Source organism: Pseudomonas sp. GD03862, from assembly GCF_029840855.1.
In the GTDB taxonomy this organism is placed as follows: domain Bacteria; phylum Pseudomonadota; class Gammaproteobacteria; order Pseudomonadales; family Pseudomonadaceae; genus Aquipseudomonas; species Aquipseudomonas alloputida.
Map to the genome: position 1 here is coordinate 55,521 of NZ_JAOCDI010000003.1, position 115,343 is coordinate 170,863.

Consider the following 115,343-nt stretch of genomic DNA (forward strand, 5'->3'; position numbering starts at 1 on the left):
CAGAAGAACTTCAGCAGACGTATCAAGGCTTTTCGGTGTCCAGGTTGGGAGTGGATTGCACGCAGGTCCGGTGGACCAAAAAACGCTGGGCATTATAAGCATTTTTCGCCTTTCCGGGTGACCGGCCAGGCTACTCGTCGACTCGATGGGTAGCCCTGGCCCAGTGTTGCCGCGGGGTTGCGACAGGTGGCTGCGCTTGGCAGCTGTAACAGACAGCAAAGGAGTCGCGATGTTTGGACGCTTCGGCAAGGATGCCGGTTCACTCGTGGGGGTGGAAATTACGCCCGACGCCGTTCGGATCATGCAACTGCAGCAGCGGAATCGAAGCTGCCGTGTGATGGGGTCGGCACAAGAGCTGTTTCAGGCGCCGCTGGCCGATGACTGGGCTCATGCGCCTGGGGTGGTGGTGGCTGCGCTGCAGCGAGCTTACCGGCGCAGCGGCCTCAGGCAACGCCGGGTAGCGCTGGCGCTGCCGGCCAGTCAGGTTATCTGCAAGTTGTGCCATCTGCCGGTGGAGCAGAGCGGGGCGCAGTTGGAGGCACAGCTGCTTGCCGATGCAGAGCGGCTGTTTCCGTTTCCGCTGGAAGACCTGGCCTTGGATTTTCAGGTCATGGGGGCTTCCCATGACCAGCCAGGTTGCTCCGAGGTAATGGTTGCAGCCTGTCGGCAGAGTGCGCTGGCGTCACTCGAAGCCGTCGTCGAGGAGGCGGGCTTGCAGTTGGAAGCCGTCGAGGTCGACAACATTGCCTTGTGCCGCATGTTGCCACAGGGTGGCCTTGAGGGAGCAGCGCTGCTGCGTGTCGAAAACCGCAGCGTAACCCTTCATGACTGGCAGCCGGGCAGGGCGTACCAGCGCTGTGAGCTGCAAACGACTGGCCCGGAAATGAACGGGCAATGGCCAGAGCGTCTCCAGGCTTTACTGGTCGGGCAGAGCCGGCCTGCGGGGTTGTGGGTTGCCAGCAGCTCATCGATCAATCCGGGCTGGCTACAAGCCTTGGGCAGCCGGCTGAATGTGCCGTGCACCTACCTGCCTGGGCTGGCAGGGCTGGAACATGTTGATGGGGCGATGCTCCTGGCCTGCGCCTTGGCCTTGGGAGGGCTGCGCCCATGATGCGGCTGAACCTTCTGCCCTGGCGCGAACGGCAGCGTCAGGCGGCGCTGCGGCGCTTTCGAGGCCAGTTGATTGCTGGCGCACTCCTGGCTTTGTGCGCCGTGATGCTGGTCGATCAGCTGGCCCGCCAACGCGGGCAGCAGCAGGTGCTGGCCAATACCCAGCGCCAAGCGACCCTTGATATACAGGATGAGCAGTTGCAGCCACTGGCCGAAGTGCGTGCACAGCATGAGGCGCTACTTGCCCGTGCGGTGGCCCTGGAGGGCCTGCGCGCCCATCAGGGTGTATTGGCCGGTGTCTTCGCCGACCTTGAAGGGGCGTTGCCTGAAGGTGTGCAGCTAGTCGGCCTGAGCCTTGATAGTGGTCGCCTGCAGGTGACAGGGTTGGCTGCGTCCGGTGCTGTGGTGGCGCAGTTCATGCGCGACTTGAACCGCTCGAACGTTTTGCTCGATCTGGAGCTCAAGCGCATCAAGAGCCTGCCGGACGGCGATGAGTTTCTGCTCACCGCTCGCGTTGCGGCGTTCTGGTCGTGAGTCCAGCGCAGATGCTCGCTTGGCTGGCGGTGGTCGAGGGCTCAGGCCGCTTCCGACGGTTGGCGCCAGCGCTGGTGGCTGTGGTGGTGTTCAGCCTGGGCTGCGCGATGCGCCTGCCTGCCCTGTTACAGCAGCAGGCGCGGGAGGATGCCAGGCATGTCGAGTTGAACCAGCTGCAGGCAGCCAATGCAGCGCAGTTGGCCGAACTGGAGCGGCTGAAGGCTTTAGTGGTGATTGCCGAACAGCGGTTGCAAGAGGCGCACTGGTATCTGGCCGCCGGGGAGAGCATGAGCGACCTGCTTGAACGGCTGGCAGTGTCGGGGCATGCACATGGCTTGCTTGTCGAACGCCTCGATGTAGAGGCAGGTGAGCAACAGGCCGGATTCAGCAAGGTACCGCTGGTGGTGCAAGTGGTGGGGCGTTATCCGGCCTTGCGGCTGTGGCTGGACGACTGGTTAGGGCAGGCACGGATTCTGCGCAGCGGTGACATGAGCCTGGCAACCGTTGATCGCCAGCCTGGTCTGTTGCGCCTGCAGTTGCGGGTTGATGCCTATCACGCGGCTACGCCCGTGAAGGCACCTGCAATGCTGGCGCACCTGCCGGCAAGGGCCGCAATGGCTGCGCCTGAAGTGGACCCGTTTGCGCCCGCTGCGGCGCGAGTGGCCAGCGCCGGGCTGGTCGGCGTGCCGTTGGCGCAGCTGGAAATGGTCGGCAGCCTGGCGCGCGGGGCGGCACGCGAGGCTCTGCTGATGGCGGCTGGCAAGCTCTATCGCGTACGCCCGGGCGACCGGGTAGGGCGTGATCAGGGGGTAGTGATGCATATAGACCAACGTCAGGTCGAAGTGCGTGAGCGGCTGTTCATGGCGGGGGTATGGCACGAGCGCACGGCGTTCATCACCCTCACCAAGCGCCTGGGCAAGGAGGCCTCGGACCCGAATGAAAACGTGGATGAAATACCTGTTGGCGACCCTGCTGTCGATCCCGCTGGCTTCGGCGACGCCTTACCAGGGTGAACCCCTGTCGCTGAACTTCCAGGATGTTGAGGTGCGTGCGGTGCTGCAGGTGCTGGCTGACTACGCTGGCGTCAACCTGGTCGCCAGTGACGCAGTACAAGGCAGTGTCACTTTGCGTTTGCAGGACGTGCCGTGGGATCAGGCGCTTGACCTGGTGCTGCGCAGCAAGGGCCTGTCCCGGCGCCAGGAGGGCAATGTGCTGTTGGTGGCACCTGCAGCCGAGTTTGCCGCGCAATCAGCAGACGCCCGGGTGAGTCAGGCGCTGGATGCGCACCTGCAGCCATTACGTCGGGAGCTGCTGCCCATTCACCACGCCAAGGCCGCCGATCTGGCGCAGTTGCTGCTGGCAGGCCTGGAGGGTGACGGCATCCCTCCGGCTAGCTTGAGTGTCGATGAGCGCACCAACACGTTGGTGGTGCATCTGCCCGCTGACCGCCTGGCCGAGATGCGCCAGCTGGTGGCGCAGTTGGATGTGCCGGTGCGCCAGGTAGCGATCGAGGCGCGTATCGTCGAGGCCAACGTCGATTATGAGAAAAGCCTGGGGGTACGCTGGGGTGGGCCGCTGTACGGCGAGAAACTGCGGCCCGGCAAGGAGCTGTTCGTCGACCTCGGTCTGGAGCGAGCCGGCAGCAGTATCGGCCTGGGTCTGTTGCGCGGTGACGTGTTGCTGGACCTGGAGCTCAGTGCCATGGAAAAAAGCGGCAACGGCGAGATCATTTCGCAGCCCAAGGTGGTCACGGCTGACAAGGAAACGGCGAGGATCCTCAAGGGTACCGAGGTGCCTTACCAGGAAACCAGCCAAAGCGGCGCTACCTCGGTATCGTTTCGCGAAGCCTCGCTGTCGCTGGAAGTAACGCCACAGATCACTCCGGACAACAAGGTGATCATGACCGTCCGGGTGACCAAGGACGAGCCGGATTACGTCAATGCCTTGAACAACGTACCGCCGATCCGCAAGAACGAGGTCAATGCCAAGGTTCGTGTGGCTGACGGCGAAACGATCGTGATCGGTGGCGTCTACTCGACTTCGCAAAACAATGTGGTCGACAAGGTGCCATTTTTCGGCGATCTGCCGTATGTTGGGCGGCTGTTTCGACGCGATGCATTACAAGAGAAAAAATCCGAGCTGCTGGTCTTCCTGACTCCGCGTATCATGAGTGACCAGGCGATTGCTGTGAGTCGTTGATTCTGTGCGAAATTTGATACTTGTGGGGCCCATGGGCGCTGGTAAAAGCACCATCGGACGCCTGTTGGCCAAAGAGCTGCGCCTGCTGTTCAAGGATTCCGACAAGGAAATCGAACTGCGATGCGGCGCGAACATCCCGTGGATATTCGACAAGGAAGGCGAGCCGGGTTTCCGTGATCGCGAGCAAGCGATGATTGCCGAGTTGTGCGCGCTCGACGGTGTGGTGCTGGCCACCGGCGGTGGCGCGGTGATGCGCGAAGCCAACCGGCAGGCGCTGCATCAGGGTGGCCGGGTGATCTACCTGCATGCTTCGGTCGAGCAGCAAGTCGGCCGCACCGCGCGCGACCGCAATCGCCCGCTGCTGCGCACGGCCAATCCTGAGGCGACCTTGCGCACCTTGCTGGAAACCCGCGACCCGCTCTACCGCGAGATCGCCGACCTGGTGGTTGAAACCGACGAGCGGCCACCACGCATGGTGGTGATCGATATTCTCGAGCGCTTGCAGCAGTTGCCGCCCCGTTAACCCGGGACTATTCTCGGCCTCCAGCGCCGAGGCGAGGCTCAACGTTACCGCGCAGGTCGCCGGATGGCGCCGCGCCCAAGTACATTGTGGGGATACATGCAGACACTAAAGGTCGACCTGGGCGAGCGTAGCTACCCGATCTACATTGGCGAAGGCCTGCTGGACCAGCCTGAGCTGCTGGCGCCGCACATTGCGGGTCGGCAGGTTGCCATCGTTTCCAACGAGACCGTCGCGCCGCTGTATCTCGAACGCCTGAGCAAGGCCCTTGGTGCCTACTCGGTACTGCCCGTTGTGTTGCCCGATGGTGAAGCCCACAAGAACTGGGAAACATTGCAGCTGATCTTCGATGGCCTGCTGACAGCTCGGCATGATCGTCGTACTACTGTGGTCGCTCTGGGTGGTGGCGTGATTGGTGACATGGCTGGTTTCGCAGCCGCCTGCTACCAGCGCGGTGTCGATTTCATCCAGGTGCCGACTACCCTGCTGTCCCAGGTCGACTCTTCCGTAGGTGGCAAGACCGGCATCAATCATCCGCTGGGCAAGAACATGGTCGGTGCGTTCTATCAGCCCAAGGCGGTGCTGATCGATACCACCAGCCTCAAGACCCTGCCAGCGCGCGAGCTGTCTGCAGGTCTGGCCGAAGTGATCAAGTACGGCCTGATTTGCGACAAGCCGTTCCTCGCCTGGCTCGAAGACAATATGCAGGCACTGCGTGCCCTCGATTCGGCAGCCCTGACCGAGGCCATCCGCCGCTCCTGCGCGGCCAAGGCCGCAGTGGTGGGTGCCGACGAGCGCGAGTCCGGCCTACGGGCCACGCTGAACCTGGGGCATACCTTCGGGCATGCTATCGAAACCCATATGGGCTATGGCGTGTGGCTGCACGGCGAAGCCGTCGCGGCGGGCACAGTGATGGCCCTGGAAATGTCCATGCGCCTTGGCTGGATCGACCAGGCTGAGCGCGATCGTGGAATCCGCCTGTTGCAGGACGCAGGTTTGCCGGTGGTGCCACCACAGGAAATGACCCCGGCGCATTTCATGGAGCACATGGCGGTCGACAAGAAGGTGCTCGACGGTCGTTTGCGTCTGGTGCTGCTGCGCCAGATGGGCGAGGCCGTGGTGACCGACGACTATTCGAAAGAGATTCTCCAGGCCACGCTGTCGGCGGACTACCGCGCGATCGTGGCCCAGCTTTGAGGTTGTGACAGCGCAATGACAAGTTTGCATGCCGATGAGGCCTTTCTCGACCATTACCAGTTGAGCCATGATCCGTTCGCGCCCCGCGTACCTGGCTTCAAGTTCTTCCCGGCCCAGCGCAAGCCCGTGCTTGGCCAACTGCACCACCTGGCGCGCTATAGCCAGCTGATGCTGGTGGTCAGTGGCCCATTGGGCAGCGGCAAGTCGCTGCTGCGCCAGGCCCTGGTGGCCAGCACCAACAAGCAGGCTGTGCAAAGTGTGGTGGTGTCGGCCCGCAGCGCCAGCGATGCCTCCAGTATGCTCGCGCAGGTCGCGCAGGAGCTGGGTGTCGCCCAGCCCGAGGTGCAGGCGATCCTGTCGAAGGTGGTGCAGCTGGCACTGACCGGGCAGGAAGTGTATTTGCTGGTGGACGATGCGGAACAACTCGACGAGTCGGCACTCCAAGCGTTGCTGGAATTGGCGGCGGGGGTACCTGAAGGGCGTCCGCACGTGTTTCTGTTCGGTGAGCCATCGCTGATTGCCGGGCTGGATGAGCTCAATGTCGAGGAAGAACGTTTCCACATCATCGAGCTTGCGCCCTACAGTGAAGAAGAAACCCGCGAGTACCTGGAACAGCGCCTGGAAGGTGCTGGTCGGGGCATCGAGGTGTTCAGCCGTGAACAGATCGCCGATATCCATGAAAACTCCGACGGCTGGCCTGGCAACATCAATCAGGTCGCCCGTGACACTTTGATCGAAGCCATGATCGCCAGCCGCTCGACGGCCAAGCGACCAACCATGGGGTTCAAGATGCCTAAAAAACATGTGCTCGCGCTGTCCGCTGTGGTCGTGGTTGCCGTTGCGGCCGCGGTATTGATGCCCAAGAAAGGCGACAAGGCCCCTGCCGAAGCGCCGGCTGCCCAGGCCCAGTTGCCACTGGGCGACGGCAAGCAGGGTGCTGCCATCGAGTTCTCTGGCTCGTCCCAGCCAATGCCGCTGCCACTGGTTGGCCAGTCGCAGCCGGTGATGCGCGAGCCGCTGGCCCAAGCCGCAGGCATGGGCGAGGGTGAAGAGGGAGGCCCGGCTGTCGACACCGCGCTGCAGCCTGGCAACCCGCCACCCACCGTGACCACCATCGCTCCGCCACAAGGTGTGCCGGCTGGCCCGGCGCCTGCGCCTGCCCAGCCCGTGCAGTCGGTTGCGCCTGCGCCCAAGCCTGTTGCAACCCAGCCCGCCAAGCCGGTTGCGCCGGCCAAGCCAGCACCGGCGCCGACCCAGGTCGCCGTGGCCAAGCCGGCTGCCAAAGCTGCCGAAAAACCAGCCGCCGCTGGCGCTGGCAACAGTGGCTGGTATGCCGGACAGAAGCCGGGCAATTATGTGGTGCAGATCCTTGGTACCAGCTCCGAGGCGTCGGCCCAGGCTTACGTCAAGGCCCAGGGTGGCGACTATCGCTACTTCAAGAAAAACCTGCAGGGCAAGCCTCTGTACGTCGTGACTTACGGCAGTTTCGCCAACCGCGACGCAGCGGTTGCGGCAATCAAGAACTTGCCAGCGAAGGTCCAGGCTGGTAAACCTTGGCCACGTACCGTCGGCAGCGTCCAACAAGAGCTGGCCACGGCCCGCTGATACCTTCCGGGCGGCATCACCCCGCCGCCCAGTAGCTAAGCGAATTCTAGCTTTCGACTAGCCTGCTGCGCCCGAGCGCGGCAGGCTTTTCTGTCCCGGACTGCCGGCCACAAGCCCCTAGTTGCAGTCATGGCTGAAACGCTTCAGACTCGAGCCAAGCCGCTATCACGGCGCATGGCGCAAAAACATTCAAAATTGCGACATAAATTTTCAATGGCGAGACATGAAAATTTGTGGGCGTCGCTGTCGCTGTGCAACAATGGTTTTCCATGACCACCGCAAAAAAGCTGGCGTTTGATCGGCGTGGATGGTAAGTGGTTGTTAAAAAAGAGATTTACCTCCGTTGAGAGGTGAACCTGGTGAGAATGTGTCTATGAAAACAGGTCTGTACCATCCCGAAGAATTCAAGGACAACTGTGGTTTTGGCCTGATCGCCCATATGACGGGTGAGCCGAGCCACCACCTTCTGCAAACTGCCATGCAGGCGCTGACATGCATGACCCACCGCGGCGGCATCAATGCCGACGGCAAGACCGGTGACGGTTGCGGTCTGCTCATGCAGAAGCCCGATCAATTCCTGCGTGCCATGGCCCAGGAGCACTTCGCTGTCGAGCTGCCCAAGCAGTACGCCGTCGGCATGGTGTTCTTCAACCAGGACCCGGTCAAAGCCGAAGCTGCCCGCGCCAACATGGACCGCGAGATCCTCGCCGCTGGCCTGAAACTGGTCGGCTGGCGCAAGGTGCCGATCGACACCAGCGTCCTCGGCCGCCTGGCCCTGGAGCGCCTGCCGCAGATCGAGCAGGTGTTCATTGGCGGTGAAGGCCTGAGCGACCAGGAATTCGCCATCAAGCTGTTCAGTGCCCGTCGTCGTTCGTCGGTGGCCAACGCCCACGACGCCGACCACTACATCTGTAGCTTCTCGCACAAGACCATCATCTACAAAGGCCTGATGATGCCGCGCGATCTCGCGGCGTTTTATCCAGACCTGGGTGACGAGCGCCTGCAAACCGCGATCTGCGTGTTCCACCAGCGCTTCTCCACCAACACCCTGCCGAAATGGCCGCTGGCGCAGCCGTTCCGCTTCCTCGCCCACAACGGCGAGATCAACACCATCACCGGCAACCGCAACTGGGCCGTGGCTCGTCGCACCAAGTTCGCCAATGACCAGATCCCGGACCTCGAAGAGCTCGGCCCGCTGGTCAACCGCGTCGGTTCCGACTCGTCCAGCATGGACAACATGCTGGAACTGATGGTCACCGGTGGCATCGACCTGTTCCGCGGCGTGCGCATGCTGGTACCGCCAGCGTGGCAGAACGTCGAGACCATGGACGCCGACCTGCGCGCCTTCTACGAATACAACTCCATGCACATGGAGCCGTGGGATGGCCCGGCCGGTATCGTCATGACCGAAGGCCGCCACGCGGTGTGCCTGCTCGACCGTAACGGTCTGCGCCCGGCGCGCTGGGTGACCACCACCAATGGTTACATCACCATCGCCTCGGAAATCGGCGTATGGGGCTATCAGCCTGAGGAAGTGCTGGCCAAGGGCCGTGTCGGCCCGGGCCAGATCCTTGCCGTGGACACCGAAACCGGCCAGATCCTCGACACCGACGCCATCGACAACCGCCTGAAGTCGCGCCACCCGTACAAGCGCTGGCTGCGTCAGCACGCCACCCGCATCCAGGCGACGCTGACCGACGACCAGGGTGTGGCCAGCTACGACGCTGACCAGCTCAAGCAATACATGAAGATGTTCCAGGTCACCTTCGAAGAGCGTGACCAGGTACTGCGCCCGTTGGGTGAGCAGGGCCAGGAAGCCGTTGGCTCGATGGGTGACGACACGCCGATGGCCGTGCTGTCGCAGCGCGTGCGCTCGCCGTATGACTTCTTCCGCCAGCAGTTCGCTCAGGTAACCAACCCGCCGATCGACCCGCTGCGCGAAGCGATTGTGATGTCGCTGGAAATCTGCCTGGGTGCCGAGCGCAACATCTTCCAGGAGTCCCCGGAGCACGCTTCGCGGGTCATCCTCAGCTCGCCGGTCATCTCGCCCGCCAAGTGGCGTTCGCTGATGAACCTGGAGCGCGAAGGCTTCGACCGCCAGCTGATCGACCTCAACTATGAGCAGGGCGTCGGCCTGGAAGCGGCCATCCGCAACATTGCCGACCAGGCCGAAGAAGCTGTGCGTGGGGGCAAGACCCAGCTGGTGCTGAGCGACCGTTATATCGCCCCGGGCAAGCTGCCGGTGCACGCTTCGCTGGCCGTTGGTGCAGTGCACCACCGCCTGACCGAACAGGGCCTGCGTTGCGACAGCAACATCCTGGTGGAAACCGCTACCGCCCGTGATCCGCATCACTTCGCCGTGCTGCTGGGCTTCGGTGCCTCGGCCGTTTACCCGTACCTGGCGTATGAAGTACTGGCTGACCTGATCCGTACCGGCGAAGTGCTGGGCGACCTGGACGAAGTGTTCAAGTACTACCGCAAAGGTATCTCCAAGGGCCTGCTGAAGATCCTGTCCAAGATGGGTATCTCCACCATCGCCTCGTACCGCGGTGCACAGCTGTTCGAAGCCATCGGCCTGGCCGAGGAAGTGGTCGGCCTGAGCTTCAAGGGCGTGTCCAGCCGCATCAAGGGTGCGCGCTTCGAAGACCTGGAAAACGACCAGAAGCTGCTGGCGGCCGAAGCCTGGAGCGCGCGCAAGCCGATCCAGCAAGGTGGCCTGCTGAAGTTCGTCCACGGTGGCGAATACCACGCCTACAACCCGGACGTGGTCAACACCCTGCAAGCGGCTGTGCAGCAGGGCGACTACGCCAAGTTCAAGGAATACACCACGCTGGTGGACCAGCGCCCGGTGTCGATGATTCGTGACTTGCTCAAGGTGAAAGTGGCCGACCAGCCGCTGGCGCTGGAGCAGATCGAGCCGCTGGAGGCGATTCTCAAGCGATTCGACTCGGCGGGTATCTCGCTGGGTGCACTGTCGCCGGAAGCCCACGAAGCGCTGGCCGAGGCCATGAACCGCCTGGGCGCACGCTCCAACTCGGGTGAAGGCGGCGAAGACCCGTCGCGCTATGGCACCATCAAGAGCTCGAAGATCAAGCAGGTGGCCACCGGCCGTTTTGGTGTGACCCCGGAGTATCTGGTCAACGCCGAAGTGCTGCAGATCAAGGTTGCCCAGGGCGCCAAGCCGGGTGAGGGCGGCCAGTTGCCGGGCGGAAAGGTCAACGGCCTGATCGCCAAGCTGCGTTATGCGGTACCGGGCGTGACCCTGATCTCGCCACCGCCACACCATGACATTTACTCGATCGAAGATCTGGCCCAGCTGATCTACGACCTCAAGCAGGTCAACCCGCAGGCGCTGGTATCGGTCAAGCTGGTAGCCGAAGCGGGCGTGGGCACCATCGCCGCAGGTGTGGCCAAGGCCTATGCCGACCTGATCACCATCTCTGGTTACGACGGTGGTACCGGTGCTTCGCCGCTGACCTCGATCAAATACGCCGGCGCCCCTTGGGAGCTTGGCCTTGCGGAAACCCACCAGACCCTGCGCGGCAATGACCTGCGTGGCAAGGTACGGGTGCAGACCGACGGCGGCCTGAAAACCGGCCTGGACGTGATCAAGGCGGCCATCCTCGGCGCCGAAAGCTTCGGCTTTGGTACCGCGCCAATGATTGCCCTGGGCTGCAAGTACCTGCGCATCTGCCACCTGAACAACTGCGCCACCGGCGTGGCCACCCAGAACGACAAGCTGCGCAAGGACCACTACATCGGCACCGTCGACATGGTGATCAACTTCTTCACCTTTGTCGCCGAAGAAACCCGCGAGTGGTTGGCCAAGCTGGGCGTGCGCAGCCTTGGCGAGCTGATCGGCCGTACCGACCTGCTCGAAGTGCTGCCAGGTGACACCGAACGCCAGCAATACCTGGACCTGTCGCCGCTGCTGGGCAGCTCGCACATTCCTGCGGACAAACCGCAGTTCTGCGAAGTCGACAAGAACCCGCCGTTCGACCTGGGCGAGTTGGCCGAGAAGATGGTTGATATGGCCATGCCGGCCATCCGCGACCAGGCGGGTGGCGAGTTCAGCCTCGACATCTGCAACTGCGACCGCTCCATTGGTGCGCGTGTGTCGGGCGAAATCGCCCGTCTGCACGGCAACCAGGGCATGGCCGCGGCGCCGATCACCTTCCGCTTCAAGGGCACTGCGGGCCAGAGCTTTGGCGTGTGGAGCGCTGGTGGCCTGAACCTGCACCTGGAAGGCGACGCCAACGATTACGTCGGCAAAGGCATGACCGGTGGCAAGGTCACCATCGTGCCGCCAGCCGGCAGCCCGTTCGAAACCCAGCACAGCGCCATCGTCGGCAACACCTGCCTGTACGGTGCCACTGGCGGCAAGTTGTTTGCCGCAGGTACTGCGGGCGAGCGCTTCGCTGTACGTAACTCCGGCGCCCATGCTGTTGTCGAGGGCACTGGCGATCACTGCTGTGAATACATGACCGGCGGCTTTGTCTGCGTTCTGGGCAAGACCGGTTACAACTTCGGTTCTGGCATGACTGGCGGCTTTGCCTACGTGCTCGACATGGACAATAGCTTCGTCGACAAGCTCAACCACGAGCTGGTGGAAATCCAGCGTATCAGTGGCGAAGCGATGGAGGCCTACCGTAGCCACCTGGCGCGTGTCCTTGCCGAGTATGTGGATGAGACCGGCAGCGAGTGGGGGCGTGAGCTCTCGGAGAACCTGGACGACTACGTGCGGCGCTTCTGGCTGGTCAAGCCGAAGGCAGCCAACCTGAAGCAGCTGTTGTCCAGCACCCGTGCCAACCCGCAGTAAAAACAGCTGCAAGTGGCAAGCCTCAAGCTGCACGTAATGGCAGTGAGAGGTTTGCCCGGCTTAAGTGATCGTCTTGCGGCTTGCAGCGTGTAGCTTGCAGCTGCTGTAAAGAGGTTTTGAAAAATGGCTGAACGTCTGAACAACGACTTCCAGTTCATCGAAGTGGGCCGAAAGGACCCGAAAAAAAAGCTGCTGCGCCAGCGCAAGAAGGAGTTCGTGGAAATCTACGAACCGTTCAAGCCGCAGCAGTCCGTGGAGCAGGCGCACCGCTGCCTAGGCTGCGGTAACCCGTATTGCGAGTGGAAGTGCCCGGTACACAACTTCATCCCCAACTGGTTGAAGCTGGTCTCCGAAGGCAACATCCTGGCCGCGGCGGAACTGTCGCACCAGACCAACACCCTGCCGGAAGTATGCGGCCGTGTTTGCCCGCAAGACCGCCTGTGCGAGGGTGCCTGCACCCTGAACGACGGTTTCGGCGCGGTGACCATCGGCTCGGTGGAGAAGTACATCACCGATACCGCCTTCGCCATGGGCTGGCGCCCGGACATGTCCAAGGTCAAGCCCACCGGCAAGCGCGTCGCCATCATCGGCGCCGGCCCGGCTGGCCTGGGCTGCGCCGACGTGCTGGTGCGCGCCGGGGTAACCCCGGTGGTGTTCGACAAAAACCCTGAGATCGGTGGCCTGCTGACCTTCGGTATCCCCGAGTTCAAGCTGGAAAAGACCGTGCTCAGCAACCGCCGTGAAGTGTTCACCGGCATGGGCATCGAGTTCCGCCTGAACACCGAGGTGGGCAAGGACGTGACCATGGAACAGCTGCTCGCCGAGTACGACGCGGTGTTCATGGGCATGGGTACCTACACCTACATGAAGGGCGGCTTCCCCGGCGAGGACCTGCCGGGCGTGCATGACGCACTGGACTTCCTGATCGCCAACGTCAACCGCAACCTGGGCTTCGAGAAGTCGCCGGAAGACTTTGTCGACATGCAGGGCAAGAAAGTGGTGGTGCTGGGCGGTGGTGACACCGCGATGGACTGCAACCGTACCTCGATCCGTCAGGGTGCCAAGGCAGTGACCTGTGCTTATCGTCGTGACGAAGCCAACATGCCGGGTTCGCGCAAAGAGGTGAAGAACGCCAAGGAAGAGGGCGTGAAGTTCCTCTACAACCGTCAGCCCATTGCCATCGTGGGCGAGGACAAGGTCGAAGGCGTCAAAGTGGTCGAGACCCGCCTGGGCGAGCCTGATGCCCGTGGCCGCCGCAGCCCTGAGCCAATCCCGGGCTCCGAAGAGATCCTGCCGGCAGACGCCGTGGTAATCGCCTTCGGCTTCCGCCCGAGCCCGGCACCTTGGTTTGAACAGCATGGCATTCAGCTGGACAGCCAGGGCCGTGTGGTTGCCCCGGAGAAGGGCAAGTTCAAGCACCAGACCAGCAACCCGAAAGTGTTTGCCGGTGGCGACATGGTGCGTGGTTCGGACCTGGTGGTGACTGCGATCTTCGAAGGGCGTACGGCTGCCGAGGGTATCCTGGACTACCTCGAAGTCTGAGGTTCGACCTGTTCGCGGGCATGCCCGCTCCCGCAGGGTTAAGCGCAGAACCCGTGGGGGCAGGCATGCCCGCGAAGCTTTTGTATACAAAAACGCTTGATCTGTGGCATCCAATAGACAAAACACATGGCCATGGCCGTGCCTTTTGCGCTGGTGTCTGAGAAAATGCCCGCACTATTTTTCCGGATGCCGACATGACTGCCCTGAAGAACGATCGTTTCCTGCGTGCACTGCTCAAGCAACCCGTAGACGTCACCCCGGTGTGGATGATGCGCCAGGCCGGCCGCTACCTGCCGGAGTACCGCGCCAGCCGCGCCAAGGCCGGTGACTTCATGAGCCTGTGCATGAACCCGCAGTTCGCCTGCGAGGTCACCCTGCAGCCGCTGGACCGCTACCCGCTGGACGCAGCGATCCTGTTCTCGGACATCCTTACCATTCCCGATGCCATGGGCCTGGGCCTGTACTTCGAAACCGGCGAAGGCCCGCGTTTCAAGAAGGTCATCAGCACCCCCGCTGACATCGAAGCGCTGCCAGTCCCGGACCCACAGAAAGACCTCGGCTACGTGATGGATGCGGTCAGCACCATTCGCCGTGAGCTCAATGGCCGTGTGCCGTTGATCGGCTTCTCCGGCAGCCCGTGGACCCTGGCCACCTACATGGTCGAAGGCGGCTCGTCGAAGGACTTCCGCAAGACCAAGGCCATGGCCTACGACAACCCGCAAGCCCTGCACCTGCTGCTGGACAAGCTGGCCCAGTCGGTCACCAGCTACCTTAACGGCCAGATCCTGGCCGGCGCCCAGGCCGTACAGATCTTCGACACCTGGGGCGGCAACCTGTCGGCGGCGGCCTACCAGGAGTTCTCACTGGCCTACATGCGCAAGATCGTCAGCGGCCTGATCCGCGAGCACGAGGGGCGCAAGGTGCCGGTGATCCTGTTCACCAAGAATGGCGGCTTGTGGCTGGAAAGCATTGCTGAAGCTGGTGCCGACGCGCTGGGCCTGGACTGGACCTGCGAGATCGGCGACGCCCGTCGCCGCGTGGGTGACAAGGTGGCGCTGCAAGGCAACATGGACCCGACCGTGCTGTACGCCAAGCCCGAGGCCATTCGCAAGGAAGTGGCGCGCATCCTGGCCAGCTATGGCCACGGCACTGGCCATGTGTTCAACCTTGGCCACGGCATCACGCCGGAAGTTGACCCGGAACATGCGGGTGCATTCATCAACGCCGTGCACGAACTGTCGGCGCAGTACCACCAGTGACTTGATGCACTGCACAGTAAACCCGGCTTCGATGCCGGGTTTTTTGTACGTTAAGTTTGAATTCAGCGATCGTCGCTAATCTGGTCCCATCGAAACCGAAACAGGACCCGATCCTCATGAAAATCCGTTATCTCGCCCTCATCCTCGCCCCCTTGTTCAGCACTGGCGCATTTGCCGCTGGCTACACCGGCCCTGGCGCCCAGTCGGTAACTACGGTTGCCGCCGCCAACGACGCCGCCGATGACACCCCGGTTGTGCTGCAGGGCTTCGTGACCAAGAAGATCAACAACGACGACAAGTACGAGTTCAAGGACAACACCGGCACCATCACTGTCGAGATCGACGACGAGGACCTGCCGCCGACGCCGTTCAACGACAAGACCAAGGTGAAGCTGACCGGTGAGGTTGAAAAGCACCTGATGAGCCGGGAAGTGGATGTGGATATTGTCGAGATCATCAACTGATCTGATGGCCTCCTCGTGGTGACGCCCGCTCCCACAGGTTGTGGGTGCGGGCGTGACCACGAATGCATCACACCGTTTTGGGTGGCAACTTGCTCAGGTGCAACGCCACCAGCAATGCCACCGCCAGCAAGCTGCCAATGAACAGCCCGATCCCGTTCCAGCCCCACTGGTGCCAGAACACCCCGCCCGCCGTACCGGCCACGCTGGAGCCGGCGTAGTAGCAGAACAGGTACAGCGACGACGCCTGCCCCTTGGCCTTCAGCGCCCGGCGGCCGATCCAGCTGCTGGCCACCGAGTGCGCACCAAAGAAGCCGAAGGTGAACACCAGCATGCCCACGATCACCATCACCAGTGGACTGGCCAGCGTCATCAGCAAGCCAACCGCCATTACCACGATACTGGCCCAGAACACCTTGCGCCGGCCCAGTTTGTCCGCCAGGGCGCCGACCTGTGCCGAACTGTAGATACCCGACAGGTAAACCACCGACAGCAAGCCGACCAGCGCCTGATTCATGTGGTAGGGCTCGGCCAGCAGGCGGTAGCCGATGTAGTTGAACAATGTGACGAAGGCGCCCATCAGCAGGAAGGCTTCAAGGAACAGCCAAGGCAGGCCGGCGTCCTTGAAGTGCATGACAAAGCCGTCCAGCAGGCTGCGTGGGTTCATCGTCTGTGCGCGGAAATTGCGTGACTCCGGCAGCACCTTCCAGAACACCAGCGCGGCCACCAGGGCCAGGCCGCCAATGGTCAGCATCGCCGTGTGCCAGCTGACGAAGTCGATCAATACGCCCGTGATGAGCCGCCCGCTCATGCCGCCAATCGCGTTGCCGCCGATGTACAGGCCCATGGCCAGGCCAATGTGTTGCGGGTGGATCTCTTCGCTCAGGTAGGTCATCGCCACTGCCGCCAGGCCGCTCAGCGACAGGCCGACTAATGCGCGGGTGGCCAGTACCAGCTCCCAGCTGGGCATCACTGCGCTGGCCAAGGTGGACAGGGCGGCGCAGACCAGCGCGAATACCATCACGGGCTTGCGCCCGATGCGGTCAGAAATGGGGCCGGTGATCAGCAGGCCGAACGCCAGCATGGCGGTGGACACCGACAGCACCAGGCTGCTCTGTGCCGCGTTGATGGCAAACTCCCTGGACAGCAGAGGCATCATCGGCTGTACGCAGTACAGCAAGGCGAAGGTGGCGAAACCGCCGCTGAACAAGGCCAGCACGGTTTTCATGAAGGCGGGTGTGCCTTTTTCGATCCACATTTCGGTCAGGATGGCAGGTTTTGGCTCAAGGAGGAGGGGGGCTACTGCAGTTTTCACGGGCGGGTACCTCTGGCGCAATGAAAAAAGCATATAGCTGGCTAACGATTAGATCCAATATATTGTTCGACCTATTTGAGATGTTTGGCGACTTGTTTGGAGCGGATCATGGAACTGCGTCATCTGCGTTACTTCATTGCTGTGGCCGAAGAGCTGCACTTTGGCCGCGCCGCCCAGCAGCTGGGTATTTCCCAGCCGCCCTTGAGTCAGCAGATCCAGGCCCTGGAGCAGGAGTTGGGGGCCCGGTTGTTCGACCGGACCAACCGTCGTGTCGAACTGAGCGAGGCCGGTCGATTGTTCCTCGAGGAAGCGCGCCAGGTATTGGCGCAGGTGGAGAAGGCCGCGGATGTCGCCCGGCGTGCGCAGTTGGGCGAGCTGGGCGAGATGAAAATCGGTTTCACTTCCTCGGCCCCGTTCACCTCGAAAATCCCCAAGGCCATTCACGCCTTCCGTCAGCGCTTTCCGGCGGTGCACCTGAACCTCAAGGAAATGAGCAGCCGTGACGTTGCCGAAGGGGTATTCGACGAGTCCATCGAGGTGGGGTTGATGCGGCCGATGCCGCTGCCGGAGGGGTTGGTGGCCACCGAGTTGTTCCGAGAACCGTTGGTGGCGGTGATCAATGCCTCGCATCCGCTGGCCGAGGGCACTGAGCAAGGCGTCTACATGGCGGCGTTGGCCCCTGAGCCCTTCGTGTTCTTCCCGCGCAGCTATGGCAGCGGTTTGTATGCACAATTGCTGAGCATGGCCCGGCATGCGGGTTTCAGCCCCCATTTTGCGCAAGAGGCAGGGGAAGCGATGACCATCATCGGCCTGGTCTCGGCGGGGCTGGGGGTGTCGGTGTTGCCGGCGTCGTTCCAGCGCATGCGCATAGAAGGGGTGGTGTACCGCACCTTGCTCGATGAAGAGGCGATGACGGCGGTGTGGCTGGTGCAGCGCGAGCGTGGTCATTCGGTGATGGCCAAGGCATTTGCCGAGTTGTTGACAGGGCAGGTGGTCGGTCAGGCGTGATGCCGGTCAAATGGCACTGGTCATTGCCCCACTGCCGCCACATACTCGGGCATTCGTTGATACACGGAGGTCAAACATGCGGCGCGTGGTGTTCAATCAGAAAGGTGGCGTGGGCAAGTCGAGCATTGCCTGCAACCTGGCGGCGGTCAGTGCCAATGAAGGCTACCGGACCTTGTTGATCGACCTGGATGCCCAGGCGAACTCGACCCAATACCTCACCGGCCTGACCGGCGAGGACATCCCCATGGGCATCGCCGATTTCTTCAAGCAAAGCCTTTCCAGCGGGCCGTTCAGCAAGAAGAACAAGGTCGATATCTACGAAACCCCGTTCGACAACCTGCATGTGGTCACCGCCACTGCCGAGCTGGCCGACCTGCAGCCAAAGCTGGAGGCAAAACACAAGATCAACAAGCTGCGCAAGTTGCTCGACGAGCTGGACGAGGATTACGAGCGTATCTACATCGATACCCCGCCGGCGCTTAATTTCTATGCGGTTTCTGCGCTGATCGCTGCCGATCGCGTGCTGATCCCCTTCGACTGCGACAGCTTTTCGCGCCAGGCCCTGTATGGCCTGCTGGCCGAGATCGAAGACCTCAAGGAAGACCACAACGAAGACCTGGTGGTCGAAGGCATCGTGGTCAACCAGTTCCAGTCACGTGCCAGCCTGCCGCAGCAGATGCTCGACGAACTGCTGGCCGAAGGGTTGCCGGTGCTGCCGGTGTACTTGGGCAGCTCGGTGAAAATGCGCGAATCGCACCACGCCAGCCTGCCGCTGATTCACCTGGAGCCGCGGCACAAGCTGACTCAGCAGTTTGTCGAGTTGCATTCGCTGCTTGAAGAAAACGCTTAAACCCCTTGGCTACGCAGCCACTCCAGCAGCGACTGGAGTGGAAACGCCCCGGCCTGGCGGCTGATTTCGCGGCCGTTCTTGAACAGCAGCAGGCTGGGGATCGAGCGTATGCCCAGTTGCCCTGCGAGGTTACGGTTGGCTTCGCTGTCGAGCTTGGCCAGGCGGCAGCGGCCAGCAAGCTTCCGGGCGGCCTCTTCGAAGGTGGGGGCGAATGACTTGCACGGGCCGCACCAGTCGGCCCAGATGTCGACCAGCAGCGGCAGGTCGCCTTTGATCTGGCTGGCGTAGCTGGCTTCGGTGAGCTCGAAAGGGGTGCTCAGCAGCACGTCCTGTTTGCAGCGACCGCATTTCGGCGCATCGCCCAGGCGCTCGGCGGGCAGGCGGTTGAGGCCGTTGCAGTGGGGGCAGGGGATTACCAGTGGGTCGGTCATTTCATCTCCGGTGTTGGGTTCACGGTTTCCTTGTGGGGGCGGGCGTGCCCGCGAACACCGGCGAAGCCGGTGCAATCCATCACGTTGCCTGCTTCGCGGGCACGCCTGCTCCCACAGGATTCGGCGCTAATCAGGAAGAGCAGCTGATTTCCAGGTGCTTGCCCCACTCCGGCGGTCGCTCGGCGTAGGCTTGCATCCCGGGCTGTTCCTCGAAAGGCCTGGCCAGGACTTGGTGCAGCCGTCGAACTTCACTGTAGTCCCCCGCCTCGGCCGCTTCGATGGCTTTCTGCGCCAGGTAGTTGCGCAGCACGTACAGCGGGTTCACCGCATGCATCCGCTCACGGCGGCCTTCGGCATTGCCGGGCTCACGCCCACAGCGGGCCAGGTAGTCTGCGCCCCAGGCATCGAAACCGGCGAGGTCGATAAAGTCATCGCGCGCCACCTTCAGCGCCTCGGCCACCGGCTGCTCACCCAGCTTGCGGAAGAACAGGCTGTAGTCCACGCCACCGCGTTGCATGCACTGCAGCAGGCGCTCGACCAGCGCCATATCATCATCTTCGGCGGTGGTCAGCCCCAGGCGCCGGCGCATCAGGTCCAGGTAATGGGCCTGGTACAGCGGCAGGAACAGGCCCAACGCTTCCTTCAGTGGCTCAACTTCGATCACGGTGGTCAGTGCCTGGGCCAGCGCGCTGAGGTTCCAGTGGGCGATGGGCACCTGGTTGGCGTAGCTGTAGCGGCCACGGTCGTCGGAGTGGTTGCAGATGAAGTTGGCGTCGAAGTCATCCAGGAACGCGTAGGGGCCGAAATCGAAGGTGATGCCGAGGATCGACATGTTGTCGGTGTTCATCACGCCGTGGCAGAAGCCATACGCCTGCCAGCGGGCGATCAGTTCGGCATTGCGCTCGACGATGGTGCGGAACATGGCCAGGTAAGGCTGCTCGGCGTCACGGCATTCGGGATAGTGCTGTTCCAGCACGTGGTCGATCAACACGCGCTGCTGCTCGGGCTGCTTGGTGTAGTAGAAGTACTCGAAATGGCCGAAACGCACATGGCTCTGCGCCAGACGCGTCAGCATGGCCGCGCTTTCACGGGTTTCGCGCCACACCGGGGTGCTGGAACCGATTACGCACAGTGCCCGGCTGGTCGCGATACCCAGGGCGTGCAGGGCTTCGGAGGCGAGAAACTCGCGAATCGACGAGCGCAGTACGGCGCGGCCGTCACCCATGCGGGAGTAGGGTGTCTGGCCGGCGCCCTTGAGGTGCAGGTCCCAGTGTTCGCCTGCGTCGTTGAGCACTTCGGCCAGCAGCAGGCCACGGCCGTCGCCCAGACGCGGGTTGTACGAGCCGAACTGGTGGCCGGAATAAACCATCGCCCGAGGGTCGGCCTCTTCCCACAGTTTGTGGCCGCTGAACAGCTCGGCGAACACCGGCAGCTCGGCCTGGGCGGGGTCGAGGTCGAGCAAGGCCATGGCCGACTCGCTCGCTACCACCAGGCGCGGGTCTGCGATGGGTTCAGGCAGCACCTGGGTGGAGAACGCATCGCCCAGGCGGGCGAAGCGGTTGTCGAAGGTGAGTTGGTCGAGGGCTTTCACGGGACTGCTCCTTGGAATCGGTGCCAATGGGGCCGCTTGGCGGCCCTTCGCGGGTGAACCCGCCCCTACAAAGAACATGCAGCGCCTGAAAGCAGTGCAGTCCCTGTGTAGGAGCGGGTTCACCCGCGAACGAGGGCGAAGCCCTCGCAGCCATTTTGCACACAATAAAGTATTCGAGCCTATTCAGGCCGAAGCAGTGCCATCCGGTTTCGGCTGCTCCATCGGAATCAATTGCTGCTTGCTGCCCTTCGCATCCATCAGGAACACCTCTACCTGGCGTACCGAGATCTTGATGTTGTGGGCCTTGAACTCGCGGTTGATGTAGCGGTTGATCTCGTCCAGCGTCGGGTTGCGGTCGCCCAGGTCGCGCACGTGCATGCGCAGTTCGTGGTCCAGCGAGCTCTCGCCGAAGTTGAGGAAGTACACGATCGGTTCCGGATCCTTGAGCACACGTGGGTTCTCATGCGCGCCCTTGAGCAGCAGGTCGCGCACCAGGTCGAGGTCTGAGCCATAGTCGATGCCCAGCTTCAGCGTCACCCGGGTGACCGTATCGGTCAGCGACCAGTTGATCAGTTGGCCAGTGATGAAGGTCTTGTTGGGGACGATGATGTCCTTGCGGTCGAAGTCGGTGATGGTGGTGGCACGGATGCGGATCTTGCTTACCGTGCCCGACAGGTTGCCGATGGTGATGGTGTCGCCAATCCGTACCGGGCGCTCGAACAGGATCATGATGCCGGAGATGAAGTTGGCGAAGATTTCCTGCATGCCGAAGCCCAGCCCTACTGACAGCGCAGCCACCAGCCATTGCAGCTTGTCCCAGCTCACCCCCAGGGTCGACAGGGTGCTGACGATGCCGATGCCGACGATGGTGTACGACAACAGCGTGGTGGTGGCGTAGGCACTGCCCTGGGCCAGGTTCAGGCGAGACAGCACCAGTACTTCCAGCAAACCTGGCAAGTTGCCGGCCAGGGCGAAAGTGATGCCGACGATCACCAGCGCGCCGAGCAGGTCGCCGAGGCTGATCGGTACCATGCTGGCGGCGGCGCCGGTGCCGCTGGTGTATTCGTAGAGGACGAAATTGTTGAGGTAGGCGAACACCGAGATCAGGTCGGCCCATACCCAGTACAGGCCGGCGATGAAGCCGCCGAGCAGGGCCAGGCGGATCAGGCGCAGCGACTGCTGGTTGACCTGTTCGATATCCAGCGTTGGCTCTTCGGTGATGACTTCGCCATCCAGCCCTTCCTTGGCTGCCGCACGTTTGGTCAACGCACGCTGGTAGGCCAGGCGTCGTGCAGCCACCGACAGGCCGCGCACGAAGGCAGCCTCGATCACCAGCCAGAACAGCAGCAGGTACAGGGTGTAGATGAGTCGGTCGGTAAGCTTCAGTGCGGTGTAGTAGTAGCCGAAGCACACGGCGACGAACAGGGCGATGGGCAGGGCGGTGAATGCTACTCCCACCGCCCTGCGGAACAGCGAGGTGTCACGGTGCGCCGGGCTGCTGAGCAGCAGGCGGCTGAGCAGCCAGGCCATCAACGCATAGCAGGTCAGCACCACGCCGATGCCCAATACGTCGTCTGCCAATGCCGAAGGCTGGTGCTCGGCCACCGCCACCACGCCGACCAGTGCCAGCACCACGGTGCCCAGGCGGCGAACCCAGCCGCGCAGGAACTCGACCTGTGGTTTGTGCCAGCGGAAGTGGACTTCCGCCACGCCACCGGGTGCGAGGATACGGTAGGCGGTGTAGAACACCAGCCAGGCCTGGGCCAGCTGCCAGAGTGCGGCGCCCAGGTTGGCATTCTGCCCGCGGGCGTCGATCTGCAGGGCGTAGCTGCACAGCGCCAGACCAAGGCTGACCGGCATCGCCAGCAGAATGTTGATTAGGATTGCCTGGGGCGTGTGCCATTGGCTGTCACGGCGGAAGTGGCCGATATCCTGGTGCACTTTGCCTAACCGTTGGTAAAGGTATTTGCGCCGCCACAACAGCGCGCCGATCACCAACAGCAGCGGCAGGAACAGCAACGGGCGCTGGCTCAGGCCATCGGCCAGCTCTTTCAGGCTGGAGCCCCACGGCAGGTTGGCGACCTGGTCGGCCAGGCGCTCCGGCACGTATTGCAGCCAGTCCCAGTCCAGCGGCTTGTTGCTGGGGATCCAGAACATTTGCTCGTCGAGGGTGGTGCGCAGGCTCTGCGCGGTGCCCAGCAACTGCTTCTGATTGAGCTGCAGGGTGATCGATTCGTTGAGCAGCGCCGACAGCTCGCGGTTCAGCCGCTCCAACAGGTCGCTGCGGGTGATGGCCACTTCCAGCAGGGCCTTGCGCAGCTGCGGGGTCACATCTTCCTGCGGTTGCGCCGCCAGCAGCTTGTCGACGTAGGTGACCGGGCTGCTCATCTGCTCGCGCTGCTGGTTGACTTCGAACTGGTACAGGCGGGTGTCGGCGATCTGGTCGGCCAGGTCGCGGTCGACCTTCAGGTGCGGCAGGGTCTGTTTCTGCTTGTAGAGAATCTTCGACAGCAGCAGGCTTCCCTTGAGCACGTTGATCTGCTCGTCAAGCGCCTGGTCGGCCTGGGTCAGGCTGTCGAGTTGCTGCTTGGTGCGCAGGTTCTGCTGGGTCAGTTCGTTAAGGCGGTCGGTACTCTTGAGCAGGTAGTCGGAAAGCTTGAGGTTGATCGCGCTTTCAGTGGCCAGCAGGCTGCTGCCGCCGGCCTTCTGAGCCTCGATCGACTGCTGGGTGACGGCTTCCTGGGACTGGGCCAGGCGTTTGGCGTTGATCAGCGTCTGCAGGTCCTGGATTTCCTGCTCCAGGCGCGCAGCGCGCTCGACCAGCAGGTCGTGACGCGCATTGCCGAGGTCTTGCAGCAGGCTGTTGCCGGCCAGTTCCTGGCGGCGCAGCAGGGTCAGCGCGTTGAGCGAGGCCAACTCGGCGTTGAGCTGGTTGCGCTGGTCGGCATTGATGGCTTTGCCACCGTCCTTGCCGGTTTTGAGGATGTTGTTGATCTGCTGGGTGCGGGTCTGGCTGCTGCTGATCTCGGCCTGGGCGCGCTCGGGGCGGGTTTGCGAGTTGATGATCAGGCTGTTGGCTTCAGACAACGCCTTTTGCAGCTCGCCCTGCAGCGTGTTGCGTTCGCTGAGCATCTGTTCAAGCTGTGGCACGGTGAGGTTGGCGTAGCGCTGTGCCACCGGTTGTGCCTTGGTTTCCTTGAGCCTGGCCAACTCCTTCTGGCTGTCGCTAGTCTCCTTGGGGGCGCTGCTCAGCTGCTGCTTGAGTGCAGCCAGTTTCTTTTCGTTGTCTTCCTTGGCAGCAAGCAGGCTCAACGTTTGTTCGAGCACCTGCTGCAGCGCCTTCTGGTCTGCCTCGGGCAGCTTGCGCTCGGCGATCTTGTCGAGGCTGTTCTGGATACTGGCGGTGGTCGGGGCTTCTGCCGCGCTAGCCGCAAAAGAAAGGGACAGGCACAACCCGAGCAGGGCTGTGCGAAGGTACACGCGCAGGGACATAGGCAGACTACTTGTGGATCCGGCTGAAACGAAGTTTAGAGGAACAATCCTGGTCCGGGTCGCGTTCCTTCGGGGAATCTGACGCCTACTTTCTGGATCTTGTTCCCGTCCATGGTTGCCACGGTCCAGATCGTGCCATGCCATTCGACCTGGTCCCCTACTACTGGAGCGCCTCCGACCTTCTGTCGGATGAACTGCGCCAACGGCATTTTCGCGTCGAGGCCATCGAGCTTCAGGCCATACAAGGCTGCCACCGCACCCAGTTCGGCATCGCCTTCGAGCACGAAGTCGCCGAAGAAACGCAGATCCAGGCCACGCTGTGGCGCCTGGCTGAACAACTTGCCGAGGGCCGGCAGGTTGTGTTCGTGGCCGATCACGCAGAGCATGTCGCCAACCTCCAGCACGGTGCTGCCCGACGGGTGCAGCAGTTGCTCACCACGGAACAGCGCGGCAATCCGTGTGCCTTCGGGCATTTTCAGCTCGCGCAGGGCGGCACCGATGCACCACTTTTCGGCGCCCAGGCGGTAGACGAACATTTCCCACTCGCTGGTGATGTGCACCTCAAGGGCGGAGCGGGAGATTGGCGCCGGGTCTGGCGGAACCGTCACTTTCAGCAGCTTGGCCACCCACGGCAGGCTGGTGCCTTGCACCAGCAACGATACCAGCACGATGAAGAAGGCCAGGTTGAAGAACAGCTGGGCGTCTGGCAGGCCCGCCATCAGGGGGAACACCGCCAGAATGATCGGTACCGCGCCGCGCAGGCCGACCCACGAAATGAAGCCCTTTTCGCGGCCATGGAAAGCCTTGAACGGCAGCAGGGCCGCGACCACCGACAGTGGCCGCGCCACCAGGATCATCCACAGCGCCAGGCCCAGTGCCGGCAGGGCGATAGGCAGCAGGTCGTGCGGCGTGACCAGCAACCCCAGCACCAGGAACATACCGATCTGGGCCAGCCAGGCCATGCCGTCGAGCATGTGCAGGATGCCATGGCGGCTACGGATCGGCTTGTTGCCCAGCACCAGGCCGCACAGGTAAACAGCGAGGAAGCCGCTACCATGCAGGGCGTTGGTCAGCGAGAACATTACCAGGCCGCCGGCGACTACCAGAATGGGGTACAGGCCGCCGGCCAGATTGATACGGTTTACCAGTTGCAGCATCAGCCAGCCGCCGCCCAGGCCCAGCAGCGTGCCGATACCGAACTCACGCAGCAAATGGCCCAGCAGGCTCCAGTGCAGGCCGGTCTCGCCGCTGGCGATCATGTCGATCAAGGTGACAGTGAGGAATACCGCCATCGGGTCGTTGCTGCCCGACTCGATCTCGAGGGTAGCGGAAACCCGCTCGTTCAGGCCTTTGCCGCCAAGCAGCGAGAACACTGCAGCGGCGTCGGTGGAGCCGACGATGGCGCCGATCAGCAGGCCCTGGATCAAGCTCAGGTTGAACAGCCAGGCGGCGATCAGGCCGGTGAGGGCGGTGGTGATCATCACCCCGACCGTGGCCAGCGACAGCGCCGGCCACAGCGCCACGCGGAAGCTTGCCACCCGCGTACGCAGGCCACCGTCAAGCAGGATGACGGCCAGTGCCAGGTTGCCCACCAGGTAGGCGGTTGGGTAATTGTTGAAGATGATGCCGCCACCATCGACACCGGCGAGCATGCCGACGGCGAGGATGATGACCAGAATAGGGATACCCAGGCGCGACGACAGCGAGCTGACCAGGATACTTGCACCCACCAGCAATGCGCCGATCAGGAACAGGCTGTTGATGGTGCTTGCATCCAAAGGCAGGTACTCCGAGACAGCGGGGAAGGGGCGTGGTAGCGCATTCAGCAACAGCTAGCAGGTCGCGTGCCAATCGATTCTAACCTGATGCCGGCGCAGGCTGTAAAGCGATACCGCATCGTCGCTGCGGCGTGCAGCTGTAATGGTTCGCCCACTGTAAGGCAGCCAAGGACATGAATGTCAAAGAAACCATTTCTCTCGCCCAGGTGGCCCAGCGCCTGCTCGGGCAATTTCCTGATTTGCACAATCTGGCGCGCCAGGCGGCGGGCCACGTGCTTCGCCGCCAACTGGGGTACTGGCTGGACCCGGACGGGCTCTATTGGCACGAGTTCCAGTCGGCGGCCAGCAGTTCGTCGAGCTTCACCGGCTGGCGCCACAGTGGGCCGCCACTGCGGTCTTTGAGCCTTACCGAACTGGTCATCCAGCGATTCAGCCCGCAGCAGCAGGCCAGTGCTGACGAGTTGAGTGTTTATGGTGGCTTCTACCGGGTGGATGCCAGCCACGCAGTTTACGACGAGCGCAACGAAGTGCGGCTCGACCCTCGGCAAGTACTGACGGCGTTCTGGCAGTTGGATTTTGCAGGGCGCTACACCGAGGCGCTGAGCAAGTTCCGGTCACGGCATGGCGAAGACTATTGTGTCCTGGCCCGTGCCCGCTTCATTGCTGCTGTGGGCCAATCTGCGCTGAGCCAACCTGAGCGCCAGGAACTGATGGCGGTGACGGTCGCTGATGCCGCTCTGCCAAGCACCGTGCAAGGCCTGCGACAGGCCAGGCAGGCGAATGCCCAACCTCAATGGAACGCTCTTGTCATCGGCGGTATCAGCGCCAAGCTGATGTTCTTGCACAAGCTGAAGGCTGGCAGGTTGTGCCTCTATCTTGCCGATGTTCAGGCTGTGGTGCAGGTGTTCGACGATCGTCATGCGTTTCAGGAGTGGATGGCTGACCAGGCCGCTACGACGGTGGGGCGAGAGCGGCTGGTCAGGCTGTTCGTCGGGGACGGGGTACTGGCGCAGTCACTACGCCCGCGTCTACGCAATTACTTCAAGTTGCTCGCACAGTCGCGAGGCGACACCACGTTTTCAGGACAGGCCATTGAAGGGGACCTGTTCGTTCGTCTGCGCGATTCGGTCATGGATGATCTGACCAGCGACGCCCACGAACGGCTGACCACCAACGCACAGTTGCGCAAGGCCGATTGGCTGTCGGGCTTGCAAGCAGCGAGTTTTATAATTGCGCCGATGGCGCCGCTTGGCTGGCCGGTGATATTGGCATCGCTCGGTCTGGGCACCGCAAGCCTGGCGCTGCACCTGGACCGGGCAATCAATGGCAAGCAGGCCTGGCGCACGGCAGCATGGTGGTCAGTACTGACGGATATCCTGTTCATCCTGCTCGATATAGCCATGATGCGTGCCAGCGAGCTGTTCACTGATGGCCACGTCCCCCCGCGTGTGACTGGTCAGGCGCAAGCCTCCGCTGCCAAGGTCGATTGGGAGCTTTACATGGCGCCGGCGGCAGACGACCTGCTGGCTGTGTCGGATCAGGCGCTGGCCCGCCAGGAAGCCCTGTTGGGCGCGGTTCCGTGGGCTGATCTCGATGCCGTGGGGCCCAATGGCGAGTATCTGGATGCATTCGGTGAACCCTATCCCGTCTACCGCGATGAGCTCGGGTTTGGTTCGCCCGCCATTGCCGAGTACACCAGCTCGCCGGAGCGCTACAACAACCTGTGGCGGGGTATGCCGCTGGAGGGCACTCGCGCCGGGAATATCCAGCGCAGCCATGACCTTGCCCGCGCACTTGGGCAGATTGGCGTCAGTAATCAGGTAAGGCTGTATCGGGCTGCCTCCAGCCTGCGGGGCACGGGTTTTCAGGCAGTTGGTGAGGGTGCCATTGAAGTGGGTGACGTGCTGGTGACAACCGACTTCACGTCATTCACGGAAAACCCCTATGCCCTCTGGGAGGTTTTCAACGACCCTCAGGCTCAGGTCAGTGGCCGGGGTGCCTTTGATGAGAATGCGCTGGTTTATGTGCTGGAGCCGGCCGAGGACATGCAGGCGACGCCCATCGGGCCCTTTTCAAGGCGACCTGATGAGGCAGAGTCTTTGATGATGCCCGGGCGCTACCTGCAAGTGGAGAAGGTGACGGCCGTTCAAGGGCACAATTATCGCTTTACCGAGGTGTGCCTGAAGGCACTGGCGCAGGCGCCAGGCGGGACGGCCGTGCGTGACATGCGCACAGGCAAGCTGTTCGATCGCCAGGCACTGGCGATGCGGCTGGGCACGGAGGATGATTCGTTGATGCGCACATTCTTTGCGCTACCCGCCTGAGCAAACGTGAAAGGGGCCGCTGCGCGGCCCCTGATCAAGGCCTCAGCCCTGTTTCACTTCACGCATCGGCTTGCCTTTCACTGGTGCATCCCCCGCCACGTAGTACTTGGCGGTGCTGCGCGGCAGTGGCTTGCGACCACGGATCTTGTCCGAAATCTTCTCGGCGATCATGATCGTGGTGGCGTTGAGGTTGCCGGTGATGATCAGCGGCATGATCGAGGCATCGACCACGCGCAGGCCCTTCATGCCGTGCACGCGGCCTTCACCATCGACCACTGCCATGTCATCGGTGCCCATCTTGCACGAGCAGGACGGGTGGAAGGCGGTTTCGGCGTGCTCGCGGATGAACTTGTCCAGCTGCTCGTCGGTTTGCACGTCGGCGCCCGGGCTGATTTCGCGGCCACGGTACGGGTCCAGCGCCGGCTGGGCCATGATTTCACGGGTCAGACGAATGCCGTCACGGAATTCCTGCCAGTCCTGCTCGGTGGACATGTAGTTGAACAGGATGCTCGGGTGCTGGCGTGGGTCTTTCGACTTGACCTGGATGCGGCCACGGGCAGGCGAGCGCATGGAGCCCATGTGCGCCTGGAAGCCATGTTCCTTCACGCCATTGGAGCCGTTGTAGTTAATCGCAACCGGCAGGAAGTGGTACTGGATGTTCGGCCACTTGAACTCCGGACGAGTCCGGATGAAACCCCCGGCCTCGAACTGGTTGCTGGCGCCGATACCGGTGCCATTGAACATCCACTCGGCACCGATCGCCGGCTGGTTCCACCACAGCAGCGACGGGTATAGCGAAACCGGCTGGGTGCAGGCGTACTGCAGGTACAGTTCCAGGTGGTCCTGCAGGTTTTCGCCAACGCCCGGCAGGTCGTGCACAACCGGGATGTCGAGGCTTTCCAGCAGGGCGCGCGGGCCGACGCCGGAGCGCTGCAGCAGTTGCGGCGAGGCGATGGCCCCGGAGCTGACGATCACTTCCTTGCGGGCGCGGGCTTCGACGCGCTCTTCGCTGTCGCCGACCAGGTAGGTCACGCCGATGGCGCGCTTGCCGTCGAACAGAACGCGATCCGTGAGGGCGTGGGTGACGATGGTCAGGTTCGGGCGCTTCTTGGCCTGGTCCAGGTAACCACGGGCAGTGCTGGAGCGGCGGCCGTTCTTGGTCACGGTGCGGTCCATCGGACCGAAGCCTTCCTGCTGGTAACCGTTGAGGTCTTCTGTGCGTGGGTAACCGGCCTGTACGCCGGCTTCGACCATGGCGTGGAACAGCGGGTTGTTGCCGGCTTTCGGCGTGGTCACGCTGACCGGGCCTTCGCCGCCATGGTAGTCGTTCGGGCCGATGTCACGGGTTTCGGCCTTGCGGAAGTACGGCAGGCAGTCCAGGTAGGTCCAGTCTTCCAGGCCTGGCATTTCTGCCCAGCCGTCGAAGTCCATGGCGTTGCCGCGGATGTAGCACATGCCGTTGATCAGCGACGAGCCACCCAGGCCCTTGCCACGGCCACATTCCATGCGGCGGCCGTCCATGTAAGGTTCCGGGTCGGTCTCGTAGGCCCAGTTGTAGCGGCGGCCTTGCAGCGGGAAGGCCAGGGCGGCTGGCATCTGGGTGCGGAAGTCGAAGCGGTAGTCGGGGCCACCGGCTTCCAGCAGCAAGACGGTGACGCCGGCGTCTTCGGTCAGGCGGGTCGCCAGGGTGTTACCGGCCGAGCCGGCACCGACGATGATGTAATCGAATTCTTGGGACATGAAAGTACCCTCGTGTTGGCGGTGATCGGGGAGCGGGAACGCCCGTGCGCGGTGGCACGGGCGGGGCTAGACAGGGTTCAGAAAACCGAGTTGTAGCCGCCCAGCTCGACCTGGACCGACTTGATGCGAGTGTATTGAGCCAGCGAGCTGACGCCGTTTTCACGGCCGACGCCCGACTGCTTGTAGCCACCTACCGGCATTTCGGCCGGCGATTCACCCCAGGCGTTGATCCAGCAGATACCGGCTTCGAGCTTGTGGATGATGCGGTGGGCGCGGGTGATGTCGTTGGTGCAGACGCCGGCGGCCAGGCCGTAGTCGGTGTCGTTGGCACGGCGGATCACTTCTTCTTCGGTTTCGTAGGTGAGGATGCTCATCACCGGGCCGAAGATCTCTTCCTTGACGATGGTCATGTCGTCGGTGCAGTCGGTGAACACGGTCGGGGCAACGAAGGCACCTTTGGCGAAGTCACCGGCAGTCAGACGCTCGCCGCCGCACAGCACGCGGGCACCTTCTTCCTTGCCTTTGGCGATGTAGCCCAGCACGCTTTCCATGTGCTGGAAGCTGACCAGCGGGCCGAAGTTGGTGTTTTCGTCTTCCGGGTTGCCAACGCGGATGCGGGCAACGCGCTCGGCGATCTTGGCTTCGAAGGCCGCCTTCATTTCAGCCGGGATGAACACGCGGGTGCCGTTGGTGCACACCTGGCCCGAGCTGTAGAAGTTGGCCATCATGGCGATGTCAGCGGCCTTGTCCAGGTCGGCGTCGGCACAGATGATCAGTGGCGACTTGCCGCCCAGCTCCATGGTTACTTCCTTCAGCGAAGAGCTGGAGGCGCTGGCCATGACTTTCTTGCCGGTGGTGGTGCCGCCGGTGAAGGACACTTTTTCGATGCGCGGGTGCTCGGTCAGCCAGGTGCCGACTTCGCGGCCGCTGCCGGTCAGAACGTTGAATACGCCGTTTGGCAGGCCGGCTTCGGTGTAGATCTCGGCCAGTTTCAGGGTGGTCAGCGAGGTGACTTCCGACGGTTTGAAGATCATCGCGTTGCCAGCGGCCAGGGCCGGGGCAGATTTCCACAGGGCGATCTGGATCGGGTAGTTCCAGGCACCGATACCCACGGTCACGCCCAGCGGCTCGCGGCGGGTGTAGACGAAGGACGATTCGCGCAGCGGGATCTGCTCGCCTTCGATGGCCGGTACCAGGCCTGCGTAGTATTCCAGCACGTCGGCGCCGGTGACGATGTCGACGTAGCGGGTTTCGGAGTACGACTTGCCGGTGTCCAGGGTTTCCAGCATGGCCAGCTCATCGTTGCGCTCGCGCAGGATGTCGACGGCGCGGCGCAGGATGCGCGAACGCTGCATGGCAGTCATCGCAGCCCAGACTTTCTGGCCACGCTCGGCGCTTTCCACGGCCTTCTCGACGTCAGCCTCGGTAGCACGCTGCACGTGGGCGAGGACTTCGCCGGTGGCCGGGTTGATGGCTTCGAAAGTGGCATCGCTGCCAGCGTCGACGTAAGCGCCATCAATGTAGAGTTTTTGCGTTCCGAAACGGGCCATAGTGTCCTCGCAAGTGCAGTGTGTGGTTTGGCTTGCGCGTCATGCTCCTGCCGGGTTGGCAAGGGCCCTGCGCGCATTGTCAGCAGCCTGGTCGTTTGTGCCCAGGGTGTGCTGCTTGGCCAGTTGTAGTTCCATGTATTCGTAAGCAATCCGTATCGCCTGGTCGGTGTCGAATGCATCACCCGACAGGGCGCCACGCAGCCACAAACCGTCGATCAGGGCTGCCAGGCCGCGGGCTGCCTTGCGCGCATGGTAGAGCGGCAGGGCGCGGCGGAACTGGCAGCACAGGTTGGAATACAAGCGGTGGTCGTTGATCCGCTGCAACCTGTGCAAATCGGGCTGGTGCATGCTGGAAGCCCAGAAGGCCAACCAGGTTTTCATTGCCGGGCCGTTTACCTGGCTGGCATCGAAGTTGCCCTCGATGATCACTTTCAGGTGAGCGCGCGGGCTGTCGTCTTTCAGGGCCTGGCGACGTGCTCTGACGCCTTCGTTGAGCATGCTCATGATGTAACCCATCGTCGCTGCGATCAGGCCGTTCTTGTCCCGAAAGTAGTGACTGATGATGCCGTTCGACACACCGGCCAAACGGGCAATCAGCGCAATGCTGGCGTCCCCCAGTCCGACCTGATCGACCGCCTGCAATGTGGCTTCGATCAACTGCTGGCGCCGGATGGGTTGCATACCGACCTTGGGCATCTTGCTATCTCCTCAGGCCTGCGAGCAGACGACAGGCGGCTGACTCGGCGAAGGCCAGTCTATTTTGTTTTGATTGAACGTTCAATCAATAAAGAATAAGCTCTGCGACAATTTGTGCCATTGACAGTTTTTCAGGCGGTCGAGAAGGCACGGATTGACACCCCAGGAAATCGCGTAACCCCCGGAATACAAGGTGTTGACGGGCATGAGCGATGCGAAATGCAGATTCTGCCGTACGGCCATTGGCCCTGCGACAGGCCCTTGGAGCGGGCGGGGTGACCTGTGACGAATGCGCGCACCTCCGTTGAGGCGTGGCATTTTCAGCAGGCCACCTGTCTGTTTTTGGCAACGTATCGATTCGGGATCACGGTTTCCAGGGTTCTTTTATAACACCTGATGCAGTGGGGATATTCCACCAATTGCTCGGGAAAGACTGATTAGCCTCCACAGCCGCACTGCCCGGAGCATTCGTGCAATGAGTTCTGCCTCACTTACCAAGCCCCCCGCCGAGAGGGTACGGGTCAACCGCGTGGTGTTTTTCACCTCCGCGCTGATGATCCTTGTTCTGACTGCCTTGCTGATCGCTGTACCCGAAACCGCCGGCCAGGTGCTGGGCGTGGCCCAGAAGTGGCTGACGCGCACCTTTGGCTGGTACTACATGCTGGTCATCTGCGGATACCTGCTGTTCGTCGTCTACCTGGCTTTCTCCGACTACGGCAGCCTCAAGCTGGGTGGCAAGGACGATCAGCCTGACTTCAGCTATGGCGCCTGGGCCGGCATGCTGTTCTCGTCCGGTATCGGTATTTCGCTGCTGTACTTCGGCGCCTCCGAGCCCCTGGACCACTACTTCAACCCACCGGAGGGCACCCCGGCCAGCCTCGAGGCCGCGCGCCAGGGCCTGCAGCTGACCTTCCTGCACTGGGGCCTGCACGGCTGGGCGATCTATGCCCTGGTCGGCCTGGCCGTGGGTTACTTTGCCTACCGCCACAACCAGCCGTTGGCACTGCGCTCGGCGCTGTACCCGCTGGTGGGCGAGCGTTGGGTCAAGGGCGCTGCCGGCAACGCCGTCGATATCTTCGGCATGTTCGTCACCCTGCTGGGCCTGGTGACCAACCTGGGCATCGGCGCGATGCAAGTGTCGTCCGGCCTGGAATACCTGTTCGGCATGGACCACAGCAAGACCAACCTGCTGGTGGTTATCCTGGTCATGGCTGGCGTGGCCACCGTGGCAGCGGTATCGGGCGTGGAAAACGGCATCCGCCGCCTGTCCAACCTGAACATCATGCTGTTCAGCGGCCTGTTGATCTTCGTGCTGCTGGGCGGCGAAACCCTGCACCTGCTCAACGGCTTCGTGCAGAACGTCGGCGACTACCTGAACGGCATCGTGCTGAAAACCTTCGACCTTTATGTGTATGAAGGCGAAGCCGGCAAGTCGGAGCGCTGGCTGGGCCTGTGGACCGTGTTCTACTGGGCCTGGTGGATCTCCTGGGGCCCGTTCGTCGGCATGTTCATTGCCCGTATTTCCAAGGGCCGCACCGTGCGCCAACTGGTGATGGGGGTGCTGCTGATCCCGCTGGGCTTCACCCTGGCCTGGCTGTCGATCTTCGGCAACACCGCACTGGACCTGGTGATCAACCAGGGCGCCGTGGAGCTGGGCAAGACTGCGCTGGAACAGCCATCGATGTCGATCTACCAGCTGCTGGAATACTTCCCGGCAGCCAAGATCGTCATTGGTGTGGCAGTGTTCGTCGGGTTCGTGCTGTTCCTCACGCCGGCCGACTCCGGCGCGGTGATGATGGCCAACCTGTCGTGCACAGGCGGCAAGGTCGACGAAGATGCCCCGCACTGGATGGTGGTGTTCTGGTCCGTGGTGATCACCCTGGTGACTATCGGCCTGCTGTTTGCCGGTAACTTCGAAGCCATGCAGACCATGGTCGTGCTGGCGGGCCTGCCGTTCTCGGTGGTGCTGGTGCTGTTCATGTTCGGCCTGTACAAGGCCATGAAGCAGGACGTGGTGATCGAGCAGGAGCGCGCCGAACTGGCCGCCCGTGGCCGTCGCGGCTTTAGCGAGCGCCTGACCCAGCTGGAACTGCAGCCGACCCAGGCCGTGGTGCAGCGCTTCATGGACAAGCAGGTCAGCCCGGCGTTGAAAGAAGCCGCTGCACAGCTGCAGACGCAGGGCTTCGAGGTGGAAACCCGCGTTGGCCAGTCGCGCAACCTGATGGGCTTGCGGGTGATGATGGAAGAAGGCAACCCATTCGTCTACGAAGTGAGCCTTGACGGCTATATGGCCGCGCCGAGCGAGGCGCCGGTCGAGGGTGAGCCTGAACTGCGCCAGCGCTTCTACCGCGCCGAGGTCTACCTGCATGACGGCAGTCAGGAGTACGACCTGATGGGCTTTGCCCCAGACCAGATCGTGCGTGATGTGCTCGATCAGTTCGAGAGCCATCGCCAGGTGCTTGGCCGCGTCTATAGCTGACAGCCCGGCAGGTCGCCGCATCGCCAGGTGCCGCGGCCTGCCAGCAGCAATATGTAGCACCTGTTTCGATACCATTTCCAGGACGCTTTGTGGTTCATTCCACAACGAGTCCTGGTCATGCCCGCCACTCACGCGCACAACCTCAAACACGCAGTCGCCGCCCAGTTCGCCAGCCGTCCCACGCTCCGCCAGGTCGTAGGCGAACAGGTCATGAAGGTGATCCTGGAGCACTATCCTCTGGTTGGCGTGCACCGCCCTGAAATGACCTCGGCTGCACCGCTGTACCTGATGTCCCTGCAGCCGGATGGTGTCTGGCGCCCTCAGCCGCTGGTGGATGTTGTGCTGCAGGCCCTGCTTGCGGCTAAACCACTGGACCTCGCCCCGGCGGGTGACTACCGCCTTAGCCTGAACCCGCCCCGGCGCTTTTTCGCCATCGAGTCGAGCTTCGAAACGGCTGAGGGCGATTTGATCGAGCCCGCGCGCCTGACCGATGGCCTCAACGCGTTGCTGCCAATGCTGCTTTGGCACTTCCAGCGAGCGCAGATCGACTATTGGAACGGCGACGGCACGATCGACCGGGACCTGCGGTTGCAACAGTTGTTGCGCGCCAACCTGCTCGATGGCCTGAAAGACGAAGCGCTGGACGACGAACAGCGCAAGCTTCTGCGTGACCTGATGATGGGCAACCGCACCGGGCTCGATGTGCAGCTGGTGCGGGTAGCCTTACTTGAGGGCGAAGACACGTTCCATGAGCTGTTGCCCGGCTTGCTGATTACCGCCTCCAGTGAGGTTCGCGAACTGACACTCTGGTGTTCTCCCGAAGGCCTGGTCCGCAGTTTCGACGCCCAGGCTGCATTCGGCGCGGCGTTGCAAATACAGATGGCTGGACGTTACCGGTTTGATGAGTTGAACTGGCAGGGCCTGACTGTGGAGGGCGACGCTTTCGCCCTGTACAGCGCCTTGCTGCTGGAAATCTTGCTCGAGCGCGTGGCCCGCCTGCGCTGGAGTGCGATCGACAGCGTCGACCAACTGGAGCACTACTGCCACTTGGCCTGCGACCCCGCATCATTTTTCGCCGAGTTCAGTGACCATGGCACCGGTGGGCTGGGCCTGGCGCTTCCCAAGGGCCTGTCGCGAGCCGATACGGATAGCCAGACCGCTTACCTCCAAGCCATGCTCGACTTGTCGCTACTGCAACAGCACAGCCCAGCGCAGGGCATTCAGGATGGTCTGCCGGACTTGCACACCTATGCGGCGACGCGCCTGCGCGAAGCGATGCTGCATGACCACCCGGTAGACGCCAATTATTTTCCTGATGACCTTCTCCTCACGGTCGAGACCTTTGTCAGTGACGGTCACGGGCTGGGCTTCGGCCAGAAGACCGGTGAAAAGACGTTGACCCTGACGCAGCTGGCGATCGGCCGCCTGGATGCCACCGCAGGCGGGGTGGTGACACACATCGCCCACCGGGGAAACCAGCTGATCATGAAGTGGATGACCATTGATTACGTCCGTGAGCTGGTGCAGCGAGTCGATATCGGCGGCAGTTATCCACGGCATGTTCAGTCGATGCTCGATCGCTCGGCGAGCCGCGCCGAACACATCTCGGCATTTGCCATACGCTGGCGTATCACCCTGATGTTCGATGCTGCGCGGGCGCGTGCCGTCAAACGGCTCGACAAATTCGCCTACGGCGCCCTGGCAGAATTCTGCCGTAGCGGCGCGGAAGGGGCAGCCGCTGTGCGGATTGCACCGCTTGCGTTCAAACGCTCGCCGACATCAGAGAGGGTCGACGTCGCGCATGGTTTCTACGTGATCGAACTCATCGAGTTGGGTGTTCATCTGTTGTACTGCCCGCTGTACACCGAAAAGGCGCTGATTCAGTGCGACAGCGCTCAGGCACTGTTGGATGCGATCAGCCGCCCGGGGGCGTTGCAGGACAACGTGCTGCTGTGGATTGAGCAAGCTCAGCGCGCGGTCTACGACAATGGTGGCTTTCGGGAGCCGCACCTGCCCCAATGGCTGCTCGACCCTTACACCCTCCCGGAGAAACCGCAGCCTGTTCAGTTGGCGCTGCAATTCTGGGCGCGGGACGTGGATCGGCAGATGTTCGAAGCCAAGGGCCGGATGTTGCTGGAGCTGGCGGATCGCAGCGCCATGAGCAACAGCGAGGTGCGCTGGCGACTGGTCACCGCATTTTCCTGGGAACTGCTGAATGTTGTGTTTCCGGTGTTGCCAGGGCCGCTCACCTCGGTTGCCTGGCTCTACATCGGCATGCGCAGCTTGATCAACGATGTGCAAGGACTGGCCAGCTCGCATCTCGACGAGCGCATCCAGGCGATGGTCGATGTGCTGAACAACACCTTGCTGGCGCTGATACACCTGCAGACGCCGAAACTGGCAGCGCCGCCCGTTTCGGGCGACCTGCCGCCAGCGCTGCTACAGGGGCCACCTGCCGGCACCGGGGTCGAGCTGGCGAACCTTTGCGCAGCAACGCGGGAGCCCAGCGCCTCGGTCGACAGCCTGCAGGCCATGGCCAACACCCACCTCGATTTTTCCTGGCGTGGGGCTGGGGGGCTCAATGGCCTGTCAAGTGCCCAGCGCGGCCAGATGCGCGCGTTGGCGGCCAGTGTTTCGCTGGAAGGGCGCGAACCGCAGACGCAGGGCGTGGCCGCGGGGTTGGTACGGATCGGGGATGATTTCTATGTGTCTCTGGACGGTGATGTCTACCGAGTCAGCCTTGATAACGCAGCGTTTCGCATCATTGGTCCGGACGGCACGGTTGGGCCATACCTGATGCGCGACAGCAATGTCTGGCGCCTCAATAATTCGCGCTTGCACGGTGGCAATGATCGCTCCGGCGAGTTGGCCCGCGAGCGATTGCGCAAGAAGCTTGACGGGCCGATCGCCAAGGCTCAGGCCGAGATAGAGCGGCTTATCCTGGCCGCAGAGGCTGCCACGAAGGATTTCAACGCGTTGAGCGAGCAGATTGTCGGTTTGCGTGATCCGGTAAAAAAAGTCGAGGAACGGTTGCAAAAGGCGCCACCCACCGAGCCGGGCGAACGTGCGCAATTCGAGCAGGCTACCGAGTTGTTCAAGCTCAAGTTCCAGCAGTTGCAAGAGCAGACGAGTAAGTTGCGCAACCAGCGCCTGCCCTTGAACGAGAGATTGTTCCTTGATTATCTCGAGGCCGAACGCAACATTACCTACGTGCTTGACAAGTCGAGCGCCTCGACGCACGTCGGCAGCGTGAGAGATCAACGGATACTCTTGGGCCAGGTCCGCAAGAACCTGATCAGCTTTGGCATGTTCTTCATTGATGAGCTGCTGGCCTTGGGTGGGTTCAGGGAATATGACCAACTCACCAATGCGCTCAATGTCGCACCGCCAGAGAAACAGGCCGAGTTGTATGCCAGGTTCCGGACGATGTTGGAGAAGTTGCTTGAAGAGCAGCCCAGGATCATCAATGTCTCCAGCCAGCTGGATCGCCTGTTGGCCATCACCGACATCGACATGCAAGTGCCTTACGTCAATACCACGCTGACCGTTTCGAGCATTATCGAGAGCCGTAAGACGACCACGATCAACATCCGGTTTTTCCAGGCCATGGGCCTGGTCGAGCTGGCCCTGCAGTGGCACAAAGGCACGCCTACCCAGCACTACATGATCTTCCGCCATGCGCTCGCCAGTCAGCGTTTGCGGGTGGCTGCACAAACCCATCATCTGCTGATGTTCTGTGACTTGCCTGTCGCCGAACGAATCGAGGTGCTGCAAAGTGCGTGGGACGAATACCTCGCGGCGATTCTCAACGCCGAACGGATCAAGACACTCGGCAGCAAGCTCATCGATGTCCAGCGCCTTGAGGCCTACAAGCAACAGATGGTGGAACTGAAAACCATAGCCGGTGAGGCGTTGGTCGAGGCCATGCGCGAGCAGGCGGACGGGCAGGTCCGTGGCACACGTCGTGCGGTCTATTCACGAAAGAGCCTGCAGGTGGCCCATACGCGGGCTGGTCAGATAGTCATTGGCAGCGAATCGGTGGTCGACGGGCAGGCTGTGCTGCAAGTTGTAGCGGCTTTCAACAAGAGCGCGCTGCATCGCTTCCAGAAGCAGGGAAACACCTGGGTTGAAGAGGTAGCCGCGGGCGAACCGGAACAGCAGTCGCGGACTTCTACGCCGGAGTCCGAAAGGAACAATCGGGAGCTGGCCGAGGCCATGCTGGCACAGAACGAAAATGTCATCGCTCAAGCCAGAGCCCTGGTTGCCAAGGATGCTGACGATATGGGCCTGATGTCGATGCTGGACGGCCAGATCAACGAAGTGTCCGAGTTGCGTGAACAGCTCAGCGATGCCAACGCAGAGCACGCGCTGCTGGCGGGCATGGACGATGCGCTGATTCAGTTGCGTCAGGCCCGCCGCGACTGTTTGGTAGCGCTTTACAGCAAGACGCGCTATCCAGGTGCCAGAGGGCTGAATTTTCTCCATCAGCAGGGTTTGCTCGCCGTGGAATATGTCGGGCCTCGGCAGGTGGTTTCCGATGGCTATCTGGACGAGTACCGGATCAGCCTGTTGCGTGCTCCCGGTGAGGGTCGAGGTAAACCCTTGTGGGCCGCGCATTTCCATTTTGCCGACTCGCAGGCGGCGCCGACGGCGTTTGGCAAAGGCCATCTCAAGCTGTGGAGCCAGCGCAAAATGGGGTATCGCGAGCAAATGAAGGCGGCGAGCGAGGGGCAGGTACTGAGCATTTATCGGGGTAACCTGACCTACGCACAGGCCAGGGATGTCATTCCGTTCAACCTCTGAACTTTGCCCGGGTGGCCCAGCGGCTGCCCGCGATCAGCAAATGCTAGCGATTGCTGTAACGGCCATGCTTACCGTGTGCAGGCATGGCCTGGTTGCCACGTGTGGCGATCATCTGTTGCAGCGTGACCAGTTCGATACCCAACTGCTTGAGCCGTGGAATCTGACTTTCCAGCACCGCTAGCGTCTGCGGGTAGGGGTGGCCGATCAACACGGCCGAGCCTTGCTTGCGGGCCAGCGTAATACCCTGTTGCAGCTGAGCGTCGATGGCTTCCGGCGTGCGCACGTCATCCAGAAATACATCCCGTGATACATGCGCGACATCGTGTGCTTGAGCCTCGGCCGCGGCGACCGTGGCGGCACTGGTGCGGCTGTCGACAAAGAACAGATGGCGCCGCTGCAGCTCGCCCATCAACCACGCCATGGGTTCACGTTGTGCGGTCATGCGGCTGCCCATGTGGTTGTTGATGCCGGCGGCGTAGGGCACCTTGACCAATGCTGCGTCCAGGCGCCGTGCCAGCTCTTCGATGGCGATGCCCGGGTGCCAGGCATAGGGCCCGGTGGCCGGGTCCATGGGCATGTGCAGGATCACCGTTTTGCCGGCCTTGTGCGCCTGGCGTGCAAAGTCGGTGGCATGCGGGGTGTCGGGCATGATCGCCATGGTCACCGGCCCAGGCAGGGCCAGGGTACGGCTGTCGCGCTCTGGGCTCTGGCCCAGGTCGTCGATGATGATGCTCATGTAGGCCTTGTTGGCCGGTGCCGCTTGCGCGATTCCGGCCATCAGGCAAAACAACAGACACAGCAGAAAACGCATAGGGTGGCTCAGTCGCCCTTGGTGATGTTCAGGCCCTTGAGCAGGCTCAGTGCCTGGCTCAGCTGGAAGTCGTCATCCTGCGGGCGTTCCTTGCGCTTGCTGCTGCCGGTCGGGCGGTCGGCGCCGCCGTTGCCGTTGCCCAGGTGGCCCTGCAGGTCGGCTTCCTTGAAGTTTTCGGTGTCGGCTTCGGCGGTGAGCTTGGCCGGGCGCACCTCGATGTCCGGGACGATGCCCTGGGCCTGGATCGAGCGGCCGTTGGGGGTGTAGTACAGCGCAGTGGTGAGCTTCAGGGCGCGGTCGTTGGCCAGTGGCAGCACGGTCTGCACCGAGCCTTTGCCGAAGCTGTCGGTGCCCATCAGCACGGCGCGCTTCTGGTCCTGCAGGGCGCCGGCGACAATTTCCGATGCCGATGCACTGCCACCGTTGATCAGTACCACCAGCGGCACGCCTGCGCTGGCATCGGCCGGGTCGGCCGAGAAACGCAGCTCGGAGTTGGCGATGCGGCCTTTGGTGTAGACGATCAGACCTTTGGTCAGGAAGTGGTCGGCCACTTCCACTGCCGATTGCAGCACGCCGCCTGGGTTGTTGCGCAGGTCCAGCACCACCCCGCGCAGCTTCTTGCCGTTGTCCTTGCGCAGCTTGGCCAGGGCCTTGCCCACTTCGTCACCGGTCTTGACCTGGAACTGGGTGATACGGATGTAGCCGTAGTCGTTCTCCAGTAGCTGGCTCTTCACGCTCTTGACCTGAATGACTGCACGAGTCAGGTTCACGTCGAACGGGTTGCCGCCGTCGCGCACCAAGGTCAGGGTGATTTTCTCGCCGACCTTGCCGCGCATCTTGTCGACGGCTTCGGTCATGGTCTGGCCGCGGGTCGGGGCGCCGTTGATCTTGACGATCAGGTCACCAGCCTGCACGCCGGCCCGCGAGGCTGGGGTGTCGTCGATTGGCGAGACCACCTTGATGAAGCCGTCTTCCTGGCCTACTTCAATGCCCAGCCCGCCGAACTCGCCGCTGGTGCTTTCCTGCAGCTCCTGGAAGTCCTCAGGGCCGAGGTAGGCCGAATGCGGGTCAAGGTTGCTAAGCATGCCCTTGATGGCGTTTTCCAGCAGGGTCTTGTCGTCTACCGGTTCGACGTAGGCAGCTTTGATGCGGTCCAGGACCTCGGCGAAGGTGCGCAGTTCTTCCAGCGGCAGTGGCGCCTTGGCGGTCACCTCGGTGGCTGGCACTGCAGCGGCCTTGGCCGGCTCTGCGGCGGTGGCCAGGGGCGCGCCGACCGCCAGGGCGATGGACAGGGCCAGTTGGGTGAGACGAGGCGAGTGCAGCATGTCGAACGAACTCCTGATCCTGTAAGCGCTCCCTGGGGAGCATCGGCGCAGCACTCAGGCTGCGCCGTAGAAATTTGACTAGCCCCGGCACCACTGCGAAGGGTCGGTAGGCCGGCCCTGCTGGCGGATAGCGAAATACAAGCCTGCCGCGTCCTGACCACCGCTGTCGCCAACGGTGGAAATGGCTTCACCGGCCTTGACGATATCACCGGCATTCTTGAGCAGGCTCTGGTTGTGGCCGTACAGGCTCAGGTAACCGTTGCCATGGTCGAGAATGACCAGAAGCCCGGCACCGCGCAACCAGTCCGCGAATACCACACGCCCGCCGTGCACGGCACGTACCTGGGTGCCTGGGTTGGCGCTGATCATAACCCCGTCCCACTTGGCACGGGCGTCGCTACCGCGGGCATCACCGAAACGTGCCAGCAATCGACCATTGACTGGCCATGGAAGTTTGCCCCGCGCAGCAGAAAATGCGCCGCCGTAGTTGGCGCCATCGCTGGAAACCATCGGCCCGAGGGTGGTACGGGCCTTTTTCGGCGGTTCCACTGGCTCTGCAGGCTCACGGGCCCGGTCGCGGGCAGCGGCGGCGGCCAGCGCTTCCTGCTGGCGGCGTTTTTCCGCTTCCTGCTGCGCCAGCAGGGCCTTCTTGCGTGCCTCTTCAGCTTCACGCGCCTGGCGGGCGAGGGTTTCCTCGATGGTCTTCAGGACCTTGGCCAGGTCGGCCTGGTCCTGTTCGCGCGCTTGCAGCTTCTGATCGCGGTCCTTCACATCGCTGTTGAGCTTTGCCAGTACCTGCTGGCGCTTGGCGCGCTCGGTTTCCAGGGCCTGGCGACGGCTGTCGAGGTCGGTGCGCTGGGCCAGCAGTTGTTGTTGCTGGCTGGAAATTTCCTGTTCGACGTTGGCCAGTTGGCGCAAGGTCTCGTTGAAGGTGCGCAATTGCTCCAGGCGCGCCTTGCTCAGGTAGTCGTAATAGGTAAGGGTGCGGGCGAATTTCTCGGGGTTCTGCTGGTTGAGCAGCAGCTTGAGGTATTCCTCGCGACCGTTGTTCTGGTAGGCCGAACGGGCCTGAATGGCGATCAGTCGTTGTTGTTCAACGCGGGCGCTCTGGAGTTTTTTTTTCTCGGTATCAAGGCGCTCCAGCTCGCCTTCAGTCTTTTTTAGTTCTTGCTGCAGGGCCTCCACCTGCTTTTCGAGGTTGCCGATGTCGGTTTCGGTGGCTTTGAGGTCTTTTTGCACACCGGCCTTTTCTTCCTGGAGCTTGCTCAGCGTTTTCTTGAGCTCGGCAATGTCCTGGCGGGTGGCATCCAGTTGCTGCTGGGTCTGCGCACGCTCATCGGCGAAGGCCGGGCTGAGCAGGCAAGACAGGGCTAGGAGGATCAGGGCGCGAAGCATGGGGTTTGGCGTACCAAGGATGGAGACTGGCCTAGTATGCCCGCCTGGGCAGGCAAAAAAAACGCCTCGCTGCGGATGCAGGAGGGCGTTTGTCTGGAATTCATGTGCAATCGGGGCTGCAACGCAGCCCCTTTCGACATTCAGGCGTCGACCAGAATCGAAGTACCGGTCATTTCCACCGGCTTTTCCAGCCCGAGCAGCTTCAGCATGGTCGGCGCCACGTCTGCCAGCACGCCGCCCTCGCGCACTTTCACGTTGCGCTTGCCCACATAGATGAACGGTACCGGCTCGGTCGTGTGCGCGGTGTGCGCCTGGCCGGTGCACTCGTCTTCCATCTGCTCGACGTTGCCGTGGTCAGCGGTGATCAGCGCTTCGCCGCCGACCTTGTCCAGTGCGTCGACAATGCGCCCTACACAGGTATCCAGTGCTTCGACGGCCTTGACCGCTGCCTCGAACACGCCGGTGTGGCCGACCATGTCGCCGTTGGCGTAGTTGACCACGATGACGTCGAAGCGCCGCTGTTCGATGGCTTCGACGATGCGATCGGTCACTTCCGGCGCGCTCATTTCCGGTTGCAGGTCATAGGTGGCGACCTTCGGCGATGGGATCAGGATGCGTTCTTCGCCTTCGAACGGCTCTTCGCGGCCACCCGAGAAGAAGAAGGTGACGTGGGCGTATTTCTCGGTTTCGGCGATGCGCAGCTGGGTCTTGCCGTTTTTCGCCAAGTATTCGCCCAGCACGTTGTTCAGGCTGGACGGGGCAAAGGCTGCTGGTGCCGGGATCTTCGCCGAATACTGGGTCAGACCGATGTACGCCGCCATCTTCGGCAGGCGCGCACGGGCGAATTCCGTGAAGTCTGGCTCTACGAATGCACGCGACAGCTCGCGAGCACGGTCGGCGCGGAAGTTCATGAAAATCACGGCATCGCCATCTTCGACCTTGACGGCTTCGCCAATGCGCGTGGCCTTGACGAATTCGTCGCTTTCGTCGCGGGCGTAGGCTGCTTCAAGGCCTGCCAGGGCTGTGTCAGCGGTATACTCGGCAGCGCTATCGACGATGAGGTTGTAGGCAGCGCTGACGCGGTCCCAGCGGTTGTCGCGGTCCATGGCGTAGTAGCGGCCGATCAGGCTGGCGATACGGCCCTTGCCCAGTTTGGCGAAGGTGGCGTCGAGCAGTTCGATGGACGACTGCGCGCTGCGTGGCGGGGTGTCGCGGCCATCGAGGAAGGCGTGCAGGTAGATCTTTTCGGCGCCACGCTGGGCGGCCAGTTCGGCCATGGCCACCAAGTGGTCCTGGTGGCTGTGTACACCACCATCGGACAGCAGGCCGAGGATGTGCACGGCCTTGCCAGCACCGACTGCCTTGTCCACAGCACCGGTCAGTACCGGGTTTTCGAAGAACTCGCCGTCGCGGATGGCCTTGGTCACCCGCGTGAAGTCCTGATACACGACGCGACCTGCGCCGAGGTTCATATGACCGACTTCGGAGTTGCCCATCTGCCCGTCCGGCAGGCCGACATCCATGCCCGAGCCGGAAATGAGGCCATGCGGCTGGGTGGCGCACAGGCGGTCATAGACCGGTTTATTGGCGGCAAAGATGGCGTTGTGTTCGGGGATATCGCTATGGCCGAAGCCATCCAGGATAATCAGGACCAGAGGTTTGGGCGTGCTCGTCATCAATCAAACTCACGGTTGTTCAAAGATGATAAAGACACGCATTTTAGGGCAAATACGCCACCTGCGGCGAATATTCGTCCCATTCCACCGACCGGCGCACCTGTGGTGGCAACATGAAGGTGGTTTTGTGGCCGGCCCGTCGGGCTTTGGTGGCACCAAGGGGCTGTGTATACTGGCCGGCATTTTCAATCGCCTGGAACACCGCTGATGGTTGCTCACCTGATTCAATTCGCGACAGATCACTACATCCTGGTTGCGATCTTCCTCATTCTGCTGGTCCTGCTGCTCATCAATGAAATCCGTCGTGGTGGCCAAAGCCTGACTAACGGCCAACTGACAGCCCTGGTCAATGCCGAGAAGGCCCTGGTGATCGACATTCGCCCGGCCAAGGAATACTCCGCCGGTCATATCGTCGGTGCGGTGAACATCCCGCAGGACAAGCTGGCCAACCGCATGACCGAGCTGGGCAAGCATAAAGAAAAGACCTTGATCGTCGTCGACGCGATGGGCCAGCAGTCCGGCACCATTTGCCGCGAGCTGCTCAAAGCTGGTTACAACGCCGCCAAACTGAGCGGTGGCGTTTCCAGCTGGAAAGCCGATAACCTGCCCCTGGTGAAGTGATATGAAGCCTGTCATCGTCTACTCCAGCGACTACTGCCCCTACTGCATGCGCGCCAAGTACCTGCTCGAGAGCAAGGGCGTGGCCTTCGAGGAAATCAAGGTCGACGGCAAGCCGCAGGTTCGCGCCGAGATGAGTCAGAAAGCCGGCCGCACGTCGGTGCCGCAGATCTGGATCGGCAGCACCCATGTCGGTGGATGCGATGACCTCTATGCCCTGGAGCGCGCGGGCAAGCTCGACGCGTTGCTGGCGGCCTGATTTGCACTGCATTCAAAAACATTAGGATAAGGATCTGACATGACTGACCAACAGACCAACGGCGCTGCTGCAGAAGACAACAGCCCTCAGTTCTCCCTGCAACGCATCTATGTGCGCGACCTGTCGTTCGAGGCCCCGAAAAGCCCGCAGATCTTCCGTCAGACCTGGGAACCGAGCGTTGCCCTGGACCTGAACACCAAGCAGAAATCCCTGGAAGGCGACTTCCACGAGGTCGTGCTGACCCTGTCGGTTACCGTCAAGAACGGTGACGAAGTGGCCTTCATTGCTGAAGTGCAGCAGGCCGGTATCTTCCTGATCGCCAACCTCGATGCGCCTTCGATGAGCCACACCCTGGGTGCGTTCTGCCCGAACATCCTGTTCCCTTATGCCCGTGAGGCCCTGGACAGCCTGGTGACCCGCGGTTCGTTCCCGGCGCTGATGCTGTCGCCGGTCAACTTCGACGCCCTGTACGCGCAAGAAATGCAGCGTATGCAGGAAGCGGGTGAAGCGCCTACTGTGCAGTAATTACTGCTGGTATCAAGAAAGCGCCTCTCGGGGCGCTTTTTTGTTGCCTGTGCGGCCCTCTTCGCGGGTAAACCCGCACCTACAGGGGATCGCGCCGTTCTCTCGACCTGCGTAGGAGCGGGTTTACCCGCGAAGAGGCCGGCACAGGCAACACATCAGCTCCCGGCAAACCCGTTCTGCCGCCACGCCTCATACACCGTCACCGCCACCGTATTGGACAGGTTCAGGCTACGGCACCCCGGCCGCATCGGCAGGCGCAGGCGATGCTCGGCCGGCAGGCTGTCCAGCACCTCTGCCGGCAACCCGCGGCTCTCTGGCCCGAACAGGAAGGCGTCGCCCGGCTGGAAAGCCACTTCGTGGAACGGGTGCGAGCCCTTGGTGGTAAAGGCGAACAACCGTGGGTTGCCAAGGCTTTCCAGGCATCCGGCCAAGCTCTCGTGGCGCTTGAGCGTGGCATACTCGTGGTAGTCCAGCCCTGCGCGGCGCAGGCGCTTGTCATCCAGTTCGAAGCTGATGGGTTCGATCAGGTGCAGGGCGCAGCCGCTGTTGGCGCATAGACGAATGATGTTGCCGGTATTCGGCGGAATTTCTGGTTGAAAAAGGATGACGTGAAACATGCACGGCTCCAAACGTGAAGATGACGGGCATTCTACCCCTGAACCGGACGTGCGTTCGAAGGCCTTCCCACGGGTGATGCTGTCGTTGGCGATCGTCGGCTTGATGGTAGGGCTGATGATCGGTCGCCTGACTACGCCGGACGAGCGTGAACTGCAGCAGGTGCAAGTGATGCAGGATGGCCTGGAGCTGTGGTTCAACGAAGAACCCAAGCTGCATGGCGAGAACGTGGAAGGGACGGTGGCGTTGCTGTTCCAGGCCCAGGGCAAGGCTCAGCAAGGGCAGCTCAGCCTGCAGGGCAAGCCGGTGAGCTGGCGGGTACAGCACAGCAAGGAAGGTTTGTTGCTGACGGTGGTGGCCGCGCGCCCCCTGCACGGCGAATGGGCCGGTGCAGAGGACGCTGGGCGCTGGCGGGTGCAAGTGAAACTGCACGAATAAAAGAGGGGATATCCCGGCCTGCCTGTACCAGGGTCCCCAAAAGGGGTACTGCGTATAAAGGGGGGATGCCCGGCCTGCCTGTACCGAGGTCCCCAAAAGCGGCGGTGCTGCAAATAAAAGAGGGGTTCACCCGGCCTGCCTGTACCAGGGCCCCCGAAACTGGAGATGTATTGCTTATTGCAGGGGGCGTGCCAGTTTTGCAAAAGCCGTGAATACTGGGCTTTGCGGGTGATTTGGCCGGATTTTGAGGGGATTTGTGCCTTCGAGAGGTGCAGCGGGCACAGGAACGGTGCATTCAGAGGGCTGAAATGGCTGGGGCCGCTTTGCGCCCCATCGCGACACAAGGCCGCTCCCACAGGATCGTGGTAGGAGCGGGTTTACCCGCGAATACGGTGGTGGCGGCAACGGTGAACGGCAGGTGGAGATTGGCCAGCAGGCGCGGCCTCTTCGCGGGTGAACCCGCTCTTACGACGACCCCGATGTGTGCCCACCGCCGTGGTAGGAGCGGGTTTACCCGCGAATACGGTGGTGGCGGCAACGGTGAACGGCAGGTGGAGATTGGCCAGCAGGCCCGGCCTCTTCGCGGGTGAACCCGCTCCTACGACGACCCCGATGTGTGTACACGCCGGGGTAGGAGCGGGTTTACCCGCGAATACGGTGGCGGCGGCAACGGTGAACGGCAGGTGGAGATTGGCCAGCAGGCCCGGCCTCTTCGCGGGTGAACCCGCTCCTACGACGACCGCGATGTGTGTCCATCGCATCAGCCTTGGGGGCAGAGGTGATCCTGTGGGAGCGGCCTTGTGTCGCGATGGGCTGCAAAGCAGCCCCAGCAATCTAGAAGGCTAATTCAGCGCTCAGTGGTCATCACCTTCCTCATCATCCCCACCAGCCACATTCATCCCCAGCTCCTTGATCTTGCGTGTCAGGGTGTTGCGCCCCCAACCCAGCAACAGCGCGGCATCGCGACGGCGGCCGGCGGTGTGCTTGAGTGCCGTCTCGATCATGATCCGCTCAAAGCTCGGCACTGCGCTGTCCAGCAGGCTGGTCTGCCCGCGCGCCAAGGCCTGGTCGGCCCACTGGCGCAGGGCCTGCTCCCAGTTGGTCACTGGCGCGGCATCGTGTGGCAGGTTCAGCAGTTCGGGTGGCAGGTCGCCGATCAGCACTTCGCGGCTGGAGGCCATCACGGTGATCCAGCGGCAGGTGTTCTCCATCTGCCGCACATTGCCAGGCCATGGCAGGTTGCGGATGAACTCTTCGGTTTCCGGCTTGAGGATCTTCGGCTCGACTGCCAGCTCCTGGGCCGCCCGGGCAAGGAAGTGGCGGGCGAGGGCGGGGATATCCTCGCGGCGGTCGGCCAGGCGCGGAATATGGATACGGATCACGTTCAGGCGGTGGAACAAGTCCTCACGGAACTTGCCGGCCTGCACCAGTGACTCCAGGTTCTGGTGGGTGGCGGCGATGATGCGCACGTCGACCTTGACCGGCACATGGCCGCCCACGCGGTAGAACTCGCCATCGGCCAGCACACGCAGCAGGCGGGTCTGGGTGTCGGCAGGCATGTCCCCGATTTCGTCGAGGAACAGCGTGCCACCATCGGCCTGCTCGAAACGGCCGCGACGCAAGTTGGCAGCACCTGTGAAGGCGCCTTTCTCATGGCCGAACAGCTCCGACTCCATCAAGTCCTTGGGGATGGCAGCCATGTTCAGGGCAATGAACGGCGATGCTGCGCGCGGGCTGTGCCGGTGCAGGGCGTGGGCCACCAGTTCTTTGCCGGTGCCGGACTCGCCGTTGATCAGCACGGTGATGTTGGAGTGGCTGAGGCGGCCGATGGCGCGGAACACCTCCTGCATCGCCGGGGCTTCACCAATGATTTCCGGGGTGCGCGCCAGGTTCTGTGGCACATCCAGGCCTTGCTGCTCCTGGGCGTGCTGGTTGGCGCGCTTGACCAGCGATACCGCTTCGTCGACGTCGAATGGCTTGGGCAGGTACTCGAAGGCACCGCCTTGGTACGAGGCCACGGCGCTGTCCAGGTCGGAGTGGGCGGTCATGATGATGACCGGCAGGCGCGGGTGCTGCTCGCGGATCTGCGCCAGCAGGTCGAGGCCGCTGGTGCCAGGCATACGAATGTCGGAAATGATCACGTCGGGTTGCTGACGTGCCAGGCGCCCCATGACACCGTCTGCGCTGTCGAAGCTCTGGGTGGTCATGCCTTCCTGTTGCAGGGCTTTTTCCAGGACCCAGCGGATGGAGCGATCATCGTCGACGATCCATACGGTTTCACTTCGGCTCATGAGGCGGTGGCTCCTTGTTCCAGAGGCAGGTAAATCGAGAAGGCGGTATGGCCAGCGTGGCTTTCACACTCGATCAGGCCCTGGTGCTGGCTGATGATGTTCTGGGTAATGGCCAGGCCCAGCCCGGTACCGTCCGGGCGGCCACTGACCATGGGATAGAAGAGGGTTTCCTGCAGTTCCGGCGGGATGCCCGGGCCGTTGTCGATGATCTCTACCCGCGCTACCAGGCGGTGACGCACGTGGCCGATGGTGAACTGGCGCAGGGCGCGGCTGCGCAAGGTGATGCGACCCAGGCGCAGCTCATTCTGCGAGCTGATCGCCTGCATGGCGTTGCGCACAATGTTGAGTACGGCCTGAATCATCTGTTCTCGGTCGATCAGCACATCCGGCAGGCTTGGATCGTAATCGCGCACCAAAGTGATGCACCCCTGGCTTTCGGCATCGACCAGGCTGCACACCCGCTCCAGCACTTCGTGAATATTGGTCATGGCCAGCGACGGCAGCTTGTTCGAGCCGAGCATGCGGTCGACCAGGTTACGCAAGCGGTCGGCCTCCTCGATGATCACATTGGTGTAGTCGCGCAGCCCTTCCTCAGGCAGTTCGCGGGCCAGTAGCTGGGCCGCTCCGCGGATGCCGCCAAGGGGGTTCTTGATTTCGTGGGCCAGGCCGCGCACCAGCATCTTGGTGGTTTCCTGCTTGCTCAGTTGGGCCTCTTCCTTGGTGATGCGCAGCAACCGGTCACGCGGGTGCACCTCGAGCAACAGCAGGGTCTGGCCTTGATGCAGTATCGGCGTCACCGCGTAGTCGACGGTGATGGTCTGCCCGGTCAGCGATGTAAGCTGCGCTTCACGCTTGGTGAACGGGTGCGCCTGCTCGACCGCCTGGCGCAGCGAACTGAGCGCCTCGGTCGATTCGGTGAACAGCTCGCTGATGAACTGCCCATGGCTGCGCTGGCCACTGACGGCCAGCAGCATTTCTGCGGCCGGGTTCATGTACTCCAGGCGCAGCTCGGCGTTGAGCAGCAACGTGGCGGTGGTCAGGTTGTCCAGAAGCAGACGGTGCTGTGCATCGCTGATGGTCATAAGGCGTCGTTGACCTCGTTTGGCGCTTGCCTGGCACTTGGGGCCAGATCCGGGCGTGCTGTGGATCCGCTGATGCGAGACTCTCTTCCTGCAAAAAATGCAAGAAACAAACCAAGGCTCCGAAAAGAAGCGGAAATAGCTGAGAAAGGCCTGGATTTGCGCTCAATCGGATCAAAATTTGCTGAGCGGGCGCTCCGCGCGACCTGTTTTGGGGTGCATGGCGGAGCGTTCGGCGTTGTTATGCACCAATATAGAGCATTGACGCGTCTAGTGTTTCGGACACAGCTGTGCGGTTGCGCGGACCAGGGCAAGGTGGCGTATCGGGTCATTGGTGCGGGCGTGCAGGGCGTTGGCGAGTTTACGCGCGCAGTCCTCTGGAGGGTGCCGGTCGAAGCGCCCCAACTCGAATAGAAGCGTTGCCTGAAGCTTGTCCAGACGAGGTCGCAGTTGGTCGACCAAATCAAGGACGGCTGCTGATGGCCTCTGCTCTAGCGTGACCCAGCGATCGAGCAAGGTGTACTGCATCAGCTTGTTGGCCTCGATCTGGTCGCTGAAGAAAGCTGCGGCGCGTTCAGGGCTGAGGTCATGGTCGGCGGCCTGCTGGCGCACCAGGGCAAGGACTTCGCGCTCGCGCTCGGGCGCTGCTACGGCAAGGTTGTGTTCCCACTTGTGCAGTGCAACCGAGCTGGCCAGGTCCAGTCGGTACTCGATGTTGGATAGGAGTGGGTTGAATTCAGGCTGGGAGGCTTCAGGAGCGATGCAGCCGATCAAGGCAAACGGCAAGCAAAGTGACGTGATGGCCAGGCGCATGGTGTTCTCCATACAGAGGGAGAATGGATTGTGCGCAGTTGACCAACTGCTGCTTGTAGGGGCGTTCTGATTCGCATGTATGAAAACAAAAACGGCCTCCCGAGGGAGGCCGTTGTGATCATGTCATCGGCGCGAGGCGCCAATCAGATCAGCAGCTGTAGTACAGCTCGTATTCCAGCGGGTGTACGAAGGTACGGACCTTGATTTCTTCTTCGCTCTTCAGCTCGATGAAGGCATCGATGAAGTCGTCGGAGAACACGCCGCCCTTGGTCAGGAACGCACGGCCTTTATCCAGCTCTTCCAGAGCTTCTTTCAGGCTGCCGCACACTTGCGGGATGTTCTTGGCTTCTTCTGGCGGCAGGTCGTACAGGTTCTTGTCGGCCGCGTCGCCTGGGTGGATCTTGTTCTGGATGCCGTCCAGGCCAGCCATCAGCAGGGCCGCGAACGCCAGGTACGGGTTGGCCGATGGGTCCGGGAAGCGTGCTTCGATACGGCGGGCTTTCGGGCTGCCAACGTAAGGAATACGGATCGAGGCGGAACGGTTGCGAGCCGAGTAGGCCAGCATTACCGGGGCTTCGAAGCCTGGGACCAGACGCTTGTACGAGTTGGTCGACGGGTTGGTGAAGCCGTTCAGGGCCTTACCGTGCTTGATGATACCGCCGATGAAGTACAGGGCGGTGTCGGACAGGCCGGCATAGCCTTCACCCGAGAAGGTGTTCTTGCCGTCTTTCCAGATCGACATGTGCACGTGCATGCCCGAGCCGTTGTCGCCGTACAGTGGCTTCGGCATGAAGGTGGCGGTACGGCCGTAAGCGTCGGCAACGTTGTGCACGACGTATTTCAGCGCCTGTACTTCGTCAGCCTTCTTCACCAGGGTGTTGAACTTGACGCCGATTTCGTTCTGGCCGGCAGTCGCCACTTCGTGGTGGTGAACTTCAACGGTCTGGCCCATTTCTTCCAGGGCGTTGCACATGGCAGTACGGATTTCGTGGTCGTGGTCGAACGGCGGAACCGGGAAGTAGCCGCCTTTCACGCCTGGACGGTGGCCTTTGTTGCCGCCTTCCACGTCAGCGCCGGTCATCCACGAGCCCTGCTCGGAGAAGATCTTGAACATCGAACCGGAGATGTCCGAGTGGAACTTCACTTCGTCGAAGATGAAGAACTCAGGCTCTGGGCCGGCGAATACGGTGTCACCGATGCCGGTGCTCTTCAGGTACTCTTCAGCGCGCTTGGCGATGGCGCGTGGGTCGCGGTCGTAGCCCTGCATGCTCGACGGGTCGACGATGTCGCAGGTGATGATCAGGGTTGGTTCTTCGGTGAACGGGTCCAGAACGGCGGTTTCGTCGACCGGCATCAGGATCATGTCGGAAGCTTCGATGCCTTTCCAGCCAGCGATGGAGGAACCGTCGAACATCTTGCCGACTTCGAAGAAGTCTTCGTCCAGCGCATCACGCGACGGCATGGTCACGTGGTGCTGAATGCCTTTGGTGTCCGTGAAACGCAGATCAATCCACTTGACGTCATGATCTTTGATGAGTTGAACCGACTTCGACATGTTGTCCTCCGGATGGTCTAGAGCGCGGTGGGCCGCTGCCCTGGAAAAAGGGTGTTGCCGGGCGCGGATAGTCGGCCAAGCTTACCTGCCTCACAAGGGAGCAAATTGCATGCCAGTGCCCGAAAATGGCGAGGGTGGGATAAAAGGGGGCGTTTGCGGGCATTTGGCGTTGGGTTAGCGGGTGAAAGTGCACCCTTACGATGCGTTTTTTGATCGTCTCGCACCAATTGGGTGCGTGACGTGAGTGGTGTGCTAGCTTCTAGGGCCTCTTCGCGGGTAAACCCGCTCCTACGGGCGGGTTTACCCGCGAAAGGGCCGGAACAGGCACTGCAAAACCTGGCCTCTGCATTTATCTCAAAGCTTCTGATCAAAAGTTGGTCAAATCCTGAGCAATTTCCGATATAATTCGCGCCCCTCATTTTCGGCAGGCCCTGCGCGCGCTGTTAACCAATGAAACTTATCGTCAAAGTCTTCCCAGAAATCACCATCAAAAGCCGGCCGGTGCGCAAGCGCTTCATCCGCCAGCTTGGCAAGAACATCCGCAACGTGCTCAAGGATCTCGACCCTGAGCTCGCGGTCGATGGTGTCTGGGACAATCTCGAGGTGGTCACCCGCGTCGAAGACGAAAAAGTCCAGCGCGAGATGATCGAACGCCTCACCTGCACCCCGGGTATCACCCACTTCCTGCAGGTAGAGGAATACCCGCTGGGTGACTTCGACGACATCGTCGCCAAGTGCAAGCACCACTTCGGCCACCTGCTGGCCGGCAAGCACTTCGCCGTGCGCTGCAAGCGCGGTGGCCACCATGACTTCACCTCGATGGACGTCGACCGTTACGTCGGCAGCCAGCTGCGCCAGCAGTGTGGCGCCGCCGGGATCGAGCTGAAAAAGCCTGAAGTGCTGGTGCGCATCGAAATCCGCGACCAGCGCCTGTACGTGATCCACAACCAGCACAATGGCATCGGCGGTTATCCGCTGGGTGCCCTGGAGCAGACCCTGGTGCTGATGTCCGGTGGTTTCGACTCCACCGTTGCGGCCTACCAGATGATGCGCCGCGGCCTGATGACCCACTTCTGCTTCTTCAACCTCGGCGGCCGTGCCCACGAGCTGGGCGTGATGGAAGTAGCCCACTACCTGTGGAAAAAGTACGGCAGCAGCCAGCGCGTACTGTTCATCAGCGTGCCGTTCGAAGAAGTGGTTGGCGAGATCCTCAACAAGGTCGACAACAGCTACATGGGCGTGACCCTCAAGCGCATGATGCTGCGCGGCGCCGCCCATATGGCCGACCGCCTGCAGATCGACGCGCTGGTGACCGGCGAAGCGATTTCCCAAGTGTCCAGCCAGACCCTGCCGAACCTGTCGATCATCGACTCGGCCACCGACAAGCTGGTGCTGCGCCCGCTGCTGGCCAGCCACAAGCAGGACATCATCGACCAGGCCACCGAAATCGGCACCGCGGACTTTGCCAAGCACATGCCGGAATACTGCGGCGTGATCTCGGTAAACCCGACCACCCATGCCAAGCGTCACCGCATGGAGCACGAAGAAAAGCAGTTCGACATGGCCGTGCTGGAGCGCGCTCTCGAGCGCGCCAAGTTCATTTCCATCGATCATGTGATCGATGAGCTGGGCAAGGACATCGAAATCGAGGAAGTGGCCGAGGCGCTGCCAGGCCAGATCGTCATCGACATTCGCCACCCCGATGCCCAGGAAGACGAACCTCTGGTGCTGGAAGGTATCGAAGTCCAGGCCATGCCGTTCTACGCCATCAACAGCAAGTTCAAGCACCTGGACCCCACGCGCCAGTACTTGCTGTATTGCGACAAGGGTGTGATGAGCCGTTTGCACGCACACCACCTGCTCAGTGAGGGACATGCCAATGTGCGTGTTTATCGTCCGACATAAGACGCCGGGGCTGTATGGCGGCAGTATCCGCCATCGCCCTCCCGACCGCCGGGCCCGCTGAGCCTTAAACAGTACATATTGGCCGCCTACACTGGGCGGCAACCGAATCCTCTGATCGAGATACACTTGTGATCGAAAATCTGCGTAACATCGCCATCATCGCCCACGTTGACCATGGTAAAACCACTCTGGTCGACAAACTCCTGCGTCAGTCCGGCACTCTGGAGCGTAACGAGCTCAATGACGAGCGCGTCATGGACTCCAACGACCAGGAAAAAGAGCGCGGTATTACCATTCTGGCGAAAAACACCGCCATCAACTGGAACGGCTACCACATCAACATCGTCGACACCCCCGGCCACGCCGACTTCGGTGGCGAGGTTGAGCGTGTAATGTCGATGGTCGACTCCGTGCTGCTGCTGGTCGACGCCCAAGACGGCCCGATGCCGCAAACTCGCTTCGTGACCAAGAAGGCTTTCGAAGCCGGCCTGAAGCCAATCGTCGTGATCAACAAGGTTGACCGTCCGGGCGCGCGTCCTGACTGGGTTCTGGACCAGATCTTCGACCTGTTCGACAACCTAGGTGCCACCGACGAACAGCTGGACTTCAAAGTGGTCTACGCCTCGGCCCTGAACGGCATTGCCGGCCTGGACCACACTGCCATGGCCGAAGACATGACCCCGCTGTACCAGTCGATCATCGACAACGTACCAGCACCGTCTGTTGACCGCGACGGCCCGTTCCAGATGCAGATCTCCGCACTGGACTACAACAGCTTCCTCGGCGTGATCGGTGTTGGCCGCATCGCCCGTGGCCGCGTCAAGCCGAACACCCCGGTTGTCGCCATCGACACCAACGGCAAGAAGCGCAACGGCCGTATCCTGAAGCTGATGGGTCACCACGGTCTGCACCGCGTTGACGTCGAAGAAGCCCAGGCTGGCGATATCGTCTGCATCAGCGGTTTCGATGAGCTGTTCATCTCCGACACCCTGTGCGCCCCGGATGCGGTAGAAGCGATGAAGCCGCTGACCGTTGACGAGCCGACCGTTTCGATGACCTTCCAGGTCAACGACTCGCCGTTCTGCGGTAAAGAAGGCAAGTTTGTCACCAGCCGTAACATCAAGGACCGTCTGGACAAGGAGCTGCTGTACAACGTTGCCCTGCGCGTTCAGGAGACCGACTCCCCAGACAAGTTCAAGGTTTCGGGCCGTGGTGAGCTGCACCTGTCGGTGCTGATCGAAACCATGCGTCGTGAAGGCTTCGAAATGGCCGTGGGCCGTCCTGAAGTGATCATCCGCGAAGTCGACGGCGTGAAGCAGGAGCCGTTCGAGAACGTCACCATCGACATCCCTGAAGAATCCCAGGGCAAGGTCATGGAAGAGATGGGTCTGCGTAAAGGCGACCTGACCAACATGGTTCCGGATGGCAAGGGCCGTGTTCGTCTGGAGTACAACATTCCAGCCCGTGGTCTGATCGGTTTCCGTAACCAGTTCCTGACCCTGACCAACGGTGCAGGCATCCTGACCTCGATCTTCGATCGCTACGACACCATGAAGTCGGGCCAGATGTCCGGCCGCCTCAACGGCGTACTGGTTTCGGTCGAGACCGGCAAGGCACTGACCTACTCGCTGGAAACCCTGCAGGCTCGCGGCAAGCTGTTCGTTGAACACGGCCAGGAGATCTACAACGGTCAGATCATCGGCCTGAACAGCCGTGACAACGACCTGGGCGTGAACCCGACCAAAGGCAAGAAGCTCGACAACATGCGTGCTTCGGGCAAAGACGAAGTCATCGCCCTGGTACCGCCAGTTCGCCACACCCTCGAGCAGGCCCTGGAATTCATCCAGGACGACGAGCTGTGCGAAGTGACTCCTAAGTCGATCCGTCTGCGCAAGAAGATCCTGGACGAAGGCGAGCGTACCCGCGCAGCCAAGAAAGCCAAGAACTGAGTTAGCTCAGGCTGAATGAAAACGCCCCCGGTCGAAAGGCCTGGGGCGTTTTTGTTTGTCTGGGTTTTTTGTGCTGGTGGTACCGGCCTCTTCGCGGGTGAACCCGCTCCTACAGGATCCACAAAGGTCAAGACCTGTAGGAGCGGGTTTACCCGCGAAGAGGCCGGTGCAGGCAATAGATCAACGCCCAACCACCTTGGGCTTGTAGGCACAATACCCCGGCCGCGGCCCGACCTTGGGGTGGTTGCGGCAGGTATCCGGGCGCTTGTCATAAATGGTGCACAGGCGGCTTTTACGATCCAGGTACATGCAGTCGTCGTTGCTCATCCGGGTCAGGGTGAAGATCCCGGACTTCTGGTTGAAGCGCTCGATGATGCCTTCTTTTTGCAGGCGCTTGGCCACGTTCTTGGGTGGTTCGTCTTTTTCGAACTCGTCGACCACGCCGATACGGATCAGATCCTTGATCTTCACCTCCACCGGCAGGGTGCAGCAGGTCGAATGGCAGCCATGGCACATGTTGCTGGTGTAGCGCTGCCAGGTCTCCAGGCGGTCGACTTCGGCCGCGGCGATCAGGGTCGTTTTCATCTTTATAGGGTGGATCACGGTCTTGGGGCGCGCGATGATACCGGAATTGTTCAATTTATGAACAACCTTTTGCCGGAATCGCAGAGTGGGCATGAAAACTGCGAACCGTAACTGTCGCTCTCTGTCGAAGGGTCTAGTCTCAACACTCTCCCTCCGCTTTCGTCAACTTGCCCGAGGATGCCGCATGTCCCAGGAACCCAAAGCACGTGACGCCGAAGTCGCGGATTTTCGCGCTGCTGTACTGAACAAGCTGACCTATGCGGTCGGCAAGGACCCCGAGCACGCCTTCGACCATGACTGGTTCGAAGCCATTGCCCTGGCCGCGCGCGATCACATGGTCGACCACTGGATGGATCACACCCGGCAGGCCTATCGGCGCAGCCAGAAGCGGGTCTACTACCTTTCCCTGGAGTTTCTCATCGGCCGCTTGCTGTACGACAGCCTGAGCAACCTGGGCCTGCTGGACATCGCCCGCGATGCGCTGGAAGGGCTGAATGTGGACCTCGAACGCATTCGCCTGCTCGAGCCGGACGCCGCGCTGGGCAATGGTGGCCTTGGCCGTCTGGCGGCGTGCTTCATGGAGAGCATGTCTACCCTGGGTATCGCTGCCCATGGTTACGGCATCCGCTACGAGCACGGGCTGTTCCGTCAGGCCGTGGTCGATGGCTGGCAGCAGGAACAGACCGAGAACTGGCTGGATTTCGGCAACCCCTGGGAGTTCGAGCGCGCCGAGGTGATCTACCCGATCAGCTTTGGCGGCAGTGTCGAAACGGTGCACGATGCAAGCGGTACCCAGCGCCAGGTATGGTGGCCGGGCGAGACGGTGCGGGCGGTGGCCTACGACACGCCGGTAGTCGGCTGGCGTGGATCCAGCGTCAACACCCTGCGCCTGTGGCGTGCGCGGGCGCTGGAAGAGCTGCATCTGGAGCGCTTCAACGCCGGTGACCACTTGGGGGCTGTGGCTGAAGTGGCGCGTGCCGAGAGCATTTCGCGTGTGCTGTACCCAGCCGACAGTACCGAGGCAGGCCAGGAACTGCGCCTTCGCCAGGAGTACTTTTTCGTCTCGGCTTCGCTGCAGGACTTGCTGCGGCGCCACCTGAACATGCACAAGGACCTGCTCAACCTGCCTGATGCAGCGGCCATCCAGCTAAACGACACCCACCCTTCGATTGCAGTGGCGGAGCTGATGCGGTTGCTGGTGGATCAGCACGAAGTGCCTTGGGAAAAGGCCTGGGAGCTGACCGTCGGCACGCTCGCCTACACCAACCATACCCTGTTGCCAGAAGCCCTGGAAACCTGGCCGGTAGCGCTGATGGAGCGCATGCTGCCGCGGCACATGCAGATCATCTACCTGATCAATGCCTACCATATCGATGCGTTGCGGGCCAAAGGCCTGCACGATTTCGACGTGCTGCGCGCGGTTTCGCTGATCGAGGAAGACAACGGTCGAAGGGTGCGCATGGGCAATCTGGCGTTTCTCGGCTCGCACAGCGTCAACGGTGTGTCGGCGCTGCACAGCAAGTTGATGAAGAGCACGGTGTTCTCCGAGCTGCACAAGCTTTACCCGCAACGGATCAACAACAAGACCAACGGCATTACCTTCCGCCGCTGGTTGTACCAGTCCAACCCTCAGCTGACCGAGATGCTGGTCGAGGCGCTTGGGCCGGAACTCAAGGACGACCCGCAGACGCTTCTGGCGGGCCTGGTGCCGTTTGCCGACAAACCCGGTTTCCGCAAGCAGTTCGCTGCCCAGCGGCTGCACAGCAAGCGTGCCCTGGCCAGCATCATTCAGGATCGCATCGGCGTCACGGTCAACCCCGAGGCGTTATTCGACGTTCAGGTCAAACGCATTCACGAATACAAGCGCCAGTTGCTCAACCTGCTGCACACCGTTGCACTGTACCAGGCCATACGCAACGACCCTGGCACCAACTGGGTGCCGCGGGTGAAGATCTTCGCCGGCAAGGCTGCGGCCAGTTACCACCAGGCCAAACTGATCATCAAGCTGGCCAACGATATCGCCCGGGTGGTGAACAACGACCCGACAGTGCGCGGCCTGCTGAAGGTGGTGTTCCTGCCCAACTACAACGTCAGCCTGGCCGAGAGCATCATCCCGGCGGCGGACCTTTCCGAGCAGATATCCACCGCGGGCTACGAAGCTTCCGGTACCAGCAACATGAAGTTCGGCCTCAATGGTGCGTTGACCATTGGCACCCTGGATGGCGCCAACGTGGAGATGTGCGAACAGGTGGGGGCCGACAACATGTTCATCTTTGGCCTGACCTCGCAGCAGGTTGAAGCGCGCAAGCGTGCCGGTGATTTTGGCGCCAATGCTGCCATAGCCGCTTCCAACCGCTTGACCGATGTGTTGCAGGCCATTCGCAGTGGTGTGTTCTCGCCAGACGACCCTTCCCGGTACACCGGGTTGATCGACGGCCTGGTGGCCTATGATCGCTTCCTGGTGTGTGCCGATTTCGATGACTACTGGGATGCTCAGCGCCGGGTCGAGGATCTGTGGCACACACCGCAGGAGTGGTGGCGCAAGGCGGTGCTCAATACCGCGCGGATGGGCTGGTTCTCGTCGGATCGGACCATTCGCGAGTATGCGACCGAGATCTGGAAGGCGCTGGATTGAGGCAGGCCTGTGCTGGCTTGATCGCGGGTAAACCCGCTCCTGCAGGGCCCTCATAAGCCTGTAGGAGCGGGCGCGCCCGCGAATCGCCCCACAACCAGACCACCGGCCTGGCGAAGGCTGAACTACCGACCTATTGTGCCGTCTGAGAGCCGTGGCGAGTCTCATCACTCGCTAGCCCGTCACTCTCCCTGTAAACTGCGTGGGTTTTTCATCCCCCCAATCCGTTCGGAGCCATACATGTCCCGCGTTACCCTGAGTCGCTATCTGATTGAGCAGACCCGCAGCAACAACACCCCTGCCGATCTGCGCTTCCTGATCGAAGTGGTAGCGCGTGCGTGCAAGGAAATCAGCCACCACGTGTCCAAAGGCGCCCTCGGTGGTGTGCTGGGCAGCATGGGCACTGAAAACGTGCAGGGCGAGGTCCAGAAGAAACTGGACGTGATTTCCAACGATATCCTGCTGGAAGCCAACGAGTGGGGCGGTCACCTGGCTGGCATGGCTTCCGAAGAAATGGACAACGCGTACCAGATCCCGGGCAGGTACCCGAAAGGCGCCTACCTGCTGGTCTTCGACCCGCTGGACGGTTCGTCGAACATCGACGTCAACGTGTCGGTCGGTACCATCTTCTCGGTTCTGCGTTGCCCTAACCAGTACCTGAGCCAGAACGAAAGCCTCAACGAAGAAGCGTTCCTGCAGCCAGGTACCGAGCAGGTTGCTGCCGGTTATGCCATCTACGGCCCGCAGACCATGCTGATCCTGACCCTGGGCAACGGCGTCAAGGGCTTCACCCTGGATCGCGAACTGGGCAGCTTCGTGCTGACCCACGAAAACATCCGCGTACCGGAGACCACCGCCGAGTTCGCCATCAACATGTCCAACCAGCGTCACTGGGAAGCCCCGGTACAGCGCTATGTGGGCGAACTGCTGGCAGGCGAGACCGGCCCGCTGAAGAAGAACTACAACATGCGCTGGATCGCCTCGATGGTGGCCGACGTGCACCGCATCCTGACCCGTGGCGGCCTGTTCATGTACCCACGTGACGCCCGCGAACCAAGCAAGCCGGGCAAGCTGCGCCTGATGTACGAAGCCAACCCGATGTCGTTCATCATCGAACAGGCCGGTGGCGCTTCCACCAACGGTTACGATCGCATCCTCGACATCAAGCCAGAAAGCCTGCACCAGCGCGTGTCGGTGATTCTCGGCTCGAAGGAAGAGGTCGAGCGCGTCACCGCTTACCACAAGGAGTAAGTCATGCTCGCACCTTGGCAGCCGTTGCTGGAATGGTGGTTCGGTTGGGGCACCAGTGCCCAGGCCGTGGCTGACGAGAAGAGCACGCTGTGGTTCGGCAAGCATTACGATGCCGACGCCCATGCGCTGTTTGGCGACCTGGTCGAGCACGCCCTGGCGGGTGGGCTCGAAGAGTGGCAGCAAAGCCCGCAGGGCTGGCTGGGCCTGCTGATTTTGCTCGACCAGCTGCCACGCATGATCTACCGCGACACGCCGCGTGCCTTCGACGGCGACCGGCGTGCCCAGGTAGTCGCCATGCAGGGCCTGCAGAAGGGCTGGGACTACCAGCTGCTGCCGATCCAGCGCGTGTTCGTGCTGCTGGTACTGGAGCATGCCGAAGTGCTGGACTGGCAGAACCTGTGCGTGGAGCGTTATCGAATGCTGCTGGACGAACAGCCCGAGGCCAACCGCCGGCTGTTCGAAGGCTTCCTCGACTATGCCGAGCAGCACCAGCGGGTAATTGCCCGCTTCGGGCGCTTCCCGCACCGCAACCTGGTGCTGGAGCGGCCGAGCACCAGCGAAGAGATGGACTTTTTGCTGGAGCCTGGCTCCCGGTTCTGAGGCTCAGGGGGCCTGCTGCGCAGGCATCGCGACGCAAGGCCGCTCCAACGGGGGCGGCCTTTTTTATTGGGCACATGATTAATGCTTTGTGATTAATCGCACAGTAGTGGCCATCCGACCAATGGTGTAGGGGCATAGGGGGTGGAGTAGGGAACCTGGGAGGGATTTTCACGTCGAAGGTCACTGCAGGCCACTCGCCTGTATCATCTTTCAGGAGTGTCCCCTTCATGTCGTTGCGTTCCCTCGCCCTGTTGTCGCTGTGCGTCGTGCTGACTGCCTGCAGCAAGATCAATCAGGAAAACTATTCCAAGATCAAGGCCGGTATGAAAAAGGCCGAGGTCGAGCAGTTGCTCGGCACGCCGACCGAATGTTCTGGCGCGTTGGGCATGAGCAGCTGCACCTGGGGGGACGAGAAGAGCTTCATCAGCGTGCAGTATGCAGCTGACAAAGTGCTGATGTATTCCGGGCAGGGCCTCAAATGAGGCGTGCGTACCTGCTGATGGGCGTATGCCTGGCGTTGCTGCTGGGCGGTTGTGCAGGTTCCGTGCACGACCCGCTGGCGCCGAAAACCGCCGGAAATGTCGACCTCAAGCGCTACCAGGGCAAATGGTACGAGCTGGCGCGCCTGCCCATGCGCTACCAGGAAGGTTGCGAGCAGTCCGAGGCCCATTACAACCTCAAGCCTGATGGCAGTTATGGCGTGCTCAACCGCTGCCGCACCATGGGTGATGAATGGCTTCGCGCTGAAGGGCATGCGAATATCCAGGAGCCGGGGCACACCGACAAGCTGTGGGTCGAGTTCGATAACTGGTTCACCAGGCTGGTGCCAGGCGTGGCGCGGGGTGAGTACTGGATTCTTTATGTGGACGACCACTACCGCACGGCCATCGTCGGCAGCCCGGACCGCAAATACCTTTGGATTCTGTCGCGCACGCCGACACTGCCGGCCTGGGAGCGCGAGAACCTGCTGTCCAGGGCGCGGCAGCAGGGCTATGACACCAGCCGCTTGATCTGGCGGGCGTCCGATCAGCAAATAGTAAAGATGCACTGAGTTTTTTGGGGTTGCGTTGCAACCCTTCGCGGGCAAGCCCGCTCCCACAGGTTCTGCGCTGAACCCTGGGCTACCCCCAAGACGCTTTGTGGGGCAGACCACCAACCTGTGGGAGCGGGCTTGCCCGCGAAGGGCTGCAACGCAGCCCCGGTACGCTCAGCCCAAAAGCTGGCGCAACACCTTGGCAAACGCCCGCCCGCTTTCTTCTTCTTGGGCATGCCGCCCCTGGCGCACCACCCATTGCCCATTCACCATCACATCGCGCACCTGGCGATCGCCACCGGCAAACAGCCAGCGGTTGAGAATGGCATCACCCTCCGCCATGGCGATGTAGGGGTCCTGCCCATCGAGCACCAGCCAGTCGGCACGCTTGCCCACCGCCAACTCGCCGACCGCCTGCCCCAATGCCTGCGCACCACCGCTCAGCGCCGCGTCATACAGCGTGCGCCCGACCATCGGCTGGTCGCCGCGGTACAGGCGGTTGCGTCGCTGGTCCCGCAGGCGCTGGCCATATTCCAGCCAGCGCAGCTCCTCCACCACGCTTAACGACACATGGCTGTCCGAACCAATGCCCATGCGCCCGCCCTGTGCCAGGAAATCCACTGCCGGGAAGATCCCATCGCCCAGGTTGGCTTCGGTGGTCAGGCACAACCCGGCCACCGCGCCGCTGCGGGCCATGGCAGTCACTTCGTCCGGTTCGGCATGGGTAGCGTGTACCAGGCACCAGCGGCGGTCCACGTCCACGTGCTCGTACAGCCACTGCAGCGGGCGCAGGCCGCTCCAGGCCAGGCAGTCGTCGACTTCCTTCTGCTGTTCGGCGATGTGGATATGCACTGGGCACTGCCTGTCGCTGGCCGCCAGCACTTCGGCGATCTGCCCAGGCCTCACCGCCCGCAGCGAGTGGAAGCACAGGCCCAGTTGCTGCGCCGGTTGCGCGGCCAGCAGCGGGGCGAGCTGGGCTTGCAGCTGCAGGTACTGTTCAGTGGAGTTGATGAAGCGCCGCTGCCCGTCGTTCGGCGCCTGGCCGCCAAAGCCTGCATGGCTGTACAGCACCGGTAGCAAGGTCAGGCCGATGCCGCTGTCGGCTGCGGCCGCGCTGATGCGTCGCGACAGCTCGGCCGGGGCGGCGTAGGGCTTGCCGGCCTGGTCGTGGTGCACGTAGTGGAACTCCGCCACCGAGGTATAACCGGCCTTGAGCATCTCGATGTACAGCTGGCGGGCGATGACCTGAAGCTGCTCTGGGCTGATCTGCCCGACCAGGCGGTACATCAGGTCTCGCCAGGTCCAGAAACTGTCGTTGGGGTTGCCGGCAACTTCAGCCAGGCCTGCCATGGCGCGCTGGAAGGCATGCGAGTGCAGGTTGGGCATGCCGGGCAGCAGCGGGCCGGCCAGGCGCTCGGCGTCTTCGGCCGAAGCGCCAGGCTCGATGTTGGCCACACGGCCATCGCTGGCGACCTCGATACGCACATGGCTGGCCCAGCCCGTAGGTAGCAGGGCGCGTTCGGCGAAGTAGGCTGACATCGGTGGAATCCTGTTATTGTTAACTTGTATATACATATACAGGCGTTTGCCTGCCGGGTAAACTGCGGCAAGCTACCGCTCATTTCATTTGCACAAGGATCCATCGCCGTGCCGACACCTCCTGTCTCCGTGCTGGTTGCCCAGATGGGCGAGGGCCCGGCGCCGCTCTACGCCCGGGTCAAACAGATGATCATCCAGCAGATCGACAACGGCAGCTGGCCACCGCATCACCGGGTACCCTCCGAGAGCGAGCTGGTCAACGAGCTGGGCTTCAGCCGCATGACCATCAACCGCGCCCTGCGTGAACTCACCGCCGAAGGCCTGCTGGTGCGCATGCAAGGGGTCGGCACCTTCGTGGCCGAGCCCAAGGGCCGTTCGGCGCTGTTCGAGGTCAACAACATTGCCGACGAAATTGCCGCGCGCGGACACCAGCATAGCTGCCAGGTGATCACGCTTGCCGAAGAAGCGGCCGGCTCCGAACGGGCGCTGGCGCTGGACATGCGTGAAGGTCAGCGCGTGTTCCATTCGCTGATCGTGCATTTCGAGAACGGCGTGCCGGTGCAGATCGAGGACCGTTACGTCAACGCGGCCATTGCGCCCGATTACCTCAAGCAGGATTTCACCCGGCAGACGCCTTACGCCTACCTGTCCCAGGTGGCGCCGCTGACGGAGGGCGAGCACGTGGTCGAGGCAATCCTGGCCGAGCCGGAAGAATGCACCCTGTTGCAGATCGACCGGGGCGAGCCTTGCCTGCTGATTCGTCGTCGCACCTGGTCCGGCCGCCAGCCGGTGACCGCTGCACGGCTGATCCACCCCGGTTCCCGTCATCGCCTGGAAGGACGTTTCAGCAAATGAGTCAGCTGCAATTGTTGCGTGCGCACGATTACCCGCGCATGCCTTGGAAGAACGGTGGTGGTTTCACCGAAGAGATCACCCGCGACAGTGGCGAGGGTCTGGACGGTTTTGGTTGGCGTCTGTCGATTGCCGACATCGAAGAGTCGGGGGGCTTTTCCACCTTTGCCGGCTACCAGCGGATCATCACCGTGCTGCAGGGCGACGGCATGCGCCTGCTGGTCGACGGCCAGGCCAGCCGGCCATTGCTGGCGTTCGATGCGTTTGCGTTCAGCGGCGAGAGCCAGGTCAGCTGCAAGTTGCTGGGTGGGGCGATCCGCGATTTCAACCTGATCTATGCACCGCAGCGATATCGGGCGCGGTTGCAGTGGCTGGATGGCACCAGCCGGGTGTACAGCTCGGCGTCGACGGTGTTGTTGTTTGCTGCCAGCAGCCTGGTCGAAGTCACTATTGCCGGGCGCGAGACGCAGCGGTTGGGGTTGTTCGACTGCTTGCGGCTGGAAGGCAATGATGAATTGCTGGGGTTGGTTGTGCAGGGGCGGTGCTGCCTGATCGAACTTGATGGGCGCTGAAGGTTCGGCTGTAGATTTTTGGCGCCTGTGAGATCGAGCGCCGCCCGCGCGGCGCTTCGCGGGTAAACCCGCTCCTACGTTTGTTTCGGGCCAGTGCATCCTGTGCCTGGCGCGCGCGACCGCCTTGTTGGTACGACGCGATATCGAGATGGGCACCAAGGCGTTCGCGCGCAAATCCCACAGGCATAATTGGCCTGAAACAAACGTAGGAGCGGGTTTACCCGCGAAGCGCCGCGCGGGCGGCGCTCGATCTTCGCACCGCCGCAGAACTCAAGCCGGACCGGCGCTCGCTTCACCCCCCAAAAAGTCAAGGTAAGAACGACAAGGTCCAATTATTTTGGTTGTCCATGCTTGTACATACAAGTAAAGGTGTGTTTGTATATTGACCACGACATACCCGCCCGCGGACGACCGCAGAGGACCTTTCCCGTGACCAACAACAACAAATACCGTGACGTTGAAATCCGTGCCCCACGTGGCAACAAGCTGACCGCCAAAAGCTGGCTGACCGAAGCGCCACTGCGCATGCTGATGAACAACCTCGATCCACAGGTCGCGGAAAACCCGAAAGAGCTGGTGGTATACGGCGGTATCGGCCGCGCCGCGCGCAACTGGGCGTGCTACGACAAGATCGTCGAAACCCTGACCCGCCTGGAAGACGACGAAACCCTGCTGGTGCAGTCGGGCAAGCCGGTCGGTGTATTCAAGACCCACAGCAACGCACCGCGCGTGCTGATTGCCAACTCCAACCTGGTGCCACACTGGGCCAACTGGGAACACTTCAACGAACTGGACGCCAAGGGCCTGGCCATGTACGGCCAGATGACCGCCGGCAGCTGGATCTACATCGGCAGCCAGGGCATCGTCCAGGGCACCTATGAAACCTTCGTCGAAGCCGGTCGCCAGCACTACGGCGGCAGCCTGAAAGGCAAGTGGGTACTCACCGCTGGCCTGGGCGGCATGGGCGGCGCCCAGCCACTGGCCGCGACCCTGGCCGGGGCTTGCTCGCTGAACATCGAATGCCAGCAGAGCCGTATCGACTTCCGCCTGGAAACCCGCTACGTCGACGAGCAGGCCACTGACCTCGACGACGCCCTCGCACGCATCGCCAAGTACACCGCCGAAGGCAAGGCCATCTCCATCGCCCTGCACGGCAACGCCGCCGAAATCCTCCCAGAGCTGGTCAAACGTGGCGTGCGCCCGGACATGGTCACCGACCAGACCAGCGCCCACGACCCACTGAACGGCTACCTGCCAGCCGGCTGGACCTGGGAACAGTACCGCGACCGTGCGCAGACCGAACCGGCTGCAGTGGTCAAAGCTGCCAAGCAGTCGATGGCCGTGCACGTGCAGGCCATGCTGGACTTCCAGAAGCAGGGCATCCCGACCTTCGATTACGGCAACAACATCCGCCAGATGGCCAAGGAAGAGGGCGTGGCCAATGCCTTCGACTTCCCAGGCTTCGTCCCGGCTTACATCCGCCCACTGTTCTGCCGCGGAGTCGGCCCGTTCCGCTGGGCGGCGCTGTCCGGTGAAGCCGAGGACATCTACAAGACCGACGCCAAGGTCAAGGAACTGATCCCCGACGACGCCCACCTGCACCGCTGGCTGGACATGGCCCGCGAGCGCATCAGCTTCCAGGGCCTGCCGGCACGTATCTGCTGGGTGGGGCTGGGCCTTCGCGCCAAGCTGGGCCTGGCTTTCAACGAAATGGTCCGCAGCGGCGAGCTGTCGGCTCCGGTGGTGATCGGCCGTGACCACCTCGACTCCGGCTCGGTATCCAGCCCGAACCGCGAAACCGAGGCCATGCGTGATGGTTCGGACGCTGTTTCCGACTGGCCGCTGCTCAACGCCCTGCTGAACACCGCAGGCGGCGCCACCTGGGTCTCGCTGCACCATGGCGGTGGCGTGGGCATGGGCTTCTCGCAGCACTCGGGCATGGTCATCGTCTGCGACGGTACCGATGAGGCCGCCGAGCGCATCGCCCGGGTACTGACCAACGACCCAGGGACTGGCGTCATGCGTCACGCCGATGCCGGTTATGAAATCGCCATCGACTGCGCCAAGGAGCAGGGCCTGGACCTGCCGATGATCACCGGCTGATCACCACGCTTTGGATCGCACCCTGCAAGGGGTGATACTGAACAACAAGAAGGAGCGCGCAGGCACCCACAAGCGGGCCTGCGGCTCCACGCGATTTGGAGTAGTAACGTGACCGAACTCACCCTCAAGCCTGGCACCCTGACCCTGGCCCAGCTGCGCGCGATCCATGCCGCGCCCGTGCGCCTGCAACTGGATGCCAGCGCCGCACCGGCCATCGACGCCAGCGTCGCCTGTGTCGAGCAGATCATTGCCGAAGACCGTACTGCCTACGGCATCAACACCGGTTTCGGCCTGCTGGCCTCGACCCGCATCGCCAGCCATGACCTGGAGAACCTGCAGCGTTCGCTGGTGCTGTCCCACGCCGCCGGTATCGGCGCGCCGCTGGATGACGACCTGGTGCGGTTGATCATGGTGCTGAAGATCAACAGCCTCAGCCGTGGCTTCTCCGGCATCCGCCGCAAAGTCATCGACGCGCTGATTGCCCTGGTCAACGCCGAAGTCTACCCGCACATCCCGCTGAAAGGCTCGGTAGGCGCATCCGGTGACCTTGCCCCGCTAGCGCATATGTCGCTGGTGCTGCTGGGCGAAGGCAAGGCCCGCTACAAGGGCCAGTGGCTGCCGGCCACCGAAGCCTTGGCGATTGCCGGCCTCGAACCGCTGACCCTGGCCGCCAAAGAGGGCCTGGCCCTGCTCAACGGTACCCAGGCCTCCACCGCCTATGCCTTGCGTGGCCTGTTCCAGGCCGAAGACCTGTATGCCGCGGCCATCGCCTGCGGCGGCCTGAGCGTCGAAGCTGCGCTGGGCTCGCGCTCGCCGTTCGATGCGCGTGTCCACGAAGTGCGTGGCCAACGCGGCCAGATCGACACCGCGGCCTGCTTCCGCGACCTGCTGGGCGACTCCAGCGAAGTGTCGCTGTCGCACAAGAACTGCGACAAGGTCCAGGACCCGTACTCGCTGCGCTGCCAGCCGCAGGTCATGGGTGCCTGCCTGACCCAGCTGCGCCAGGCCGCCGAGGTGCTGGGCATCGAAGCCAACGCCGTGTCGGACAACCCGCTGGTGTTCGCTGCCGAAGGTGATGTGATCTCCGGCGGCAACTTCCACGCCGAACCGGTGGCCATGGCGGCTGACAACCTGGCCCTGGCCATCGCTGAAATCGGCTCGCTCAGCGAGCGCCGCATCTCGCTGATGATGGACAAGCACATGTCCCAGCTGCCGCCGTTCCTGGTGGAAAACGGTGGGGTCAACTCCGGCTTCATGATCGCCCAGGTCACCGCTGCCGCCCTGGCCAGCGAAAACAAGGCTTTGTCGCACCCACACAGCGTCGACAGCCTGCCAACTTCGGCCAACCAGGAAGACCACGTGTCGATGGCCCCGGCCGCCGGCAAGCGCCTGTGGGAAATGGCCGAAAACACCCGTGGCGTGCTGGCCATCGAATGGCTGGGCGCGTGCCAGGGCCTGGACCTGCGCAAAGGCCTGAAGACTTCGGCCAAGCTGGAGCAAGCGCGCCAGGCGCTGCGCAGCGAGGTGCCGCACTACGACCGTGACCGTTTCTTCGCGCCGGATATTGAAAAGGCCGTGGACCTGTTGGCCAAGGGTAGTCTGACCGGCTTGCTGCCGGCGGGTGTACTGCCAAGCCTGTAACGCCCCTGGGGCCGCTGGGCGGCCCTTCGCGGGCGCGCCCGCTCCCACAGAAGTAGGTGCAAAACACCATCCCCTGTGGGAGCGGGCGTGCCCGCGAAGGGGCTGCGCAGCAGCCCCCTGAATCTCACGACCACAAAAACAATTCAAGGACGTGACATGCAACAAGCTCAAGGTCTCAAGCGCGGGCTAAGTGCCCGCCACATCCGTTTCATGGCCCTCGGCTCCGCCATCGGCACCGGCCTGTTCTACGGCTCTGCCTCGGCCATCCAGATGGCAGGCCCGGCCGTGCTGCTGGCCTACCTGATCGGCGGCGCTGCAGTGTTCATGGTCATGCGCGCCCTTGGCGAAATGGCCGTGCACAACCCGGTGGCCGGCTCCTTCGGCCACTACGCCACCACCTACCTCGGCCCAATGGCCGGTTTCATCCTTGGCTGGACCTACGCTTTCGAGATGGTCATCGTCGCCATCGCCGACGTCACCGCGTTCGGTATCTACATGGGTTTCTGGTTCCCGGAGGTAGCCCGCTGGATCTGGGTGTTGGGCATCGTTTTCCTGATCGGCGGCCTCAACCTGTGCAACGTCAAGGTATTCGGCGAAATGGAATTCTGGCTGTCGCTGCTCAAGGTCGGCGCCATCGTGGCGATGATCCTGGCCGGCCTCGGCATCATGGCCTTCGGTTTCAGCCAGGTGGGTACCGGGCATGCCGTGGGCATGAGCAACCTGTTCGACCATGGCGGCTTCATGCCTAACGGCGTGGGTGGCTTGATCGCGTCGTTTGCCGTGGTGATGTTCGCCTTCGGCGGTATCGAGATCATCGGCGTCACTGCCGGCGAGGCAAAAGACCCGCAGCGCGTCATTCCCAAAGCGATCAACGCGGTGCCACTGCGGATCCTGCTGTTCTACGTGCTCACCCTGTTCGTGCTGATGTGCCTGTACCCATGGCCGCAGATCGGTAGCCAGGGCAGCCCGTTCGTGCAGATCTTCAGCAACCTGGGCATTGGCTCTGCCGCTGCCGTGCTGAACGTCGTGGTGATTTCCGCTGCCATCTCCGCCATCAACAGCGACATCTTTGGCGCTGGCCGCATGATGTATGGCTTGGCCCAGCAAGGCCACGCCCCGCGCGGTTTCAGCAAGTTGTCGAAACATGGCGTACCGTGGATGACCGTCGTGGTGATGGGGGCTGCGCTGCTGATCGGCGTATTGCTCAACTACCTGATCCCGGAAAATGTGTTCCTGCTGATTGCCTCGATCGCCACCTTCGCCACGGTGTGGGTGTGGCTGATGATCCTGCTCACCCAGGTAGCCATGCGCCGCAGCATGAGCCGCGAGCAAGTGGCCCAGCTCAAGTTCCCGGTACCGTTCTGGCCATACGGCCCGGCCATGGCCATTGCGTTCATGGTGTTCATCTTTGGCGTGCTCGGTTACTTCCCGGACACCCAGGCGGCATTGATCGTCGGCGTGATCTGGGTGGTATTCCTGGTGGCGTCCTACCTGCTGTGGTGCAAGCCGCGCGCAGGGCAGGGCCAGCCGGTAGCGGAGCCGGCCGAGCTGCACCGCTAGCAAAGGAGATTGTGCATGAGAACCCTCTGGCAGCATTGCCATGTTGCAACCATGGCCGATGGCCGCTACTCGGCCATCGAGGATGCGGCGATCGTCACCAGCGCTGGGCTGATCGAGTGGATAGGCCCGCGCGCCGAGCTGGCGCCCGTCGAAGCTGACCGCACGGTTGACCTGGGTGGTGCCTGGGTCACCCCCGGGCTGATCGACTGCCACACCCATGCGGTGTTCGGTGGCAACCGCAGCGGCGAGTTCGAGCAGCGCCTGCAGGGCGTGAGCTATGCCGAAATCGCCGCGCAGGGCGGTGGTATCGCGAGTACCGTGCGGGCTACCCGGGCAGCCAGCGAAGACGAACTGTTCGCCAGTGCTCGCCAGCGTGTTCAGGCACTGATGCGCGATGGCGTGACCACCCTTGAGGTCAAGTCCGGCTACGGCCTGGACCTGGCCAATGAGCGCAAGATGCTGCGAGTGGTCCGCCGCCTGGCTGACGAGCTGCCGCTGACGGTGCGTGCCACGTGCCTGGCGGCGCACGCTTTGCCCCCGGAGTACGCGGGTCGGGCCGACGACTACATCGCGCACATCTGTGACGAGATGTTGCCTGCCCTGGCCAGCGAAGGCCTGGTGGATGCCGTGGATGCCTTCTGCGAACACCTCGCGTTCTCGCCGGCCCAGGTCGAGCGGCTGTTCATCAAGGCGCGCGAACTGGGCCTGCCGGTCAAGCTGCATGCCGAACAGCTGTCATCGTTGCACGGCTCAAGCCTGGCCGCGCGTTACCAGGCACTGTCGGCTGACCACCTGGAGTTCATGACAGAGGAAGACGCCGTGGCCATGGCAAACGCCGGCACGGTCGCCGTGCTGTTGCCGGGTGCTTTCTACTTCCTGCGTGAAACCCAGCTGCCGCCAATGGATGCATTGCGCCGCCACGGGGTAAAGATTGCCCTGGCCAGCGACCTCAACCCCGGCACCTCACCAGGGTTGTCGCTGCGGTTGATGCTGAACATGGGCTGCACCTGCTTCCGCATGACGCCGGAAGAAGCCCTGGCCGGCGTTACGGTCCACGCTGCCACGGCGCTGGGCCTGGGTGACAGCCACGGCTCGCTGCAAGTGGGCAAGGTGGCCGACTTCGTTGCCTGGCAAATCGAACGCCCCGCCGACCTGGCCTACTGGCTGGGTGGCGACCTGCCCAAGCGCGTAGTGCGCATGGGCCACGAAATCTCCAACTGAGCGAGGCACGATGGACAAGGTATTGAGTTTTCACCAAGGTCGCCTGCCGCTGCTGATCAGCATGCCGCACGCTGGCTTGCGTCTGACCGACGCCGTGCGCGACGGCCTGGTCGACCAGGCGCAAAGCTTGCCGGACACCGACTGGCACATCCCGCAGTTGTACGACTTTGCCCGTGACATGGGCGCCAGCGTGGTGGCCGCAGAGTACTCACGCTTCGTCATCGACCTGAACCGCCCGGACGACGACAAGCCGCTGTACGTCGGCGCCACCACGGGCTTGTACCCGGCGACCTTGTTCGGCGGCGAACCCCTCTTCAAAGACGGGCTGGCGCCGTCTGGCGAAGAGCGCAAACGCTACCTGGAGCAGATCTGGCGCCCTTATCACGCGACCATTCGTCGTGAACTGGACCGCTTGCGTGAGCAGTTTGGCTATGCGCTGCTGTGGGATGCCCATTCGATCCGTTCGCTGATCCCGCACCTGTTCGACGGCAAGTTACCGGACTTCAACCTGGGTACTTTCAACGGCGCCAGTTGCGATCCGGCACTGGCTGAGCGGCTGCAGGGTGTGTGCGCCAAGGTGCAAGGTTACAGCCACGTGCTTAATGGTCGGTTCAAAGGCGGTCACATCACCCGGCATTATGGCGACCCGGCCAACCATATCCATGCTGTGCAGCTGGAGCTGGCGCAAAGCACCTATATGGAGGAAGTCGAGCCTTTTGCCTACCGGGAAGACTTGGCGCAACCGACGCAAGCGGTATTGAGGCAGCTACTGCAAGCGCTGCTGGCCTGGGGCGACGAGCGTTACAAGCGTTGAGTGGAGGCGGCGACGCTATCGGCGTCGCCAGGCACCGTGGGAGGCAGTTGCCGGAATTCTGCGCAAGGGTCAATTCGCGCCGTTCGAACGCGTCAGCAAGGACGGTGCTGAAAGCGCAATTCAGGTTTATGATGGCCCACGGCCGAATAATCCTCACACGGAGTGCGCAATGCAGACCCTCTACCCGCAGATCAAACCCTACGCCAGGCACGATCTGGCCGTGGAAGCGCCGCATGTGCTTTATGTCGACGAAAGCGGCTCGCCGGAAGGTCTGCCCGTGGTGTTCATCCACGGAGGCCCCGGTGCTGGCTGCGACGCCCAGAGCCGCTGCTACTTTGATCCCAACCTGTACCGCATCATCACCTTCGACCAGCGCGGCTGTGGTCGCTCCACGCCCCATGCGAGCCTGGAGAACAACACCACCTGGCACCTGGTCGAAGACCTGGAGCGCATTCGCGAACACCTTGGCATAGACAAGTGGGTGCTGTTTGGTGGCTCTTGGGGCTCGACCCTGGCCCTGGCCTACGCTCAGGCTCACCCAGAACGCGTGCACGGCCTGATCCTGCGCGGCATCTTCCTGTGCCGGCCGCAGGAAATCGAGTGGTTCTACCAGGAAGGCGCCAGCCGCCTGTTCCCCGACTACTGGCAGGACTACATCGCACCGATTCCACCGGAGGAACGCGGCGACCTGGTCAGGGCCTTCCACAAGCGTCTGACCGGTAACGACCAGATCGCCCAGATGCACGCCGCCAAGGCGTGGTCCACCTGGGAAGGCCGTACCGCCACCCTGCGCCCCAACCCGCTGGTGGTCGACCGCTTTTCCGAACCGCAGCGGGCGCTGTCGATCGCCCGCATCGAATGCCACTACTTCATGAACAACGCCTTCCTCGAACCGGACCAGCTGATCCGCGATCTGCCCAAAATCGCCCACCTGCCGGCGGTGATCGTGCATGGTCGCTACGATGTGATCTGCCCCTTGGACAACGCCTGGGCGTTGCACCAGGCCTGGCCGAACAGTGAGTTGAAAGTGATCCGTGACGCCGGTCACGCGGCTTCCGAGCCTGGCATCACCGATGCCTTGGTGCGTGCCGCCGACCAGATGGCCCGGCGCCTGCTCGACCTGCCCCTGGAAGAAGCATGAGGGGCCTGCTGCAGCGCGTGCGCGGTGCGCGGGTTGAAGTGGCGGGGGAGGTGGTCGGCGCCATCGACCAAGGGTTGCTGGTGCTGGTCGCGGTCGAGCCTGAAGATTCCCGTGAACAGGCCGATAAGCTGTTGCACAAGCTGCTGAACTACCGGGTCTTCAGTGACGAGCAGGGCAAGATGAACCTGTCGCTCAAGGATGTCGGGGGTGGCCTGCTACTGGTGTCACAGTTCACCTTGGCGGCCGACACCCGCAATGGCATGCGTCCAAGCTTCTCGACCGCAGCGCCACCGGCCCTAGGCGCCGAGTTGTTCGACTATCTTTTGCAACAGGCAAAAGCTCAGTACGCCGACGTGGCCAGCGGCCGTTTTGGTGCGGATATGCAGGTGCACCTGGTCAATGATGGCCCCGTAACATTTATGTTACAAATATGAGGTCAAAAAACCCTTTGTTCACAGGAAAACAAGGGGTTTTGTACGATAAATAGTTGCTCCAGCCTGATGCGTTGTCACGCAACCTGCTGGATAATCGCGCGCTGCATGGACCTGCGTTCGTAGGTCCGTTTCACTCTGACTCGAGCATTGTCTGGATCCGTTTGGGGAATCATTACGCCCTCTCGGGGTCCGAACAGTGCTCGCCAACCCGGCATTTGTCGCTGGCCGTTGGTTTCATGATCTGTTTTCGGCGAGGGTTGCTCGTGATTGTTAGTCCCCAAAAAGCATCAAGAATCCCCAGCGTCGGGCTACGCAAGGCGCTGATGGCCAGTGTGGCTCTGGTCGGCCTGATGAGCGCGGGCCAGCTGTGGGCATTCAATCTTGACGATGTTGCTGCCAAGGCAAAGGATCTGGCCGGCCAGAAGTACGACGCGCCAAAAAGCAACCTGCCGGCCGTATTCCGCGACATGAAGTTCGCGGACTACCAGAAAATCCGTTTCCTGCAGGAAAAGGCCGAGTGGGCCAAGGACAAGACCCCGTTCAAGCTGTCGTTCTATCATCAGGGCATGCACTTCGACACCCCGGTGAAAATCAACGAGGTCACCGCCACCAAGGTCCGGGAAATCAAGTACGACCCGGACCGCTTCGAGTTCGGTGACGTGCCGCACGACCCGGAAACCACGAAAAACCTCGGTTATGCCGGTTTCCGCGTGCTGTACCCGATCAACAAGGCCGACAAGCAGGACGAGATCATGACCCTGCTTGGCGCCAGCTATTTCCGCGTGGTCGGCAAGGGCCACGTGTACGGCCTGTCTGCCCGTGGCCTGGCCATCGACACCGCCCTGCCGTCGGGCGAAGAATTCCCGCGCTTCACCGAGTTCTGGGTTGAAAAACCCAAGCCAGCCGACAAGCACCTGGTGATCTACGCGCTGCTGGATTCGCCGCGCTCCACCGGCGCCTACAAGCTGACCCTGCGTCCAGGCAACGACACCGTGGTCGACGTGCAGTCCCGCGTGTTCCTGCGTGACCATGTCAGCCGCCTGGGCATTGCGCCGCTGACCAGCATGTACCTGTTCGGCCCCAACCAGCCGTCCAAGGTGCTCAACTACCGCCCGGCCCTGCACGACTCCGAAGGCCTGTCGATCCATGCCGGCAACGGCGAGTGGCTGTGGCGCCCGCTGAACAACCCGAAACACCTGGCCGTGAGTAACTTCAGTGTCGAGAACCCGCGTGGTTTCGGCCTGATGCAGCGTCAGCGCGCCTTCAGCGACTACGAAGACCTCGACGACAACTACCAGAAGCGCCCAAGCGCCTGGATCGAGCCGAAGGGTGACTGGGGCAAGGGTAGCGTCGACCTGGTCGAAATCCCGACCGCCGACGAGACCAACGACAATATCGTGGCCTTCTGGAGCCCGGAGAAACTGCCGGAGCCAGGTAAACCGTTCGAGTACGCCTACCGCCTGCACTGGACCATCGACGAGCCGAAGTTCCAGGCCCCTGATCTGGGCTGGGTCAAGCAGACCCTGCGTTCCACCGGTGACGTCAAGCAGTCCAACCTGATCCGCCAGCCAGATGGCAGCGTGGCATTCCTGGTCGACTTCGCCGGCCCGGCGCTTGCCGCCCTGCCGGAAGACACCGCCGTGCGCAGCCAGATCAGCGTGGGCGACAACGCCGAGGTGGTCGAGAACAATCTGCGCTATAACCCTGAGACCAAGGGCTGGCGCCTGACTCTGCGCCTGAAGGTCAAGGAAGCCAACAAGTCGACCGAAATGCGCGCCGCACTGGTGCGTGATGTACCGGTCGAGCCTGCCAAGCCTGCCCAGGACGCCAAGCAGGACAAGGCCGCAGCCAAGCATGCCAAGGCCGAGAAAGCCGTCAAGGCTGAGCAATCTGCCAAGGCCGAACAACCTGCCGCCGATGCGGCGCCCACCAACGGGGCCCCGGCCACCACCGAGCAGGTGCTGACCGAGACCTGGAGCTATCAGTTGCCTGCCGATGAGTAACTCAAGCGCAAGGCCGGAATCGCTTGGCGAGTACCTGGCCCACCTACCACTGAGCGACGAGCAGCGGGCTGAGCTTGCCAGCTGCACCTCGTTCAGTGAGCTACACCAACGCTTGGCGGCCAACCCGGCCGCCAGCTCTGCCGAGGCCGTGCAGGCCTCGGTGGGCCCGCGCCTGACCGTGGGCAGTGCCGCCGAGCTGGAAGAAGCCGAAATGCTCGGCGTCGACGGCAGCGGCCGCCTGTGCCTGAAGATCGCCCCGCCGATCAAGCGCACCAAGGTCGTGCCCGAGCCATGGCGCACCAATGTGCTGATCCGCATGTGGCGACGCATGACCGGCCGCCCCAACGCCCCGCAGCCGCCCAAGCGCGAGCTGCCGCCAGCCCGCTGGCGCACGGTCGGCTCTATCCGCCGTTACATTCTGCTGGCGCTGATGATCGGCCAGACCATCGTCGCTGGCTGGTACATGAAAGGCATCCTGCCGTACCAGGGCTGGTCGTTCGTGGACTTTGACGAAATCGTCAACCAGCCGCTGTGGGACACGGTGGTGCAGGTGTGGCCGTATGCCCTGCAAACTTCCATCCTGATCCTCTTCGGCATCCTGTTCTGCTGGGTGTCGGCGGGCTTCTGGACCGCGCTGATGGGCTTCCTCGAGCTGCTCACCGGGCGCGACAAATACAAAATTTCCGGTAGCAGCGCAGGCAACGAGCCGATCGCGCCCGAGGCGCGTACCGCGCTGGTGATGCCGATCTGCAACGAAGACGTGCCGCGGGTGTTCGCCGGCCTGCGCGCAACGTTCGAGTCGGTGGCCGCCAGCGGTAACCTCGACCGTTTCGACTTCTTTGTGCTCAGCGACACCAACGACACCGACATTGCCGTGGCCGAGCAACAGGCCTGGCTGGATGTGTGCCGCGAAACCAAAGGCTTTGGCCGCATCTTCTACCGCCGCCGTCGGCGCCGTGTGAAGCGCAAGAGCGGCAACCTCGACGACTTCTGCCGTCGCTGGGGTGGCGAGTACAAGTACATGGTCGTGCTCGACGCCGACAGCGTCATGAGCGGCGAGTGCCTGAGCAGCCTGGTGCGCCTGATGGAGGCCAACCCGGACGCCGGCATCATCCAGACCGGGCCGAAAGCCTCGGGCATGGACACCCTGTATGCACGCATGCAGCAGTTCGCTACCCGCGTGTACGGCCCACTGTTCACTGCCGGTCTGCACTTCTGGCAGTTGGGTGAGTCGCACTACTGGGGCCACAACGCGATCATCCGCATGAAGCCGTTCATCGAGCACTGCGCCCTGGCGCCGTTGCCGGGCAAGGGCGCGTTCGCCGGTGCCATCCTTTCCCACGACTTCGTCGAAGCTGCGCTGATGCGCCGTGCCGGCTGGGGTGTGTGGATTGCCTACGACTTGCCGGGCAGCTACGAAGAACTGCCGCCAAACCTGCTCGACGAGCTCAAGCGCGACCGCCGCTGGTGCCACGGCAACCTGATGAACTTCCGCCTGTTCCTGGTCAAGGGCATGCACCCGGTTCACCGTGCGGTGTTCCTTACCGGGGTGATGTCTTACCTGTCGGCGCCGCTGTGGTTCCTGTTCCTGGTGCTGTCGACCGCGCTGCTGGCGACCAACACGCTGATGGAGCCGCAGTATTTCATCGAGCCTTACCAGCTTTACCCGCTGTGGCCGCAGTGGCACCCGGAGAAGGCTGTGGCGCTGTTCTCCACCACCATTGTGCTGCTGTTCCTGCCCAAGCTGCTCAGCGTCATCCTGATCTGGGCCAAGGGCGCCGTCGAGTTCGGTGGGCGAGCCAAGGTCACCTTGTCGATGCTGATGGAGATGCTGTTCTCCATGTTGCTGGCACCGGTACGCATGATCTTCCACACCCGCTTCGTGCTGGCCGCGTTCCTCGGCTGGGCTGCGACCTGGAACTCGCCGCAGCGTGACGACGACTCCACGCCGTGGGGCGAAGCGGTGCGCCGGCATGGCCCGCAGACGCTGCTGGGCGTTGCCTGGGCCGCACTGGTGGCGTGGTTGAACCCGAGCTTCCTGTGGTGGCTGGCGCCTATCGTCGGTTCGCTGGTGTTGTCGATCCCGGTATCGGTGATTTCCAGCCGCACCCGCCTGGGCCTGGCGGCCAAGGACGAGAAGCTGTTCCTAATCCCAGAGGAATACGCCACCCCACAAGAGCTGCTGGCTACCGACCAGTACACCCACGAAAACCGCTGGCATGCCCTGCATGATGGCTTCGTGCGGGCCGTGGTCGACCCGCGGCAGAATGCCCTGGCCTGTGCCATGGCCACTGCCCGCCATGGCCAGGCGGCACCGATCGAAGCGTTGCGTGCCGAGCGCGTTGCCAAGGCGATTGAAGTCGGGCCGAAAGGCCTGGACCTCAATACTCGCCTGGCCCTGCTCAGCGACCCGGTGGCACTGAGCCGCCTGCACGAGCAGGTGTGGGCCGAGCACAATGCGGCATGGATCGATGTGTGGCGTGCGTCGATCAACAATGACCCGCATTCGCCGCTGTTGCCGTTGCACCCGGAAAACGCAGACCAACCGAGCCTCGTCGGCGCCTGATCGGGCCTGTTCGCGGCGGTTCGGCGCCCCGATGAACCCGCTCCTACGGGGCGCCTGGCCGGGGCTCTTCGCGGGTGAACCCGCTCCTACGGGGCGCTGGATCGGGGCTCTTCGCGGGTGAACCCGCTCCTACGGGGCGCTGGATCGGGGCTCTTCGCGGGTGAACCCGCTCCTACAGGGCGCCTGATCGGGCCTGTTCGCGGGTGAACCCGCTCCTACGGGGCGCTGGATCGGGGCTCTTCGCGGGTGAACCCGCTCCTACGGGGCGCCTGGCCGGGGCTCTTCGCGGGTGAACCCGCTCCTACGGGGCGCCTGATCTGGCCTCTTCGCGGGTGAACCCGCTCCTACCAGGGATACACATGCCCTTGTAGGAGCGGGTTCACCCGCGAAGCTTTTTGGCCTAGCCCCCTCATTTTGGCCAACAAAGTCCCCCCGCGGCTCTAGGTCCACGGGCCGCCATGCGTTAGCATCCCTCTCCGATACGACGCTTCGGCCAGTACGGCCGTGCCAACACAATAAGATTCGCTACTTTTCTTGCTAGGGGACTTGGTGATGATCAAGAAATACCTTTCGCGACTGCTGGTCGGTGTGACCGCCCTGGTCGCCGTGACCGCGGCCCAGGCGGGCGCCATCGATGACGCGGTCAAGCGTGGCACCCTGCGGGTGGGCATGGACCCGACTTACATGCCGTTCCAGATGACCAACAAGCGTGGCGAGATCATCGGCTTCGAAGTCGATATCCTCAAGGCCATGGCCAAGTCCATGGGCGTGAAGTTCGAGGCCGTGTCCACCGCCTATGACGGCATCATCCCGGCGCTGCTGACCGACAAGTTCGACATGATCGGCAGCGGCATGACCCTGACCCAGGAGCGTAACCTGCGTCTGAACTTCAGCGAACCCTTCATCGTGGTTGGCCAGACCCTGCTGATCCGCAAGGAGCTGGCTGGCGAGATCAAGTCGTACAAGGACCTGAACAACGAGAAGTACCGCCTGACCTCCAAGCTTGGCACCACCGGCGAAATGGTCTCCAAGAAGCTGATCAGCAAAGCCAAGTACCACGGCTACGACAACGAACAGGAAGCCGTCATGGACGTGGTCAACGGCAAGGCTGACGCCTTTGTCTATGACGCGCCGTACAACGTGGTGGCGGTGGATAAAGCCGGTGCCGGCAAGCTGCTGTTCCTCGACGAGCCCTTCACCTACGAGCCGCTGGCCTTCGGCCTGAAGAAAGGCGACTACGACAGCATCAACTTCATCAACAACTTCCTGCACCAGATCAAGCACGACGGGACCTACGATCGTATTCACGACAAGTGGTTCAAGAACAAGGACTGGCTGAAGGAAATGGAATAAGGCTCAGGCCACAAGCCCGGCTTTATGACCCCGACGCGCAGGCAAACCCTGCGCGTTCGCATTTACGGAAGTACCCCACGTGATCAAACACAAGAAAGCCCAGTGGCCTTGGCATGGGTTGACCGCCCTGGTCCTGGTAGGCCTGGCGCTCAGCCTTTACATGGCCACCTCGATGATTTCCTACGAGTGGCGCTGGAACCGCGTACCGCAGTACTTCGCCTACAAGGCCGAGGAAACGCAACGCGCTGCCGGCTACGGCACTGTGCAGGAAATCGTCATTTCCGGTGACAACGCCCGCGTCACGCTGAAGGACGAAAGTGGTGCCGAGCAAGTGCTCGATGTGGACAAGGACAGCCTGCAACTGAGCCGCGGCGACGATGTTGCCGAGGGCGACCAGATCGGGGTAACCCGCCATTGGGCCGCTGGCCCGCTGGCATGGGGCCTGTGGACCACCTTGTGGATCTCGGTGGTGTCCGGGGCGCTGGGCCTGGTGATCGGCCTGTTCGCCGGATTGTGCCGGTTGTCGAACAACCCGACCCTGCGCGACCTGTCGACCGTCTATGTCGAACTGGTGCGCGGCACGCCGCTGCTGGTGCAAATCTTCATCTTCTACTTCTTCATCGGCACCGTGCTCAACCTGTCCCGCGAGTTTGCCGGGGTAGCGGCGCTGGCATTGTTCACTGGTGCTTACGTGGCCGAGATCGTCCGTGCTGGCGTGCAGTCGATCGCCAAGGGCCAGAACGAGGCTGCCCGGTCGCTGGGCCTGAACGCTGGCCAGTCGATGCGCCATGTGATCTTGCCGCAGGCCTTCAAGCGCGTGCTTCCGCCCCTGGCCGGCCAGTTCATCAGCCTGGTCAAGGACACCTCGCTGGTGTCGGTGATCGCCATCACCGAACTGACCAAGAGTGGCCGTGAGGCTATCACCACCTCGTTCTCTACTTTCGAGATCTGGTTCTGCGTGGCAGGCCTGTACCTGCTGATCAACCTGCCGCTGTCGCACATCGCCAGCCGGCTCGAGCGGAGGCTTGCGCAAAGTGATTGAAGTCCGAGACCTGCTGAAAGTCTTCGACACCCGTGGCCAGGTGGTAAGGGCTGTGGATAACGTCACCACTCAGGTCGCCAAGGGCGAAGTGGTGGTCGTGCTCGGCCCGTCGGGGTCGGGCAAGTCGACGTTCCTGCGCTGCCTCAACGGCCTGGAGCATTTCGACCAAGGCCATGTGGCCATCGACGGCCTGCAACTGGCCGACCCCAAGACCGACATCAATGCCTACCGCCGCGAAGTCGGCATGGTGTTCCAGCACTTCAACCTGTTTCCGCACATGACTGTGCTGGAAAACCTGTGCCTGGCGCAGAAGGTGGTGCGCAAGCGCAACAAGGCTGACCGCGAAGCCAAGGCCCGGGCGTTGCTGGAGAAGGTGGGTATTTCGCAGAAGGCCAACGAGTACCCGTCGCGCTTGTCTGGCGGCCAGCAACAACGGGTGGCGATTGCCCGGGCCCTGGCGATGGACCCGAAGGTGATGCTGTTCGACGAGCCGACCTCGGCGCTTGACCCGGAAATGGTCGGCGAAGTGCTGGACGTGATGAAGACCCTGGCCCAGGAAGGCATGACCATGGTTTGCGTCACCCACGAAATGGGCTTTGCCCGCGAAGTGGCGGACCGGGTGCTGTTCTTCGACCATGGCAAGCTGCTGGAAGATTCCGCGCCAGGCGCGTTCTTCGATTCGCCGAAGGACCCGCGCGCGCAGGCGTTCCTGCGCCAGGTATTGTGAAACTTGGTGGGCGGTAGAGCGTAGCCAACCCCCGAAACTCGCTTTCTGCGGGTTGGCTATTTCACTCATCCGTTGATTTGGAATACAGCTGGCAAATGAATAATTGCGTGGCTTAAGTGATTTTTCTAATTGCTTTTGAAGCTACATGAGGATATTTATTCGTTAGGTAATTTAGACGGCTGCGCGCTGCCTGAATTGCTATTTTGTTCTGTTCAGCTCGCCACTTTGCTGCCTCAACTTTCGACGGTGTTTGCTCTAGTTGGAGGCGCTTTGTAGTCAACTGGTCATGCTTGGCTGCAAGCTTCCTCAATCCGGACGCTTTATTGGCGTAACCTGCGTATAAGTAATTTCCCTTTACGCCGTGCTTGCTATTTTCGTATATGACTGTTCCATCCATTTTGCTCATGTCGTCCATGAGCGCTAACATTTCCTCATTTATTTCTTGGAGTCTGGTATCAGTCGTTTGAATATCTTGCTGTATCTGAGCGTGTTTTCTTTCTTCGTTTCCGACGTTAAACTCTAAATTTTCAGTGCTGTCTATGTGATGTTTCAAATTTTTTGAAGCTTTGACTAGAGACTTTCCAGCTTTCCAATCCTTGTAGCGCGCTATAAGTCCACGGGCATTTCCTGAAGGATCATTATAATTAATCGGGTCTCCCGCAGTATAAGCATATGCATTAAGATTTCCGGCCAAGAATATGCTGGCACGATCGGCAGAAATAAATCGCCTCAGACGGGGGCTGTATCCACGTTCTCCGCGGCCTAACAAGTACACGCCGAAATATTCCAGATACTCTCCGTTGAAGCCTAGTGTTACAGGTAAAGGCCCAGTGCCGTAATTTCCATAAGCACAGTATGTCACGCTGTTGATGGCAGAACTCTGGGTCGAAACCAACACGGACTTTGCTCTGTCCAAAGCAATCAGGTTGGTCTCGGTAAAGAGTGACCCCCCTAGCTGGCACAGCGGAGTGCCGGCCGCGTTCATCACTCTTATTGAACTACCGGGCACTCCAATAGATGCGAGCCGATCATGCTCATAAAAGCGTAACTGACGATTAGCCATCAGAAGATTCCCTGTTGAATCATGACCTCAAGGATGCGGGCAGCAAGGTAGCCCCGACAACTGGCAAAAATGCCAGGTTGGTGCGCTCCGGTAATTCTTTATGCCCAAGCCTGGGTTGAACGGTCGAGGGGCCGCAAAGCAGCCCCGCTAACCTCAGATGCTGAACCGCCCAACCATCCCCCGCAATTGCTGCCCCAACTGCTCCAACTCCCCGCTCGAGGCTGCCGTCTGCTCACTGGCCGCACTGGTCTGATCCGAAACATCCCGCACATTGATCACACTTCGGTTGATCTGCTCGGCCACCACGCTCTGTTCCTCACTGGCGGTGGCGATCTGCTGGTTCATGCCCTGAATACTCGACACCGTGTCGGTGATCTGGCTCAATGCGTGCCCGGCCCTGCGGCTCAGCTCCACGCTCTGTTCGGTCAGGCTCTTGCTACTGTCCAGCAAGCGGGTCACTTCGTCGGTACCGTTGTGCAGGCTGTCGATCAGTTGGCCGATCTCCTCGGTCGCCGTCGACGTGCGCTGGGCCAGGCCACGCACCTCATCGGCCACCACGGCAAAGCCGCGCCCGGCTTCACCGGCCCGTGCCGCTTCGATCGCTGCGTTCAGCGCCAGCAGGTTGGTCTGTTCGGACACCGACTTGATCACATCGAGGATGCTGCCAATCCGTTGGCTCTCGCCTGCCAGGTGCTGCATGGCCGCCAGGCAATGGTCCATCTGCCCGGCCAGTTGTTCGATACGGCCGATGGCTTCGGAGACTACCTGGTCACCCACCTGCGCCTGCTGGTCAGCGTTGGTCGCGGCCAGGGAGGCTTGCTCGGCGTTCTGTGCCACTTCCTGTACGGTGGCGCTCATCTGGTTCATGGCAGTCGCCACCTGGTCGGTTTCCTCGCGCTGCTGATTGATGCGCAGCTTGGTGTCTTCGCTACTGGCCGCCAACTGCGTGGCGGCCTGTGACAGCTGGCCGACACCCTGATCAATGCCGCCGATCAGCTCGCGCAGGCTCAAGGTCATCTCGCGCATGCTGGTTTGCAGCTGGCCCATTTCGTCGCGACGTTGCACGGTGTCGACCTGGCTCAGGTCCCCTTTGGCTATGCGGGCGGCCACAGCCAGCGTCTGGCGCAACGGCTGGGTGATCTGCAAGGTGATCAGCCAAGCCGCCAGAGCCCCTACCACCATTGCCAGTAGCGCCACACTGGTCAGCAGCGACCGGGCGGCCAGGGCCTCACTGTCGCGTTGTTCGACCTTGCGTTTGCCCAGTTCGAGGCTCACTGTTCGCAGCTCATTGCCCATGTTTTCCATGTTGTTCTGCAACTGCTCGACACGTACGGCGGCGCGGCGATACTGATCCAGGCTGGTGCGGTACTTGCTCAGCTCGACACCCGGTTGCTCACTGATGGCGCGTGGCAAGCCCAACGGCGCAAGGCCTTCAAGCAGTTGCGCAAGGCTACTGTCGGCGGCGTCGAGGGCGTTATCACCGACTTTGGCAAAATCCTCGACCGGGACGAAGGTGTAGGCTGGAACCAGGCTTTGCTGGTTGGCACCTTCGACATGCCGGCTGAGGGTGTCCATCAGGCCCAGCACACCACTTTGCTGACTGTCGTCAGGCATTTTCAGCAAGGCCTGGGTCTGCAGTTGGTCAATCGCCTCGCTGAGTGCATGCTCCTGCGACTGCAGGGCTTCGCGCAGGGCTACACGGCTGGCGACGCTGCGCTGCAGTTCGCTGAAGTTGTCGCGCAGGCTCTGCAACAATGCCATTTTTTCTGTCAGCAACTGCCGTGACTCATCGACGTTGCTGCGTTGCTGCAGGGTGGTCAGCATGCTGTTGAGCTGGTCGAGGATATTGCTGATGCGCGCTCTGCTGGCATCGTCGTTGAGCACGCGGTAGGTGATGCGTTCCGCGCGCAGGTCTTTTGTCAGGTCATTGATCAGGCCTATTTCGCTGAGTTGCTGTGAGCGCACGATGGCACCATCCAGGGCACGCCAGCCGCTGATGGTGGTGGCCAGGGTGAGCAGCAGGACCACGGCAAAGCCGAGGGCCAGCTTGGCGGCGACACTGATGTTGCCGAGCTTGCGGTTGAGGGAGCCAAGCATGGGGAATCTCCGAGCGAGTGAGAGAAAGGATGCAGGCGCATGGCTGGCATCACATCTCTGCCCATCGGCAGCGGAGCTGTAGGACTTGACCTGATAATCAAGTAGGAAAATTCGCCGCGAACAGTAGGATATATTTCGTCCTGTGCCGGTCTCTTCGCGGCGGCAATGGTGAACGGCGGGGGGAGATTGGCCAGCAGGCCCGTCCTCTTCGCGGGTAAACCCGCTCCTACGACGGCCTGTGCATGTGTGTAGGAGCGGGTTTACCCGCGAATACGGTGGCGGCGGCAACGGTGAACGGCGGGTGGAGATTGGCCAGCAAGGCCGGCCCATTCGCGGGTGAACCCGCTCCTACGAAGGCCTGTGCATTTGTGTGTAGGAGCGGGTTTACCCGCGAATACGGTGGCGGCGGCAACGGTGAACGGCGGGTGGAGATTGGCCAGCCGGCTTGGCCCATTAGCGGGTTTACCCGCGAAGAGGCCCGACCGGGCGACCGCTAGTTCAGATCACAGCCTGAACCGCCCAACCAACCCTTGCAAATGGGTACCCAACCGCGCCAGTTCCACGCTGGAGCTGGCCGTCTCCTCACTGGCTGCCGAGGTCTGGTCGGAAATATCACGCACATTCATCACGCTGCGGTTGATTTCTTCGGCCACCGCCGTCTGCTCCTCGGCCGCCGTGGCAATCTGCTGGTTCATCGCCTGGATCGACGACACCGTGCGGGTGATGGTTTCCAGCGAGCTGCCGGCGCGGCGGGTCAGCTCGACGCTGCTGTCGGTCAGTTGGCGGCTGTTGTCCATCACGCTGGCCACCCGTTGGGTGCCGCTTTGCAGGCCGGCAATCAACTCTTCGATCTCTTCGGTCGACTGCTGTGTGCGCTGGGCCAAGCTGCGCACTTCGTCGGCAACCACGGCAAAGCCACGCCCGGCCTCACCGGCGCGGGCGGCTTCGATTGCCGCGTTGAGGGCCAGCAGGTTGGTTTGCTGGGCCACCGATTTGATTACGTCGAGTACGCTGCCGATCTTGTCGCTCTCGGTCTTGAGCAGGTTCATCGCTTCGCTGGAGTTGACCACTTCGCTGGCCAGGCGCTCGATCTGTGCCACCGCCTCGCCCACCACGCGATCACCCTCGCGGGCCTGCTGGTCGGCCATCAAGGCGGCTTCCGAAGCCTGTTCGGCATTGCGTGCCACTTCGTGCACGGTGGCAGTCATCTGGTTCATCGCAGTCGCCACCTGGTCGGTTTCGACCTTCTGGTTGTTGACCCCGGCGCTGGTCTGTTCTGTCACCGCCGACAGCTCCTCGGCAGCGCTGGCGATCTGCGTGACGCCGTCGCCAATGCCGCCGATCAGTTCACGCAAACCTTGGGTCATGCGATGCATGCTGGCCTGCAATTGGCCCAGTTCGTCGCGGCGTTGCACCTGCAGGCTCTGGGTCAGGTCTCCGCTGGCCACACGCTCTGCGGCGCGCAGTGTTTGGCGCAGCGGGATGATGATTTGCCGGGTAATGGCCCAGGCGGCCAGCAGGCCAAGGGCCAGTGCCAGCACGGTGGCAACCGTGAGCAGTGTTTTGGCCTGCGCGGCAGCGGCATCGCGCACCTCGGTTTGCGAAGCGGTCATCATCTGGCTGGTCTGCAGCAGTACCGTGCCTTGTTCAACCATGCGTTGCAGCGCTTGCTCGCTGGCGAGCTGGGCATTGCCGAACTGGGTCACCGCATCGCGGTAGCCGCCCATGGCTGTGGCGGCATCATCCAGGCTGGCAGCATGTTCGGCTGGCACTTTGGCCGGCAGGGCGCGCAGTTCGGCCAAGGCCTGGTCGATGGCCTTCAGTGCCGTTTGCTGGTAATCGGCATTGCCGCTGTAGGTGTAGCCACGCACCTGGAAACGCGCTTGTTGCAGCAGGGCGCTGACGTCCACCGCGTGCTGGTACTGATTGATGTCAGCGCCTTGCAGCAGGCTACGCTGTACGCGGCCTATCAGATCCACGGCCTTATCGGCGCTGCTACCCAGTACATCACGGCTGGCTTCGCGGCGTTGGTCGGCCTGCTTCAGCTCGTTGAATGCCTGCTGGTAGATGCGCACTGCCTCGCGTTGCTGTTCGAGGCGTTGGCGATCGGCGGGTTGTTCGATCTGGCCAAGCATCAGCTGCACCTGGCGGTCGAGGTTGCTCAGGGCTTTTTCCAGTTCTGCCAGCGAAGCGTCGTCGCGGCGGCGATCGTACTGCTGGCGGGCGATGCGCAATTCCTGGGTGTATTGCTGGATGACCGAGATGTTTCCCAGTTTGTCGCCACGGTCGATGATGCTGTCCATGCCGTGCCAGCCGGTCAGGGTAATCGCCAAGGTCAACAGCAGCACCAGGCCGAAACCCAGCCCCAGTTTGCGGTTGACGCTCACATTGCCCAGCGATTGGGCTAACCATTGATACATGTTCGACTCCCCGGCGGCTTGGCAGCACAAATAATTGTATTGTTGCCAAGGCCATCGGCCCGGGAGGGGGAAACTTGATGGGCGAAGAAGGGGTGTTTGTGTCAGAAAATACGCGAAAGCAGCGCGGTGACGGCGGTCTCCACCCGCAAGATGCGATCACCCAGCTGTACCGGCGCCAGGCCTGCCTTGCCCAGCAGGTCGACCTCGTAGGGGATCCAGCCACCCTCAGGGCCGATGGCCAGGGTAACGGCTTGTTCTACGGCGCGCGGACAGGCTGGGTAAGGGCCGGGGTGGCCGACCAGGCCTAGGGTGCCGGCAGCGATGGTGGGCAGGCGGTCTTCGACAAAAGGCTTGAAGCGCTTTTCGATGATCACCTCGGGCAGCACGGTGTCACGCGCCTGTTCCAGGCCCAGGATCAGGTTCTCGCGAATGGTGTCGGGCTGAAGAAAGGGCGTTTGCCAGAAGCTTTTCTCGACCTTGTAGCTGTTCAGCAGGATCAGCCGCGGCACGCCCAGCGTGGCCACGGTCTGGAACAGCCGTCGCAGCATTTTGGGCCGAGGCACCGCCAGCACCAGGGTCAGCGGCAGCTTCGCCGGTGGCTGCTGGTCGAAGGCCACTTCAAGTTCGGCTTCGTGCTTTTCCAGGCGCAGCACCGTGGCCTTGCCCATCAGGCCGTTGATACGGCCCACGCGCAGGTTGTCGCCCACTGCCACGCGGTGGATTTCCTGCATATGGGTGAAGCGCCGATCAGCAAGAACGACGCGGTTGGCCGAGACGAAGTCGGCCTCTTCAAGAAGCAACAGGTTCACGGTTGGGTCGCTGGTGGCTGGTCGTTATGGTCGTCGGCGGTTTCGTCGTGGGCGCTGCGCTTGCGGATCAGGCTGCCGCACAGCACGCCGATCTCGAACAGCAGCCACATGGGCACGGCCAGCAGGGTCTGGGAGAAGATGTCCGGTGGGGTGAGGACCATGCCGACCACGAAGCAGCCGATGATCACATACGGGCGGACTTTCTTCAGATACTTCACGTCGACCACGCCGATCCACACCAGCAGCACCACCGCCACCGGGATTTCGAAGGCCACGCCAAAGGCGAAGAACAGCGTCATCACGAAGTCGAGGTAGCTTGCGATGTCGGTCATCATCGCTACGCCTGCCGGGGTGGCAGCGGCGAAGAACTTGAACATCAGCGGGAACACAAGGAAATAGGCAAAGGCCATGCCGGCGTAGAACAGCAGGATGCTCGATACGAGCAGCGGAATGGCAATGCGCTTCTCGTGACGGTACAGCCCGGGGGCGATAAAGCCCCAGATCTGCTGGAGGATGAACGGGATGGCCAGGAACAGCGCCACTATCATGGTCAGCTTGAACGGCGTGAGGAACGGCGAGGCCACATCGGTGGCGATCATCGTTGCATTGGCCGGCAAGTGCTCGCGCAGTGGCGCGGAAACCAGTGTGTAGATCTGCTGGGCGAAGGAGAACAGCCCGGCAAAGATCAGGAAAATGACGGCAACGCAGCGCAGCAGGCGGGTGCGCAGTTCGGTCAGGTGCGAAACCAGCGGCATTGGCTGGTCGTGTTCCGGATTCTCGCTCATGGGGCTCGCGGCGGTTGAGGCGGTTGAGGCGGTTCAGACGGTGCGGCCGGGGCAGCGGGTGCTTCGACCGGCTTGGCTTCGAGCCCGGCAGGTGGCTGCACGCTGGCCGTGGTGACCGGCGGCTGTGCGGGTGGCGTCATTGGGTTGAGGATACGCTTGGCTTCCTCTTCCATCTGCAGGATGTGCTCGTTATGCAGTTGGCGGCGGATGTCGTCGGCGCCTATTTCGCGCTCCACTTCCATCTTGATGCTGTTGAAGCTGCGCTTGAGCCGGCCGATCCACAGCCCTGCCGTGCGCGCGGCACCCGGCAGGCGCTCGGGGCCGAGCACCAGCAGGGCGACCAGGCCGACGAGCAGCAGCTCGCTGAAACTCATGCCGAACATGGGTCAGTCTTTCCGCTGCGGCTCTTGGACCGGGTGGGCCTGGCCTTCGATGGTGTGGCCTTGCTGCGGCTGCGCGGTGTTTTGCACCGGTGGCACAGGCTGCGCAGGCGGCGGAGTCTGCTCGGCCGGCTTGGTCTCTTCTTCGTTCATGGCCTTGCGGAAGCCCTTGATCGACTCGCCCAGGTCGCTGCCGAAGTTCTTCAGCTTCTTGGTGCCGAACACCAGGACCACGACGACCAGCAGGACGATCCAGTGTTTCCAGTCAAAGATACCCATTTCGTACTCCTGAAAATTGTGTGTACAGCATATCGATGCGGCAACCCGGCGCCTGTGGGAGCGGGCGTCCCCGATAAAACATCAGGCAGATGGCTGGCGTGCGGCCTTTTCATCATGCCCGGAAAGCCCGAAGCGGCGTTCCAGTTCATCCAGCACGGCTTGCGGATGCTGGCCCAGCGCGCTGAGCATCACCAGGCTATGAAACCACAGGTCGGCGGTTTCGTAGATGACATCGCTGTAATCCTTGCTGATCTGGGCATCCTTGGCCGCAATGATCGTTTCGACCGACTCTTCGCCGAGTTTTTCAAGGATCTTGTTCAGGCCCTTGTGGTACAGGCTGGCCACGTAAGAGCTGTCAGGCGCCGCTTGCTTGCGTTCTTCAAGCACTTCGGCCAGGCGGTTGAGGGTGTCGCTCATGTCAGTGTCCTGCGCTGTAGATAGCATCCGGGTCCTTCAGAACCGGGTCGACGATTTTCCACTGGCCGTCTTCAAAGACGCGGTAGAAGCAGCTTTCACGACCGGTATGGCAGGCGATATGGCCCAGTTGCTCGACCATCAGGATGATCACGTCGGCGTCACAGTCCAGGCGCAACTCATGCAGTTTTTGCACATGCCCGGACTCCTCGCCTTTACGCCACAGCTTGCCACGCGAACGCGACCAGTAGATGGCACGCTGCTCGGCGGCGGTCAGGGCCAGCGATTCACGGTTCATCCAGGCCATCATCAGCACGCGTCCGGTCTTGTGGTCCTGGGCGATCGCCGGTACCAGGCCATCGCTGTTCCACTTGATCTCGTCCAGCCAGTCTTTCATCGTCGACTCCAAAGCGGGCCCGCTCCTGTGCCGGGCCCTTTGCGCTAGTGTGCCAGCCACAGGCGCGGCTGGCTATTGGCGCACGATCAGGTAAAGGCCCGCAGCCAGCATCAGCCAGGCGGGCCAGGCGGCCGGGGCGGCCAGGCTGGCGGTTTCGGCAGCGCCTGCGGCCAAGACTGCGCCACCGCCAAGCAGGCCGGCACCCAGCAGGCGCAGCGCCCAACGGTCGCCCTGGCGGCGCCGTTCCGGCAATTGTGGATCGTGCAGGTGAGGCTGCGACAGGCGTTCGAGCAGGTCGCGGGTCATGCCGGCCAGGTGCGGCAGTTGCTCTACCTGGCTGTGCAGGTTGCCGAATACGGCCTTGGGGCTATAGCGGTCGCGCATCCAGCGTTCGAGGTACGGCTTGGCGGTGCTCCACAGGTCCAGGTCGGGGTACAGCTGACGGCCCAGGCCTTCGATGTTGAGCAGGGTTTTCTGCAGCAATACCAGCTGTGGCTGCACTTCCATGTTGAAGCGCCGTGCAGTCTGGAACAGGCGCATCAGTACCTGCCCGAAGGAAATATCTTTTAACGGTTTCTCGAAGATCGGCTCGCACACGGTGCGAATCGCTGCTTCGAACTCGTTGACCTTGGTGTTTGCCGGCACCCAGCCCGAGTCGATGTGCAACTGGGCGACGCGGCGGTAGTCACGCTTGAAGAACGCAAACAGGTTGCGCGCCAGGTAGTCCTGGTCCTCGGCGGTGAGGCTGCCGACGATGCCGCAGTCGATGGCAATGTACTGCGGGCTCCACGGTTTGACCGTGCTGACGAAGATGTTGCCGGGGTGCATGTCGGCATGGAAGAAGCTGTCGCGGAATACCTGGGTGAAGAACACTTCCACGCCGCGCTCGGCCAGCAGCTTCATGTCGGTGCGCTGGTCGGCCAGGGTGGCCATGTCGGTCACCGGTACGCCGTAGATGCGCTCCATCACCAGCACCTTGGGGCGGCACAGGTCCCAGTACACCTGGGGCACGTACATCAGCTCGGAGTCTTCGAAGTTGCGCCGCAGCTGGCTGGCGTTGGCAGCCTCGCGCAGCAGGTCGAGCTCGTCGTAGATGGTTTTTTCGTAGTCGCCGACGATTTCCACCGGGTGCAGGCGACGGGCATCCGCCGAGGCGCGTTCGGCGGCCTTGGCGATCAGGAACAGCCAGGCCAGGTCCTGGGCGATGACCGGCTTCAGGCCCGGGCGCACCACCTTGACCACCACCTCTTCGCCAGTTTTAAGGCGCGCAGCGTGCACCTGGGCCACCGAGGCCGAGGCCAGTGGCTCGACGTCGAAGCGGCTGAACACCTCGCCGACCTTCGCACCGAGCTGTTCCTCGATCAAGGCCACGGCTTTTTTCGGGTCGAACGGTGGCACACGGTCCTGCAACAGCATCAACTCGTCGGCGATGTCGGGGGGCAGGAGATCGCGGCGGGTGGACAGCAGTTGGCCGAACTTGATGAAGATCGGCCCCAGGTCCTGCAGTGCCAGGCGCAGGCGCGCGCCACGGCTGAGTTCGGTGGGCTTGCGTGGCAGCCAGCGCCACGGCATCAACAGGCGCAGGCTGGCCAGCCACCAGGGCAGCAAGGGTTGGTCGAACAGCAGGTCATCGAGGCGGTAGCGGATCACCACACGCTGGATGCAAAAAAGACGTCGGACGGCGAGCAGCTTCATGCGTTATCGCTGGTATCAAGGGATCGGGACAGGCGCCTGAGGCGCGCTTCGAGGCGTTCTGTATCAAGCTTCAAGGCATCGAGCTCGCTGAAGGCGGCTTCGGCCTCGCGCTTGCCGACCAGGGTACGGGATTCTTCGGCCAGGTATTCGGACAGGTTCTGGCTGAAACGTGCCAGGCCTTGGCGAGTCCAGCGAGCGCGCAGGCGGATATGGCCGGCCAGCATTGCCGTGGCGACCGGGCCAAGCCAGCGTTGCAGCTCGTGCTCCCAGTCCAGCTCCAGGTCCTGCAGCACACCGAACAGGTCGAGCAGTACGGCGCTGTCGCCGTGCAGTTCGACCTGCGGGCTGTGCAGCACGGCGGTCTTGTCCTTGGCCAGGGCCAGTTGCGCCAGGCTACCGGCGGGGGCGCGCAGGCTGCAGTCGACCTCACCCTGCCAATGGGCGGCGAGCATCAGGCCCTCCTCATCGGGCAGGATGAACACCTGCAGGGCCGGTTGGCGGCAGTCGATCTCGATGACCTTGCCTTCCAGCGCGGCCAGCCGCGGCAGGGCCGTGCTGTCCAGGCGCAGGACGCGGTTCAGGCCATGTTCGACGCTGGCGAGCAGCCCGGCCAGCAACATCAGGGCTTGATCCCCCGGTGCACGGCAACGATGCCGCTGGTCATGTTGTGGTAGGTGACGCGGTCGAAGCCGGCCTCGACCATCATGCTCTTCAGGGTTTCCTGGTCCGGGTGCATGCGGATCGACTCGGCGAGGTAACGGTAGCTCTCGGCGTCATTGGTGATCAGCTTGCCAGCCAGCGGCATGAAGGCGAACGAGTAGGCGTCGTAGGCCTTGGACATCAGCTTGTTGGTCGGCTTGGAGAACTCCAGGATCAACAAGCGGCCACCGGGCTTGAGCACGCGCAGCATCGAACGGATGGCGGCGTCCTTGTGGGTGACGTTGCGCAGGCCGAAAGCGATGGTCACGCAGTCGAAGTGGTTGTCCGGGAACGGCAGCTTTTCAGCGTCGGCCTGGACGAACTCGATGTTGCCGGCCACGCCACGGTCAAGCAGCCGGTCACGGCCAACCTTGAGCATCGAATCGTTGATGTCGGCCAGCACCACTTGCCCGGTCGGCCCGACAAGACGCGAGAACTTGGCCGCCAGGTCACCGGTACCGCCGGCGATGTCCAGCACGCGGTTGCCGCTGCGCACGCCCGACAGCTCGATGGTAAAGCGCTTCCACAGGCGGTGCATGCCGCCGGAAAGCACGTCGTTCATCAGGTCGTACTTGGCTGCTACCGAGTGGAACACTTCGGCGACTTTCTTCGCTTTCTGGCTTTCAGGCACGTCCTGGTAGCCGAAATGGGTGGTGGGTTCGGCGTGGTCGCCTTTGCGCTGGTCGTTCATATCGCTTCACCGGAAAAAATTACCGCCATTCTAGGGCGAACGGGCGGATTTGTCTTGGCGGGGTGTGCCAGTCGGCAGGGGCGGGCATAATGCTCATTATGTCTACATCTTCAGGAACGCCCGCATGACCCAGATCAGCGTCGAACGCAAACACTCCCTCGGCCGTGATGCCGCCCGCGCCAAGGCCGAAGCGCTGGTCGACAAGCTCAGCCGTGAGTACGACCTCAAGGCCACCTGGAACGGTGACCGCGTGGACGTTGCGCGCAGTGGCGCCAATGGCAGTGTGCACATTGGCGACGACAGCATCCGTGTCGAATTGAAGCTGGGCATGATGCTGTCGATGATGAGCGGCACCATCAAGGGTGAGATCGAGCGGGCGCTGGACAAGGCCCTGGCCTGAGCCAGAGCCGCTCTCAGATTACTGCGGCGCGTCCGCCGGAAAGGGAATGATGCCAATCACCTGCTCCAGGCGCAGATCGCCGCGGTAGATCGCGATGCGCTCGCGTGCGTCTGCGGCCTGCTCGAGCATGGCCTTTCGGCCCCTTACGCCTGCATCCCAGAATTTGAGGTGGCCCTTGACGAAGTCATGCCCCCTCGCTTCGAGGCTGGGGTAGTGAAAATGCGCCTCCCACAATACCCGCTGTGGCGCTTGCACATCGCGAATCTCGTAGACGTCGAGGTAATCATTGGCGTGACGTAGCTGCCGGCGAATCACGGTCTGCCTGATCCGAATTCGCTTCTGCTCAGCCAGGAAGCGAAGGGCCTTGCCGTCGGGATGGCGGGTGTTCAGATACGCGTCGGTGAGCAGCCGAAGCCTTTCGTGATGGACGCGCTCTACCGCTGCCCGAAGGAGGTCGACCAAGCTGGAATCCAGTGGATTGTTCAGCTCGGTCAGTTGCTGCTGCACTTCGCGCATGTCACCTGCAGGCCATTCCAGAAAGTCGGCCAGGCTGTTGGGCTCATCGGCATAGTGCGCGGCGAAGGCGATTTTCCCATCCACCTCTGCCAGCAGGCGGCTTGCGCGCTGGCGCAGCTGTGCCCGGTCGTGCTGGGCCGGCCGCGCTTGCTCAGGCACGGCATGCCACACCCCGTCGCGTTGCGCGAAACTGCCCGCAGGCTCCTGGTTGAATGCACTGCGCTGGATGGCCCGATTGCCCATTTGGTCGATTTCCACCAGCAGCGGTCGACCTCGGTCAACACGGATGACCCGGCGCCTGATCGTTGCGGGGCGATGGTAGGGCGTTGGCGAGGGGGGACTGATGCCGCTGTCGAGGTTGGTCAGGGTCGCGCTCAGTTGCTGCTCCGTGATCTGGGTAATGCTGGACAGTTCGCGTATGTATTCGTCCAGCACGTCAGCGACCAGCGCAGGCGAGTCCAGTGTCCTCATGTATTGGGCGCGATCCAGCACGGTACGGTATTTCTGAAGGATATCCTCAAGCAGTTCGGCTTTGACCTGGGCCGTCTCTTCGGTGGCTGCCAGCCCGTCGTGGCTCCATATTGTGCGGCTGAATTCGATGCCGCTGAGCGGCGCGCGCATCGCAAGCAAATCCTCGGCCGTGTCCGCAGTGAGGCGGGTCTTGTCCACGGCGAGGTAGGCCAGGTCACTGAGCAGCTGGGCCCGAATGACCAGTGTCGAATACGTCCTGCGTTCAATGGTCTTGGCTAGTTTCGTGGCTTTATTGGGAAAATCGATCTTGGGGTCCTGCAGTGTTTCCGCCAGGATCCGATCCAGCCGCTGACTGACGACAAGCAGGCGGCGGCTGGCCTGGCTGGAATCGCGGACCCGTTCGCGATAATCGAGGTATTGCTGTATCTGCTCGGCAGTCTCTGGAACGCGGGGCAGCCCGATGGACTGTGCGCTCAGCGCCTGGTGGTCGACCTGCTCCAGCAAGCGGCGGCACAGCAGCATGTCGTTTTCGATGGCTGCACCGTACCAATTGCCGTATCGGCGTCGGTTCGGGGCTCGGGTGTCGAATTTGCTGAACCTGGGTTCGGCCATCTCCTTGAATACTCCGATGTTTCCATGCAGCAGCGTGCTCTGCCGTTCCAGGTAGAGCGCGGATGCCCGGATTTCCGGCAAATGGCGCAGGCGTTGGGCTTTGAGTCCTTGCCTCTGAACCTGCAATGCTGGCGGCGGTGAAGCGCGCTCATGTGCAGGCAGTGCGTCGATAGCCATGCTGTACTCCAGAGCGAGGTCGTCATAAGCCTGCAGTTGCACTTGGCTGCGTTCCATCAGTGGCGCCATCTGATTAAGCATTTGTTGATTCGCCGTGGCGGTTGCACTCAACGTGTCGAACCGTTGGCGGTTTTCAGCGTTGATGGTGTGCCTGTCCTTTGGCATGCCGCCAAAGAGGCTCACGTTCAAAGTCCATTGTTCATGCCAGCGCGTAAGCCATGGCCCTTTTTGCCGTTCACGACCCACGATGTGATAACCGTCCGGGTCGCCATTCCATTGCGACACCCATTCGCTGCTGCTCGGCTCGGGCCCGATGATCTGCATGCCGTTCCAGGTCTCGATGACCTCATAGGCGTCATCGCCGAGCTTGACGTAGTACCGGCCGGCGATGCTGTACAGCCCCCGCAGACGGCCCTTAGCCAGTGGCACGTGCCCTTCCAGCGGCTGCGAAGCCTGCAATTGGGCCATTGACTGACGCACCTGGGGCGACAGCTTGCTCAGGCTCTGCTCCTCACGCCAGGCATTTACCCGCATGATCCTGGGCTGCGGCGGCTCGACGGGGGCCTGCCAGGGTTTCTCCTGTGGCTGCTCGACCGCTGGCGGCGGGGAATCCTCCTTCGGCGCAGGGCCTGAAAAACGGAGCGTAGCGGCCTCTTCGCTGTTGGTGGGTGGCGTTGCAGGGCGGTGGGCAAGGAGCAAGGCCAGGTTGGTGATCAGGTCTATGGCTGCGACGATCTTGTTGTCACCGCTGCGCTTGATCAGCGCCTCCACGTCTTCCTTGGCTGCCGACAGCGCCACCACCAGCCACACCAGCGTGGTCATCGGGCCATGCCAAAGTTGGGTGACGGTATTGAAGATCGCCCAGGTAGCCTCCTTCACCAAAGCCCGCACTTCCTGGGCATTGGAGACGCTGTTGCTGGCTGAGGCCAATAACATGGTGTCGATGCGGGCGTTGAACAGGTGGGTGTCCAGATCATCCGTCCAGGCTTGGAACGAGGCCTGAACCGGGCGTCTTAGGCGTTGCAAAAGACTGTCCAGCAGCTCGACCGGCACATTGAGCAGGTGCGTCAGCTTGGTCATGTTCGGGTGCAGGTGCGGGTGCTTGAACCCGTCGTTCTGGTAAGTCGGACGCGCGTCATCCTCGAGCCAGGCCAGTACGCTCTCTTGCAGTTCGCCCCTGCTGCGGATTGCGTCCATCAGCAATTCGAGGTTCGGAAATTCCTGCAACGCTCTGTCGGCATAGAAGGGGCGGTACAAGACCCAGCTGCCGCTTGCCGGTATTTCGATGATGAACATCCCGTGCGCCACATCGCTTGCCGAAGCGCCAGGCGCGCAAAGGAACGCCAGGGGGGCGATGCGCAGAAGGTCCACGCCATTGTCCATGCCCTGGCAGAACCTGAGCATTGCCTGGCTTGCCGCTTCGCCAAGCTGTCGCTCGATCTTGGCCTTCAGCGTGCTGAACCGAAGGGCGTAACGCCATTCCCTGGCATGCTGGCGGATTCGCTCGGCTCTGCGCGGCTGGGTGTTGACTTGGTCCTTCAGGTAGGAGGGGTAGTGGCCGCCGATGTCGACCTGATGAATCAGGCCCCTGATCTGGTCGATGCTCAGCCAGTCGGTCACAGGCGAGCCGTCCTCGAAGTTCATCCCGCTCATCACCTCGCCAGCCTCCAGCCGCAGGCGTGAAATCGCCAGGTCGGTCAGGGAAACCGAGTACAAGAACAGTGACTGCCCTTGTGTAGCGGCGCCGATGATGGCCTGGGAAATGCGGATGCGCACCTTGTTCGGGTCGTGTACCGCCTTGTCTGGGTAGCTGGTCTGCAGGGTCTCACGCAAGCGGCGAGCGGCGTAATCACGGATATCTTCAACATCGCCCAGCGATGTGCGACCCTTCGACCGACCTTGGTTCGCCGCCAGATCGAGCAGTGCAGTGTGATAGGCGTAGCGGTCATCAGCGCTGGCATTGAGCAGCCATCGCGGTGGGCTGACAGCGGGTGCAGTTTGTTCCTGCGAAGGCAGGTCGAAGAAGTAAGCTGACGGGTCGCTCACCTGGCGCAGTTGTCGCTCCAGTTCGTCGACGGTTGCCAGGCCACCAAGACGCAGGCGTCCGATGTCGTCAAGGATATCGTTCAGCAGCTGCCTGGCCTGGAAGGCGAAAGGGCGTCCGATCACCGGTGTGTGCGCCCAGGACAACGCTTCGAAGCGATAGCGTTGCGCTAGCTGCCGTTGCAGCGCGGTGGCAAAGCTGGGCAGGTCGACATGGCGGTGAACCGAACCGCAGGGTTTGCATTGCAGAACCAGGTTGCGGGTGCCACTTGTGGTGATGAGCAACAGATCCGGTAGGGTGACGGTGCGTGCCTCGCCATCCGTTCCGAGCGTGACTTGTATCGCCTCGACAGCCAGGCTGTCGAACACCCCGTCGAGCAGGGCGTACATTGCAGCTTTTTCATCATCTGCCAGGCCTTGGCCAGGGAGGTTCTCGAGCAAGGCGGCCTTGATGGTGTGTTCCAGCCAGAGCATGCGCGAGACTTGGCTGTCTTCGTCGAGCCCGTTCCAGAAGCCGATCTGGGCTTGCTGGAAGGCGGGTATCAACGCACCAAGCACTGTATCGAAGTCATCGTTGAGCTTCGTCAGGTCCGGGATGATTTCGGGTTGGCGGAGGTTGTCCGAGCCTTGCTCCTGAATTTGAAACACATGGGGTGGGCTGATGCTCAGCTTGTCTGCGGCGCTTAGTTGCACACGTTCCTTGGCCAGAAAATGCCTGAGAAGCTCGTCCGGCAGCCCGCTCTGACGTGGGAGATCACCTGTACTGGCCGGTGCATGCAAGATGACGAAAGGATCGAGCGATGTGATGTGAGGGTGGTTGCGGTGCAACCATGGATACCGGTCGCTGAAAGTCTGGAATGCTTCTTTTGATAAAACGTCCCGCAGGCTGGGTCGTTTGGAGAAACAGGCTGCCACGCTTTGCTTGAACGTCAGCCTGGGTGGGTTTGCTACAGCAGTCATGGCGTCGATGTCCGTGAGGTGAAGCCTGCGACGCTAGCGCTATGGTCAACGGGGCTTGCGGTATATAGATGCGACAACGACGACCTTAGGGTGAGGTTTCTAATTTTCTTCCCTACCTTAATGCTCAAGCCCAGCCTCCATGGGCGGTTTTCCACCACTCATGAGCATGAGGTACACAGCATGGCCAAAGTGATTGTGAAGAAAAAAGACGAAGCCCTGGGCACGCTTGGCGAGGTGCGCGGCTATGCGCGCAAGATCTGGCTGGCCGGTATCGGCGCCTACGCCCGCGTCGGTCAGGAAGGCTCTGACTACTTCAAAGAGCTGGTCAGGGCGGGTGAAAGTGTCGAGACGCGCGGCAAGAAGCGCATCGACAAAGAGCTCGATGCCGCCAACCACCAGCTTGACGAAGTCGGTGAAGAAGTGAGCCGCGTACGCGGCAAGGTAGAAATTCAACTCGACAAGATCGAAAAAGCTTTCGACGCACGGGTCGGTCGCGCCTTGAATCGCCTGGGTATTCCGTCTAAACATGACGTTGAGGCGTTGTCGATCAAGCTTGAACAGTTGCATGAGCTGCTTGAGCGCGTCGCGCACAAACCATAAGGAGAGCAGGATGGCTGGCAAGAAGAACACCGAAAAAGAAGGCAGCTCCTGGGTCGGCGGGATCGAGAAATACTCCCGCAAGATCTGGCTGGCGGGGCTGGGTATCTATTCGAAGATCGACCAGGACGGCCCGAAGCTGTTCGACTCGCTGGTGAAGGATGGCGAGAAGGCCGAGAAGCAGGCGAAAAAGACGGCTGAAGATGTTGCCGAGACTGCCAAGTCTTCGACCACTTCGCGGGTGTCAGGCGTGAAGGACCGTGCGCTGGGCAAGTGGAGCGAACTTGAAGAAGCCTTCGACAAGCGCCTTAACAGCGCCATCTCGCGCCTTGGCGTGCCGAGCCGCAACGAGATCAAGGCACTGCACCAGCAGGTGGACAGCCTGACCAAGCAGATCGAGAAGCTGACCGGTGCTTCGGTTACGCCGATTTCGTCGCGCGCTGCAGCAACCAAGCCGGCTGCAAGCAAGGCTGCGGCCAAGCCACTGGCCAAGGCAGCAGCCAAGCCTGCGGCGAAAACGGCGGCGGCCAAACCTGCTGGCAAAACCGCAGCGGCCAAACCCGCAGCCAAAACCGCAGCGGAAAAACCTGCCGCCAAGCCCGCGGCAGCCAAGCCTGCGGCGAAGCCGGCAGCGGCCAAGAAACCTGCGGTGAAGAAGGCGGCGGCCAAACCAGCAGCCGACAAGCCGGCGGCCCCAGCGGCCAGCGCTGCGCCTGCTGCGACCACAGCACCGGCACCTGCCGCCACCTCGGCCGGCAGCACGCCATCGGCAGCGACCGGCACCGGTACCCTGATCTGATACCGCGTCGCTTTCTTCGCGGGCTCGCCCGCTCCCACAGGTACAGCGCAGATCCGAACATCAGCGCAGACCCTGTGGGAGCGGGCATGCCCGCGAAGGCCCCACCACGGATCTGCTCGGCCTACCCCTCCAGGTACTTCACTGCCAGCTGCTCCGCCGCCGCCCGGGCCTGGGCCTGCAGATGCGGCGCCACCAGCATCATCACCTGATACACCACGATCCCCACATCCCCCTCGCGCCCCAGCACACGCTGGTAATCCAGCGAGAACATCAGCGTCAGTGTGATCTGCTCGACCAGTTGCCCCAGCGCCTGGGTATCACTCTCTACCAGCCCCTGGCTCTTGAGGCTGGCCAACAGCGCCGCCAGCGTGCGTTTGATTGCATTGATCAGGCTGCGCATGCCTCGGGCGAGCTTGGGCAGGCGACCGGTCAGGTTGGACAGGTCCTGGAACAGGAAGCGGTACTGAGCCATGCGCTCGACGATCAAGTGCAGAAACAGCCAGTAATCCTCTGCGTCCAGCCGCACCTCCAGCGGCGGGTCCAGCAACGGCATCAACGCTTCCTCAAAACGCTCGAACAAGCCCAGTACCAAGGGCTCCTTGCCATGGAAGTGGTAGTACAGGTTGCCTGGGCTGATGCCGAGTTCGTTGGCAATTTCCAGGGTGGATACGTTGGGTTCGCCCTGCTGGTTGAACAGTTGCAGGGCGCATTCAAGGATACGGTCGCGGGTTTTCATCCAGTCAGCAGCTCATCGGGTCAGCACGTAGGTGCCTGGCGCGGGGCCCAGCGGTGGATAAGTGGCGTTGCCCAGTTCAGTGCGCGGCGCCTTGAGCAGGCCGGAGCGGGCGGTGATCCACTCCAGCCACAATGGCCACCAGCTGCCTTCGCTGCGCTTGGCGTCGTGGAACCAGGCGCGTGGGTCGCTGCTCAGCTTGGGGTTGGCCAGGTAGTAGGCCTTGGGGTTGCCTGGCGGGTTGATGATGCTCTGGATATGCCCGCTGTTGGCCAGCACGAAGCGCCGCTCGCCACCCAGCAGCAAGGCCGAGCGGTACACCGCATCCCATGGTGTGATGTGGTCGTTGCTGCCGGCCACGGTAAAGCTGTCGATATTGACCTGCTGCAGGTCGATCGGCGTACCGCACACCTCCAGCCCGGACGCGTAGGTCAAGGGGTTGAGCTTGAAAAACTCCAGCAGGTCGCCATGCAGCGCGGCGGGCAGGCGCGTGCTGTCGGCATTCCAGTACAGGATGTCGAACGCCGGCGGTGTCTTGCCGAGCAGGTAGTTGTTGACCCAGTAATTCCAGATCAGGTCGTTGGGCCGCATCCAGGCGAAGATCCGCGCCACTTCGCCACCGTCCAGCACGCCACGCTGATAGGAGCGTCGCTTGGCCGCTTCGATGGTCTGCTCATCGGCGAACAGGCTGGCCGGGCTTTCGAACTTGCTGTCCAGCAAGCTGACCAGATACGTGGCACTGCGCACCCGGCGCAATTGCTTCTTGGCTTGCAGATGGCCTTGCAGTGCGGCCATGGTCAGGCCGCCGGCACAGGCGCCCATCAGGTTGGGGTCGCGGTTGCCGCTGATACTGCGGCAGGCATTGAGCGCTTCCTCCAGGGCTTGCACGTAGCTGGAAAGGCCCCATTCACGGTGGCGTGGGTCGGGGTTGCGCCAGCTGATCATGAACACCTGCAAGCCGCTTTTGAGCATGTACTGGACGAAGCTGTTGGTGGCGCTGAGGTCGAAGATGTAGAACTTGTTGATCTGAGGCGGTACGACCAGCAGTGGGCGTGCGTGCTGCTTTTCGCTCATCGGCGAGTACTGGATCAGCTCCAGCAGCTCGTTGCGAAATACCACTGCGCCAGGGGTTGCGGCCAGGTTAACTCCCACTTCGAAGGCGCGCTCGTCCACCTGACGCGGCAGCCCATCGTTGTGACGCAGGTCGTCGAGCAGGTGGGCCACGCCGCGCACCAGGCTCTGGCCGCCGGTGTTGAACAGCTCCTTGACCGCCAACGGATTGAGCAGTGAGTTGCTGGGCGCCAGCGCATCGTTGATCAGGTTGAACAGGAAGTGGGCGCGGGCTCGATCATCGTCGTTCAAATGGCTTTCATCGATCCACTGGCGTGTCTGCTTCTGCCAGGCCAGATAGGCCTGCAGGCCGCGGCGATAGAACGGGTTCTGGCTCCAGGTCGGGTCACTGAAGCGTGCGTCACGCGGGTTCGGCTGGTAGGGCGTGTCCCCCAGCATTACCCGCCCCAACTGCCCGCCAAGCGCCAGCAGATGATGCGCGGTATGCAGCGGGTGGCGCAGGCCGTGGCGGCCGACGTTGCGCAGCGTGGAAAGCAGGTCGCGGCCGCGCAGGCCGAGGATGGCGTTCTGCACGTTCATGCGGGTGGCGGGGAGCGTTGTCGATCCTTTGGCCGGTTTGTCTGTCATGGCAACACTCCCTCGTCTGATCCATTTCCCCTGTCAGGCCGCAGCTGTTTCACCCCCCCGAGGCCGGACGGGGATGCATGACCGCACGCTGACGTTCTTCCTGCAGGAACTTCATGATGATCGGGGCGACGGCTTCGGCACGGGTGATCAGGAACAGATGGCCGTCGTCGATAATGTGTAGCTGGGCATTGGGAATCCGCCAGGCCAGCAGGCGCATGTTGATCAGCGGGATCAACGGGTCGTCGTCGCCAGCCAGTACCAGGGTGGGCTGCCGGATCTTGTGCAGCCAGTGGATGCTGGTCCAGCCCAGCCCGGCGAACAGCTGCCAGTAGTAGCCCAGCTTGCCGCCGGAGCGTACCTTGGCGGCATGGTGCATGGCCAGGTCGGGGTCACGTCGGAAGCCGCCGCCATAGATCATCGGCGCAATGCGGATGACATGCGATGGCTGCACGTAACGCCGGGGGCTGGCCATCATCCACAGCACCTTGGGCTTGCCTGGCACCATTACCGCACCGGCAGCGGTGGCGGCCAGCACCAGCTTCTTGCAGCGCTCGGGGTAATCGTGAGCAAACTGCTGGGCCAGGGCGCCGCCCCAGGACACGCCGATGACGTTGACCTGGCCGTAGTCGAGGTAGTCGAGCATCCGCGCGGTCAGCTTGGCCAGCCCAGGGAAGCGGTACGGGTTGCGTGGCGTAGACGAGCCGCCGACCCCGGGCACATCGAAGGCGATGACTTCCAGGTCCGGGTCAAGTGCATCGATGAACGGGAACACCAGCTCGAGGTTGGCGCCGATGCCGTTAAAGATCAGCAACGGCGTCAGGTGCGGCTTGCCGGGGCGAACAGCGGTGCGGATGGACTGGTTGTCCAGCTCGACGGTCCTGAAAATATAGGGTTGCGGCATGCACGTGACTCTTGGGTGAAGTAAACACCGTGGCGCCGTGCAGGCCGCCACGGCGCTGTAACTCAACGCTCGTGAACGTAGGTGCCTGGGGAGGCTTCGCCGGCGGCATAGGTACGGTTGCCCAGGCGGGTCGGTGCCTTTTTCAGCGCGCCGGCACGCTCGCCCAGCCAACTCTGCCAGTGCAACCACCAGGAGTCTGCATGCTTGATGGCATTTTCCTGCCAGGCCACCGGGTCACCCGGGCGATCGGCACCGGTCATGAAACGTGCCTTCGGGTTGCCCGGCGGGTTGAGGATGCTCTGGATATGCCCGCTGTTGGACAGTACGAATTCGATCTTGCCGCCGAACAGATGTGCCGAGCGGTAGCATGACGGCCATGGGGTGATGTGGTCGTTGGTGCCGGCGAGGCTGTAGATGTCGCATTTGACCTGTTTCAGGTCGATCGCGGTGCCGCACACTTCCAGGGCGTCGGGGCGGGTCAGCGGGTTGCTCTTGAACATTTCGATCAGGTCGCCGTGGAAGGCGGCCGGCAGGCGCGTGGTGTCGTTGTTCCAGAAAAGGATGTCGAACACGGGGGGCTCATTGCCGAGCAGGTAGTTGTTTACCCAGTAGTTCCAGATCAGGTCGTTGGGGCGCATCCAGGCGAACACCTTGGCCATTTCGCTGCCTTCCAGCACGCCCGCCTGATAGGAGTGGCGCTTGGCGGCCTCCAAGGTCTGCTCGTCGACAAACAATGCAACCTGGTTGTCCATGGTGGTGTCCAGCACGCTGACCAGCAGGGTCAGGGCGTTGACCTTGTTCTCGCCAATGGCGGCATAGTGGCCCACCAGTGCGGTACAGGTGATGCCACCGGAGCAGGCGCCGAGCATGTTCAGGTCCTTGCTGCCGGTAATCGACAGCACCGCGTCGACGGCTTCTTTCAGCGCATCGATGTAGGTGGACAGGCCCCATTCGCGCTGGGCCTTGGTCGGGTTGCGCCAGCTGATGATGAAGGTCTGCTGCTGCGAGCGCAGGCAGAAGCGCGCCAGGCTCTTTTCCGGGCTGAGGTCGAACACGTAGAACTTGTTGATCTGTGGCGGCACCACCAGCAGCGGACGGGCATGCACTTGTTCGGTGATGGGGCTGTACTGGATCAGTTCCAGCACATCGTTGCGGTACACCACCGCGCCTTCGCTGGTGCCCAGGTTCTTGCCCACTTCGAAGGCATCCATGTTCACCTGGCTGGGCATGCCGCCGTTGTTGACCATGTCCTTGGCCAGGTTGGACAGGCCATCGAGCAGGCTCTTGCCGCCGGTTTCGAAGAAGCGTTTGACCGCAGCCGGGTTGGACAGGGTATTGGTCGGCGCCATGGCCTCGGTCATCAGGTTGATGACGAACTGGCCGCGGCTGATGTCCTGGGGGGACAGGTCGCTGCTGCTCACCCAGTCCTGCAACTCCTTGCGCCAGGCCAGGTAGGTTTGCAGGTAGCGGCGGTACAGCGGGTTGTTGCTCCAGGCCGGGTCATTGAAGCGACGGTCGTCGCTGTCCGGGGCCAGGCTGGATTTGCCCAGCAACACGTTCTTCAGCTCCAGGCCAAAGTGAGCCACATGCTTGGCGCTGTGCAGCGGTTGGCGCACGGCCTGGCGCAGCACGGTGCGTGCCGAGCTCAACAGGTCCTTGCGGCGGATGCCGATGACCGGGTTCAGCCCCAGGGTGTTTTCCGAGGCCTGCCGCTGCAGCTCATCGTTGTTCTTGTTACTCATCTACGACGCTCCGTTGTCCTGAGACGAGTACCGGTTGCTGTGGCGGGTGCACAGCCCTGAGCCCGGTACTGCTACTCGGGTGACCAGTGATAAGGAACAGCGGTGCTGCGTGGGTTCTGCCGACCTGCAAAGTCATGCAGGGAACTTGCCACACCCATTGGTTACCCGACTTTCGTGTAATGCGCAAGACAGCCCTTCACTGGGCTGTCTGCAAGTCATTCAAACAGATGAATTTAGAAAATGCGCTCTAAACCCCGCAGGCCTTGCGCTAGAGCATGAGCTTGACCACAGATTCGGCTGGGTCGCGGGATTTGCCGGCCTTGTGCAACTCGTCGAGGTATTCCGCCCACAGTTGTTCCTGGCGCAGGCACAGTTGCTCAAGGTATTCCCAAGTGAACAAGCCGCTGTCATGGCCGTCGTCGAAGGTCAGTTTCAGTGCATATTGGCCGGCAGGTTCCAAGCCACTGAGGCCGACGTTGATCTTGCCGAACTGCAGGATGGGGTTGCCGTGGCCCTGGACCTCGGCGGAGGGAGAGTGCACGCGCAGGAATTCGGCGGGCAGGTGGTAGACCTCGCCGGGCGCGTAGGTGAGGCTGAGGGTCTTGGAGGCTTTGTGCAGGTTGATGGCGGTAGGCAGGCGGGCCATGGGCAGAATCTCTCGGGAGCTGATGAAGCACAGCTTCCAGCTTATGGGGGAGGGATTCAAGGGCCTCTTCGCGGGCAAGCCCGCCCCCGCACGGATCACCACAGGCCCAAGGGTTGTGGTGGCGCGTGCACGAGCGGGCTTGCCCGCGAAACTGTCGAAACCGGTCTTACAGAATGTAACGCGACAGGTCTTCGTTCTGTGCCAGCTCACCCAGGTGGCTGTTCACATACGCCGCGTCGATCTGGATCGGCGCTTCGTCATGGGTGCTGGCCAGGTCGCCCGCACTGAACGACACTTCTTCGAGCAAACGCTCGAGCAGGGTGTGCAGGCGGCGGGCACCGATGTTTTCGGTCTTCTCGTTGACCTGGTAGGCAATCTCGGCCAGGCGCTTGATGCCGTCGGCGAGGAACTCGATGTTCAGGCCTTCGGTCTTCAGCAATGCCTGGTACTGCTCGGTCAGCGACGCGTGCGGCTCCTGCAGGATGCGCTCGAAGTCTTCCGGGGTCAGTGCCTTCAGCTCGACACGAATCGGCAGACGGCCTTGCAGCTCGGGCACCAGGTCGCTCGGCTTGCTCAGGTGGAATGCACCCGAGGCAATGAACAGAATGTGGTCGGTCTTGACCATGCCCAGCTTGGTGTTGACGGTGCAGCCTTCGATCAGCGGCAGCAGGTCGCGCTGTACGCCTTCACGGGACACGTCGGCGCCGCCAACGTTGCCACGCTTGGCAACCTTGTCGATTTCGTCGATGAACACGATACCGTGCTGTTCGACTGCTTCCAGGGCCTTGGCCTTGAGCTCTTCCTCGTTGACCAGGCGGCTCGCTTCTTCATCGCGAACCATCTTCAGCGCTTCCTTCACCTTCAGCTTGCGCGCTTTGCGCTTGCCCTTGCCCATGTTGGCAAACAGGCTCTGCAGCTGGTTGGTCATTTCTTCCATGCCGGGCGGCGCAGCAATTTCGACACCGACGGCATCGGCCACTTCGATCTCGATTTCCTTGTCGTCCAGCTGGCCTTCGCGCAGGCGCTTGCGGAACAGCTGGCGGGTGTTGGAGTCGCTGCTGGTCTGTGCGGCTTCCTCGCTGAAGCTGGTGACGCGTGCCTGGGGCAGCAGGGCGTCGAGGATGCGGTCTTCGGCGGCGTCTTCGGCGCGGTGGCGCACGCGGATGATTTCCTGCTCGCGCAGCATCTTCAGCGCGGCATCGGCCAGGTCACGGATGATCGACTCGACGTCGCGGCCCACGTAGCCCACTTCGGTGAACTTGGTGGCCTCGACCTTGAGGAACGGCGCGTTGGCCAGTTTGGCCAGCCGGCGGGCGATTTCGGTCTTGCCGACGCCGGTAGGGCCGATCATCAGGATGTTCTTGGGGGTGACTTCGGCACGCAGCTCGGCAGGGAGCTGCATGCGCCGCCAGCGGTTGCGCAGGGCAATAGCCACGGCGCGCTTGGCGTCGTCCTGGCCGATGATGTGGCGGTTGAGTTCGTGGACGATCTCGCGGGGGGTCATGGACATGATCAATACGGTCCTTGGGCAGGTGAGTCAGCGTGGAAAAGCCCCTTCACCGGGAAGGGGCGCCAGAACAGCTGAATCAGTCGGCCAGGTCCTGCTCCTCGATGGTCAGGTTGTGGTTGGTGAACACGCAGATGTCGCCGGCGATGTTCAGGGCGGTCTCGGCGATTTCGCGGGCCGAGAGGTCGGTCTTGTTCAGCAGGGCACGGGCTGCGGCCTGGGCATAGGCGCCGCCGGAACCCATGGCGATCAGGCCATCTTCGGGTTCGACCACGTCACCGTTGCCGGTGATGATCAGGGATGCATCCTTGTTGGCCACGGCCAGCATGGCTTCCAGGCGGCTCAGGGAGCGGTCGGTACGCCATTCCTTGGCCAGCTCGACGGCGGCGCGTACCAGGTGGCCCTGGTGTTTTTCCAGCTGACCTTCAAAGCGCTCGAACAGGGTGAAGGCGTCGGCAGTGGCGCCGGCGAAGCCCGCGATGACCTGGCCGTGGTACAGGCGGCGCACCTTCTTGGCGTTGCCTTTCATCACGGTGTTGCCGAGGGATACCTGGCCGTCGCCGCCCATGACGACTTTGCCGTTACGGCGGACAGAAACGATTGTGGTCAAGGGGAGAGTCTCCACGCAGCGGGGCGAAAGTGCCTGATGCAGACTCATATGGGGGTGGGGGGAAGGATTTCAACCGGGGGGGATGAATGGTCGCGCTTGGCGGGGGGCTATGTGAAGGCATTCGCGGGCACGCCCGCTCCCACAGGGTTACCACATGCCTTGGAATTGTGGTGATCCTGTGGGAGCGGGCGTGCCCGCGAAGCATGGTACTCAGGCCTCGTGGCAGATGTGCCCATCGACCAAGGTATAACGCACCGCGCCCGGCAGGCAGTGGCCGATGAACGGGCAGTTCTCGCCACGGGAGAACCATTGTTCGCCAGCAACGGTGGACGCTTGCGGGTCGAACAGCACCAGGTCGGCCGCGCCACCCACTTTCAGTTCCCCAGCCGGCAGGCGCAGGGCGGCAGCCGGGCCGCTGCTCAGGCGGGCCAGCAAGGTTGGCAGGTCGAGCAGGCCGTCCTGCACCAGGGTCATGGCCAGTGGCAGCAGCAACTCGACGCTGCTGATACCCGGCTCGGTGGCGCCGAACGGGGCCAGCTTGGCATCGCGCTCGTGCGGCTGGTGATGGCTGGAGATGGCCTGGATCACCCCCGACTTCACCGCCTCGCGCAACCCGTCACGGTCGGCAGCGGTGCGCAGCGGCGGCTGCACGTGGTACAGGCTGGAGAACTCGCGCAGCGACTCGTCCGTGAGGATCAGCTGGTACAGCGCTACATCGGCGGTTACCGGCAGGCCCAAGGCCTGGGCCTGGGCGATCAGCCGCGCACCACGGGCGCTGGTGATCTGGCTGAAGTGCGCACGCACGCCGCTCTGTTCCACCAGCAGCAGGTTGCGCGCCAGGGCCACGGTTTCGGCGCTCTCCGGGATGCCCGGCAGGCCGAGGAAGCTGGCCATGGCACCTTCGTGGGCCAGGCCGCCCTGGGCCAGATCGCGGTCCTGGGAGTGGAACACCACCGTCAGGTCGAAGGTGGCGGCATACTCCAGGGCGCGGGCCAGGGTACGGTTGTTGGGGATTTCCTTCAGGCCGTTGCCAAACGCTACGCAACCGGTGTCACGCAGGGCCACCAGTTCGGCCAGTTGCTCGCCCTCCAGGCCCTTGGTCAGGGCGCCGACCGGGTAGACCTTGCTGTTGGCGGCTTCGCGGGCGCGGTCAAGGATAAGTTCGGCTACCGCCGAGGTGTCCAGCACCGGCTTGGTCTGTGGCGGGCAGCACAGGCTGGTGACACCGCCGGCAACGGCAGCGCGGGTTTCACTGGCGATGTTGCCTTTGCGGCTGTAACCCGGCTCGCGCAGGGACACGCCCAGGTCAACCAGACCGGGCGCAGCGACCAGGCCATCAGCCTGGATCGTGCGGCTGGCGCTGAAACCGGCCGGTGCGGCGCCGATGGCGACAATGCGGCCGCCGTCCAGGTGCAGGTCGGTGACCTGGTCCAGGCCGCTGTTGGGGTCGATGACCCGGGCGCCGAGAATACTGATGGTCACTGGGCGTTCTCCTGGTCCAATTGACGTTGCGCGTTCTGCCCGCTCATGGCCATGGACAGCACGGCCATGCGCACGGCGATGCCGTAGGTGACCTGGTTGAGGATCACCGAGTGCTTGCCATCGGCAACCGCCGACTCGATTTCCACGCCACGGTTGATCGGGCCCGGGTGCATGACGATGGCGTCAGGCTTGGCCCCGGCCAGGCGCGCGGTCGTCAGGCCGAACAGGCGGTAGAACTCACCTTCGCTGGGCAGCAGGCCACCGGCCATGCGCTCACGCTGCAGGCGCAGCATGATCACCACGTCGACGTCTTTCAGGCCTTCGGCGAGGTCGGTGTAGACCTTTACGCCGTACTGCTCGATACCGATCGGGATCAGGGTTTTCGGCCCGATCACGCGGATGTCCGGGCAACCCAGCGCTTTGAGCGCGAGCATGTCGGAACGGGCCACACGCGAGTGCAGGATGTCGCCGACGATAGCCACGGACAGGTTTTCGAAGCTGCCTTTGTGACGGCGGATGGTGAGCATGTCGAGCATGCCCTGGGTCGGGTGCGCGTGGCGGCCGTCACCGCCGTTGATCACGGCCACTTCCGGGCACACGTGCTCGGCGATGAAGTGCGCGGCGCCGGAGTCGGAGTGGCGTACGACGAACATGTCGGCGGCCATGGCTTCGAGGTTGCGCAGGGTGTCGAACAGGGTCTCGCCCTTGCTGGTCGAGGAGGTCGACACGTTCAGGCTGATCACGTCGGCCGACAGGCGCTGGGCTGCCAGTTCGAAGGTGGTACGGGTACGGGTCGAGTTCTCGAAGAACACGTTGCACACAGTCTTGCCGCGCAGCAACGGGACTTTTTTCACAGCCCGGGCACCGACTTCCAGGAAGGAGTCGGCGGTGTCGAGGATCTCGGTGAGCAGTTCGCGGGGCAAACCGTCAAGCGAGAGGAAGTGGCGCAGCTGGCCCTGATCATTGAGCTGCAGCGGGCGCTTGGCGTCGATTGGCGTCATCGCGGGGGACTCTTAAAGGGCGGAAGCGGAGGCGAGGTCCTGGCGCTCGAGGGCGAGCGGTGCGGGTCCGGTCAATTTTACCCGTTCATGGGCGGCCAGCGACAGGGTGGCGCCGAGCACGTTCGGGCGAATCGGCAGTTCGCCGGCATCCAGATCCAGCAGGCAGACCAGGGTGACGCTGGCCGGGCGGCCGTAATCGAACAGTTCGTTGAGCGCCGCGCGGATGGTACGACCGCTCATCAGCACGTCATCCACCAGCACCAGGTGCTGGCCTTCGACCTCGAACGGCAACTCGGACGGGCGCACTTGTGGGTGCAGGCCGTTCTGGCTGAAGTCGTCGCGGTAGAACGACACGTCCAGGGTGCCCATTGGGCTGGTGTCGCCCATGGCATCCTGCAGGGCCTGGGCAACCCAGACGCCGCCGGTGCGGATACCGATGTAACGGGGCTCGGTGATTGCCCGGCGCGCCAGGTGGGCACGAAGGTCGACAGCCATCTGCCGGATCAGCTCGGCGGGATTGGGTAGGCTCATTGCGGGCTCCTCGGAAGGGTGCGCCGGGTGGGCCCGGCGGCAAAGATGATCAGGTATTGGCCTCCAGCCAGCCTTGCAGCAACAAGGCGGCGGCAATGGCATCGACCGGGTTGTCGCGGTAGCTGCCACGCTGGCCGCCACGGGCCATGCGCTCGCCTTTGGCCTCGAAGGTGGTCAGGCGCTCGTCGTGCGTGTGCACGGGCAGGTTGAAGCGGCCGTTCAGGCGGCGGGCGAACTTTTCGGCGCGGGCGCTCATTTCGCTGGGTGTGCCGTCCATGTTCAGCGGCAGGCCTACGACAATGGCATCTGGCTTCCATTCGGCAATCAGCTTTTCCACCTGGGCCCAGTCCGGTACGCCGTTCTGCGCCTTCAGGGTGCACAGTTCGCGGGCCTGGCCGGTAATCACCTGGCCGACGGCCACGCCGATCTGTTTGCTGCCATAGTCGAAGCCCAGCAGCAGGCGTAGATCAGCCATCAGGCGTGGCCCGCCTGGCTGGTCAGCAGGTGCAGGTTGATCCCCAGGCTGGCGGCCGCAGCCTCAAGGCGCAGGTCGCTGGCCATGCCGAAGACGATTTCCGGGTCGAACGGGCAGTTCAGCCAGGCGTTGTCGGCCAGTTCCGCTTCCAGTTGGCCCGCTTCCCAACCGGCATAGCCCAGGGTGATCAGGCTCTGTTTCGGGCCCACACCGGCGGCGATAGCCAGCAATATGTCCTGTGACGTGGTCAGCGACAGCCCTTCCAGCGCCACGCTGGCCTGGAAACTGCACTCGCTGCTGTGCAGCACGAAGCCGCGGTCGGTTTGTACCGGGCCACCCTGGTAGATCGGCACCTGCAAGGTGCTGGCCGGCGGCGTTTCGTCCGGGCGCAGTTGCTCGAGGATGTCGGCCAGGCTCAGTTCCTGTGGTCGGTTGACCACCAGGCCCATGGCGCCATGCTCATTGTGCTCGACGATATACGTGAGGGTCTGGGCAAAGTTCGGATCGGCCATGTGCGGCATGGCGATCAGGAACTGGTGCTTGAGGTAGCTGGGTGCGAGGGTTTTCATGGGGGATAGTGTGGCGCCAGGTGGCGAGACTGACAAGGTGGGCTTTGTGTCGCTTTTGCCGGCCCCTTCGCGGGCATGCCCGCTCCCGCCGATACTCCACAGGCTTCAGCGCCGGTGAGCAACCTGTGGGAGCGGGCGCGCCCGCGAAGAGGCCGGCACAGGCAGAAAATCAGTTACTGGACAAACGGTCCCCACGGGCAAAGCGCCAGGTGCGGATGATCTCCAGCCGGTCGAACTCGGCCAGATCCCCGGTAAACGGTGCAAACGGCGCGGCCAGCCGCACGATGCGTTGCGCCGCCTGGTCCAGCACGGGCTGCCCGGATGATTCCAGTACCAGCACCTCGTACAGCGAGCCATCGCGGTTGATCGACACCATCATGCGCAAGTTGCCGTAGATCTGCTGTCGGCGTGCTTCGTCGGGGTAGTTGAGGTTACCCACGCGCTCGACCTTCTTGCGCCACTCTTCCTTGTACCAGGCGCCCTTGTCGCGCATGGTCGACGCGGCGTTCAGGCGATGGATGCGCGGGCGCTTGGCGTACATCTGCTGCTCGTTGGACAGCTCCGCCTCCAGGCTGGCGATCTGGCTGGACAGCTGCGAGCTGTCGAAGTCCGGTGCCGGTGCGGCTGGCTTGGGCTGCGCCTTGCTTTCCTTGGGTTTGGGCTCGACCTTGTGCGGCTTGGGCGCCGTCGTCACCACTGCCGACTTTTTCGGGGGAGGGGGTGGGACCACCTCTGGCCTGGCCGCAGGCGGTGGGGTGATCTTGTTGATCTTGCTGTCCTGGAACGGCGCCAGCTCGGTGGTCTTGGGCACCGCTTTCTTGTCCAGGGTGCCGCTGCCTTGCTGGTTGTCCTGGGCCTGGAAGTCAGCCTTCTCGGGCGGTTTCTCGCTCTTGAAGGTGGCCAGGGTGATGTCCATGGTGTGGCGGATTTCGGCAGGCTTGACCACGGTGAAGCCGACGCCAAGGATCAGCGCCAGGTGCACCAGCGCAGCCAGGAACAGGGTGAAGCCAAGCCGGTCCGCAGGGCGAACACGGGGAGGCAGCAGGTCGGCAGGGACGTCAGCGGGGTGCGTCATCAGGTATCCAGCAACCGCAGGGCGGGGCAGCAGCTCAGTCGAATAGGACCGGCATCATACCCCACTCTACGGCTTTACTTCGCGTTGGCTGTCAGCGTGCCTTTAGCTTGCGATCAATGGCATCCATCAGCTTGCCACCGATATCGGTGTTGTAGGCGGCATCGATTTCGCGGATACAGGTGGGGCTGGTGACGTTGATTTCGGTGAGGTAGTCGCCGATCACGTCCAGGCCAACGAACAGCAGGCCCTTCTCGCGCAGCGTCGGGCCGACCTGAGCGGCGATCCAGCGGTCGCGCTCGGTCAGTGGGCGGGCTTCGCCACGCCCGCCCGCGGCCAGGTTGCCACGGGTTTCGCCGCTGGCCGGAATGCGTGCCAGGCAATAGTCCACTGGCTCGCCATCGATCATCAGGATGCGCTTGTCGCCGTCCTTGATTGCCGGCAGGTAGGCCTGCGCCATGATCTGCTGGGTGCCCAGTGCGGTCAGGGTTTCCAGGATCACCGACAGGTTGGGGTCGCCAGCCCGGTGACGGAAGATCGACGTACCGCCCATGCCATCCAGTGGCTTGAGGATTACGTCGGCATGCTTGGCGGTGAATTCGCGAATGATGTCCGGGCGGCGGCTGACCAGGGTCGGGGTGGTGCATTGCGGGAACAGCGTGGCGAACATCTTCTCGTTGCAGTCGCGCAGGCTTTGCGGGCGGTTTACCACCAGTACGCCGTCGTTCTCGGCTTGTTCCAGCAGGTAAGTGCTGTAGACGAACTCCATGTCGAAGGGCGGGTCCTTGCGCATCAGGATCACGTCCAGCTCGGCCAGCGGGCTGTCCTGCTCCTCGCCCAGTTCGAACCAGCGTTCAGGGTCGGCAAACACCTTCAGCGGGCGCATGCGGGCGCGGGCCTTGCCTTCACCCTGATACAGGTCTTGCTGTTTCATGTAGAACAGGCTCCAGCCGCGTGCCTGGGCGGCCAGCAGCATGGCCAGCGAGCTGTCCTTCTTGTAGGAGATGGACGCGATGGGGTCCATCACAATGCCGAGGCGAACGCTCATGGGGGGTCCTCTTGGCGGCAGGTGGCCGCGGTGGATCGAAAGAAAAGTGGCTCAGGGTGGCGCCGCGAACGCCGACGGTCAAGGGGCGCGGCAGATGGAATGGCCACCCGGAGTATGCTAAAAATGCAGCTGCAAGCCTTGAGCTACAAGCCTCAAGAAAAGAGCATCCATGCGCCGAGCTGCTTTCTTGCAGCTTGCCGCTTGCAACTTGCGGCTTCAATCCTACTGGTAGGCGTCTATGGAACAACCCCTGAAGGTGATGGTGATCGACGATTCCCGCACGATCCGCCGCACCGCGCAGATGTTGCTCGGTGAAGCGGGCTGCGAGGTGATCACCGCCAGCGATGGCTTCGATGCCCTGGCCAAGATCGTCGACCATCAGCCCAGCATCATTTTCGTCGATGTGCTGATGCCACGCCTGGACGGCTACCAGACCTGCGCGGTAATCAAGCACAACAGTGCCTTCAAGGACACCCCGGTTATCCTGCTGTCGTCCCGCGATGGCCTGTTCGACAAGGCCCGCGGCCGGGTGGTCGGTTCCGATCAGTTCCTGACCAAACCGTTCAGCAAGGAAGAACTGCTCGACGCGATCCGCGCCCATGTGCCCGGGTTTGCCGCACCTCAACAACACGCACCCTGACCGAGCCCCGCCATGGCGCGGTCCTACTTTCCTGATGGGGAAACAGCATGGCCCGAGTTCTGATTGTCGACGACTCGCCGACAGAGATGTACAGATTGACCGAATGGCTGGAAAAGCACGGCTACCAGGTGCTCAAGGCCAGCAACGGTGCCGACGGC

The 115,343-nt window shown here is 62.4% G+C and carries 93 protein-coding genes and 1 pseudogene (2 of these 94 cut by a window edge); 47 read left to right on the forward strand and 47 right to left on the reverse strand.

The annotated features are described in order from the left end of the window. On the reverse strand, positions 1 to 26 hold the 5' portion of the coding sequence (locus N5D53_RS03145; RefSeq protein ID WP_020191287.1) for a penicillin-binding protein 1A. 2,428 nt of this gene lie to the left of the window's left edge; 26 of the gene's 2,454 nt are visible here — the first part of the coding sequence; its start codon is at positions 24 to 26; its stop codon lies beyond the left edge, outside the window. Positions 27 to 229: 203 nt separating this feature from the next. Here N5D53_RS03145 and pilM point away from each other — a divergent pair, with 203 nt between their 5' ends. From pilM to N5D53_RS03200, 11 genes are all read left to right on the forward strand, one after another. After that, on the forward strand, positions 230 to 1,111 hold the full coding sequence (gene pilM, locus N5D53_RS03150; protein WP_190869866.1) for a pilus assembly protein PilM: 882 nt from the start codon (positions 230 to 232) through the stop codon (positions 1,109 to 1,111). Next, positions 1,108 to 1,644 carry a PilN domain-containing protein gene (locus N5D53_RS03155; protein WP_104962715.1) on the forward strand — a complete coding sequence of 179 codons (537 nt, stop codon included), beginning with the start codon at positions 1,108 to 1,110 and terminating at the stop codon, positions 1,642 to 1,644. The genes pilM and N5D53_RS03155 overlap by 4 nt, the downstream gene beginning before the upstream one ends. 11 nt (positions 1,645 to 1,655) lie before the next feature. Continuing rightward, on the forward strand, positions 1,656 to 2,657 hold the full coding sequence (locus tag N5D53_RS03160; RefSeq protein WP_064491027.1) for a pilus assembly protein PilP: 1,002 nt from the start codon (positions 1,656 to 1,658) through the stop codon (positions 2,655 to 2,657). Beyond that, a complete protein-coding gene (locus N5D53_RS03165; protein ID WP_010955626.1) occupies positions 2,581 to 3,843 on the forward strand; it encodes a secretin N-terminal domain-containing protein in 1,263 nt (420 codons plus the stop codon). Before N5D53_RS03160 ends, N5D53_RS03165 begins: the two co-directional genes overlap by 77 nt. Positions 3,844 to 3,847: 4 nt before the next feature. Continuing rightward, positions 3,848 to 4,366, forward strand: a complete 519-nt coding sequence (aroK, locus tag N5D53_RS03170) for a shikimate kinase AroK (RefSeq protein WP_010955625.1) — start codon at positions 3,848 to 3,850, stop codon at positions 4,364 to 4,366. Between the two features lie 96 nt (positions 4,367 to 4,462). Next, positions 4,463 to 5,560 (forward strand): 3-dehydroquinate synthase, encoded by a 1,098-nt coding sequence (gene aroB / locus N5D53_RS03175; protein ID WP_010955624.1) that lies wholly within the window; start codon positions 4,463 to 4,465, stop codon positions 5,558 to 5,560. Positions 5,561 to 5,575: 15 nt separating this feature from the next. Further along, positions 5,576 to 7,165 carry an AAA family ATPase gene (locus tag N5D53_RS03180; RefSeq protein WP_020191281.1) on the forward strand — a complete coding sequence of 530 codons (1,590 nt, stop codon included), beginning with the start codon at positions 5,576 to 5,578 and terminating at the stop codon, positions 7,163 to 7,165. Between the two features lie 373 nt (positions 7,166 to 7,538). Beyond that, the gene (gene gltB / locus N5D53_RS03185; RefSeq protein ID WP_266022007.1) at positions 7,539 to 11,984 is read left to right on the forward strand and encodes a glutamate synthase large subunit; all 4,446 of its coding nucleotides are present in this window, start codon (positions 7,539 to 7,541) and stop codon (positions 11,982 to 11,984) included. Positions 11,985 to 12,107: 123 nt separating this feature from the next. Beyond that, positions 12,108 to 13,526 (forward strand): FAD-dependent oxidoreductase, encoded by a 1,419-nt coding sequence (locus tag N5D53_RS03190; protein WP_003249156.1) that lies wholly within the window; start codon positions 12,108 to 12,110, stop codon positions 13,524 to 13,526. A gap of 194 nt (positions 13,527 to 13,720) precedes the next feature. Further along, on the forward strand, positions 13,721 to 14,785 hold the full coding sequence (gene hemE, locus N5D53_RS03195; RefSeq protein ID WP_010955621.1) for a uroporphyrinogen decarboxylase: 1,065 nt from the start codon (positions 13,721 to 13,723) through the stop codon (positions 14,783 to 14,785). Between the two features lie 116 nt (positions 14,786 to 14,901). Beyond that, complete coding sequence (locus tag N5D53_RS03200; protein WP_014859120.1) at positions 14,902 to 15,249, forward strand: NirD/YgiW/YdeI family stress tolerance protein; 348 nt, start codon at positions 14,902 to 14,904, stop codon at positions 15,247 to 15,249. A gap of 67 nt (positions 15,250 to 15,316) precedes the next feature. On the opposite strand, the gene N5D53_RS03205 is transcribed toward N5D53_RS03200, so the two are convergent. Further along, the gene (locus N5D53_RS03205; protein WP_223843617.1) at positions 15,317 to 16,504 is read right to left on the reverse strand and encodes an MFS transporter; all 1,188 of its coding nucleotides are present in this window, start codon (positions 16,502 to 16,504) and stop codon (positions 15,317 to 15,319) included. A gap of 165 nt (positions 16,505 to 16,669) precedes the next feature. Between N5D53_RS03205 and N5D53_RS03210 the strand changes: the two genes are divergently transcribed. Next, entirely contained in the window at positions 16,670 to 17,569 is a 900-nt protein-coding gene (locus tag N5D53_RS03210; RefSeq protein WP_064491022.1) for a LysR family transcriptional regulator, read from the forward strand. Positions 17,570 to 17,645: 76 nt separating this feature from the next. Next, positions 17,646 to 18,419 carry a ParA family protein gene (locus N5D53_RS03215; RefSeq protein ID WP_010955617.1) on the forward strand — a complete coding sequence of 258 codons (774 nt, stop codon included), beginning with the start codon at positions 17,646 to 17,648 and terminating at the stop codon, positions 18,417 to 18,419. Here the strand turns inward: N5D53_RS03215 and trxC are convergent. The 4 genes from trxC to N5D53_RS03235 form a co-directional block, all read right to left on the reverse strand. Continuing rightward, positions 18,416 to 18,850: a thioredoxin TrxC gene (gene trxC / locus N5D53_RS03220; RefSeq protein WP_129932738.1), complete on the reverse strand. Its 435-nt coding sequence runs from the start codon at positions 18,848 to 18,850 to the stop codon at positions 18,416 to 18,418. The genes N5D53_RS03215 and trxC overlap by 4 nt on opposite strands. A gap of 130 nt (positions 18,851 to 18,980) precedes the next feature. Beyond that, positions 18,981 to 20,441, reverse strand: a complete 1,461-nt coding sequence (gene selO, locus N5D53_RS03225; protein ID WP_104962710.1) for a protein adenylyltransferase SelO — start codon at positions 20,439 to 20,441, stop codon at positions 18,981 to 18,983. 183 nt (positions 20,442 to 20,624) lie between these two features. After that, on the reverse strand, positions 20,625 to 23,933 hold the full coding sequence (mscK, locus tag N5D53_RS03230) for a mechanosensitive channel MscK (protein WP_190869867.1): 3,309 nt from the start codon (positions 23,931 to 23,933) through the stop codon (positions 20,625 to 20,627). 35 nt (positions 23,934 to 23,968) lie between these two features. Next, positions 23,969 to 25,711 (reverse strand): potassium/proton antiporter, encoded by a 1,743-nt coding sequence (locus tag N5D53_RS03235; protein ID WP_010955613.1) that lies wholly within the window; start codon positions 25,709 to 25,711, stop codon positions 23,969 to 23,971. Between the two features lie 173 nt (positions 25,712 to 25,884). On the opposite strand from N5D53_RS03235, the gene N5D53_RS03240 reads away from it, so the two are divergent. After that, positions 25,885 to 28,035, forward strand: a complete 2,151-nt coding sequence (locus tag N5D53_RS03240; protein ID WP_266022015.1) for a DUF6543 domain-containing protein — start codon at positions 25,885 to 25,887, stop codon at positions 28,033 to 28,035. Between the two features lie 42 nt (positions 28,036 to 28,077). Here N5D53_RS03240 and betA read toward each other — a convergent pair whose 3' ends face one another. The 3 genes from betA to betI form a co-directional block, all read right to left on the reverse strand. Continuing rightward, a complete protein-coding gene (betA, locus tag N5D53_RS03245; RefSeq protein ID WP_014859114.1) occupies positions 28,078 to 29,775 on the reverse strand; it encodes a choline dehydrogenase in 1,698 nt (565 codons plus the stop codon). Positions 29,776 to 29,852: 77 nt separating this feature from the next. Beyond that, complete coding sequence (betB, locus tag N5D53_RS03250) at positions 29,853 to 31,325, reverse strand: betaine-aldehyde dehydrogenase (protein ID WP_003249182.1); 1,473 nt, start codon at positions 31,323 to 31,325, stop codon at positions 29,853 to 29,855. Between the two features lie 39 nt (positions 31,326 to 31,364). Next, a complete protein-coding gene (gene betI, locus N5D53_RS03255; RefSeq protein WP_014859113.1) occupies positions 31,365 to 32,021 on the reverse strand; it encodes a transcriptional regulator BetI in 657 nt (218 codons plus the stop codon). Positions 32,022 to 32,553: 532 nt separating this feature from the next. Here betI and N5D53_RS03260 point away from each other — a divergent pair. The 3 genes and pseudogenes from N5D53_RS03260 to N5D53_RS03270 all read left to right on the forward strand — a co-directional run bounded on the left by N5D53_RS03260 (position 32,554) and on the right by N5D53_RS03270 (position 39,303). Beyond that, a pseudogene (locus tag N5D53_RS03260) lies at positions 32,554 to 34,088 on the forward strand (BCCT family transporter). Further along, positions 34,036 to 34,500 carry a hypothetical protein gene (locus N5D53_RS03265; protein ID WP_172830944.1) on the forward strand — a complete coding sequence of 155 codons (465 nt, stop codon included), beginning with the start codon at positions 34,036 to 34,038 and terminating at the stop codon, positions 34,498 to 34,500. Before N5D53_RS03260 ends, N5D53_RS03265 begins: the two are co-directional and overlap by 53 nt. A 117-nt stretch (positions 34,501 to 34,617) precedes the next feature. After that, positions 34,618 to 39,303, forward strand: a complete 4,686-nt coding sequence (locus N5D53_RS03270) for a DUF6543 domain-containing protein (protein ID WP_190869869.1) — start codon at positions 34,618 to 34,620, stop codon at positions 39,301 to 39,303. Between the two features lie 43 nt (positions 39,304 to 39,346). Here N5D53_RS03270 and N5D53_RS03275 read toward each other — a convergent pair whose 3' ends face one another. The 4 genes from N5D53_RS03275 to gpmI all read right to left on the reverse strand — a co-directional run bounded on the left by N5D53_RS03275 (position 39,347) and on the right by gpmI (position 44,510). After that, positions 39,347 to 40,114: a divergent polysaccharide deacetylase family protein gene (locus N5D53_RS03275; RefSeq protein WP_064491016.1), complete on the reverse strand. Its 768-nt coding sequence runs from the start codon at positions 40,112 to 40,114 to the stop codon at positions 39,347 to 39,349. An 8-nt stretch (positions 40,115 to 40,122) separates the two neighbouring features. After that, complete coding sequence (locus tag N5D53_RS03280) at positions 40,123 to 41,439, reverse strand: S41 family peptidase (protein WP_004576741.1); 1,317 nt, start codon at positions 41,437 to 41,439, stop codon at positions 40,123 to 40,125. 78 nt (positions 41,440 to 41,517) lie between these two features. Beyond that, complete coding sequence (locus N5D53_RS03285) at positions 41,518 to 42,834, reverse strand: murein hydrolase activator EnvC (RefSeq protein WP_014592693.1); 1,317 nt, start codon at positions 42,832 to 42,834, stop codon at positions 41,518 to 41,520. A gap of 140 nt (positions 42,835 to 42,974) precedes the next feature. Next, a complete protein-coding gene (gene gpmI, locus N5D53_RS03290) occupies positions 42,975 to 44,510 on the reverse strand; it encodes a 2,3-bisphosphoglycerate-independent phosphoglycerate mutase (RefSeq protein WP_190869870.1) in 1,536 nt (511 codons plus the stop codon). A gap of 207 nt (positions 44,511 to 44,717) precedes the next feature. Here gpmI and N5D53_RS03295 point away from each other — a divergent pair, with 207 nt between their 5' ends. Genes N5D53_RS03295 through secB form a run of 3 tightly spaced genes read left to right on the forward strand, consistent with a single transcriptional unit; the run spans position 44,718 to position 45,912 of the window. Further along, a complete protein-coding gene (locus tag N5D53_RS03295) occupies positions 44,718 to 45,131 on the forward strand; it encodes a rhodanese-like domain-containing protein (RefSeq protein WP_010955605.1) in 414 nt (137 codons plus the stop codon). Between the two features lies 1 nt (position 45,132). Continuing rightward, positions 45,133 to 45,387 (forward strand): glutaredoxin 3, encoded by a 255-nt coding sequence (gene grxC / locus N5D53_RS03300; RefSeq protein WP_003249204.1) that lies wholly within the window; start codon positions 45,133 to 45,135, stop codon positions 45,385 to 45,387. Positions 45,388 to 45,426: 39 nt separating this feature from the next. Continuing rightward, a complete protein-coding gene (gene secB, locus N5D53_RS03305) occupies positions 45,427 to 45,912 on the forward strand; it encodes a protein-export chaperone SecB (RefSeq protein WP_003249206.1) in 486 nt (161 codons plus the stop codon). Positions 45,913 to 46,067: 155 nt separating this feature from the next. Here the strand turns inward: secB and trmL are convergent, their stop codons facing one another. Next, positions 46,068 to 46,529 (reverse strand): tRNA (uridine(34)/cytosine(34)/5-carboxymethylaminomethyluridine(34)-2'-O)-methyltransferase TrmL, encoded by a 462-nt coding sequence (gene trmL / locus N5D53_RS03310; protein ID WP_003249209.1) that lies wholly within the window; start codon positions 46,527 to 46,529, stop codon positions 46,068 to 46,070. Here trmL and N5D53_RS03315 point away from each other — a divergent pair. Beyond that, positions 46,528 to 46,965, forward strand: coding sequence for a hypothetical protein (locus N5D53_RS03315; protein WP_010955603.1), 438 nt, complete (start codon positions 46,528 to 46,530; stop codon positions 46,963 to 46,965). The genes trmL and N5D53_RS03315 overlap by 2 nt on opposite strands. Before the next feature lie 854 nt (positions 46,966 to 47,819). Here N5D53_RS03315 and ntrC read toward each other — a convergent pair. From ntrC to glnA, 4 genes are all read right to left on the reverse strand, one after another. After that, positions 47,820 to 49,256, reverse strand: coding sequence for a nitrogen regulation protein NR(I) (gene ntrC / locus N5D53_RS03320; protein WP_010955601.1), 1,437 nt, complete (start codon positions 49,254 to 49,256; stop codon positions 47,820 to 47,822). Beyond that, positions 49,253 to 50,338, reverse strand: a complete 1,086-nt coding sequence (glnL, locus tag N5D53_RS03325; RefSeq protein WP_010955600.1) for a nitrogen regulation protein NR(II) — start codon at positions 50,336 to 50,338, stop codon at positions 49,253 to 49,255. Before glnL ends, ntrC begins: the two co-directional genes overlap by 4 nt. Before the next feature lie 267 nt (positions 50,339 to 50,605). Beyond that, positions 50,606 to 51,148: a gamma subclass chorismate mutase AroQ gene (gene aroQ, locus N5D53_RS03330; RefSeq protein WP_104962703.1), complete on the reverse strand. Its 543-nt coding sequence runs from the start codon at positions 51,146 to 51,148 to the stop codon at positions 50,606 to 50,608. A 148-nt stretch (positions 51,149 to 51,296) separates the two neighbouring features. Next, a complete protein-coding gene (glnA, locus tag N5D53_RS03335) occupies positions 51,297 to 52,703 on the reverse strand; it encodes a type I glutamate--ammonia ligase (protein WP_003249219.1) in 1,407 nt (468 codons plus the stop codon). Between the two features lie 450 nt (positions 52,704 to 53,153). On the opposite strand from glnA, the gene thiI reads away from it, so the two are divergent. Both thiI and typA read left to right on the forward strand, forming a co-directional pair. Then, on the forward strand, positions 53,154 to 54,608 hold the full coding sequence (gene thiI, locus N5D53_RS03340; protein ID WP_003249221.1) for a tRNA uracil 4-sulfurtransferase ThiI: 1,455 nt from the start codon (positions 53,154 to 53,156) through the stop codon (positions 54,606 to 54,608). 128 nt (positions 54,609 to 54,736) lie between these two features. Next, complete coding sequence (typA, locus tag N5D53_RS03345; RefSeq protein ID WP_003249222.1) at positions 54,737 to 56,557, forward strand: translational GTPase TypA; 1,821 nt, start codon at positions 54,737 to 54,739, stop codon at positions 56,555 to 56,557. Positions 56,558 to 56,737: 180 nt separating this feature from the next. Here the strand turns inward: typA and N5D53_RS03350 are convergent, their stop codons facing one another. Then, on the reverse strand, positions 56,738 to 57,142 hold the full coding sequence (locus tag N5D53_RS03350) for a YkgJ family cysteine cluster protein (protein WP_003249225.1): 405 nt from the start codon (positions 57,140 to 57,142) through the stop codon (positions 56,738 to 56,740). 184 nt (positions 57,143 to 57,326) lie between these two features. Here N5D53_RS03350 and N5D53_RS03355 point away from each other — a divergent pair, with 184 nt between their 5' ends. From N5D53_RS03355 to N5D53_RS03375, 5 genes are all read left to right on the forward strand, one after another. Continuing rightward, a complete protein-coding gene (locus tag N5D53_RS03355) occupies positions 57,327 to 59,777 on the forward strand; it encodes a glycogen/starch/alpha-glucan phosphorylase (protein ID WP_020190970.1) in 2,451 nt (816 codons plus the stop codon). Positions 59,778 to 60,014: 237 nt separating this feature from the next. Beyond that, positions 60,015 to 61,025 carry a class 1 fructose-bisphosphatase gene (locus tag N5D53_RS03360; RefSeq protein ID WP_010955595.1) on the forward strand — a complete coding sequence of 337 codons (1,011 nt, stop codon included), beginning with the start codon at positions 60,015 to 60,017 and terminating at the stop codon, positions 61,023 to 61,025. Between the two features lie 3 nt (positions 61,026 to 61,028). Then, complete coding sequence (locus N5D53_RS03365) at positions 61,029 to 61,625, forward strand: DUF924 family protein (protein ID WP_020190971.1); 597 nt, start codon at positions 61,029 to 61,031, stop codon at positions 61,623 to 61,625. A gap of 227 nt (positions 61,626 to 61,852) precedes the next feature. After that, entirely contained in the window at positions 61,853 to 62,107 is a 255-nt protein-coding gene (gene bamE / locus N5D53_RS03370; protein ID WP_190869872.1) for an outer membrane protein assembly factor BamE, read from the forward strand. Then, on the forward strand, positions 62,104 to 62,676 hold the full coding sequence (locus N5D53_RS03375) for a lipocalin family protein (RefSeq protein WP_020190972.1): 573 nt from the start codon (positions 62,104 to 62,106) through the stop codon (positions 62,674 to 62,676). The genes bamE and N5D53_RS03375 overlap by 4 nt, the downstream gene beginning before the upstream one ends. A 156-nt stretch (positions 62,677 to 62,832) precedes the next feature. Here the strand turns inward: N5D53_RS03375 and N5D53_RS03380 are convergent, their stop codons facing one another. Then, a complete protein-coding gene (locus N5D53_RS03380) occupies positions 62,833 to 64,197 on the reverse strand; it encodes a formimidoylglutamate deiminase (protein WP_190869873.1) in 1,365 nt (454 codons plus the stop codon). Positions 64,198 to 64,341: 144 nt separating this feature from the next. Here N5D53_RS03380 and hutC point away from each other — a divergent pair, with 144 nt between their 5' ends. The 14 genes from hutC to N5D53_RS03450 all read left to right on the forward strand — a co-directional run bounded on the left by hutC (position 64,342) and on the right by N5D53_RS03450 (position 82,226). Then, positions 64,342 to 65,052 carry a histidine utilization repressor gene (hutC, locus tag N5D53_RS03385; RefSeq protein WP_172830964.1) on the forward strand — a complete coding sequence of 237 codons (711 nt, stop codon included), beginning with the start codon at positions 64,342 to 64,344 and terminating at the stop codon, positions 65,050 to 65,052. Next, entirely contained in the window at positions 65,049 to 65,621 is a 573-nt protein-coding gene (locus N5D53_RS03390) for a HutD family protein (protein ID WP_104962700.1), read from the forward strand. Before hutC ends, N5D53_RS03390 begins: the two co-directional genes overlap by 4 nt. 429 nt (positions 65,622 to 66,050) lie before the next feature. After that, complete coding sequence (hutU, locus tag N5D53_RS03395) at positions 66,051 to 67,724, forward strand: urocanate hydratase (RefSeq protein ID WP_190869874.1); 1,674 nt, start codon at positions 66,051 to 66,053, stop codon at positions 67,722 to 67,724. A gap of 108 nt (positions 67,725 to 67,832) precedes the next feature. Further along, a complete protein-coding gene (gene hutH / locus N5D53_RS03400) occupies positions 67,833 to 69,365 on the forward strand; it encodes a histidine ammonia-lyase (RefSeq protein ID WP_010955589.1) in 1,533 nt (510 codons plus the stop codon). A 156-nt stretch (positions 69,366 to 69,521) separates the two neighbouring features. Further along, positions 69,522 to 70,925: an amino acid permease gene (locus tag N5D53_RS03405; protein ID WP_010955588.1), complete on the forward strand. Its 1,404-nt coding sequence runs from the start codon at positions 69,522 to 69,524 to the stop codon at positions 70,923 to 70,925. Positions 70,926 to 70,940: 15 nt separating this feature from the next. Beyond that, a complete protein-coding gene (gene hutI / locus N5D53_RS03410) occupies positions 70,941 to 72,146 on the forward strand; it encodes an imidazolonepropionase (protein ID WP_190869875.1) in 1,206 nt (401 codons plus the stop codon). 10 nt (positions 72,147 to 72,156) lie between these two features. After that, positions 72,157 to 72,960, forward strand: coding sequence for an N-formylglutamate deformylase (gene hutG / locus N5D53_RS03415; protein WP_104962696.1), 804 nt, complete (start codon positions 72,157 to 72,159; stop codon positions 72,958 to 72,960). Positions 72,961 to 73,129: 169 nt separating this feature from the next. Beyond that, the gene (gene pip / locus N5D53_RS03420; protein ID WP_003249260.1) at positions 73,130 to 74,101 is read left to right on the forward strand and encodes a prolyl aminopeptidase; all 972 of its coding nucleotides are present in this window, start codon (positions 73,130 to 73,132) and stop codon (positions 74,099 to 74,101) included. After that, positions 74,098 to 74,535 (forward strand): D-aminoacyl-tRNA deacylase, encoded by a 438-nt coding sequence (gene dtd, locus N5D53_RS03425; RefSeq protein WP_003249262.1) that lies wholly within the window; start codon positions 74,098 to 74,100, stop codon positions 74,533 to 74,535. The genes pip and dtd overlap by 4 nt, the downstream gene beginning before the upstream one ends. A 263-nt stretch (positions 74,536 to 74,798) precedes the next feature. Further along, on the forward strand, positions 74,799 to 76,538 hold the full coding sequence (locus tag N5D53_RS03430) for a glucan biosynthesis protein G (RefSeq protein WP_279839875.1): 1,740 nt from the start codon (positions 74,799 to 74,801) through the stop codon (positions 76,536 to 76,538). Further along, a complete protein-coding gene (mdoH, locus tag N5D53_RS03435; RefSeq protein ID WP_190869876.1) occupies positions 76,531 to 79,104 on the forward strand; it encodes a glucans biosynthesis glucosyltransferase MdoH in 2,574 nt (857 codons plus the stop codon). Before N5D53_RS03430 ends, mdoH begins: the two co-directional genes overlap by 8 nt. Before the next feature lie 555 nt (positions 79,105 to 79,659). Continuing rightward, a complete protein-coding gene (locus N5D53_RS03440) occupies positions 79,660 to 80,457 on the forward strand; it encodes a transporter substrate-binding domain-containing protein (protein ID WP_026031986.1) in 798 nt (265 codons plus the stop codon). A gap of 79 nt (positions 80,458 to 80,536) precedes the next feature. Further along, positions 80,537 to 81,499 (forward strand): amino acid ABC transporter permease, encoded by a 963-nt coding sequence (locus N5D53_RS03445; protein ID WP_010955582.1) that lies wholly within the window; start codon positions 80,537 to 80,539, stop codon positions 81,497 to 81,499. Then, positions 81,492 to 82,226: an amino acid ABC transporter ATP-binding protein gene (locus N5D53_RS03450; RefSeq protein WP_064491104.1), complete on the forward strand. Its 735-nt coding sequence runs from the start codon at positions 81,492 to 81,494 to the stop codon at positions 82,224 to 82,226. The genes N5D53_RS03445 and N5D53_RS03450 overlap by 8 nt, the downstream gene beginning before the upstream one ends. Positions 82,227 to 82,338: 112 nt before the next feature. Here N5D53_RS03450 and N5D53_RS03455 read toward each other — a convergent pair whose 3' ends face one another. The 12 genes from N5D53_RS03455 to ubiE all read right to left on the reverse strand — a co-directional run bounded on the left by N5D53_RS03455 (position 82,339) and on the right by ubiE (position 93,955). Continuing rightward, positions 82,339 to 83,289 carry an RHS repeat-associated core domain-containing protein gene (locus N5D53_RS03455; RefSeq protein WP_190869877.1) on the reverse strand — a complete coding sequence of 317 codons (951 nt, stop codon included), beginning with the start codon at positions 83,287 to 83,289 and terminating at the stop codon, positions 82,339 to 82,341. A gap of 153 nt (positions 83,290 to 83,442) precedes the next feature. Continuing rightward, entirely contained in the window at positions 83,443 to 85,386 is a 1,944-nt protein-coding gene (locus N5D53_RS03460) for a methyl-accepting chemotaxis protein (protein ID WP_104962924.1), read from the reverse strand. Between the two features lie 503 nt (positions 85,387 to 85,889). Beyond that, entirely contained in the window at positions 85,890 to 87,806 is a 1,917-nt protein-coding gene (locus N5D53_RS03465; protein ID WP_104962692.1) for a methyl-accepting chemotaxis protein, read from the reverse strand. A gap of 101 nt (positions 87,807 to 87,907) precedes the next feature. Then, positions 87,908 to 88,615: a 16S rRNA (uracil(1498)-N(3))-methyltransferase gene (locus tag N5D53_RS03470; RefSeq protein WP_020192065.1), complete on the reverse strand. Its 708-nt coding sequence runs from the start codon at positions 88,613 to 88,615 to the stop codon at positions 87,908 to 87,910. After that, on the reverse strand, positions 88,612 to 89,400 hold the full coding sequence (tatC, locus tag N5D53_RS03475) for a twin-arginine translocase subunit TatC (RefSeq protein ID WP_104962691.1): 789 nt from the start codon (positions 89,398 to 89,400) through the stop codon (positions 88,612 to 88,614). Before tatC ends, N5D53_RS03470 begins: the two co-directional genes overlap by 4 nt. Further along, positions 89,397 to 89,783 (reverse strand): Sec-independent protein translocase protein TatB, encoded by a 387-nt coding sequence (tatB, locus tag N5D53_RS03480; RefSeq protein ID WP_014592672.1) that lies wholly within the window; start codon positions 89,781 to 89,783, stop codon positions 89,397 to 89,399. The genes tatC and tatB overlap by 4 nt, the downstream gene beginning before the upstream one ends. 3 nt (positions 89,784 to 89,786) lie before the next feature. After that, on the reverse strand, positions 89,787 to 90,059 hold the full coding sequence (locus tag N5D53_RS03485; RefSeq protein WP_010955575.1) for a twin-arginine translocase TatA/TatE family subunit: 273 nt from the start codon (positions 90,057 to 90,059) through the stop codon (positions 89,787 to 89,789). An 81-nt stretch (positions 90,060 to 90,140) separates the two neighbouring features. Beyond that, complete coding sequence (locus N5D53_RS03490) at positions 90,141 to 90,476, reverse strand: phosphoribosyl-ATP diphosphatase (protein WP_003249283.1); 336 nt, start codon at positions 90,474 to 90,476, stop codon at positions 90,141 to 90,143. 1 nt (position 90,477) lies between these two features. Continuing rightward, the gene (gene hisI / locus N5D53_RS03495) at positions 90,478 to 90,870 is read right to left on the reverse strand and encodes a phosphoribosyl-AMP cyclohydrolase (RefSeq protein ID WP_064490835.1); all 393 of its coding nucleotides are present in this window, start codon (positions 90,868 to 90,870) and stop codon (positions 90,478 to 90,480) included. 72 nt (positions 90,871 to 90,942) lie between these two features. Next, positions 90,943 to 92,565 carry a ubiquinone biosynthesis regulatory protein kinase UbiB gene (ubiB, locus tag N5D53_RS03500; protein WP_279839885.1) on the reverse strand — a complete coding sequence of 541 codons (1,623 nt, stop codon included), beginning with the start codon at positions 92,563 to 92,565 and terminating at the stop codon, positions 90,943 to 90,945. Next, on the reverse strand, positions 92,562 to 93,185 hold the full coding sequence (locus tag N5D53_RS03505; RefSeq protein ID WP_104886966.1) for an SCP2 sterol-binding domain-containing protein: 624 nt from the start codon (positions 93,183 to 93,185) through the stop codon (positions 92,562 to 92,564). Before N5D53_RS03505 ends, ubiB begins: the two co-directional genes overlap by 4 nt. Then, entirely contained in the window at positions 93,185 to 93,955 is a 771-nt protein-coding gene (gene ubiE / locus N5D53_RS03510; protein WP_004576729.1) for a bifunctional demethylmenaquinone methyltransferase/2-methoxy-6-polyprenyl-1,4-benzoquinol methylase UbiE, read from the reverse strand. Before ubiE ends, N5D53_RS03505 begins: the two co-directional genes overlap by 1 nt. Positions 93,956 to 94,079: 124 nt before the next feature. On the opposite strand from ubiE, the gene N5D53_RS03515 reads away from it, so the two are divergent. Continuing rightward, positions 94,080 to 94,355: a polyhydroxyalkanoic acid system family protein gene (locus N5D53_RS03515; RefSeq protein WP_003249289.1), complete on the forward strand. Its 276-nt coding sequence runs from the start codon at positions 94,080 to 94,082 to the stop codon at positions 94,353 to 94,355. Between the two features lie 18 nt (positions 94,356 to 94,373). Here N5D53_RS03515 and N5D53_RS03520 read toward each other — a convergent pair whose 3' ends face one another. Beyond that, complete coding sequence (locus tag N5D53_RS03520; RefSeq protein ID WP_324256256.1) at positions 94,374 to 98,867, reverse strand: hypothetical protein; 4,494 nt, start codon at positions 98,865 to 98,867, stop codon at positions 94,374 to 94,376. Positions 98,868 to 99,314: 447 nt separating this feature from the next. On the opposite strand from N5D53_RS03520, the gene N5D53_RS03525 reads away from it, so the two are divergent. Together N5D53_RS03525 and N5D53_RS03530 are read left to right on the forward strand one after the other, a co-directional pair. After that, complete coding sequence (locus tag N5D53_RS03525) at positions 99,315 to 99,734, forward strand: phasin family protein (protein ID WP_020191651.1); 420 nt, start codon at positions 99,315 to 99,317, stop codon at positions 99,732 to 99,734. A 10-nt stretch (positions 99,735 to 99,744) separates the two neighbouring features. After that, positions 99,745 to 100,530, forward strand: a complete 786-nt coding sequence (locus tag N5D53_RS03530; RefSeq protein WP_190869878.1) for a phasin family protein — start codon at positions 99,745 to 99,747, stop codon at positions 100,528 to 100,530. Between the two features lie 121 nt (positions 100,531 to 100,651). On the opposite strand, the gene N5D53_RS03535 is transcribed toward N5D53_RS03530, so the two are convergent. The 14 genes from N5D53_RS03535 to gshB form a co-directional block, all read right to left on the reverse strand. Beyond that, positions 100,652 to 101,266, reverse strand: coding sequence for a TetR/AcrR family transcriptional regulator (locus tag N5D53_RS03535; RefSeq protein WP_010955569.1), 615 nt, complete (start codon positions 101,264 to 101,266; stop codon positions 100,652 to 100,654). Between the two features lie 12 nt (positions 101,267 to 101,278). Further along, positions 101,279 to 102,961: a class II poly(R)-hydroxyalkanoic acid synthase gene (gene phaC, locus N5D53_RS03540; protein WP_104962687.1), complete on the reverse strand. Its 1,683-nt coding sequence runs from the start codon at positions 102,959 to 102,961 to the stop codon at positions 101,279 to 101,281. A 49-nt stretch (positions 102,962 to 103,010) separates the two neighbouring features. Continuing rightward, on the reverse strand, positions 103,011 to 103,862 hold the full coding sequence (gene phaZ / locus N5D53_RS03545; RefSeq protein ID WP_010955567.1) for a poly(3-hydroxyalkanoate) depolymerase: 852 nt from the start codon (positions 103,860 to 103,862) through the stop codon (positions 103,011 to 103,013). Positions 103,863 to 103,924: 62 nt separating this feature from the next. Continuing rightward, positions 103,925 to 105,604: a class II poly(R)-hydroxyalkanoic acid synthase gene (gene phaC, locus N5D53_RS03550; protein ID WP_010955566.1), complete on the reverse strand. Its 1,680-nt coding sequence runs from the start codon at positions 105,602 to 105,604 to the stop codon at positions 103,925 to 103,927. Between the two features lie 268 nt (positions 105,605 to 105,872). Beyond that, positions 105,873 to 106,250, reverse strand: coding sequence for a DUF971 domain-containing protein (locus N5D53_RS03555; RefSeq protein ID WP_003249306.1), 378 nt, complete (start codon positions 106,248 to 106,250; stop codon positions 105,873 to 105,875). 166 nt (positions 106,251 to 106,416) lie between these two features. Further along, the gene (gene hslU, locus N5D53_RS03560) at positions 106,417 to 107,760 is read right to left on the reverse strand and encodes an ATP-dependent protease ATPase subunit HslU (protein WP_003249308.1); all 1,344 of its coding nucleotides are present in this window, start codon (positions 107,758 to 107,760) and stop codon (positions 106,417 to 106,419) included. Between the two features lie 76 nt (positions 107,761 to 107,836). Beyond that, positions 107,837 to 108,367 (reverse strand): ATP-dependent protease subunit HslV, encoded by a 531-nt coding sequence (gene hslV, locus N5D53_RS03565; protein WP_003249309.1) that lies wholly within the window; start codon positions 108,365 to 108,367, stop codon positions 107,837 to 107,839. Positions 108,368 to 108,577: 210 nt separating this feature from the next. Beyond that, positions 108,578 to 109,849, reverse strand: a complete 1,272-nt coding sequence (locus N5D53_RS03570; protein ID WP_010955564.1) for a dihydroorotase — start codon at positions 109,847 to 109,849, stop codon at positions 108,578 to 108,580. After that, entirely contained in the window at positions 109,846 to 110,850 is a 1,005-nt protein-coding gene (locus tag N5D53_RS03575) for an aspartate carbamoyltransferase catalytic subunit (RefSeq protein ID WP_003249311.1), read from the reverse strand. Before N5D53_RS03575 ends, N5D53_RS03570 begins: the two co-directional genes overlap by 4 nt. Positions 110,851 to 110,862: 12 nt before the next feature. Further along, complete coding sequence (pyrR, locus tag N5D53_RS03580; protein ID WP_020191541.1) at positions 110,863 to 111,381, reverse strand: bifunctional pyr operon transcriptional regulator/uracil phosphoribosyltransferase PyrR; 519 nt, start codon at positions 111,379 to 111,381, stop codon at positions 110,863 to 110,865. A 49-nt stretch (positions 111,382 to 111,430) separates the two neighbouring features. Continuing rightward, positions 111,431 to 111,859: a Holliday junction resolvase RuvX gene (ruvX, locus tag N5D53_RS03585; protein ID WP_164721830.1), complete on the reverse strand. Its 429-nt coding sequence runs from the start codon at positions 111,857 to 111,859 to the stop codon at positions 111,431 to 111,433. Further along, positions 111,856 to 112,425 carry a YqgE/AlgH family protein gene (locus N5D53_RS03590; RefSeq protein WP_003249318.1) on the reverse strand — a complete coding sequence of 190 codons (570 nt, stop codon included), beginning with the start codon at positions 112,423 to 112,425 and terminating at the stop codon, positions 111,856 to 111,858. Before N5D53_RS03590 ends, ruvX begins: the two co-directional genes overlap by 4 nt. A 169-nt stretch (positions 112,426 to 112,594) precedes the next feature. Then, positions 112,595 to 113,500 (reverse strand): energy transducer TonB, encoded by a 906-nt coding sequence (locus N5D53_RS03595; protein ID WP_014592660.1) that lies wholly within the window; start codon positions 113,498 to 113,500, stop codon positions 112,595 to 112,597. Positions 113,501 to 113,591: 91 nt separating this feature from the next. Continuing rightward, positions 113,592 to 114,545, reverse strand: coding sequence for a glutathione synthase (gene gshB, locus N5D53_RS03600; RefSeq protein WP_279839899.1), 954 nt, complete (start codon positions 114,543 to 114,545; stop codon positions 113,592 to 113,594). A 238-nt stretch (positions 114,546 to 114,783) separates the two neighbouring features. On the opposite strand from gshB, the gene N5D53_RS03605 reads away from it, so the two are divergent. Together N5D53_RS03605 and pilH are read left to right on the forward strand one after the other, a co-directional pair. Beyond that, positions 114,784 to 115,185, forward strand: a complete 402-nt coding sequence (locus N5D53_RS03605) for a response regulator (protein WP_010955560.1) — start codon at positions 114,784 to 114,786, stop codon at positions 115,183 to 115,185. A 47-nt stretch (positions 115,186 to 115,232) separates the two neighbouring features. After that, a protein-coding gene (gene pilH / locus N5D53_RS03610; protein WP_003249327.1) for a twitching motility response regulator PilH crosses the window boundary here: on the forward strand, positions 115,233 to 115,343 show its beginning. 255 nt of this gene lie beyond the right edge of the window; 111 of the gene's 366 nt are visible here — the first part of the coding sequence; the start codon lies at positions 115,233 to 115,235; its stop codon lies beyond the right edge, outside the window.

Excerpts from the sequence above, each read along its gene's own strand:
- N5D53_RS03530 (WP_190869878.1), top strand. The coding sequence starts at position 99,745 with ATGGCTGGCAAGAAGAACACCGAAAAAGAAGGCAGCTCCTGGGTCGGC.
- N5D53_RS03295 (WP_010955605.1), top strand. The coding sequence starts at position 44,718 with ATGGTTGCTCACCTGATTCAATTCGCGACAGATCACTACATCCTGGTT.
- glnL (WP_010955600.1), bottom strand. The coding sequence starts at position 50,338 with ATGACCATCAGCGATGCACAGCACCGTCTGCTTCTGGACAACCTGACC.
- N5D53_RS03465 (WP_104962692.1), bottom strand. The coding sequence starts at position 87,806 with ATGTATCAATGGTTAGCCCAATCGCTGGGCAATGTGAGCGTCAACCGC.
- gpmI (WP_190869870.1), bottom strand. The coding sequence starts at position 44,510 with ATGACGAGCACGCCCAAACCTCTGGTCCTGATTATCCTGGATGGCTTC.
- N5D53_RS03455 (WP_190869877.1), bottom strand. The coding sequence starts at position 83,289 with ATGGCTAATCGTCAGTTACGCTTTTATGAGCATGATCGGCTCGCATCT.
- N5D53_RS03205 (WP_223843617.1), bottom strand. The coding sequence starts at position 16,504 with ATGTGGATCGAAAAAGGCACACCCGCCTTCATGAAAACCGTGCTGGCC.
- N5D53_RS03365 (WP_020190971.1), top strand. The coding sequence starts at position 61,029 with ATGCTCGCACCTTGGCAGCCGTTGCTGGAATGGTGGTTCGGTTGGGGC.
- dtd (WP_003249262.1), top strand. The coding sequence starts at position 74,098 with ATGAGGGGCCTGCTGCAGCGCGTGCGCGGTGCGCGGGTTGAAGTGGCG.
- hutI (WP_190869875.1), top strand. The coding sequence starts at position 70,941 with ATGAGAACCCTCTGGCAGCATTGCCATGTTGCAACCATGGCCGATGGC.
- betI (WP_014859113.1), bottom strand. The coding sequence starts at position 32,021 with ATGCCCAAGGTCGGTATGCAACCCATCCGGCGCCAGCAGTTGATCGAA.
- N5D53_RS03190 (WP_003249156.1), top strand. The coding sequence starts at position 12,108 with ATGGCTGAACGTCTGAACAACGACTTCCAGTTCATCGAAGTGGGCCGA.
- N5D53_RS03525 (WP_020191651.1), top strand. The coding sequence starts at position 99,315 with ATGGCCAAAGTGATTGTGAAGAAAAAAGACGAAGCCCTGGGCACGCTT.
- aroQ (WP_104962703.1), bottom strand. The coding sequence starts at position 51,148 with ATGCGCCTGGCCATCACGTCACTTTGCTTGCCGTTTGCCTTGATCGGC.
- N5D53_RS03210 (WP_064491022.1), top strand. The coding sequence starts at position 16,670 with ATGGAACTGCGTCATCTGCGTTACTTCATTGCTGTGGCCGAAGAGCTG.
- thiI (WP_003249221.1), top strand. The coding sequence starts at position 53,154 with ATGAAACTTATCGTCAAAGTCTTCCCAGAAATCACCATCAAAAGCCGG.
- N5D53_RS03505 (WP_104886966.1), bottom strand. The coding sequence starts at position 93,185 with ATGTTGCTGGCCGGGCTGCTCGCCAGCGTCGAACATGGCCTGAACCGC.
- N5D53_RS03165 (WP_010955626.1), top strand. The coding sequence starts at position 2,581 with ATGAAAACGTGGATGAAATACCTGTTGGCGACCCTGCTGTCGATCCCG.
- N5D53_RS03485 (WP_010955575.1), bottom strand. The coding sequence starts at position 90,059 with ATGGGTATCTTTGACTGGAAACACTGGATCGTCCTGCTGGTCGTCGTG.
- N5D53_RS03405 (WP_010955588.1), top strand. The coding sequence starts at position 69,522 with ATGCAACAAGCTCAAGGTCTCAAGCGCGGGCTAAGTGCCCGCCACATC.
- N5D53_RS03375 (WP_020190972.1), top strand. The coding sequence starts at position 62,104 with ATGAGGCGTGCGTACCTGCTGATGGGCGTATGCCTGGCGTTGCTGCTG.
- N5D53_RS03275 (WP_064491016.1), bottom strand. The coding sequence starts at position 40,114 with ATGCGTTTTCTGCTGTGTCTGTTGTTTTGCCTGATGGCCGGAATCGCG.
- pilM (WP_190869866.1), top strand. The coding sequence starts at position 230 with ATGTTTGGACGCTTCGGCAAGGATGCCGGTTCACTCGTGGGGGTGGAA.
- N5D53_RS03350 (WP_003249225.1), bottom strand. The coding sequence starts at position 57,142 with ATGAAAACGACCCTGATCGCCGCGGCCGAAGTCGACCGCCTGGAGACC.
- hslU (WP_003249308.1), bottom strand. The coding sequence starts at position 107,760 with ATGTCCATGACCCCCCGCGAGATCGTCCACGAACTCAACCGCCACATC.
- phaC (WP_104962687.1), bottom strand. The coding sequence starts at position 102,961 with ATGACAGACAAACCGGCCAAAGGATCGACAACGCTCCCCGCCACCCGC.
- pip (WP_003249260.1), top strand. The coding sequence starts at position 73,130 with ATGCAGACCCTCTACCCGCAGATCAAACCCTACGCCAGGCACGATCTG.
- N5D53_RS03460 (WP_104962924.1), bottom strand. The coding sequence starts at position 85,386 with ATGCTTGGCTCCCTCAACCGCAAGCTCGGCAACATCAGTGTCGCCGCC.
- gltB (WP_266022007.1), top strand. The coding sequence starts at position 7,539 with ATGAAAACAGGTCTGTACCATCCCGAAGAATTCAAGGACAACTGTGGT.
- grxC (WP_003249204.1), top strand. The coding sequence starts at position 45,133 with ATGAAGCCTGTCATCGTCTACTCCAGCGACTACTGCCCCTACTGCATG.
- N5D53_RS03605 (WP_010955560.1), top strand. The coding sequence starts at position 114,784 with ATGGAACAACCCCTGAAGGTGATGGTGATCGACGATTCCCGCACGATC.
- N5D53_RS03270 (WP_190869869.1), top strand. The coding sequence starts at position 34,618 with ATGCCCGCCACTCACGCGCACAACCTCAAACACGCAGTCGCCGCCCAG.
- N5D53_RS03180 (WP_020191281.1), top strand. The coding sequence starts at position 5,576 with ATGACAAGTTTGCATGCCGATGAGGCCTTTCTCGACCATTACCAGTTG.
- N5D53_RS03360 (WP_010955595.1), top strand. The coding sequence starts at position 60,015 with ATGTCCCGCGTTACCCTGAGTCGCTATCTGATTGAGCAGACCCGCAGC.
- tatC (WP_104962691.1), bottom strand. The coding sequence starts at position 89,400 with ATGAGCGAGAATCCGGAACACGACCAGCCAATGCCGCTGGTTTCGCAC.
- phaZ (WP_010955567.1), bottom strand. The coding sequence starts at position 103,862 with ATGCCGCAACCCTATATTTTCAGGACCGTCGAGCTGGACAACCAGTCC.
- trxC (WP_129932738.1), bottom strand. The coding sequence starts at position 18,850 with ATGACCGACCCACTGGTAATCCCCTGCCCCCACTGCAACGGCCTCAAC.
- N5D53_RS03590 (WP_003249318.1), bottom strand. The coding sequence starts at position 112,425 with ATGAAAACCCTCGCACCCAGCTACCTCAAGCACCAGTTCCTGATCGCC.
- N5D53_RS03390 (WP_104962700.1), top strand. The coding sequence starts at position 65,049 with ATGAGTCAGCTGCAATTGTTGCGTGCGCACGATTACCCGCGCATGCCT.
- gshB (WP_279839899.1), bottom strand. The coding sequence starts at position 114,545 with ATGAGCGTTCGCCTCGGCATTGTGATGGACCCCATCGCGTCCATCTCC.
- ntrC (WP_010955601.1), bottom strand. The coding sequence starts at position 49,256 with ATGAGCCGAAGTGAAACCGTATGGATCGTCGACGATGATCGCTCCATC.
- N5D53_RS03280 (WP_004576741.1), bottom strand. The coding sequence starts at position 41,439 with ATGCTGCACTCGCCTCGTCTCACCCAACTGGCCCTGTCCATCGCCCTG.
- hisI (WP_064490835.1), bottom strand. The coding sequence starts at position 90,870 with ATGAAAGACTGGCTGGACGAGATCAAGTGGAACAGCGATGGCCTGGTA.
- trmL (WP_003249209.1), bottom strand. The coding sequence starts at position 46,529 with ATGTTTCACGTCATCCTTTTTCAACCAGAAATTCCGCCGAATACCGGC.
- N5D53_RS03215 (WP_010955617.1), top strand. The coding sequence starts at position 17,646 with ATGCGGCGCGTGGTGTTCAATCAGAAAGGTGGCGTGGGCAAGTCGAGC.
- N5D53_RS03490 (WP_003249283.1), bottom strand. The coding sequence starts at position 90,476 with ATGAGCGACACCCTCAACCGCCTGGCCGAAGTGCTTGAAGAACGCAAG.
- N5D53_RS03535 (WP_010955569.1), bottom strand. The coding sequence starts at position 101,266 with ATGAAAACCCGCGACCGTATCCTTGAATGCGCCCTGCAACTGTTCAAC.
- hemE (WP_010955621.1), top strand. The coding sequence starts at position 13,721 with ATGACTGCCCTGAAGAACGATCGTTTCCTGCGTGCACTGCTCAAGCAA.
- N5D53_RS03315 (WP_010955603.1), top strand. The coding sequence starts at position 46,528 with ATGCACGGCTCCAAACGTGAAGATGACGGGCATTCTACCCCTGAACCG.
- glnA (WP_003249219.1), bottom strand. The coding sequence starts at position 52,703 with ATGTCGAAGTCGGTTCAACTCATCAAAGATCATGACGTCAAGTGGATT.
- betB (WP_003249182.1), bottom strand. The coding sequence starts at position 31,325 with ATGGCCCGTTTCGGAACGCAAAAACTCTACATTGATGGCGCTTACGTC.
- phaC (WP_010955566.1), bottom strand. The coding sequence starts at position 105,604 with ATGAGTAACAAGAACAACGATGAGCTGCAGCGGCAGGCCTCGGAAAAC.
- N5D53_RS03240 (WP_266022015.1), top strand. The coding sequence starts at position 25,885 with ATGAATGTCAAAGAAACCATTTCTCTCGCCCAGGTGGCCCAGCGCCTG.
- secB (WP_003249206.1), top strand. The coding sequence starts at position 45,427 with ATGACTGACCAACAGACCAACGGCGCTGCTGCAGAAGACAACAGCCCT.
- N5D53_RS03515 (WP_003249289.1), top strand. The coding sequence starts at position 94,080 with ATGACCCAGATCAGCGTCGAACGCAAACACTCCCTCGGCCGTGATGCC.
- aroB (WP_010955624.1), top strand. The coding sequence starts at position 4,463 with ATGCAGACACTAAAGGTCGACCTGGGCGAGCGTAGCTACCCGATCTAC.
- betA (WP_014859114.1), bottom strand. The coding sequence starts at position 29,775 with ATGTCCCAAGAATTCGATTACATCATCGTCGGTGCCGGCTCGGCCGGT.
- N5D53_RS03575 (WP_003249311.1), bottom strand. The coding sequence starts at position 110,850 with ATGACGCCAATCGACGCCAAGCGCCCGCTGCAGCTCAATGATCAGGGC.
- mdoH (WP_190869876.1), top strand. The coding sequence starts at position 76,531 with ATGAGTAACTCAAGCGCAAGGCCGGAATCGCTTGGCGAGTACCTGGCC.
- N5D53_RS03285 (WP_014592693.1), bottom strand. The coding sequence starts at position 42,834 with ATGCTTCGCGCCCTGATCCTCCTAGCCCTGTCTTGCCTGCTCAGCCCG.
- hutG (WP_104962696.1), top strand. The coding sequence starts at position 72,157 with ATGGACAAGGTATTGAGTTTTCACCAAGGTCGCCTGCCGCTGCTGATC.
- N5D53_RS03155 (WP_104962715.1), top strand. The coding sequence starts at position 1,108 with ATGATGCGGCTGAACCTTCTGCCCTGGCGCGAACGGCAGCGTCAGGCG.
- bamE (WP_190869872.1), top strand. The coding sequence starts at position 61,853 with ATGTCGTTGCGTTCCCTCGCCCTGTTGTCGCTGTGCGTCGTGCTGACT.
- pyrR (WP_020191541.1), bottom strand. The coding sequence starts at position 111,381 with ATGAGCCTACCCAATCCCGCCGAGCTGATCCGGCAGATGGCTGTCGAC.
- N5D53_RS03355 (WP_020190970.1), top strand. The coding sequence starts at position 57,327 with ATGTCCCAGGAACCCAAAGCACGTGACGCCGAAGTCGCGGATTTTCGC.
- N5D53_RS03200 (WP_014859120.1), top strand. The coding sequence starts at position 14,902 with ATGAAAATCCGTTATCTCGCCCTCATCCTCGCCCCCTTGTTCAGCACT.
- ubiE (WP_004576729.1), bottom strand. The coding sequence starts at position 93,955 with ATGAACGACCAGCGCAAAGGCGACCACGCCGAACCCACCACCCATTTC.
- hutC (WP_172830964.1), top strand. The coding sequence starts at position 64,342 with ATGGGCGAGGGCCCGGCGCCGCTCTACGCCCGGGTCAAACAGATGATC.
- ubiB (WP_279839885.1), bottom strand. The coding sequence starts at position 92,565 with ATGAAGCTGCTCGCCGTCCGACGTCTTTTTTGCATCCAGCGTGTGGTG.
- N5D53_RS03160 (WP_064491027.1), top strand. The coding sequence starts at position 1,656 with ATGCTCGCTTGGCTGGCGGTGGTCGAGGGCTCAGGCCGCTTCCGACGG.
- N5D53_RS03595 (WP_014592660.1), bottom strand. The coding sequence starts at position 113,500 with ATGACGCACCCCGCTGACGTCCCTGCCGACCTGCTGCCTCCCCGTGTT.
- N5D53_RS03380 (WP_190869873.1), bottom strand. The coding sequence starts at position 64,197 with ATGTCAGCCTACTTCGCCGAACGCGCCCTGCTACCTACGGGCTGGGCC.
- N5D53_RS03555 (WP_003249306.1), bottom strand. The coding sequence starts at position 106,250 with ATGGCCCGCCTGCCTACCGCCATCAACCTGCACAAAGCCTCCAAGACC.
- tatB (WP_014592672.1), bottom strand. The coding sequence starts at position 89,783 with ATGTTCGGCATGAGTTTCAGCGAGCTGCTGCTCGTCGGCCTGGTCGCC.
- mscK (WP_190869867.1), bottom strand. The coding sequence starts at position 23,933 with ATGTCCCTGCGCGTGTACCTTCGCACAGCCCTGCTCGGGTTGTGCCTG.